Source organism: Trichocoleus sp. FACHB-90, from assembly GCF_014695505.1.
GTDB lineage: Bacteria > Cyanobacteriota > Cyanobacteriia > Cyanobacteriales > FACHB-T130 > Funiculus > Funiculus sociatus.
In genome coordinates this window covers 1-81,033 of record NZ_JACJOK010000042.1, presented here as the reverse complement: position 1 = coordinate 81,033, position 81,033 = coordinate 1, and the positions used below count along the sequence as shown (strand labels likewise).

Sequence of the window (81,033 nt, the reverse complement as noted above, 5' to 3'; positions counted from 1 at the left end):
ACCCAGTCTGGGGCTGCTTTTTTACTGCATCTACTTAATCACAATCAATCCCAGAATTCAAGCCCCGCAACAAATGTCACTTCTTATACCTATTCTGTTTCTGCTATTTTGATTAGCCATTTTTAACATTTTTACATAACAAGTTCGGTAGAGCCGTTAATCTTAAGAAAGCCAGCGCTGTATCATTTCTTATCCAAGCAGGATTGATTGATATAGGGGGCATTATTTCAGTTATGTCGGGAACATCCTTGCCATTAGTCATCCTGATGATGTTGGCGCAAGGCATTTATTTGATTATCGATGCCCACCGCGCCGAAAAAAGTGTCAAGTAGACGAAGCGCGATCGCATCCTTCGTTTGTATAGCAATTCAAGGGTTGGGTGCAATACATATGTAGGGACATGGCAATACCATGTCCCTAGCAAGATCGGGAGAACGTCAGAACCGCGATATATTCCGCCCAACTGAGAAACGCTATATAGCCCCAAGTTTTAACCTGCGGGTTGGATGAATTTGGCAGAATTAAGAGAGTGCCAAAATAGCTCCTCACTCTCCCAAAAATGAAACACCGCCGATGGTATTGGTTCTTTAGTATGCTGTTTGCTTCGTTTTTCGCCGTTACCAGCTGCGCTAGTCAACCCGAAACTGTCAAAAACCTTAAAGCTGGCGCTGGTACGCAAATCATTGCTTTAGGCGATAGCATTACCGCTGGATATGGCGTAGCGCAAACCGAAGCTTATCCCAGCGTTCTCTCTCGTCAGTTGGGTATCCCAATTGTAAATCGCGGTGTCAGCGGCGATACAACTGCAATGGCACTTAGCCGCTTGCAAAAAGATGTGATTTCCGCCCAACCTTGGATAGTTATTGTGGGAATAGGTGGAAATGATTTCTTGGGAAGAATTCCCAAAACTGAGACAGAACAGAATCTGCGGCAAATAGTGACAACAATTCAACAACAAAAAGCAATTGTTGTGTTGTTAGGAATGAACCTTAGTTTACCGGAGCTGGGGTTAGCTAGAGATGAATACAACGAACTTGTCCAGCGCGTTGCTAAAGATACACAAGCGTACTTAATTCCAGATGTGCTGAAGGGAATAATCGATAATCCGCAATATCGCCAAGACGATATTATTCATCCAAACGCAGCCGGACAGAAGCTTTTAGCCGTTCGCGTTGCCCAAGGTTTACAGCCATTATTAGCAGATGCTACTTTTCCGAAGGCTTTATTGCAATATCGAAAAAGTAATGAATAATTGATAATTGGCATCTCTTAACTAGGCGAGTGTAATTAAACTTACAACTCGCTCTCCTCAAGGAAAACCCGGTTTTTTAGAAGAACCGGGTTTCTCTATTTTTGGTTTAATTTAACAATGAGTTTCTTTAACCAGTAGCTCCTATTTAGTCCCTAAAGTAATAGAATAGGTAGTTGCCTCTGGAGCCGACTTTCATAGCTCAAAGGAAAAAATTTTGTAACAAAATTGACAGAATTGGAGCATGGAAAGTCTGTATCCAATAGTATTTCGCATCTAATCCACCTGAGATTTTTTTTATGAGTTCCCCGATCCGCTTTTTGATGTGCGCTCCCGATCATTACGATGTGGATTATGTGATTAATCCCTGGATGGAGGGCAATATTCACAAGTCGTCACGCGATCGCGCCGTCGAGCAGTGGCAAAAGCTTCACCACGTCCTCAAAGACCATGCAATTGTTGATTTAGTTAAACCCCAACGCGGCGTGCCTGATATGGTGTTCACAGCCAACGCTGGGCTAGTGCTGGGAGATACTGTCGTTCTCAGTCGCTTCTTTCACAAAGAGCGACAAGGGGAAGAGCCATACTTTAAAGAGTGGTTTGAGTCGCAGGGCTGCACCGTGCATGAATTGCCCAAAGACTTGCCCTTTGAAGGTGCTGGCGATGCGCTGCTGGATCGGGAAGGGCGCTGGCTGTGGGCGGGGTACGGTTTCCGTTCGGAACTCGACTCGCACCCGTATCTAGCAAAGTGGCTGGATATCGAAGTGCTTTCCTTGCGACTGATGGATGAGCGATTCTATCACTTGGATACCTGCTTTTGTCCCTTGAATGGCGGCTATCTGCTGTATTATCCCCCAGCGTTTGATTCTTACTCAAACCGCGTCATTGAAATGCGAGTCGCGCCGGAGAAGCGAATTGCGATCGCAGAAGCGGATGCGGTGAATTTCGCCTGCAACGCCGTGAATATTGACAGCGTTGTAGTGATGAATAAGGCGAGTGAAAGCCTGAAAAAACGCCTTACCGATGTTGGTTTCCAAGTAATTGAAACGCCGCTAACGGAATTCTTGAAAGCAGGCGGTGCAGCTAAGTGCTTGACGCTGCGGGTGACGGAACCTGTGCGAACGGAAGTTCATGAATCTGTCTCCGTAGAGAGCCGCACGGTTCGCATGGAAGGGCATTTGCTGGACACTGGCTTAATCAACCGGGCTTTAGATTTAGTTGTGGAAAATGGGGGTAGTTTCCAGGTTCTCAATTTCCAACTGGGAGCACAGCGACAAAGTACCTCAAGTGCTGAGGTGAAGGTGTCGGCTCCTTCCCACGAAGTGATGGAAGCGATTTTATCGCAGTTGATTGATTTGGGTGCGGTGGATCTGCCTCAAGACGAGCGCGATGCGAAACTGGAACCAGTCCTGCAAGCAGGTGTAGCTCCCGATGATTTCTACGTATCAACTATTTATCCGACACAAGTACGGGTAAATGGGGAATGGATCAAGGTGCTGGGACAGCGCATGGATGGCGCGATCGCTATTACCGACACTTCCAACGGGATCGTGGCGCGGTGTAAACTGCTGCGAGATTTAGAAGTTGGCGATCGCGTAGTTGTCGATGTCGTCGGTATCCGCACCGTGCGTAAAACCGAATCGCGGGAAGTGCGAAATACCCAGGAATTCAGCTTTATGTCTGCTGGCGTTTCCAGCGAACGCCGCGTGGAATTGGTGGTTGAGCAAGTTGCTTGGGAACTTCGCCAAGTCCGGGATCAAGGTGGCAAAGTGGTTGTGACGGCTGGGCCTGTTGTGATTCACACTGGCGGCGGCGAACACTTGGCGCATCTGATTCGCCAAGGTTACGTGCAGGCGTTGCTTGGAGGAAATGCGATCGCAGTCCACGACATCGAACAGTCGATGATGGGAACCTCCCTTGGTGTGGATATGAAACGCGGCGTTTCTGTGCTCGGCGGACACCGCCATCACCTGAAGGTAATTAACATGATTCGTCGTTGCGGCAGCATCGATAAAGCGGTTGAGCAAGGTGTTGTCACCAGTGGCGTTTTATACGAGTGCGTCCGTGCTGGCGTGCCGTTCTCGCTGGCTGGTTCCATCCGCGATGATGGCCCTTTGCCAGATACCCAGACGGATATGATTAAGGCGCAGGAAGAATATGCCCGATTGTTAGAAGGCGCAGACATGATTTTGATGCTGTCGTCTATGCTACATTCCATCGGTGTCGGAAATATGACCCCAGCCGGGGTGAAAATGGTGTGCGTCGATATTAACCCAGCAGTGGTGACGAAGTTAAGCGATCGCGGTTCTGTGGAATCTGTCGGCGTTGTCACCGATGTGGGTTTATTCCTCAGCTTGTTGGTGCAACAGTTGGATAAGTTGACAAGTCCTTATCAAACTGCTCGCACTGTTTAATTTACTTGTAAGGTGGGTAATAAAAAGGCAAAAGGAAAATATCAAGACTTCTTTTGCCTTTTTATATCAAATGCGGTTTATTGCTGATAAAAAAAGAAACCCACTCCCAACCCATCTTTGCAGGCAATGGACAGATGGGGTTCTTCTTAATTACGGGCAATCAACCGGATTTAATATTATTCCTCATCTTAATTTCTAAACCTGGTGAAAACTGACTCGATTTTCTATCAACTATTTCAAAAGTTTCCCGGCATCTTCTTTGAACTCATCGGACAACCTCCCTCAACAGGCGATGCTTATGAATTCAAATCAGTGGAAGTCAAGCAAACTGCCTTTCGCATCGATGGTGTATTTCTACCTGCTGAAGATTATCCTAACCAACCTATTTACTTTGTAGAAGTACAATTTCAACGCGATACCAGATTCTATCAGCGGTTTTTTGGCGAAACATTTCTCTACCTCTCTCAATATGAACAATCAAACGATTGGCGGGGAGTAGTTCTGTTTAAAACTAAAAGCCAAGATCCAGGCGTGAAGCCACAATATCGGGAGTTACTGACGAGTCCGCGAATCAGGCGGATATATCTAAATGAATTAGGAGAAGCGGCAGAACAATCCCTTGGCGTGGGGGTGGTGAAATTAATCGTAGAAACTAGGAAAAAAGCAATTGATACGGCAAGACAGCTATTAAACAAAGCTGGACAGGAAATTGCCGATGCAGCCCTGAGAAAGCAAATTATAGAATTGATAGAGACAATAGTCTTGTACAAGTTGCCAAAAATGACTCGTCAGGAGTTAGAAGCTATGTTTGGATTTAGTGAGTTAAAGCAAACGAGAATCTATCAAGAAGCCCTCGAAGAAGGTGAAATGAAAGCCAAGTTAGAATCAGTCCCCCGGTTCTTGGCGTTGGGGTTGACTGTGGAACAGGTGGCTCAAGGTTTGGGTTTGACAGAGGAACAAGTAAGACAGGCATCTTCCTCTGGGCAAACTTCCGATTAATGTTATGTAAATGAGCCGAGATTTTAGGGTGCGATCGCATTCTCTCCCAAATGCGATCGCATTATCCTCAAGCAACATTTTTTCAGATATCCTCGACATGATATAACTCTAACAACAAGGGCGAGGAAGAAGAATAATTTCTTTCTCTTTTTCCTTTTCAATGCCCGCCCTATTTTTAAAACTGGTGAAAACTGACTCAATTTTCTATCAACTATTCCAAAAGTTTCCCGGCATCTTCTTTGAACTCATCGGACAACCTCCCTCAGCAGGCGATACCTATGAATTCAAATCAGTAGAAGTCAAACAAACTGCCTTTCGCATCGATGGTGTATTTCTACCTGCTGAAGATTATTCTGACCAACCTATTTACTTTGTAGAAGTACAATTTCAACGCGATACCAGATTCTATCAGCGGTTTTTTGGCGAAACATTTCTCTACCTTTCCCAATATGAAAAATCTAACGATTGGCGGGGAGTAGTTCTGTTTAAAACTAGAAGCCAAGATCCAGGCGTGAAGCCACAGTATCGGGAGTTACTGACGAGTCCGCGAATCAGGCGGATATATCTAAATGAATTAGGGGAAGCGGCAGAACAATCCCTTGGCGTGGGGGTGGTGAAATTAATCGTAGAAACTAGAAAAAAAGCAATTGATACGGCCAGACAGCTATTAAACAAAGCTGGAATTGAAATTGCCGATGCAGCCCTGAGAAAGCAAATTATAGAATTGATAGAGACAATAGTCTTGTACAAGTTGCCGGAAATGACTCGTCAGGAGTTAGAAGCTATGTTTGGATTTAGTGAGTTAAAGCAAACAAGATATTTTCAAGATGTCCAACAGGAAGCCAAAGAAGAAGGGCTGCAAGAAGGTCGATTGCAGGGTAAGTTAGAGGCAGTACCTCAGCTATTAATTTTGGGATTGACTGTGGAACAGGTTGCAGAGGCTTTGGGGTTGACAGAGGAACAAGTAAGGCAGGCATCTTCCTCTGGGCAAACTTCCGATTAATGTTGTGCCAAATGAGTCGAGATTTTAGGAAGCGATCGCATTCTCTCCCAAACGCGATCGCATCCTCATCCTTTCCCTACCCCATCAGTATCACCTATAAAAAGCATGATTATTTTTTACACTGTTTTTCAGCCATAACCCGCTTTGCTAATAAATAAATATGTGCTTCATAAATTGCTTTAAATCTGGCTGTATGTAAATTTTGGTAATTAGTCAAATATTTAGCCAAAACTTTAATTTTAAATTAATGATAATACTTACGGATTTAAAGTAGGCAATCGAGGGATTCTACTGAAGTAAAATTAATAAAGATAGAGAAAAATATAAGAAGTAATTTTATGAATATTATCGTATGTTAAAGCTTTCTACTTTAACTTTAGCTTTGACCGCAGCCTATGTTTTTTTACCAGGCAAGGCTGGTTTTACTCAAACTCCCGCCCCTGTTAATAACTCCCGCCCTGAGACACCATATTGCTATATGCAAACTCAGGCGGGATCAACTCTTGACTTAAGCAAATTGTGTGCCTCTAGTACTCCTATTCCTAATAGAAGGATTTATACTCCTCCTATTCCTAATAGAAGGATTTATACTCCTCCTATTCCGAATAGAAACATTAATACTGGAGGTGCTGCTGCCAGTAGTGCTAGTGGTTTCAGTAGGAGAGGTGGGATGAATTGTGTAACTACTGCCAGTTCTGCCAGTGCTTCGAGTAGTGTAAGCCGTGGAGGTGTTACAAGTAGCACCAGTGCTGCCAGCAGTTCCAGTGCTTACAGCTGTGTCGGTAACTGAGGATTCAGCGAGTCGCTTTGAACCATTGAGTAATGCCATTTGCGATCGCTTGCGCCATCCTCTGCTGTTCGCTGGGATTCGTAATCCATTCAAATTCCTCTGGATTGCTCATAAAACCGAGTTCTAGCAATACTGACGGTGCGGAGGCGGGACGAGCAAGCGCTAGGTTATTCCAAAAAACACCATAGGAAGGACGACCCCCTTCCTGCACTATGTGGTTATGTAGAAATACCGCTAAATCCTGAGCTTGGGGATGATACCAAAAAGTCCCGAATCCTTTGGTGTTTTGAGGATCGCCATCGTCGGGGAGAGAATTGTAATGGATGGAAAGCGCGATCGCGGGTTTCACTGCATCAATGAGTGCCGTCCGTTGGGGCAACGACAATTCCTTATCCGTCTCGCGGGTAAGATACACAGTAGCCCCCCGTGCAATCAGCTGATTTGCGATCAGCTTCGACACATATAAATTGGCATCTTTTTCCGCATAACCCGTAGGCCCCGCCGCACCCGATTCTTTACCGCCATGTCCGGGATCGAGAAGAATTTTGATCCCAGATAAAGGCTTGCTAGAGGACGCAGAACTCAAGCGAGGCGGATGGCGCAGAGAAAGCACCAAACTCGTCCCCTCGTATCTGACTGTATAACCCCATTGCTGGGCTTGTTTCAGATTAAAGGTATATTGCACCATTCCCGGCATTACCTGTTCCCAGTCAAGGCGAGAAATCACGGGATCGGGATCGAGGCGAATAATGTCTGTTTGGGCGGTGGTGTTGTAAAGTGTTAATCTCAAAGCGCGATCGCCTTGCTGCACAACTAGCGGTACTGGCACTTGCAAGGGAAAAATCACCTCTGTCGCACCGGGAACTTTACGCGCCCGGATACTGCGAATGTAGGTTCGCGGCGGTACTGCACCTTTAACAATTTGAACTTCCTGACTATTAATCCAACCGCCATAGTCTAAGCGCACCCATTCTCCTTCTCTACCTGTAACCGTTGCTTGCGTTCCTTTCGGTAGCGGCGTGAGGCGAGAATAATCTGTACTTGGCCCAGTTCTGGCGACACCAGCATCAACAATCACAGAAGCAACCTCTAGATTGGCTGGATTCAGAATCTGCACCTTACCAGGCCCAGTCTGAGTTGTAGAAGCAGGTGTTTTTGTAGTAGTCGGTTTTGGTTTGTCGTTTTCGGCAGGCTTTTGTGTAACCTGTAAGGGTTCTTGGGGAAGGGGAATGGGAAGACTAGGATTTGCTGTTTTCGGATTCATCGTCAATTGAAATTGAGGATGTCCTAAATCTGCTGCTGCGGCTGCTGCTGCACAACCCAGATATTGTCCGGCTCCAGCAATAGCATAAGGTTGATTTTGTTCGGTCAACGCGGCCGAATTTGCTGGTAATTGTACCACCTGGGGCTGTTCCATCAGGGGAATAGTTTGACCGCCCAGCGTGACAGAAACATCGCCATTTTCCGGAGCGATCGCGCCAAAACAAATTAGCTCTCCGGGCAGTCTAGCAATATCCACCGCCGGAGTCAGAGAATCTTTCGCAAATCCCAACCCTTTCGGTGGAGTTGGCTGTGTTGAAGTCCGCGTGACTTTTATTTTTACTTCTTGATTCTGATATCGAACCGTCAACAAATTCTCTCCCGGCTTCAGCCCAACGCTAGGCGCAAAATGCCCCTTTTTACTCCGTACAATAGCCTTTCCATTCACCAAAACCTGTCCTGTTGGTGGAGCCGTGCCGATCAGGAAAATCTTGTCAGATGTAGTTTTGTGGTTAGTTGGAGGATAGGAAATGTGGAGAGATTGTTTCGCCGATGCTGGCGCTGCCATGACCAAACTTAATACAGCAATTCCCAGGATGTTTTTCATTTGTCATTATTACCTAGTTTATTGCTAATAGCTAATTGTCTTTCCATTAGCAAATGACTAATATTTCAATCTTCTAAAAGTTTTGTTTCTAGCCCGTCAATACTTTTTTTATTCTTCACTTGCCAATATTCAAATATACCCTGTTCTCCTTTTTTATCTGCCCATTCTCGAATAGTTTTTCTTTCTTCTTGCAGTTCATAAACTGGTACGCCATAACCGCAAGATGTTTGCACAGAATTAATATTTAATACCATTATTTGGCGTTCCCCTAAGATGGGAGTGAAAAAAGCATAAAAATGTTCCCATTCTTTATCTCTGGGTAAAATAACTCTTCCCTGTCCGTATAAACGAAGAATCATCGGCTTTTCAGAAAAGCTGCAAAACATAATTGTCATGCGACCATTTTCATTAAGATGTGCTGCTGTTTCGTTACCACTACCAGTTAAATCAAGATAAGCCACTGTTACATCATTAATACAGCGAAAAGTATCTACTCCTTTTGGGGATAGATTAATCCGACCTTCCTTTGGTGCTGTGGCGGTAAAGAAGATTTTCTGTTCTTCGATAAAGTCTCTTAATGATGGATTCAATTCGGTGTAAAATTTAGCCATTTATAATTACCAAATCTAGAACGCAGCAATTAAAGTTATCAAATCCTTATTAATTTTAAAACCGCCAAGCATTACCAGTTATCAGTAGTTTAAAATTTCACCAGTCAGCTCTGGCGCTTTTGTTACCTTGAAATAGAGATGCTATCCTAGCCTCTGACTTGGGGTAATCAGCAAACCTGCCATTACCAAGAATCCTAGCAGCGATCGCACGCAAACTCTGGAATAGCGTAAGACAGGGTTTCAACTCTAGGATAGTAGCGATCGCCACTCAGTTGGAACTTGTCCCTATTCCGAGTCATTTGAGCGACTTAAAGCTTTGTAGCAGTTAACGTTGCGCGTTCCTAAAGGATAAGGTAAATTCAACAAAAGCCAATGCAGCTATCCAAAACAGGATTTCTCACCACTGACAACTGATTGCTACCGACAAACAAGTCGTTAACTCTGTGGCACAATTAACGGGGTGGGTTGCTGATCTGGCTCTTCTTTTTAGCATTTTATGACTAAGTTTGTCTTTGTTACTGGGGGCGTAGTTTCTAGCATCGGCAAAGGGATTGTAGCAGCAAGCTTAGGCCGATTGCTAAAGTCCCGTGACTATTCAGTTTCGATTTTGAAACTAGACCCGTATATTAACGTCGATCCGGGAACGATGAGTCCTTTTCAGCACGGCGAGGTTTTCGTGACGGCAGATGGTGCCGAGACGGATCTAGACTTAGGACACTACGAACGCTTCACGGATACGTCGATGTCTCGCCTGAATAGCGTCACGACGGGATCTATTTATCAGGCGGTGCTGAATAAAGAGCGTCGCGGCGATTATATGGGGGGGACGGTGCAGGTGATTCCCCATATTACCAATGAGATTAAAGATCGTATTCAGCGGGTAGCAAGAAATACTAACCCTGATGTGGTAATTACTGAGATTGGTGGCACGGTAGGGGATATTGAATCGCTGCCGTTTTTGGAAGCGATTCGGCAAATCCGCAAAGATGTGGGACGGCACAACGTACTATATATGCACGTAACGCTGGTGCCGTGGATTCCTTCAGCGGGGGAGATGAAAACTAAGCCGACGCAGCACTCTGTAAAAGAATTGCGCTCGATAGGGATACAACCAGATGTTTTGGTCTGTAGATGCGATCGCCCACTCGCACCGGGAATGAAAGAAAAACTCTCGGAATTCTGCGATGTTCCTGTAGAAAGCGTCATTACAGCAATTGATGCCAAGAGTATCTATGAAGTGCCGCTGATTTTAGAACAGGAAGGACTAGCGCAACAGACACTGGAGTTGCTGCAATTAGAAAAACGCCAACCCGACTTGAGCCAGTGGCAAACTCTCGTCAATCGTCTGTATAATCCAACTCATCAGGTAGAGATTGCCATTGTTGGTAAATATGTAAGACTAACTGATGCCTATCTCTCAGTAGTGGAAGCTTTGCGCCATGCAGCGATCTCGATGGATTGCGAACTTAACGTGCGTTGGGTCAGCGCCGAAAACCTGGAATTAGAAGGTGCCGAACCATACCTCACCGGAGTAAATGGCATCATCGTCCCCGGTGGTTTTGGTTCGCGGGGTGTCGATGGCAAAATTATCGCCATTGAGTACGCCAGAACCCATCAGATTCCCTTCTTGGGGTTGTGTTTGGGGATGCAATGTTCTGTAATAGAATGGGCGCGGCACCTTGCCGGATTAGAAGATGCCAACAGTGCAGAATTTGATCCTAATGGAACAAATCCAGTAATTAACTTGTTACCGGAACAGCAAGATGTCGTAGATTTGGGAGGGACAATGCGATTGGGTTTATATCCCTGCCGCCTGACACCCAATACTCTCGCTTTGGGCCTTTATCAAGACGAAGTGGTTTACGAACGGCACAGACATCGGTATGAGTTTAACAATGCTTATCGCAACCTGTTTTTAGAATCAGGTTATGTAATCAGTGGCACCTCACCTGATGGTCGGTTGGTGGAAATCATAGAACTACCCAACCATCCGTTCTTTATTGCCACCCAGTTCCACCCAGAATTCCGCTCTCGACCCAATACGCCTCACCCCCTGTTCCAGGGATTGATTCAAGCAGCGTTAGGTAAGCTTGACCGTGGAATTGCCCATCCTGACGACTCCAGAGAGCAGACCAAGGAAGATGCGACAACCCTCCAAGCAGCTGAGGTATCTTAACTGTTGCTTCAAGTTACAGCAGGACGTATTGCGATCGCAATACGTCCTGCTTTGGCGCGGGAGCTTGAATGGGAGAGTGTTGTCAGTGACAAAACTCACCTTTATGTGAGGAGGCCTTGTGGCGTATTGGATAAAAGTTAGTTATGACCGAAATGAATATGTAGTTGATCTTGACCGCATCAGTGCTTTTGCTTGCACCCAAAACGGTAAGGTAACGTTTTGGTTGCCTGATAGTGCCATCCCGATTATTATCAACCGCCAAAGTAATGCGGATGGCTATCAACAAGTCATGGACTATGTGCAGCAGGTAAGCTTCCACTCGATAGCGGCATCTTGGATCAAAGTTATTTATGAGCGCAATGAGTATGTAGTCGATCTCAACCGTATCAGTAGCTTTTCCTATTCTCAAAGTGGTAGGATAACCTTTTGGTTGCCTAATTGTGCCATTCCTATCATTATCAATAAGCAAAGCGATCCAGATTCCTATGAGAAAATTCTCGACTACATTAAACGGAAAACTGGACACGCATTCCTTTAAAAAAGGCTAATAGGTAATGGCTAATAGTAACAAAAAAAGCAATTAGCAATTAGCAATTAGCAATTAGCAATTAGCAATTAGCAATTAGCAATTAGCAATTAGCAATTAGCAATTAGCTTTCCCCCAAGCCAACTTTGCCGCACCCACCATTCCAGCAGAGTTGCCTAACTCGGCTTTCAACAGCTGCAAACCAGCACGAGAACTAGGCAGCACTCGTCGTTCAATTTCTGCCAGAACAGCTGGGAAGAAAAATTCTGCACTAGCACTAACGCCGCCGCCAATTGCGATCGCTTGCGGTGTCAAAACATAAATCAGACTCGCCAACCCAACACCCAAGTCGCGTCCGTAGTTTTCCCAAAATTTCAAAGCTTCTGCGTCGCCTGAAGAAGCCAACTTACCTAGTTCCTCTGGTTCTAACCCAGTGCGGCGGCGAATAGTTGGTACTGATAAATGTTGTTCTAAAGAACCTTGATTGCCACTATTACACGCAGGGCCATCTGGGTTCAAGGTAATTAATCCCAACTCGCCAGCAGCACCTTGATGACCGACGAACAGCTTACCATCCAGAATAATCGCACCACCGACACCAGTTCCCAGTGTCAGCAAAATCATATCACGGTAGTGACGACCTGCCCCTAACCAAGCTTCTCCCAAACCAGCACAGTTGGCATCATTAGCGAGAACTGTCGGTAAACCAGTTTTTGCCTCTAACCATTCTGCCAGGGGAACATCGTGCCAACCTGTGAGATTAATCGCTACTCTGGCAATTCTACCAGCAGCATCGGCGGGGCCGGGGGTGCCAAGACCAATAGCGATCGCGCATTTTTGGGGATCGAGGCGGGAAATGGCGGATGCGATCGCTTCCATTACCGCTTTTGGCGTCGCAGGTTGCGGTGTCGCCACACTAAAAGACTGCAAGCAAGTCCCATCCTCGCGGAATCTCCCCAACTTAATCGCCGTTCCCCCCAAATCGATACCAATTACTTCCCGATTCACCACAATCGTTCCCACATCCCAAATTTCATCCCATTCCACTATATTGCCGCTATGTGCAACTTTCACTCCACCGAGAGGCAATCCGTATATTCAACCAGTTAACTTTGAACTTGTAACCAATGCAAGAAGTTTCTGAGTCCCCCACTCCAGGTATTAATACGTGTATTTTTTGTCTTAATTGTAAAGTAAGGATGAAGTAAGGGGGGATTTGTATGAAGCTTTGGAGAATTATTTAATTTATGGGCAGTTTTTTCCGGAAAGGACTATGAATATTTCCCAAAAAATTCATACAATAAGCACTTATTTTAAAAGAGGGTGTTATGCTGCCAGCAAGAATTTGCCTCAGCTTATTTCTATCTAGCTTGTTCTCAAAAAACAGCAGAAAAGGGAAAAATTACTTATTTTGGCTGTTAATTTTTAGTTTTTGGTCAAATCAAGCAAAAGCTCAGAATATCACACCTGCACAGGATGGTACGGGAACGGTTGTAACTCCAGAAGGTTCGCGTATCGATATCACAGGCGGTACATTCTCCAGGGATGGCAAGAATCTATTTCACAGTTTCAGCCAGTTTGGTGTGCAAGCTGAACAAATTGCCAACTTTTTATCAAATCCCAGTATCCGCAATATTTTGGGACGAGTGACAGGAGGCGATCGCTCAATTATTAATGGGCTAATACAGGTAAGTGGCGGTAATTCTAATCTTTATTTAGTCAATCCCGCCGGGATAATATTTGGCACAAATGCTCAATTAAACGTTCCCGCATCTTTCACTGCTACTACCGCCACAGGCATTGGTTTTGGTAATAATAATTGGTTAAATGCCACTGGAGCGAGTAATTATTCTGAGTTAGTAGGAACACCGAGCGATTTTGCCTTTAATGTTAGCGTCCCTGGAAGCATCGTTAACGTTGGGAATCTAACAGTTGGTTCAGGGCAGAATCTGGCTTTAGTTGGCGGTAATGTAATTAGTACCGGGACGCTGACAGCACCAGGAGGAAATATCACCATTGCCGGCGTGCCTGGATCGACTAATGTGAAAATTTCCCAACCTGGACATCTGTTGAGTTTAGAGATTGACCCTTCATCGCTTGGCCCAAGTGGAATTAATTCCGCTTCCCTGCCTCAGTTGCTGACGGGAGATGGTGGCAGTGCAGCGACAGGAGTGACAGTTGATAGTAGTAACCAATTGGTACTGACAGCTTCAGGAACCAGAGTACCAATGGACGGAGGCGCACATACACCATTAGCGATCGCTTCTGGCTCCCTAAATGTATCAGGAGCAACTGGCGGCACAGTCCAGGTGCTAGGTGACAAAGTAGGGCTAATAGGTGCCAATATCAACGCCTCTGGCACAACTGGCGGCGGTACAGTGCTGATTGGCGGAGATTATCAAGGCAAAGGAAGCGCCATAAATGCCTCCAGCACATTTGTCAGCAGTGACTCAGCAATCGATGCTTCGGCATCGCAAAATGGTAATGCTGGTCGTGTCATCGTGTGGGCAAATGAGACGACTCGGTTCTTGGGCAACATCAGCGCCCGTGGCGGTAAAAATTCTGGCAATGGCGGCTTTGTCGAAGTCTCCGGCAAGAACAACCTAGAATTTGCTGGAATTGTCGATACTACAGCAACCGTTGGTGAGAAGGGAACACTGCTACTCGACCCCAAAAATATTCTGATTCAAGCCAACGGCACCGATCCAGTCGCCGGACAATTATTTGCCTCAATCCCAGATAGCACGGCAACTATCAGCGGAGCAAACCTTTCGGCAGCAATTGATTTGAACGATGTCACCTTGCAGGCAAATAATGACATCACCATTAACGATAATATTACCGCCACAACACCAGGCAAAGGTCTAACCTTGCAAGCTGGGCGTTCAATTATTCTCAACTTCAATCGAGTTATTGACCTCAAGGGCGGCAACTTTATCGCCAAGATTAATGACGAAAATGCCAGCCCAGCCCAGCGAGACGTTGGAAATGCCCAGTTTTTTATGAACACTGGCTCGAAAATTTTGACCAACGGCGGCAACCTTACGATTGCTCCTGGGACGTTCGGGGGCAGTGCCATCGGTTCTGTGTCTATATTCGCATCAACCATCAATTCTGGTTCGGGTAACATTTCAATTACTGGTACCGCAAGCCCTGGTGGTAGCGACAACATCGGCATCTTTCTGGAAAAAGGCAGCGTACTTGAAGCGACAGGGGCGGGGAATATTACCCTAATAGGTACTGGCGGTGCTGGGATTGATGACAATCGAGGGATATGGCTTGATGAAGGCTCCAGCGTAAGTTCAGTTAATGGAAATATCAACCTAACTGGCACTGGTCAAGGAACTGGAGAAAGCAACCAGGGAATTTATATTCTCGACAACAGCGCGGTGCGTTCGACCGGGAGAGGGAATATTACATTCAGAGGCACAGGCTCCAATACCGGGATTAATAACAACAATGACGGCATTGCATTGATCGACGGTGGCTTGGTGGAAGCAACAGGAACCGGGAGTATTACCTTAATAGGCACTAGCGGTACTGGAGGAGACGATAATAACGGGATAAACGTTGCTAACACCAGTATCAGGTCGGTGGATGGCAATATTAGCCTGACAGGTATTGTCAATGGGACTGGAAGCAACAATATAGGTGTTTCTGTTTTCAACAACACCGCGGTGCGTTCAACCGGAAAAGGAAATATCACCATTACTGGACAAAGTACGGCGACTGGAGTTCAGGAAAATCAAGGTGTTAGAATTAGTACCTTTAGCCGGGTGGAATCAACAGGAACAGGGAATATTAGTTTGACGGGTACTGCTGCCAATGGTTTAGAAGGGATTGGCGTGAAGACCGACTCTTTTATTAACCAGCCTGGAACAGGTAGTAAAATCACACTGACATCTGATGAAATCCAATTCGACGAGACTAGCCAAATCAGGGGCAAGGGCGTTGTCCAGTTACAGCCGCTTACTCCCACTTTGGGAATAACTGTCGGTGATGTTACCGCCGATGCCCGTTTAAATCTAGACACAGCTAAATTAAACAGGCTGCAAAACGGGTTTTCTCAAATTATTATTGGACGAGATAATAGCAGGGGCGCGATCGCTATCAACTCCCACAGCTTTAGCGATCCAGTAAGGATTCAATCACCAGTAGGAAATAGCACCATCACCTCAACAGGTGCGATCGCAGGTACAGGCGATGCTTCAATTACTCTACTTGCCAAAAATGTCAACGTTAACGGCACTATCGCATCCCCCGCAGGTATTACTCTCACCGCTGATGAAATTAATTTGCGTGGCGGAGCAAATTCTGTCAGCAGCAATAACGCGATCGCCCTGCAACCATTAACACCAAGTCTAAACATCACCATCGGGGGAATCGGCAACGATGCCAGCTTAAATCTGAACAATATCGATTTAGCCGCCTTGAAGGATGGCTTTAGCAGCATCAACATTGGACTGGCAGCTGGTACAGGCACCGTCACCGTAGACAGCACTGCCACCTTTAACGACTCCGTAAATGTTGTCGGCGGTTCCAACCTAGTTGCTGCCAACAGAAGCAACACCTGGAACATCACAGGCACCAATGCTGGCAACCTTAATTACCCCAACGGTTTCAGCTTCGCTAATATTGAGAACCTTACAGGCGGCAACCTCGACGACACCTTTAAGGTAAACAACGGTGGTTCCATCAGTGGCAACATCAACGGATTAAACGCCATCGACACCCTTGACTACTCCGCTTATAGTAGTCCCGTCATCGTGAGATTGGGAACTGGAAACCAAGTCACCGCCACAGGCATTGGCGGCACTGTTATTAACATTGAAACCCTAATTGGCGGCGCTACTCAAAATAACAACTTGATTGGTGCCAACACCGTCAATAACTGGAATATCACAGAACTCAACTCAGGCAATATCGGTAGTGTCAACTTCCGTGGTTTCCAAAATCTCACAGGCGGCAGTAACACCGATAACTTCAACCTTGGTACAACTGGGAGCGTTGTCAATATTAACGGTAATGCTGGCAACAACACCATTATTGGTGCTAACAAAGTCAACACCTGGAACATCACGGGTAACAACACCGGAAACCTCAATGGTGCCAACACTTACGCCAACATCCAAACCCTCACAGGCGGTAGCGAAACCGACACCTTTAAGATAAATAATGGTGGTTTCTTCAGCGGCAACATCAACGGATTGAACGGCAGCGATGCCCTTGACTACTCCGCTTATAGTAGTCCCGTCACCGTGACCCTGGGAACTGGAAACCAAGTCACTGCCACAGGCATTGGCGGCACTGTCTTCAACATTGAAACCCTAATTGGCGGCACTACAAGTAACAACACTGTAATTGGTGCCAATACTGCCAACAACTGGAATATCACAGACATCAACTCAGGCAATATCGGTAGTGTCAACTTCCGTGGCTTCCAAAATCTCACAGGCGGCACTGACACCGACAACTTCACTCTCAGTCCTGAAGGCAGCGTTGTTACTATTGACGGCACGGCTGGCAACAACACCATTATTGGTGCCAATATCAACAACACTTGGAACATCACAGGTAACAGCACCGGAAACCTCAATGGTGCCAACACTTACAGCAATATCCAAACTGTCATCGGCGGCAGCGAAACCGACACCTTTAAGGTAAACAACGACGTTAACATTGCTGGCATTATTGATGGCAGTGCAGGCGACGACACTATAGATTACTCCGCCAACACCAGTCCTGCCACTTTAACTCTGGCAAATCTAATCAACATCGAAAATGCCATTGGTAGTGCTGCCAGCGACACAATTATCGCCACTAACACGGCCAACAACTGGAACATCACTGGCACCAACTCAGGCGATGTAAACGGCTTCAATTTCTCAGATTTTGAGAACCTCACAGGTGGCACTGATACTGATAACTTTACCCTCAGTCCTGAAGGCAGCGTTGTTACTATTGACGGCACGGCTGGCAATAACACCATTATTGGTGCCAATATCAACAACACTTGGAACATCACAGGTAACAGCACCGGAAACCTCAATGGTGCCAACACTTACAGCAATATCCAAACTGTCATCGGCGGCAGCGAAACCGACACCTTTAAGGTAAACAACGACGTTAACATTGCTGGCATTATTGATGGCAGTGCAGGCGACGACACTATAGATTACTCCGCCAACACCAGTCCTGCCACTTTAACTCTGGCAAATCTAGTCAACATCGAAAATGCCATTGGTAGTGCTGCCAGCGACACAATTATCGCCACTAACACTGCCAACAACTGGAACATTACTGGCACCAATTCAGGCGATGTAAACGGCTTCAAATTCTCCGATTTTGAGAACCTCACAGGCGGCACTGACACCGACAACTTCACCCTCGGCAATAGAGGCAACGTATCCAGCATCGACGGCAATGCTGGCAACAACACCATAATTGGTGCCAACAAAGTCAACACCTGGAATATTACGGGTAACAACGCCGGAAACGTTAATAGTGCCAACGCTTACACCAATATCCAAAACCTCACAGGTGGCAACAGCAACGACACTTTCAAATTCAACTCAGGCGGTTACATAAGTGGCAACATTGATGGCCTTAACAAAAAGGACACCCTCGACTACTCCGGCTACAGCAGTCCAGTAGAGGTGACGCTGGGGATTGATAATCAAATAACAGCCACAGGCGTTGGCGGCACCATCCTCAATATTGAAAACCTGATTGGTGGAACTTCTGGCGATAACAACCTGATTGGCGCAAATACGGTCAATAGCTGGAATATCACTGATACTAATTCCGGCAATATCAGCGACATCACCTTCAGTGGCTTCCAAAAACTCACAGGCGGCAGCGATACCGACAACTTCATAGTTAGCGATCGCGCCAACATTACTGGCACGATTATTGATGGCAGTGCAGGTAACGACACCATAGATTACTCCGCCAGCACCAGTGCCGTCACTCTGACTTTAGAGAATTTAGTCAACGTCGAAAATGGCATCGGTAGTGCTGCTGACAACGACACCATTATCGCTACCAATACCGCCAACGACTGGAACATCACAGGCACCAACTCAGGCGATGCGAACGGCTTCAATTTCTCCAACTTTGAAAATGTCACAGGCGGCAATGACGCCGACACCTTCAATCTTGGCACTGATGGCAGTGTTGCCAAGATTGATGGAGGTGGTGGCAACAATACCTTAGTTGGTGCCAACACCGTCAATAACTGGAACCTGGAAGGCCCTAACTCAGGCGATGTTAATGATGGTAATTCTTTCACCAACATCCAAAATCTCACAGGTGGCGCTCAAACTGACACCTTCAAGGTAAACGACGGCGCAACCATCGCCAACAACATCGACGGTAACGCTGGCACCGATACCCTAGATTACTCTACCCACAGCGCAAAAATCACGGTAGATATGGGCGCACGTAAAGCCACAGCCGTTAGCGGCACCATCAGCAACATTGAAGGCACAGTTGGCGGTACGAATACCGAGAATACCCTAGTCGCCACGGACACCAAAAACGTCTGGAACCTCACCAGTAACAACAGTGGCGAAGTTAACGGTGTCACCTTCTCCAACTTCCAAAACCTGACTGGTGGTAAGCTGACTGATACCTTCAAATTTAGCGATGCCGTACAAATATCTGGCATCATTGATGGCGGTGCCGGGTTTGATGACCTCGACTACACCGCCTACACCACCCCAGTCACGGTAGATATACCAACGGGTACAGCGACAGGTACAGGCGGCATCAAAAACATTGATCCCCTGCCCACCTCAGACTTTTCCGCCGATTTACAAGGCGAAACACCACCTCCTGTATCGGTAGAAAATCAGCCGGATAACACTCCCGTATTGTGTATGGATGGAAGCCTAGAACAAGAGATCCCAGAAACCCAAAATCTGCCGCGTTGTCAGTAATAGCACGCCAACAGCCCTCGCCCCTAATTAAGGCAGGGCTGTTTCATCGACTTGGGCTGCTTCTCCCTTCCTTGTCTTTCCTCAGCGCAGGCTACGCCAACGTGTCCTTCGCGTCTTTGGGGTTCATTTTTCCGAATCTGCAATTCCGAAAAAATTTCAAACCCTTTGAAATTCCTCTTTAGCTTGCCGATATTTGGCTGCTTTCTTAGCTAACACCTCTTTAGTAATTTCATTGTCTTCATAATCCTTCTTAGCTAATTTATAATCCAGTTTTTTCAACTGATAATCTTGTTGCTTTAGCGTACCCTCAACCGAGCTAAGCCAGTTAATAAACCCCAAATATTGAATTGACCAATCAGGATTTCCCGTCCCAGAAATTGCTTTGTCTTCCAAAGCATTATTTAACACTCTGTTAGGGATAACGCGCATGGCATCCGAAGAAACCTTTTTATTAAGGGTATCTTTAACTGGTGCGTCAGAACTCACAGTTTTGAGCTGCAACTGAGTTACTTGAGTTGAACTAGAACTGGGTTGCGCCTGCAAGGATTGTACAGGAGCAGCCCTCAGTATTCCAGCAACGGCGATGGAAATCATAAAACCACCAGCAGCGGCGGCAATTAAGGAAATATTATCTTTCATAACTCACAAAAGTTGTATTGTCAGAGTTCAGTGGTCAGGGGTCAGCGAACCGTTGGGAATGACTGTTAGTGGTCAGTGGTTAGCAATCCGTTACGAATGACTAATGACCACTAAAATATTTGACTCTACTCAGGGGATTTTTGGTTCCAATTTTCTCTCCGCAATCGGGGATTGACAAACTCGCTCAACCCTTCTCCTAGTAGAGACAAGCCTACCACCATCAGCGTCATTGCTAAACCAGGGAACAAAGTTGTCCACCAAATGCCCGTAGGTAGAGCATCCAGAGCCTGACGTAGATCGTAGCCCCATTCTGGAACCTGATCGGCAAGTCCCAATCCGAGAAATCCCAAACTACCTAAAATCAAAATTGCATCAGCAGCATTCAGGGTGAACAACACTGGTACGCTCTGAATCACGTTGAGAAACAGGTAGCGAGAGAGAACCGTCCAAGTGTCTGCTCCCATTGCTTGTGCAGCTTCGATGAACAGTTCATTTTTCACGCTGGCGGTGTGGTTGCGGACAACACGATAATATTGAGGAATGTAAGATATGCTGAGCGCGATCGCTGCATTGAAAACCCCCCGCCCCACCACAAATGCCAGCGTCACTGACAGTAACAGCCCCGGCAAAGTATAAATTGTATCCATGAAAAAGAGCAGCACCCGATCTGGTCTGCCGCCCAAATAACCGCTGACTAAGCCCAGTGGCACCCCAATGACAACACTCAAGAGTGTTGCCAAAATTACTACTTGCAACGCTGCTTGGCTCCCAAACAGTGTGCGCGAAAAAACATCGTAGCCTTGGCGACTCGTACCAAACCAATGACGTAACGAGGGCGGTTCGTGAATTGGGTTAGCTAGGGACTCCAGTGGATTTTGCAGCCATCCCCAAGCCTGAAACGCGGGAGCAAAAATAGCTGTCACCACGAAAATCAGCGTAATAACCAGCCCCACCCACATCATCTGCATAGACAGACTAGGGCGACCAGATAAACGCAAAAATGGAAGTTTGGTAAGGGTCATAGGCTTCTGTTCAACTTGGCACATCAACGCCCTGAGGCTACACAAAAGAAGTTATACCAATTTGCCCTACAATGCTAACTATTTGCTCCCGCCAATAAAGCTAAAAAAGGAAAGAACAGAATTTGTTGTCTGACACTTGAAAAATGCTATTAGCCCGCCTTCGCGGGCTAAGTTTGTGTAGGCGCGACTTGAGTCGTCAGGCTACATATATTGTTCAATCATTTGACGAAACTGGCTCTTTTGCTTCACGCCCTTCATTTCGCCCACTAATTCCTTATTTTTGAAGAATTGCACCGTGGGCGTTCCGGTAACACCAGCATTCTCGGCAATTTCTCTATCTTCGGCGATGTCAATCTCCACAAAGTGAATTTTGCCATCGAACTCATCCACCACCTTATTTAAAATCGGCTTCAGAGTGTGACAAGGGCCGCAGTTGGGAGAAACGTATTTCACCATCAGCAAGCGATCGCTATTATGATACAACTTCCGCAGCGCATAACCACCCTCATGTCGCGTCGCTTGCGGGTTAAACGCCTCCTCTGGGTTAATTTCAGCTACTTTATCCCCAGGCGCATCTGCTGGTGTATCTGGCTCTTCAGACGTGTGTATCTGCTGACGGTACTCCTGAATCAAACCATTAACAGAAAGCCATCGTTCCGCCAACATCGCCGCCATACAGCCAGTACCAGCAGCAGTAATCGCCTGACGAAACTCATGATCCTGAACATCGCCAGCAGCAAAAACGCCCTCAACGCTGGTTTCCACAGAACCCGGTTTCGTCACAACGTAACCAATTTCATCCAGTTCCAACTGTCCTTGGAATAGAGATGTGTTCGGCTTATGTCCAATCGCGTAAAATAATCCCTTAACAGGTAAAACGCTCTCTTCCCCAGTCTTAGTATTCTGGAGTTTGACACCCGTCATGCGATCGCTTTCACCGACAACATCCACAGGCTGACTATTCCAGTGAACCGTAATCTTAGGGTTATTCAAAACCCTATCCTGCATCGCCTTACTTGCCCGCATCTTCTCTGTGCGTACCAACATATGAACGCGAGATCCGTACTTTGTCAAGTAAACCGATTCTTCCGCCGCCGAATCGCCGCCCCCAATTACAGCCAGTTCCGCACCGTGGAAAATCGGTGTCGCACCATCACAGATAGCACAAGCCGAAATTCCCCGACTCCAAAACTCATGCTCGCTAGGCAATCCCAAGCGTTTTGCCGTCGCCCCAGTAGCAATTACAATACTATGAGTTCTAACTTCCCGTTCCTCAGAACGCACAGTAAAAGGGCGCTGACTCAAATCCACCGATATCACATCCTCAGTGTATAATTCAGCCCCCCAACGCTCAGCCTGAGCCTTCATCCGATCCATCAACTCCGGCCCCGTAATCCCTTGTGGAAACCCAGGAAAGTTCTCCACTTCCGTCGTGGTCATCAGCTGTCCGCCAGGTAGCCCCCCAGCCTGAAACCCTTCAAATACAACAGGTTTCAGATTCGCCCGCGCCGCATAGATGGCAGAAGTATATCCAGCAGGGCCAGAACCGATAATCACCAAGTTCTCTACGGTTGGGTTGGTCATAAAATTATACAAACTCATAACGACTACGCTTAATCTAGTATAAATGTTTCTGACCAGAAATTTTAATTTCATCCCAGTCCCTGTTAATGTAGGCTGTCTGCAAGTGTTTTGGTTGGGGGGACGAAACCTGAATGTACGCCTACAAACATTGTTAAACTTTGAGTTTGGGTTTCAAGCTGTCTAACTCTATGGATGAGCGATTAAAAGCAGTTTTTGCTAGAAAGTATATTTTTGATCTAAAGATGGGAAGAATAAAGTTGAGCATTAGGAGCGATTTAGCATGAAAAACCAAGCATCCGAGTTACTAGAGAAAATTCGTCAGCAATTTGACGCTGGGCCTTATCCTAGAATTCCCCTAGAGAAATATCCTAAAGGTGATGTCAGTTTTCTCTATTTTTATAACATGGTCACATCTTACTACTTGAGAAACCAAAAAGTTATAGATACTCAAGATAAAGTAATTCTAGATGCAGGCTGTGGGACAGGTTACAAATCCTTAGTATTAGCAGAAGCAAATCTTGGAGCTAAAGTTGTTGGCATTGATTTTTCAGAAGAATCAATCAAATTAGCCAAAACACGCCTGCAATATCACGGCTTTGAGAATGTAGAGTTTCATGTTCTAGCAATAGAAAACTTACACCAACTCAATAGAGAATTTGACTACATTAATTGTGACGATGTTCTTTCTCTTTTACCAGATCCAGTAACAGGCTTACAGGCTATGAAGTCTGTTTTGAAATCAGATGGGATTATTCGCGCTAATTTCCATAGTTCATTGCAGCGAACCAACTACTATCGAGCGCAGAAAGTTTTTAAGATGATGGGATTAATGGATGAAAACCCACGAGAGTTGGAAGTTGACATAGTGCGGGAAACGATGAAGGCTTTCAAAGATCAAGTCAGACTCAAGACGTTTACCTGGGATGCTAAGCGTGAAAAAGACGATGAGTGGTTTCTGATGAATTATTTATTGCAGGGCGATCGAGGCTACACTATTCCGGAAATGTTCTCAGGTTTGAAAACAGCTGATTTGGAGTTTATCAGCATGGTGAATTGGCGGGAATGGGACTTAATGACTCTGTTCAAAGAACCAGACAATTTGCCGGTGTTTTTGGCAATGAGCTTGCCTGAAACGACAGTGGAAGACCAGCTGCATCTATTTGAACTGTTAAATCCTATCCATCGGCTGCTGGACTTCTGGTGCGGTCATCCCAACCAGGCTCAGCCTTTTGTGCCACTTTCTGAGTGGCAGTTGTTAGATTGGCAGGAAGCCATAGTTCATCTGCATCCTCAGATGAAGACATTAGAGGTGAAAGAAGAACTCGTCAGCCGCGTTAACCAACTACAATCGTTTGAAATTAGTGAGTACCTGCCAGTGATGGACAGTACCATAGCGGCTTGCTTACTACCCCTGTGGGAGTCGCCTCAGTCGATGTCATCATTGGTACAACTGTGGCGGCAACTCAGACCTTTAAATCCTCTGACCTTAGAGCCGACAGATGAGGCAGAAGCTTTTGAAATTGTAAAACAGGCACTGATTGGGCTGGAGGATTTTGGCTGTGTGCTTCTGGAGCAGCAACCCTGAGGTGATGGGGACACCGGCAAATTTTTTTTTTTGCCGGGGGTGATATGAAACTGATCGGAAGTGGGTAAGTTACATCCAGGAGTTAAAAGTTAAGCACCCCGCACCTCAAGGAGAAACCCCTCATGAAGACTGAACTGAAAGCTAAGTTCCTGCAACACCTAAACCAAAAAAAACAGGACGAAGGCTTCACCCTGATTGAACTGCTCGTCGTTATCATCATCATCGGTATTCTGGCTGCTATTGCTCTGCCCTCCTTCCTTAACCAAGCCAACAAAGCCCGCGCATCTGAAGCCAAAACCTACGTAGGCTCCGCAAACCGCGCTCAACAAGCCAGGTTCTTGGAACAAGGTAATTTTGTGAGTGAAACAGCTAAATTTGCAGAGTTAGAATTAGGCATCAACACACAAACAGAAAACTATAAATACACACTCACTAGTGCAGGTACAGCTGGGGCTGCAACTCAAGCTACACCTGCTAAGGTTGGTCCTGCGGTTTTGAAAGGCTATGTTGGTACTGTAGCTGTAGGTAAAACATCGGGCGTAGGTACTGGAGAATCAACCACCCTGGCAGTTGTCTGCGAGACTAATACTCCAATTGTTGCTGGCGCAGTCCCCGCTGCCGGAACTCCTACCCCTGCGTCTCCTGCTACCACCAGTATTGCCTGCGGCGGCAACCAGAAACCTGTTAAATAATTTTACTAGCAGCCTGTCTGGTTTCAATCTTCTTTGCATTGCTAAAGTGGGTAGTGTTATCTACCCACTTTATTTATTGGTTTGAATTATTATTACTAGTTTGAATCACTAATACTGTCATGTCATGAGTACTGAAATCTCTACTGACGACCCTTTAGCCTGGCAACAGCAAGCTGATCGCTATTTACTGGAAGGAGACTATAGTAAAGCTGCCACCCTGTATGAACAGGCTATTGAAGCAGAACCCAGCGTGAAGTTTTATTACTGGCGTTTGGGTCTCATGTTGCTGTTGCAGGGACAAGAAGCGGAAGCGCAAATGACTTGGCTCTTAGCAATGACAGAGGGCGAACCAGAGCAGGTGGAGCGGTGGACAACAGAGCTAACAGACGTTTTGCAAGCTGAAGCAGAGCAACGGGAGGCTCAAGCAGACTCTCGAGTTGCCTGGGCAATCCGCCAGCACATCCGAGAAGTCAATCCAGACGACTTGGATAACCTACTACACATTATTCAACTCTCGCCTAACCTAGAGATATCTAACAATGAAGATTTGCCCCTGTCTAAGGTGGCACAGTTACTTCAGTCAAGCCAACCTATCAAGTTTGATGCCGATTTACTATTGCAGATAATACAGCAGGTTTTAGAGCTTTATCCCCTTCACCCGTCAGCTTTTGAACTTACTGAAGCTTGTATTTTAAATACTGATAATGCCGAAGGCTTAATCCATATTCTGACTGATAAAGCTGCTGCCTTTGTAAACTCTCTTTCTTCAGCAGAAAAAACTGCCCGATTTACAAAACTATGCTTACAGATAGAACCCAATAATATAGGTATTTTAGCAAATCTAGCAAATCTATATCAAACCGCAGGCAGGAATCTAGAAAGCCTAGAATTTGCTCAACGTATTTTTAATTCTCCGCATACCTTGATGGATGAAGTAGCGGCAAATTATCTGACTGTCAGAGGTCTGATGCGAGCTGGTGGACAATGGGAAAGAGCTGAGTCAGCACATCAAAAATACCAAAAAGCGTTGAGTGCGCTAATTGAATCTAATAGCACTGTAAATGAAGGTCATCTTCCGTCTTTAATGACAACTGTGGCCTTTTCTCCTTACTTTCAGGATGACCCCGATAGCACACATAAATTTCGCAGTGTGGTTGGCAAATATTGTCAGTCCGGAATCCAGCGTTACTCTAATCAGGGAGTAGGAGTAATTCAATCACAGCAATCATCTAAGCGCGTTTGTAATTTCCACAAACCTTTAAAGATTGGTTACTTATCTACCTGTTTACGCAGACATTCTGTTGGCTGGCTAGCACGATGGGTTTTTCAGTATCATGAACGCGATCGGTTTCAAGTCTATGCTTATTCTTTAGAAGGTAAAAACGATCCTTTACAGGAATTTATTGCTAGAAATACATCTAATTTTTGTGATTTATCCACAGCAAAAACAATAACTGAAATTGCTGAACGTATTTATCAAGACAAAATTGATGTGCTGCTCGATCTAGATAGCATCACTTCTAGCAAAGCTTGTGGGGTTATGGCATTAAAGCCTGCTCTAGTTCAAGTAACTTGGTTAGGGTCTGATGCTTCAGGTTTGCCAGCAATTGATTATTTTATTGCAGATCCCTATGTTTTGCCTGAATCTGCTCAAGATTATTATGCTTCAACTATTTGGCGTTTACCAACAACATATATTGCTGTAAATGGCTTTGAAGTAGACGTACCTACCCTACGGCGTGATCAATTAAATATTCCTAACGATGCAGTGGTTTATCTCAGCTGTCAAACAGCATATAAGCGTCACCCTAATACAGCACGTTTGCAAGTAAAAATCACTAAGGAAGTACCTAAAAGCTATCTACTTATTAAAGGACAAGGTGATGAAGAGTCAATGAAGCGTTTCTTTGAGCAAATTGCAGAAGAAGAGGGAGTAAAGAGCGATCGCCTGCGATTTCTGCCAGATGTTGGTACGGAGGCAACTCACCGAGCAAATTTAGGCATTGCCGATGTGGTACTAGATACTTATCCTTATAACGGAGCTACCACTACTCTAGAAACTCTGTGGATGGGCATTCCATTGGTGACGCGAGTTGGGCAGCAATTTGCTGCTCGTAACAGCTATACCATGATGATGAATGTGGGCGTAACAGAAGGCATTGCTTGGACAGATGAAGAATATGTGGAGTGGGGCATTCGCTTAGGGAAAGATGCAGCCCTGCGGCAAAAAATTTCTTGCCAATTGAGGCAATCAAGGCACACATCGCCACTGTGGAACGCCAAGCAGTTTACGCGCGAAATGGAAAAAGCCTACGAACAAATGTGGTCAAAATATCTAGAGAATAATCAGCATTAATCACTTTTTAATGACGCTTTTGCTTTAGGGGAATATTTTCAGTCAAAAGTTGATTATTCAATTTTTTTCTTGAGGCTATAAATACAGCTCTAGTAAGGATTTCTGTAGTGGGAGGGGAAGCCCAATCTATAGGAAACTCTTCATGATGTGGTTGAGTAATTGGCATATAAACAAAATCGAAGTATTGCTTAAGCTGGTTATACACCCATTTCCTAGTAGGTCGGCAACCTTGACCAGATACAGCCTGGGATGGACTTTCTGCTGGTTCTGTACAAGGATTTATTAACTCTTCCTCACCAAATGAAACGCAAGTTTCGAGCAACAGCATCTTTCGGCAACAACGAGACATGAACTCTATAGCTTCAATTGGGTTTTTGAGATGATACAGCAAACCATAGCTGTAAACTATATCGAATAACTCATTAAATGTGGGATCTGGATTATCTAAATCCAAATGCCTTACTGTTATATGAGGATAACGAAGATTTAATATTTCTAGATTTTCTGGTCTGGCTTCAGTGCTAACAACCTGACATCCACGATCCAGAAAAAAGTTTGTATGATCCCCAATACCAGCTCCAACTTCTAAGACGCTACTACCAGCAATATCTAAACCTAAACTTACCAGATGCTCTAATCTCCTCTGGTTATGGCGCTGGTAGTGATATGAATTGAATACATCGATTGGAGAAACAAGCTGTTGTGGTTGGGAAGTAATGTCTACCTGTATTGAATCCAGCTCGTATCCATCAATGTAATCTCTAATACTAGCAACAATGGGTAGGGAAGCTAATCCTTGCTGTACTAGCTCTGGAAATTGAGCTAAACTTTCAATGATATTATTAGCAAAATTATACTTTTGGTCATTACCATATTGCAGGGTCAAATACTCCAATAACTCCAGAGCGTAGTCAGGAAAATCCATTATGTCGGCAATGCAAGCTAACTTAAAAATTTGCTCCGGGGTCTTTAAATTTGTGCTAGTATCCTCTCGAATCAAATCTCGGAAGTAAAACGCATCTGCCCAAAGTAATTGTCCAGCACGAACTCTTGAATGAATAGGCGATCGCGCACGAACACGGTATGAAGTAGCTAAGTCAAATAATGTAAAGTCTTTGTCTCGGAGATAGGCATCTACATCCGCAAATAATGGTTGTTTAGCATATAAATGAGAAAACTCAACTTCAATTTGAACAGCCAGAATACTGCGTTTTAATATCTCAGAAGCTCCTTCTAAAACTTGCAGATCCGCACCCTGAACATCAACCTGGAAAAAATCAATTTCATTTATGCCTTTCGCTTGACAAAACATATCTAAAGTTGTTGTTTCAATTTCAACAGTAAAGTCTAAATTTACTAACTCTGGAAGACCACCAAACCGAGCCAAGTAAGGTTCATTCGGTGGATATAACGAACTACACATAGGATGTTTTGTTACATACAATGTTGACTCTCCTACAGAATTTGCCAATGCTAAGGGAATGTGTTTTTCTGTCCAATTGATTTGTCTAGCTTCGAGTTCAGCATTGGCTTCATCACAAGCATCTGCATCTGCATCAAATCCGTATATAGTAAGGCGAGGTGCAAAGATATCCCAGCCAAGGCTGGTATAGTCATCGTGGCTTCCTAATTTACGAGAGCCAACATTACATATAGTTATGTGGATCTGATCCAAGTGGCCACTTTTCTTTAAGCTGGAAAGAAAAACTGACATTTTATAGTCCTCCCTTTTGAGCGTTTAATAATTAATTGATAACTGAGGTTTTATAATTCCTGGGTGTGCAAAGCAATGATATTCAATCTACCTTGCAAATCTTCAGCAGAATTAACCGGAATAAGCTGCTGTAAATAGGGCTGATATCGAAACAGTTTATAGCCTCTAGATGTCAGAAAATCAGCAACAGCTAAATTACTGCCTTTACTACCTGCAATATTTTCGTAAAGAATAGCCGGGGCAAATTCATTTAAAATTCGGCTACTGCCCTGTAAAACTTGCATCTCATGCCCTTCAGCATCTATTTTTAAGAAATTAACCTGATTAACATTTTCTCGCTCAACTAGACTGTCAAGACAAAAGCAGTTAACTTCTTCAAAAGCACCAGGCTGGGTTGATCCTTCTGCATCACTAGCAACTAATTCATTAAGTTCACTAGCTGCTTGTAAGGAAAGTCGGGCTGTGCCATTGCGATCGCTTGCTGCTCCTGCACATACTTTAACCCAGTTTAGCTCATTAATTCTACAGGTTTCTTGCAAACAACGAACGCAACCTGAAAAAGGTTCAACGGCTAGTACGCAGCCTTCAGAACCCACTTTTACAGCAGCACTAAAAGTGTAAACGCCTACATTGGCACCCACATCGATAACCGTCATACCTGGTTTTATCCAGTTTCGCCAAAACTCCATTTCTTTCTCAAACCAGTCGCCTTCAGCAAGTAGGACACTTGTTACAATACTACGGAAATTTGGTTCAACTGCTAGTATTAAGTTATTTTCAAAAGGCACATAAGTTAATAAGCTATCTGCTTCTAATATAGTCCATTGCCAGTCTAGAGAGCCAGGATTTTCACTGATGCGATCGCGTCCAATACCCAGCCAAAAACTTGCAATCTCTATCTCTCCCATATTTCGATAAGCTAAATATAGAGCTTGCATAATATTTGCTGAATTTGGTGCTATTTGTCTAGCCCGCTGCAAATATAAAATTCCTTCCCATTGATTGTTCATCAAGCTAGATATTCCCAGCTTTAAATTAACGAAAATGGAATTGGGCGACATTTGAGCCGCTAAATGTAGAAATCGAAGTCCTGTGACGTTGTAAAAAACGAGACTTGAACGACACATAACTTCACTTAACAATATAAGTGATTGCTTGTAGCCATCCTCAGTTTGCAGAATTTGAGCAATTTTGCCATATTGACTATCTATTAAGATTGTTGAAGTAGGAGGTAGATATACTATACCTAGTGCAATTACTTTATCATTGATATAAGCAGGATGAAGGTTAGTGATAAAGGTAGAAAATGCTATTCGCATCGCTTGGTCAATCTCTCCAATTGTGGCGAGAACTAGAGCAAGATGAGCAGCACAAAGTGGATTACCCAACTCCACTCCGGTATTTAATGCCTGTAGCGCCATTTCAACATAAAGCGCCCGAAAAGATGAATCCTCGGACTGTTCTGCCTCAATCAGTGCTACTACTGCAAAGTTGTTCAAATCAAGGGCAGATGTAGGGTCATCCCAAGAAGTAGCTTCAAGAATCGTGCTTACACGCGACAAAGCATCTGAATCAAGAGCAACCCCAGTCTTTTCAAGATATTTCCAATAGGAATCAGCAGAAGCAAAATTAGTTTCCATAATCCAGAAAGTAAATTATAATGGGATAAAAAACACACTTTTATAACTTTTATCAAATCTTACTATATTTCCAAGGATGTTTACAAGCGCTTACTCACCGCGAATTTTTTACAAAAGTATAGGTTTAGCTACAAATGATATAGACCCAAAGATTGAAATAACAGTTACACTGTTTGCTGTTTTTAAGCAGAGGACGATGTAAATGCTTTATAAATCTCGGCAAAATTTAAGTCAATGGATAGGTGCGTCCGTAGTCACTATTGTGTGCAGTTTAGCAATTGGATTACTTCAAGTACCTCAATTGAAACAGATATCTACGAAAGCAAAAACTGCTTCACTAGAAGAATTGAATAAAGAATTACAGGCAGAAAAATTACGCCTCAATCTGCTTCACAAAACTCCCTCTTTTGGTTTTAATAATCTTTTTGCGAACTGGGCATTTTTGGGATTCTTGACGTATTTGGGTGATGATTCAGCACGCGAACAGACGGGGTATAGCCTCAGTCCAGAATACTTTGAAATAATTGTGGATCGAGATCCGCGCTTTTTTAAAATGTATCTGTTTCTTTCTAATACTATTTCTATGTACGCAGGAATGCCAGAAGAGTCTGTTGCTCTGATGGAGAAAGGATTAAAGTCACTTTCTCCTAAAGCCCCACCAAGGTCTTATTATGTCTGGCGTTATAAAGGCACTGATGAATTATTGTTTTTAGGGGATGCCCAAGCTGCTAGGAAATCATTTGAAAAGGCAGCGGAGTGGGCGAGTGTTTATGCTGATACAGACAGCCAGAATGTAGCAGCTATTTCTCGCCAAACTGCCCAATTTTTAGCCCGCAATCCTAACAGCAAGTATGCTCAAGTAGGTGCTTGGTCAATGGTTTTACAGAATGCGGTTGACGATCGCACACGCAAGATTGCTATCAGTCGCATTGAGGGGCTGGGTGGCAAGGTTGTGGTTACGCCGGAAGGAGAGGTGCGGGTTCAGCTACCGGAAAAAGATTAAAGGGATACTGGGCTTTAAAAATAAAACTGCCCTACAGCAAAACCACTGTAGAGCAAGAGGACAGTTAAACGCTTTCTTTAGTTTCCAGAAATTTCGCACCCAGTGACTTATCCTTTGTGACGGTATTTACAGTGTCCATTGTCAGATGAATGGAGGCGGCGTGTTTGTTTGCTAAATCAGCTGGTTTAACAATACGCCTAGACTAAACCCGGTCATCGATACAATGGCGATAACCCAAAACGATTGTATTCCACTGAAACCAGCAGTCTGAAGATCTAGTCTGGTTAATGCTCCTGCTGAGAGTAGAACAAGAATATGAGCAAAAAAACTAAACCATGTCATGATGAAAACTCCGGCTAAAGCACTTGCAATCACGCAGAGGAAAGCTCTGGTGTCAGAGTTCATCCACTGGGAGAAAAAGGATCTCAGAAGTGTTAGCGGAGCGGTTAAAAGCAAAGCAATGAGTATGACTAAAGCTGTTTCAATCAGCCAAAAATTCCAAGAGAAATTAGAGGAAAACAACCAGCCGAATACGCTATATGTAACCAGAAGCAGTGCCAGAGTTGCCCAAGGCAATTTCTTCAGGAAAGACATTCATTAGTGGCGCTTATTTTAGCGACGGATTTGTTTAACACGACATTACACTGAAATGGTAAACTTTCGGCATTTTTTTGAGAATTTTTATAGGCTGGCGAGGAACCCTTGTGAGTTATTTTCTTCTGTGATTAGGATCACAGGAAAGGATGATCGATATCGTCTTCAACAAGTTCCTGAATGGGCATACTAAGAGACGACTGAACTCTAGCCGAGTCATCAATAGGGAACACACGACCAGCCGACAGGTTCTGTAGAGGGACTGTCGGTTTTTTGTTTGTAATTATTAGCAATCTGGATTAGCAATCGAGGCGATAGGGAATTCTGGGAATGGGCAACTTTTTATCGCCTATCAGCAGAATTACTTATCGCCTCCCTACTACGCTTATCGCCTACTTGGGCTAAGGGCTAAAAACGCTAGAATTAAGACATGGCTTGAATGATGTAATCAAAGTAGGGAGCGGCAGCGATCGCATCTTCCTCTCCCAATAAGTCAAGAGATGCTTTTTTCAAGCAACGGATTGACTCAACCATGCCTGGAACAGGTACGCCGAGGGAGTTATACATTTCCCGCACACCAATCAAACCAATTTTTTCAATCGGTTCTTTGTCACCCGCAAGAACTCCGTAGGTGATTAGACGCAAGTACCAGCCATAATCGCGCAGGCATAGCGCCCGTTGGCGCTCCCCGTAGGCATTACCGCCAGGGGCGATAAAGTCGGGGCGTTTCTGCCAGAGTTGCTTGCTGGCTTGTTGAACAATTTTTTTCTCATTTTCGGCTAGCGTGGCAGCAATCCGCGTCCGCTGTAGCCCTGTTTCCAAAAATTCTTTGATGCTCTTGAGTTCGCCGCTGCTGGGATAACGCAGTTCGTCGTCGGCTTTAAGAATAACTTGGCTTATTACACTCATGGTATTGGGATATATCGGGATATCATTCGTTAGTTTAACGACTTGGTGGGACACAAATAAAGGGAAGGAAATACTATGTCACTAACAAAAGTGCTGGATACTGGTGCCAACGGGGCTAACGAAGCTCAGTGGAAACAAGGTGAATTGGTAGAAGCGGTCATTAGCGATCTCAGCGATAGCGGTGAAGGAGTAGGACGAATCGGGGACAGAGTGGTATTTGTAGCAGATACTGTTCCCGGCGATCGCGTCCTAGTTCGATTAGTACGAGTCAAACCCCAATACGCTCATGGTAAGCTGCACGAGATACTAGAAGCGTCCGCTTCCCGCATCCGTCCTGGCTGTATCGTTGCAGATAAGTGCGGCGGTTGTCAGTGGCAACATATTAACTATGAGTCTCAGCTTGAAGCCAAGCGCAATCAAGTAATTCAAGCCCTACAACGCATCGGCGGATTCAACCAGCCACCAGTCGATCCCCTCCTGGCAGCTGAATCTCCTTTGGGTTATCGCAACAAAGCCACCTATCCCCTCAAAAGGTCATCCACAGGTCAAGTACAAACAGGATACTACCAAAAAGGCAGCCACCACCTGATTAACCTGAATCAGTGTCCAGTGCAAGATCCCCGCTTAAATCCCCTGCTTGCTGAAGTCAAGCAAGACATCCAAAAACGGGGTTGGGGAATTTACGACGAAAAACTGCACCGGGGGAAAGTGCGTCACCTATCCCTGCGGATTGGGCGACGCACTGGCGAAATATTGCTAACTTTGGTAGTAAAAGACTGGAACTTGGTGGATATTGAGGCTCAAGCGCAAGAATGGCTAACTCGCTATCCGCAGTTAGTGGGTGTCTCGCTGAATCTCAACCCAGACCGCACAAATGCAATTTTTGGGACAGAAACTCGTTCTATTGCTGGTCAGTCTTACTTGTGCGAGGAATTCGCTGGCTTACAGTTCCAGGTGCGCCCGGATACATTTTTCCAGGTGTATACAGAGCAAGCTGAAGGATTGTTGCAGGTCATTATAGACCAGTTGAATCTGCAAGGCAACGAGGTGCTTGTTGATGCCTACTGCGGCATTGGCACCTTAACTCTGCCCTTGGCGCAGCGGGTGCGGCAAGCAATTGGCTTAGAGGTGCAGCCAGAAGCAGTTGAACAAGCAACTCTAAATGCTCAGTTAAATAATATTACCAATGCGACGTTTCAGGCGGGAGCGGTGGAGACATTACTACCGCAGCTAGATGTCACGCCGGATATTGTGCTAATTGATCCCCCGCGCCAGGGATGCGATCGCGCTGTACTCGAAACCCTCCTCAAAACCAAGCCCCGCCAGATTGTCTACGTCAGTTGTAAACCTGCTACCCTAGCCCGCGACCTGAAATTATTGTCTCAAGGAGATAGCAACTATCAATTAACCCGCGTACAACCCGCTGACTTCTTCCCGCAAACGTCTCACGTCGAGTGCGCCGCCTTCTTGGTACTAAGCGATCCCACCTAACCAAGCTTTTTGTTCACCTTAAAGGTAGCTTTTTTCGCAGATTTTGTTACAATAAAGGAGGTGGTTTTCCCTACTACTTATGGGCTAGAAACCACACCTCTAGAGGTCACAAGGCAAGCGAATTAGTCGCTTTTTGTTGGCAAGTTTGCCAAAACCAGCAGCTAACTAACAAAAATGCAATTAATCTCATCTTAATAAAAATGAGATTACCGCGCTTTGCATACGAAATACAACGCTTGTGGCGATAGGTTTATAAAGCCTGGACATCATCTCGAAGATACCTATGATGCTGTTTTTTCCCTTACGGAAAGATGAGTCCAAAACCACAAGTCTCAAAACTTACAAGTCTCAAAGGTGTATAGCGCTAACGCGCATACCCATCATGATCGGACTGTTAATTCTATTGAATGAAAGTCTAGAGGTTTTTTTGAGTGATTGCTATCTCACAGCGTCCGATGGGACGAACTTCGGGCATGATTAGCTTCGCTTCTACCCTCTATCTTTGTCCCGTTCTGGATCTGCTGCTAGCAGAGATTCCCGAAAGGTGGCAAGCGGAAATTAGACTAGGGCTGCAAGAAGCGCTAGTCAATGCAGCGAAACACGGCAATAAACTAGATCCTAGTAAAACGGTTTCGGTACGCTTTTCGGTGGTAGAAGGTCAGTATTGGTGGGTAATCTCAGACGAAGGAGTGGGCTTTTCTCCTCCCTGCGACTGCCGTTGCGATCCCGAAGAATTCCTCCCTCACGACGAGTCTGAAAGCGGTAGAGGGATGTGTATCCTCCACCAAATCTTCGATCAAGTTCACTGGAACCATCAGGGAACGGAACTGAGACTCTGCAAGCAAGTTAAAAATCGCTTCCGCAACCCCCTAATTCGGTAAAAAAGGCAAAAGTAAAAAACAAAAAAATAAGTTTAATGACTAATTTAACTTTTTTGTTTAACTTTTCTTTTTTATCTTTACTTTTGCCTTCCTTTAGCGACCATGTGTTGGACAAGGCGGTGCTGAGATAGATTTGTCTAGCCATCCGGAAGCCTGCTGGAAACGAACCAAGGCTTCTTCTGGCTGATCTTTCAGGAGAAATACCAGTGCGGCGGCGGCTTGTTCGCCAGCGCGAACTTTGCGGTTAGACTTGAGACGATGCCAATCATTGGGAGTAATGGCAAGACGTTCTGCTAGGGCTTGAGCTAGTTCTAAGGTAGTAAATTCGTTCAAAATGGCGGTTTTAGAAAGCTGGCTGGGCTGAGACATACTGTAAAGTTGGTAATTGGTAATTGGGAAAAGTTAGGAGCCTGGAGTCAAGAGTTGTTAATTTAAAACTCATAACTCAAAACGCGATATATCGCGTCTCCACAAAACCCTTGAAGGTATCGTATTTATCCCTACTGTAGTGTATGCCGCCCGAAGCGCCCCTGCCATCGTCCAGCGATGAAGTAGATTTAAGCCAAGAAATCGCAGCAGTTGAGCAAAATCTTGCCCTCCTCAAAGAACGTTATGCTCAAGTGCAGCAAGACACGCAGCGTCAGGGTGAACTTCAGCAGCGTTTAAACTCTGTGCAGAAAGAATTACGTCGCAACCCATCCCAAGAAGTGCAAGCCGAGTTACAGCGCCTCAAACAAGAACTCGAAACCATAGAATTTAACCTAGAAAGCCGTCTATTTTCTTGGGACGCTTTTAAAGAACCTTTTTGGCAAGCTGTCCGCTTTGCAGGACTGGGCATTGTTGTAGGCTGGATACTAAAGTCCTGTGCTGGATAGATTGGTTTTGGGCGAGGTAGAAATATGGTGAAGCGGATTGTAGATATTTTACGAAATGGTCAACCTGAAGAATCTGTCACAGTTCAGGGCTGGGTACGCACGAAACGGGAATCGAAGGAATTTGCCTTTCTGGAAGTCAATGATGGCTCATCAATGGCTAACCTGCAAGTTGTACTCAATCAGGATCTGCCAAACTACGCCGAGGTAATTAAGCAGCTAAATACGGGTGCATCCGTAGAAATTGCTGGGGTGCTAGTACCTTCTCTGGGGAAAGGACAGCGGATTGAGTTAAAGTCCCAAACGGTGAAAGTCTACGGGGAGGCTGATCCCGAAAGTTATCCCCTGCAAAAGAAACGCCACTCGTTTGAGTTTTTGCGGACAATTGGACACTTGCGATCGCGTACTAATTCTTTTGGCGCAGTTTTCCGCGTCCGCAACGCCTGCTCTTACGCCATCCACCAATTTTTTCAAGAGCGGGGATTCCTCTGGATTCACACTCCCATCATCAGCGCTAGCGACTGTGAAGGCGCGGGAGAGATGTTTACCGTTACCAGCCTCAACCTGAAGAATGTCCCCCGCACAGAGGCTCAAGAGGTCGATTACAGCCAAGATTTCTTCGGTCGTCCCGCTTACCTCACCGTCAGCGGACAACTGGAAGCCGAAGTTATGGCGATGGCTTTTAGCAATGTATACACTTTTGGCCCCACTTTCCGGGCAGAAAACTCTAACACTTCTCGCCACTTGGCAGAATTTTGGATGGTGGAGCCTGAGATGGCTTTTTGCGACTTGGAAGGCGATATGGATTTAGCCGAAGCCTTCCTGAAGCACATTTTCAAGTATGTGATGGAAACTTGCCCAGAAGACATGGAGTTTTTCAATCAGCGAATTGATAACTCCGTTCTCGCCACCGCTGAAAATATTATCAATAACCAGTTTGAGCGCCTGACTTATACGGATGCGATCGCGCTCCTTGAAAAAACTGATAAAACCTTTGAGTATCCCGTCAAATGGGGCTTGGATTTGCAGTCAGAACACGAACGTTATCTAGCAGAAGAAGTATTCAAGAAACCCGTCATCCTCACAGATTATCCAACAGAAATAAAAGCCTTTTATATGCGCCTGAACGACGACGAAAAAACCGTCCGGGCGATGGATATCCTCGCTCCAAAAATAGGCGAAATTATTGGAGGTTCGCAGCGAGAAGAACGTTTGGAAGTTTTACAGCGCCGGATAGAAGCTCAAGGTTTAAATCCGGCTGATTATTGGTGGTATCTCGACTTACGCCGATACGGAACTGTACCTCATGCTGGCTTTGGTTTAGGCTTTGAAAGATTGGTGCAATTTATGACCGGAATGGGCAATATCCGAGATGTAATTCCCTTCCCGCGTGCGCCTTTGACTGTGGATTTTTAAGCAATGGTCGCAATAATTCCTATTGCCGAAAACATCACTACTCTGGCTCAGGTAGAGGATAAATATAACCTCACGCAAGCCGACAGCGATGAATTTTTCTCTGAATGGTTTGAAGGTTTGCCTGAAATTACCGACCAAGAAAAAGAAACCTTGGATAGGGTGAAAACAAGATACCACTACCACAGGAAAGGAGGGCCTTTAGCGGAAGGAACCGTTAATTTAATGGTGTTGTCTCCGCTACTGGAACTCGCTGGTTTCTACGATTATCCCTTTAAAATTAGTGCGGAACCAACTGTACAAATCTCCTTTGAAGACAAAGAGGAAATCTATCGGGGACGCATTGATGTTTTAGTGCTGCAAGAGCAATTGTGGGTTTTGGTATTTGAGTCGAAGCGTACAACATTCAACATGGATATTGCCATCCCGCAAGCTTTGACTTACATGATGGGTCATCCTATCCAGAATAAACCTACTTATGGCATGGTGACAAATGGTAGCTATTTCATGTTCCTTAAGCTGGTAAGAGGTGACTCGCCGCAGTATGCTTTGTCAGATGATTTCTCGCTCTACCGTCGTCGCAATGAATTATACGATGTAGTGCGGGTTTTAAGGCGAATTGGGAGAGCGATCGCGCATTCCTGATTCGCTTGGTTTTAGGCTCAAGATTAACGACTGGCGGACGTTTGTGAACCTCAGTCGAACGATGAACTGTGGTTTAAAGCAAAATGTTTTAAATCGTGGATATAGCAATTTGTTTATGGCTGCTGAACGCCCATAAACCCGATAGATTTATCGAAACCGGGTTTAAAGATAGCATTTTTACAACTGTAAATTAACTGGATCGCGTTGTCGCCGATAGTGTAAAAAAACTTCCTGTTCAATTGTATGAACTGACAATAATTCCAGACGAGGTGCCAAATCTGGCAAAAATCCCGAACCTTCCACAGGTGTAGGCGCTGTTGCACCCCCCAGAATTACCGGACACACAGTTAGCCACAATTCATCGATCAAATCAACTGCAAACAGCGATGCTACAAGTTCCCCGCCCCCCAAAACAGCCAAACTTTGCAAACCCAACTCCGAAAATTGGGCAAAAGCAGCAATCCAGTTGAATCCTTCTCTTGTCCCGTCAACCACCAACACCCGCTCAAATTCTGCGCGTCCTTCCCAGCGTCTAGCACCAGCATATGTAGTAAGCAACCAGCGGGGTACAGGTTGACGAAAAAAGCGCCATTCGGGATCTAAATCCCCTAAAGAGGAGCAAACAATTTGCACAGGCTGCGGCGATTTGCCACACTGTAGTCGTAAGGTGAGCAGTTCTGGATTAGAAACGCTCAATGTTGTCCCATAAGCGCGGAGAGTACCTGCACCAAACAAAACGCCATCAGCTTGAGAAACTTGTTTTTCCAAGTGAATGCGATCGCTACCAGAAGAAAACCTTGCGCGATCGCGTCGCACATCCGCAATCTTGCCATCAGCACTCATAGCTAAAATAACCGTCGTCGAAGGACGTTTCCCGGCAAGATTTGCAGTCATGGCTGCTGAAGGCGATAAAATAATTAATTTTACATTAATTATTTTTTATACTGAGGTATTTGGTGTAGAAATTCCGCAAAGTCAACCTTCCCAGGCTATACGAGAATCAAAGAACCGTTCTAGGATGTAATGGATCTGTCAGAAAGTATCGCTTGCCCGACACGATTAACCAAGAAAAAAAGTAGGCTAATCAATACCCCATTCTGGCAAGGTGAGTTATTTATAGTTGTTACAGCTTGGGTTTTACACCTCAAATTAGAGACTTCCTATGGCTAAGCCGGGTCAATCCTCCTTCCGTCGCATCCTGCTGTCACGCATTTTGCTTTTGAGCGTCCCGGTGCTACTGATGGGGGTGTATGTAACCTACAGAAAAGCACGATCTAGCATACTGGAAACAGCTCGCCAAAATCTTACCGAAAGCGCGGTTAAGAAAGGAGAGAGCATTAGCGAGTCAATCAAAACGCTCTCTACCAACCTGGTGAGTGCAAGTGAATCAGTGGTGCTGCAATCGGGATCGCCATACCAAAAGCAAGAATTTTTAGACCAACTCGCCAAACAATTGCCTACGCAAGTCCAGTGCCTTCAGCTCGTCAGCATCGACACCCAAAATCTTGCCGCTAGCACTTGCGGGGAACAGGCAATTAGTGGGTTTTCAGCTTCTGAGTGGTCACAGCAAGAAACGGCATTACTCTTAGACCCCTCTCAAGTGCAGGTGAAAGCGCTACTTCCGGGAACCTCACCGTTAGATTCTACTGCCAAGCCGAGTAAAAACGCCTCAAAAAGCCAACTCAGGTTGGTTTTAAGTGCGCCTGTTTATGACAGCGCAGGTTCCCTCCGTTATGCCCTGAGCGTCCAGTCAGCCTTGCTTAAACAAGAGCGTGGCAAGCCGGGATCTTTGGTGGGCTATCCGGTCGTGATTGCCCAGGATGGAACGATTTTGGCGCATCCAATCGCCCAGCGAGTGGGGCGAAATATTGAGCAGGAGGCAGATGGCGAAAGACTCAAAACGGTGATGAAGAATGCGATCGCAGATCAACCGCCGAACTTTCTCCACCTGTTCTCTTTTGAAAAAAATGGTGTAGAATTACTAGCTGGCTACTCCGCAATTTCCAGTCCCATTACCACCCAGCCAGATCACAAGTGGATTATCTTAGCCGTCACTCGCCTAGACAGCGCTCTTTCTGGTCTGACGGAAATTCAACAAGTTCTGGTGGTTCTGACATTTGGCTTAATCGCCGCTAGCCTGTTGGCAACCCTGTATATATCTCGCGAACTGGCGCTACCTCTGGAGCAATTGCGAGATTACGCCGGAACTGAGGGACACCTACACTCAATAGACCGAGTTCCCCACAACTTCAAAATTCGAGAGTTCAATCAATTATCTGAAGCCCTCGATAGTATGGTAGAGCGGCTCAAAGCTTGGGCAGAAGAACTCGAAACCGCATGGAAAGAAGCACAAGCAGCTAACCAACTGAAAAATGAATTTCTGGCGAATACTTCCCATGAATTAAGAACCCCTCTAAATGCCATCATTGGCTGCATCCGACTGGTACGGGATGACTGCTGCGATGATCGAGAAGAGGAAATGGATTTTTTACAGCGAGCCGATGATGCAGCGATTCACCTGCTGGGAATTATAAATGATGTTTTGGACATTGCCAAAATTGAAGCAGGCAAGCTTTCCGTAGTCTTAGAGCCACTTGATTTGCGAAAGTTGCTCAAGGATGTGATAGATTTACAGGCTGTTCAAATTCATCAGAAAGGTTTGCAGTTCATTACGCCAGACCTGCAAGAGCCGATTACTGTCCATGCTGATCCCGCAAAGCTCAAGCAGGTGCTGCTGAATGTCGTTGGCAACGCCACGAAGTTCACCGACCAAGGCAGCATCACCATTACCATCCGCATAGAGAAGCATAATGGCAAACAGGCTGCCCACAGCCTCTCCTCCCCTAGCCCTTCCTTAGTAGGAGGGCAAGAGGCAAGACCTGAAGAATCCGTTTCTAGCCTTTCTCGCAGCCTCTCGCCAACAGCCTTCAGTTCTGCAAAAGAACGCCTTTCACCGCCTTTGCTTGTTGTTGTGACGGTTCAGGATACCGGGATAGGTATTGAACCGACTCAACAGCATAAACTCTTTCGCCCCTTTGTGATGATTGATGGTACAACCACGCGCAAGTTTGGCGGCACAGGCCTTGGCCTTGCTATTTCCCGAAACTTAATGGAATTAATGGGAGGTAGCATTACTTTGTCGAGTGCTGGGATAGGGTTTGGCACGGCAGTTGAGATTACTTTGCCTATATTAGATCCTTCAGCTTTGCCAATTGAATCTACCAATGGAGCTAAAAATTAAAAAGGAAAAATTGAAGAATCCCTAATTTTTAATTGCCTGGGGAACTGTAACTATTCGTCCTCCCTGTTGCAAGGATTCGCTCAAACAACTGAGAATCTGTACTAGCTGGACACCAACCCAACCGGAAGAAATCTCAGAAGGTTGGTTTTGGCGGATAGATAAAAGAAAGCGATCGCAAACTCTCCCTAATGGTTCGCCCGGTTCCAGGCTGACCACTTCAAGGCTTTGATTAACTGGCGTGTAAGGACTACTATCGGTTTTTTCAAACCGTCCATGCTGAATAGTTAGGGGTGTCTGTGTCTGTAACTCATCAAAAATCAAAGTCCCCTCACTTCCCGCTACACACAAACGTCGCTGTTTATCAGGATTGAGCCAGCACAGATGAATAAATGCTTGAAAGCCACTGGGGTAGGTAAGCGTTACCCAAACTAAATCTGCCAAACCGCTTGTATTTTGATCCCCCTTTTTTAGCGGGGATTGAGGGGTATTGAATTGTGGATTTGGGATTTGGGATTCCGCTTGCTGTAGCCAGACAGTACCAGTGGCTTGCACTTGAGTTGGTGTTTCCGAAAGCCAGTTGTTAAAAATAGCGATGTCGTGAATGGCTAAGTCCCATAAAGCATCAACATCAAAGCGCACTGGCCCTAAATGAGTACGGGCGGCGTAACCATAACGCAAATCTCCCAAAATGCCAGACAGAACTACAGCTTTGCCGCGCTCAACAGCCGGGTGAAACAAATAGGTGTGGTCTACAAAAAGTTGCCGCTGCTGTTGTTGAGCTAACTCGCACAGTTGCAAAGATTCAGAGGGGTCGAGAGTAAGAGGTTTTTCTGCCAGGACGTGATAGCCAAGACGTAGAGCATCAGCGATCAGATTGTAGTGCGAAGAAGCTGGGGTAGCGATCGCTACTGCCTGAACTTCTGGCATCAAGCGCACTTGTGACCACTCAGTTGCCAGAACAACATCAGAGTTTAACTCAAACCGCTTTTTTACTGCCTCCAAGCGATCGCGGCTATGGTCTACCACCGCCACCAGGCGAGCTTGGGGATGCTCCAGAAAATTTCGCACCAAGTGTACTCCCCATCGCCCAGCGCCCAACACAGCAACCCCAATCCTCTCTAAGCTGTCAGCCATTAATTTAAACTTTGAACAATCAGTTTAAACTCCAGAATAACTTCTGACCGAACTGGGGACTAGGGGATTGGGGGCTGGGGATTGGGGACTGGGGACTAGGGGCTGGGGACTAGGGGCTAGGGGCTGGGGACTAGGGGCTAGGGGCTGGGGACTAGGGGCTGGGGACTAGGGGCTAGGGGCTAGGGGCTGGGGACTAGGGACTAGGTAAGACTTTTTCCCAATCCCCAATCCCCAATTCCCAATCCCCAATCCCTCATTCTTCATCCCCTATGCTTAAAAAAGCCTCCTTAGCCGCAGCTTGTTCGGCAGCTTTTTTAGAGTGTCCTTTGCCTTGACCTAATAGCCGCCCCTGAAACCAAACCTCAGCTGAGAACCGCTCTGGATCGCCATGAAACCGTCTGGTTTCCTTGACGCGATACTCGGGAAGTGTTTGGTAATGGGCTTGCGTCCATTCTTGCAGGGCATCTTTATAATTTTGGTAGGCTGGGTCAGTGCGGATTTCTGATGACAGATATTTAAAGTGAGGGTCAAGCCAGGGGCGCACCAGTTCCAATGTATGGGTACTTAGGTAGAGTGCGCCCAGCACAGCTTCAAAAGCGTCTGCCATCCGTGATGTCAAACCTGCTTTATCGCCAGCAGCACTTTCAGAAACCAGTAGGTAGCGATCCAGCCCATAACTATCAGCAATTCGGGCGAGAGTGCGATCGCTCACCAATACCTTCCGAATTGCCGAAAACTCACCCACCGAACAATTCGGATAAATTTCCCATAACAACTCAGAAGCCGCCATCCGCACTACTGCATCCCCCAAAAACTCCAGTTGCTCATAATTTCCCGATGGTGAGACTGTTGGGTGCGTCAGCGCCAAATCAAGAAGCGGCCATTGCACTGGTGCCTGTTCTGGGAGTCCCAATTTTTGAATTAATTTCTCCAGTTGCTTCTGACGGCGAGGATCTTTGAAAGTCATAAACCGATATAGGGGCGAAGCATTGCCACTGATAATTGCCTGAGATTAATTACAATTTTTGCTCACAAATGCTTTGCCCCAAAATCCCAAATCAAAAATAGAGGGAGAGAGTCGGACATAAGCCGGGTTCTGTTCTACCTAGCAGCTGTGCCGCCAAGAGGGCGGTTATCTATCTGGGACACCTGTTACCAGATGCCTCAAGCGGTTAAATTAGCGGAACCGGGAAAAGACCAACCGTGGTTCCTACCTTGCTCCCAACCGGGGTTTACCGAGCCAGCGACTCTCGACGCTGCTGGTGCGCTCTTACCGCACCTTTGCACCCTTACCAAGCAATTTTGAATCTAAAATCTAAAATCCAAAATCGGTTGGCGGTATCTTTCTGTGGCACTATCCTCACGGTCGCCCGCACTGGGCGTTACCCAGCAAGTTTGGTCTTTCGGGAGTCCGGACTTTCCTCAGACTCGGTATGAACGAGTCCGCAACCACCTGCGCCTACTCTCTCCCAATATCCAGTTTGGCATAATCTCAAGCGCTATTCTATTACCGGAATTATCACTTTGCTTCCCGACATTTTTCAGCATAAATACTCAATTTTAGTAAAACTTAAAGAACAACAGCGGAAATTAGATTATCCTGATAAAAGAACTTTTAATGTAACTTTACAATTTGGCTGATAAAGAAAATATGAGATGCATCATTAACCGCCGCGCTCAGTTTTCAGCAAGTCATCGGTACTGGTTGCCAGAACTGAGTGAAGCAGAGAATATTGAGCGCTTTGGTCGCTGCACTCAGTCGCCTGGACACGGACACAATTATGTTCTGTTTGTCTCCTTGGCGGGCGAACTGGATCAGTATGGCATGGTGCAGAACTTGTCACAGGTAAAACGGGTTATCAAGCAGGAAGTCACCAGCCAGTTAGACTTCTCTTATCTAAACGATGCCTGGTCGGAATTTCAACAAACTTTACCCACAACAGAAAATCTAGCGCGAACCATTTGGCAGCGACTCGCTCCTCACTTACCGCTGGTAAATATTCAACTATTTGAACATCCTGAACTCTGGGCTGACTATCAAGGAAACGGTATGGAAGCTTATCTGACAATTGGTACCCACTTTAGCGCTGCTCATCGGCTAGCGCTTCCCGATCTCAGTTATGAAGAAAACTGCGAGATTTATGGCAAATGCGCTCGTCCCAATGGTCACGGTCACAATTATCATCTGGAAGTGACGGTCAAAGGCGAAATTGACCCCCGCACTGGGATGCTTGTTGATTTAGGGGCTTTGCAAAAGGTAGTAGATGACTATGTGGTGGAGCCGTTCGATCATACGTTCCTGAACAAAGACATTGCCTATTTTGCCTTAGTTGTTCCCACGGCAGAAAACATCGCCGTGCATATTCGTAATCTTCTGTCTTCTCCAATTCGGGAACTAGGAGCTGAGCTGCATAAGATAAAACTGGTTGAAAGCCCGAATAATTCTTGTGAAGTTTACTGCACTGACACCGTTGTAGATGCAGCTGAGATGCAAAATAGCGATCGCGTTCTGACTCAGGTTTCCGCTTGAGGGTTCACCCGTTGCGATCTCAATGAAAGCAGAATTAGGGAGGCTAAAGCCTCCCTTTGTTCTTCACACAAGCTTTTTGCTGCCTTTATCAAACTTTTTCCCAGAATTTGAGCAACTCATGGTAAATTAACTTGCCAATTTGGGAACTATAGAAACAGACAACAATAGCCTCATGCCGTTTCGCGGTGCTAGCGAATCAAGGTCTTGAGAGAAAAATATGGATTGCCCGGTTAAATACCACAACTACGAACCAGAACGCATCATACCTCAGGAGGGGCGGGAAACCCTTGTGTCTACGAGTAATAACACCGCTAGTAGCGAGGTGCCGACAACGAAAAACCATTTACCAAAAGCGCAAGCCGACCAACTGATCGAGCAAGGGGTGCAGCAGCACCAGTACGGTCAATTGGAGCAAGCGGTGCAGTCTTTTCAAGAGGCTCACGCAGCCTACTGCGAACTCAAAGACCGACGGGGAGCGGGAAGAACCCTGGGCAATCTCGGACTCGTGTATTATGCTTTGGGAGACTTTGCCAAAGCAATTGAGTATTCTCTGCAAAGTTTAGCGATCGCCAAAGTCATCCAAGACCGACGTTTAGAAAGTCAGGCGCTAGGAAATATCGGCAATGCCTACCGTCACCTGGGCAACCACGCCAAAGCCATTGAGCATCAGCAACAGAGTCTAATGGTGGTGCGAGAACTCAAAGACTCCGCAGGAGAAGTAGCGGCGCTGAACAATCTCGGACTAGCTTACAAGGCTCTAGGAGATTACATTAACGCCATTGACTACCAGAATCAGGCTTTGACAGTAGCGCGGAATATCCGAGACGATCAGGCAGAGGGGCAGATCCTGAGAAATCTGGCGAATGCTTGCTATGCCGTAGGGGATTACACCAAGGCAATTGATTACTATCAGCAGCGGTTGGTACTGGTGCAGCAGAGTGGCGATCGCCGGGTCGAGGCACAAATTCTGAGAAACTTGGGGAATGCTTGCTATGCCATTGGTGACTACCAGGCGGCAATTGAGTATGCTAAACAGCGCCTTGCGATCGCTATTGCTATAAATGACCCCCGCGCCCAAGAGCAGGCACTTTCCCATCTAGGAGTAGCTTACGAGGCATTGGGAGACTACGCTACAGCAATTGAATACTACGAGCAACGCTTGTTCATGGCACGAGTCCTCCAAGACCGCCGGATAGAGGGGCAGGCTCTAGGAAGTCTCAGGGTCGCTTGCTATGCTTTGGGCGACTACGCGAAAGTGATGGAATACGACCACCAAGGTTTAATGAATAGTTAAAAATTAATTAAAGTAACTTATTGATTCCAGGTTAATTCCAGGTATTTTTTTTGGCGTTCTCAAGAAATACCTCTACCGTATACCTCTAGGCTCTTGTTTCTCATTCATCTACCTGAAACTAATAGCCAGCAAAAAAGTTTTTTTATTTTTTTAATTTTTAATTTCCTCTAGTCCCGCTTTTGGGGGATGTATGGCCGCCTCAGTCCGGATTATCACTAAGTTTTAACAGAAAAAATGCTGGAGTCAATGAAGTATTCCAGGGGTGTCTGATAATATGAGCAAAAGTAATTCACCCCGTAATTGTACCCAGCTGTCTTGCATAAACAATAAACAGTGGTACTTAAGACAACCATATGGAGGAAATGGATACCATGCAAACGTCTGAATATTCTGATATCGCCCCAGATGCTGAGAAGACCAAGGTAGAAGTGAAAGTTGACGCACCGGGGGGCTTGGCAGCACTACCCCCAGCCAGCGAATCATCAGAAAAGTGGCGGCAAATTGGAGAACAAATTTCCGGATTCTTCGCAGAACTACCAGAGTACTTGGGTGAGTTTTTCTCCGAGTACCAGCGTCCGCTGACCACGTTGGGTCTGATATTAGCTAGCGTCATCACCGTTAAGGTGACGTTGGCGGTGCTGGATGCCATCAATGATATTCCCCTGCTAGCGCCTACTTTTGAACTGGTAGGAATTGGCTACTCAGCTTGGTTTGTTTACCGTTATCTACTGCGGGCCTCTAATCGTCAGGAGCTATCAGAAGAGTTTAAAACTCTCAAAGGGCAAGTTCTCGGTCAAGACACCATGAGCCAGTAAATTTTCTACTCTCAAAAAAGTAGAGACGCGAGGAGCATCGCGTCTCTACAAACCAATGGTAGAGAGCGATCGCATTTGGGTGACGATCGCTTCTCTGTAGCTCATAAATTTAAAGTAGAGCGATCGCCGACTATCGGCACGACCGCCCCTTCCAAATTTGCCCCGCTCAAATCGGCTCCACTCAGGTCGGTTTCAGTTAAGTCGGCTTGAGTTAGATTCGCTTCCATTAAGTCGGTTCTGTTCAGATTAACCCCAATTAGTAGGGCGCTACTTAGGTTGGCTTGACAGAGGATCGCATCGCTAAGGTTAGCATAGCTCAAGTTTGCCCTTCTCAAATCTGCCCCAGTCAGATTCGCCCCCGTCAAGTTGGCTCCGGAGAGTTCAGCTCCAATCGGTTCAGTTTTAACCAGTCTGGCACCAATTAATCTGGCATTATCAAAATTTGTCCCAATCAGATCGGCACCTGTTAAATCAGCACCAGTAAGGTCAGATCGACTCAAGTTAGCTCCGCTGAGATCGGCTTTGCTTAGGTTTACCCCCCGCAGGTTGGCTCCCACCAAGTTAACTCCCTCTAAAATGGCTTCCCTTAAATCGCTCTGACACAGGTTGGCTCCTTCTAGGTTGGCTCCTTTGAGATCCACTTCCCGGAAATCCCGTTCTCCAGCGGCATATCGCTTTAAAATTTCATCTTCATCCATATCTACTGCCTCTAAATTGCTTCCGATTAGCTTGAAATTAAGAATTTGGGATACATTAATCGCCAATTCTTCAATCTAAAATCGCACAACTCGGTAGCTATTCGTGAGTGGCTGCATTAGGCATTATGGCACCGCTCATGTCCGCATCGCGGAGGTTAACCCGATTTAGGTTGGCATCGATCAAAACGGCTTCAGTTAAAATTGCCCCAGTCAGGTTTGACCAGCATAGTTTTGAGCGGTACAGGTTGGCTCCGCTGAGATTAGCTCCCCGCAGGGTTGCCCAAGATATATTTGCTCCTCTAAGATTTGCCTTAGACAAATTGACATTTGTCAGATTGGTTCCGCTCAGATTAGCTCGGCTCAAGTCTGCCGCAGATAGGTTCGCTCCAATGCCAGACGCTCCATTCAAGATAGCGTTGGATAAATTTGCCTTTTCCATGTTGGCTCCAATCAGGATGGCATTCGTCAAGTTAGCACCTTCCATGTTGGCTCCAACTAAGATGGCATTCGTCAAATTGGCTCGACTCAAGGGTGCATACATGAGTTTTGCTCCACTGAGATTGGCATCGCGGAGAATAGTTTCACTTAAAAGAGCGTAATTCAGGTTAGCTCCTCTCAGGTTGGCTCCACTCATATTTGCGGCTCGCAGGCTAGCATCGCTTAAATTCGCCTCACTCAGATTCGCCTCGCTCAGGTTGGCTCCAATCAGGTTAGCCTCGCTCAGGTTAGCACGTAGGATGGCACCAGCCATATTCGCTTCTCGGAGGTTAACACCGATCATTAATGCCCCAATCAGGTTAGCCTCGCGCAGATCCGCCCCTCGTAAGTTGACTTCGCTAAGGTCAATGCCCATCAGGTCTGCCTTCCGCAGGTTTACTTCCCGAAAATCCCTTTGACCTGCGGCGTAGAGCTGTTTCACTTCATCGGCATCCATCTAGACCTCCCTCATAGGTACTGCCGCTATTGATAAAAAAGGCTCTCAAGCTCTTTCCTATAGCGTCTGGTGATTGGCGATCGCGCTCTATACCCACTGCCCAATAGTGGAATGATAGAAAATCAACACCAAAAATCGGTGTCGGAATCGAAAATTTGAAGTTTTCACACGGAACCAAGACACGTTGAGGTAGGAAGTTATACTCATCGTGAAACCTTGAGGGCGTAAAACCTTTTGGGTAAAAAGGTACAGCGGACATTTGTATTAGATCCTTCACTTTGATCGAGACTCAAAAACGGTGGATATCACGTTTGAGTCAGGTCGGCTTACTTAATGGTTAGACAGCCGATGTAGATGCTCTCGTCGGCGGTCATGGGAACTTTCAAGAGCTAGTAGCCGCGAGTTCGGCAGAGCTTACACTATAACCGTAAGCTTTAGGGTGGGAGAAAGTCACTCTTATCTCACCTGGCTAACGAAGCGATTGAGGACATTGGCATCGCCTTAGTCATCCAGATAACCGCTATTGCTAGTGTCAAAATTTGCTACAAAATCCTATTCGTAACTTGACTGCTCTAGTCCGTTAAGTTAAGTCTAATTGTTACAAAATACCTCGGCGCTTATCAGCACTCAAAAGACAGCTATTTCACAGGAAAATTCCTGTAATCTAGTTAATAGAGAGATTTTGGTCTCAAGCGCCAAGAAAATCAAAGCTCTTCGAGTAATGGCTGATAGCCAGTAAAGGATAGAGAATGCCGGACAATTTTAGGAGCCAAGTCGTAACCCAAGGCGTACAGCGATCGCCCAACCGGGCGATGTTGCGTGCTGTGGGTTTTGGGGATCGGGATTTCACTAAACCCATTGTAGGCATTGCCAATGGGTACAGCACTATTACTCCATGCAATATGGGGTTAAACGAGTTGGCTTTACGGGCTGAGAGTGGGGCTAAAGAAGCTGGTGCGATGCCTCAGAAGTTCGGCACGATTACTATCAGTGACGGCATTTCGATGGGGACGGAGGGAATGAAATATTCTCTGGTGTCGCGAGAAGTAATTGCAGACTCGATTGAAACAGTCTGTAACGGGCAAAGTATGGATGGGGTACTGGCAATTGGCGGTTGCGATAAGAATATGCCAGGAGCGATGATTGCGATCGCTCGAATAAATATTCCCGCCATTTTCGTCTACGGCGGTACGATTAAACCGGGTCATCACAACGGGCGCGATTTGACTGTGGTCAGTTCCTTTGAAGCTGTCGGACAATTCAGCGCTGGGAAAATTGATGAGGTGGAGTTGCAGGAAGTAGAACGCAAGGCTTGCCCTGGTGCTGGTTCCTGTGGCGGAATGTACACTGCTAATACCATGTCTAGTGCTTTTGAGGCAATGGGGATGAGTTTGCCTTATTCCTCGACGATGGCAGCAGAAGATGCAGAAAAAGCCGACAGTGCAGAAAAATCTGCCTTTGTGCTGGTAGAAGCAATTAAAAAACAAATTTTGCCGCGTCAGATTCTCACCCGCCAGGCTTTTGAAAATGCCATTTCTGTGATCATGGCAGTGGGCGGTTCCACAAATGCCGTTTTGCATCTGCTGGCGATCGCTAATGCCGTCGGCGTAGAATTAACTTTGGACGACTTTGAAACAATTCGCGCCAAAGTTCCCGTACTCTGCGATCTCAAACCTAGCGGTCGGTATGTAGCAAATGATTTGCACAAAGCTGGTGGAATACCGCAGGTAATGAAGATGCTCCTGGTACGCGGTCTATTCCACGGCGATGCCCTCACCGTCACCGGGCAAACCATCGCCGAAGTATTGACAGATGTGCCAGAGGAGCCATCCCCTAACCAAGATGTCATCCGTCCTTGGAATAACCCCATGTATGCACAAGGACACTTAGCCATCCTGAGAGGAAATTTGGCCACAGAGGGGGCTGTAGCTAAAATTACCGGAGTCAAAATACCAACAATGACAGGCCCCGCGCGGGTGTTTGAATCTGAGGAAGCTTGCTTACAGGCAATTCTGGCGGGCAAGATTAATCGTGGTGATGTGCTGGTGATTCGCTACGAAGGCCCCAAGGGTGGCCCGGGAATGAGGGAAATGCTGGCTCCTACTTCTGCCCTTATCGGTGCTGGCTTGGGAGATGCTGTAGGCTTGATTACCGACGGACGCTTTTCGGGCGGTACATATGGGATGGTAGTCGGTCATGTGGCACCAGAGGCGGCTGTAGGGGGCGCGATCGCTCTCGTTGAAGAAGGCGATAGCATTACCATAGACGCACCAAATCGGCTGTTAAACCTCAACGTCACCGACGAAGAATTACAGCGGCGACGTGCTGCTTGGCAACCACCCACACCCCGTTATACAAAGGGCGTATTGGCAAAATATGCCAAATTGGTATCGTCTAGCAGTGTTGGTGCCGTGACAGATTTAAACTTGGGTTGATAAGTGAATTTGCTTGTCTAGTTATGGTTAGATGCAGAGGAATTTTATTTTCCCCTGCATCTACCCAGAAACCTTTACTTAAATCTCTATAATCGGCCAAATGAACAGCGCTTTAGGCTAGTCGCAACAACTTCTACCAGTTTCCACGTTCTCCAAACTCGTTTCGGAGCATCTTTTTTCGACACCTTGCCACAAACTTCCTGCGGCGACCAAAAATGATCGTTAAAGTCGTAGTATCCCACTGCTTTTGATCCAAGTTCTATAATCTTAGGATTCCCAAAAGTACAGAGGCTTGGAACGCAGAACCGAAAAAACTTTAACTTAGTTCACATAAATAACTAAACCCATTCCTGAAGTAGATGGCCTTTGAGTTTAAAGGCTACCATGCTCCCGCCGGGTGGATGGCACTATATTCAATTCTGGCAACCCATCGCATACCAACAATTTACCCCGAACCAGAGCGTTTCGAGCCAGACCGCTTCAGCCCCCAGCGCTAAGAACACAAACAGCGTCCTTTTAATTTAATTGGTTTCGGTGGCGGGCCGAGAATCTGTCTTGGAACTGCATTTGCCAAAATGGAAATGAAAATAGTCGCCGCCCGTTTACTGCGCGGCTACCAGTGGGAACTTGTACCCAATCAAAGTTTAGATTCTGTACAAGTTCCCACCTGTCGCCCCGAAGATGGGCTGCGCGTTCATTTCCAGCAGTTGTGAATTGTATGGCATTAGCACTTGATAATAAATTTGAAAGCCTTTCTGAAGTCTTTCAAAATACCAAAAATTCTCTGATTGAAAAGGCGGAAAAAGCAGCTTCCAGGGTTAACGACGCTACTAACAAAGGTGTTGAAACTGCTGCTCAAGCAAAAGATAAACTGACGATAACAACAGGTAAAGCCGTCAATACGCTAACGGAAACTGCAAAGCAAACAGGAGATTCTTTAAAAGATTCTGTTGATATTACTTTGAGAAAAGCTGAAAATTTTAGCAATGCAGTTTCTACAGAAGTTGACAAATCTCTGAGTGCTTTAATAGATCGCCGTCTCGATGCCATCAAGGTTTGGATTGATGCTCATCCAGTAATCTCCTGGGCAACTAAAGCACTACTTTGGGGACTTAATCACCCAATTCTTAGCGCAATTATCCTTTTATTAGTTATCTTTCTCCTCTGGCAATTGTTTAAAGCATTCGGTTCTATTGTCGAAAAAGGTTTCTTGTATATACTACAAGCCCCTTTCAAGTTGATTTATTCTTTAGTGACCAGCTTTAAACCGCTTGGTAATTTCGGAGTTGGGAGATTGACAATTAAACAGCACGAAGCGAATGTGCTAAGTTTAAATCCTGAAATCTCGACATCAATCAGCCACGAACATAAAGAAAGACTGACATCTATTCTTACCAGACTAGAGGCAATTAGGCAGGAGCAAGACGACCTATTACAGGAACTTAGAGGAATTCTTGCTTCTGATAAAGATAATTAATAGTTTTATTCAGGGCGACTTTTAATAGCGATCGCCTGAATTAAAGCTGGTGACAGGATTTGAACCTGCGACAGGTTGATTACAAATCAACTACTCTACCAACTGAGTTACACCAGCAGTTAAAAATACTATAGCAAAGTCAGGGTTATGTCCGCAAGCCTGACTCACCATTGATTTCTCCATGCGACCGAAGTTAGCTGGCGCAGCTTGCACAACTGGAGGAATACGACTGGCAATAAAGGCGCTTGATAAACTTGTGCTTTGTTTCTAAAGGGTTAGTCACTACTTTTAGACATAGTATGGTATAGCTGTTTGCGCCAATCTCTACCTTTCCCTTTATTTAACGCTTTGTAGGTTGGCGTAAGAGAGTGGCAATTAGGACATAAAAGGCGGAGATTTTCAAGTGTGTTGTTCTGCCAATCCCCATTTATATGATCGACTTCCAAAGGGATTTTACCCGTATGCGGATTTACCTCGCACCACGCACACAAAGAACATTTTTCGCCAAACTTACTAATTAAGAATCTTCTCACATGATTAGATACAGTACCGCATTTTTTGCCCCCGCTCTCATTTCCTTGCAACCAAGATACTACATAAAGTGTGTACTTATGGTCGCTTTGACAGCCGTTATCACAATACTTGTACCCTGCTCTTTTAGTCTCTCTTTCACAGCTCAAGCATCTGCTTCGCGGCTTTTTAGCCATTGGCATAAATAGCACCTTTATTAATAAGTTCAAATTTTATCGCATCAGTTACAAAAACCTAATTATGACTGATGGTTGTAAATTTTTATAAAAAAACCTTGCCAAGCTAACGCTAGGTTTAATCGAATTCCCAAGCATAGCGATCGCGTATACCGTTACGTGTGTGGCGAAGATAACCCCTGGAAAAATATCTAGCACAAGCGGCGCTTCCCACTCCCCAGTTTCTCCTAGATGCTGTAAGATATAACAACTTAAGTACGGTATCCCGACAGAGTAACCGGAGATTATAGGAGAACGTTTCATGGGTTTGTGGCAACAGGTGACTCAGCCGATAGCATCGAAAACTAGAAGCTGGCTTGAACTAAAATTTAGGAATTTTGTATCTTTGTTCCTAGTGGGGGTGAGTTTGAGTGTAGCGATCGCATCTTGCTCCCCCAACAGCTCTAATTCCCCGACAACAACCGCTGGTGGTTCTAGCCCAGCTGCCAAAACTGGCGATGTACAACTAACCCTCGTCTCCTACGCCGTCACCCGCGCCGCCTACGAGAAAATTATTCCCCAGTTCCAACAAGCGTGGAAACAGGAGAAAAACCAGAACGTCACCTTCAACCAAAGTTACGGTGGATCTGGTTCCCAAACTCGTGCTGTAGTTGATGGTTTAGAAGCCGATGTAGTCGCTTTAGCATTAGCGCTGGACACCAAGAAAATTGAGAAAGTTGGACTAATTCAACCAGGTTGGGAAACAGAAGCTCCCAACAATGCGATCGTGCATAAATCTGTCGCCGCTTTGGTTACTCGTAAAGGCAATCCTAAAGCAATTAAAACTTGGGCAGATTTAGCAAAAGATGGCGTAGCAGTAATTACAGCTAACCCAAAAACTTCTGGCGGCGCGAGGTGGAATTTCTTAGGTTTGTGGGGTTCTATAACCCAAGCTGGGGGTGACGATGCTAAAGCGCTCGATTACACCACCAAAGTTTTTAAAAACGTTCCCGTGCTACCCAGAGATGCGCGTGAAGCCAGCGATGTATTTTTCAAGCAAGGACAAGGAGATGTTTTAATCAACTACGAAAACGAGGTGCTTTTGGCTAAGCAGAATGGTCAAGAACTGCCTTATGTAGTACCCGACGTTAATATTTCTATTGACAACCCTGTTGCTGTTGTAGATAAAAACGTCGATAAACATGGAAATCGTGAAGTGGCTGAAGCCTTCGTCAAGTTTCTGTTTACACCAGCAGCTCAACGAGAATTTGCCAAAGTAGGATTCCGACCAGTTGACACCACTGTAGAAAAAGAAGTGGCTAACCAATATCCCCCAGTTAAAACCCTATTTACTGCTCAAGATATGGGTGGTTGGGATGATATCCAGCAGAAGTTTTTTGAAGATGGAGCAATATTTGACAAAATTCAGGCTGGCAGCAGATAAAATGCTGATGTTTTAATCAAATGCTCCCCTTCTGTTAGGGGAGGCTGAGCCTCCCTAAGCGCGTTTCCAGGTTGAGCCTGGAAACGAGAAATGAGTCCCCTCCTTACTAGCCGTAAGCTGAGTAACGAGAAAATAGAGGCTTTGCCTCGATTCATCCTAAACCTCGATCTTCATCCTTCAAAATATGGCTGTATCCGCTCCTCCTCAACGCGATCGCATTCGCAATAACCCATTTCACCAGCTCAGCAGAGTTTCCTGGCCTTGGCGAATAACATTAGGTTATCTCACCATAATGTTATTCTTGCCCGTAGCGGCGCTGATGTTGAAAGCAACAACCGTAGGAGCAATTGATTTTTGGAAAATTGCCACCAGTCCAGTTGCACTTGCAACCTATGATGTCACCTTCATTACAGCATTGATTGCCGCATTGATAAATGGATTTTTTGGCGTTTTAATTGCTTGGATTTTAGTTAGATACGATTTCCCATTCAAGCGCGTAATTGATGCCGCCATTGATCTGCCTTTTGCTTTGCCTACTTCAGTAGCAGGTTTAACCTTAGCAACCGTTTACAGCGATAACGGCTGGCTTGGTTCTCTGCTGGCACCTTTAGGAATTAAAGTAGCATTTACTCGCTTGGGTGTGGGAGTAGCGATGCTATTTATTTCCTTGCCTTTCGTAGTGCGAACTTTGCAGCCTGTGTTGCAGGAAATGGAAAAAGAAATCGAAGAAGCAGCTTGGTCTTTAGGTGCATCTAAATGGCAGACATTTTGGCGCGTTGTTTTGCCGCCTTTATTACCAGCAATTTTGACAGGCGTGGCACTAGGATTTTCCCGTGCTGTTGGCGAATACGGTTCGATTGTAATTGTAGCTGCCAACGTTCCATTTAAGGACTTAATTTCATCAGTGCTAATTATTCAGAGATTAGAGCAGTATGACTATGCTGGAGCGACTGTAATTGGCACCGTCCTGTTAGGAATTTCGCTGTTGGTACTTGTAGCAATTAACCTTTTACAAGCTTGGGGACGACGTTATGAACTCTAATTTAGCGGGAAAGTCTTTTAATCCAGGTTCAGGGGATTCCCAGTTATCTTCACCAAAACAGGAGCAAGGTTGGGTAAAGTTCGCTTTGATTGGTTTAGCGATCGCTTACTTAGCTTTAATCTTATTCATCCCTGCTTTCAACGTCTTTATACAAGCATTTAGAGAAGGAGTCGCGCCTTTCTTCCACAACCTGACAGAACCTGGTTTTCTCCATGCCGTAAAGCTCACAGTTTTGATTGCCCTAATTGTCGTGCCGATTAATACAGTTTTTGGGCTGTGTGCAGCTTGGGCGATCGCACGACATCAATTTCGGGGACGAGCCTTTGTCATTAGCCTTTTAGACATACCCTTCGCAGTCTCCCCCGTCGTCGCAGGTTTAATGATTGTCCTCCTCTACGGGCGAAATGGCTGGTTTGGGCCAATCCTAGGGGCAGCAAACATTAAAATTATTTTTGCCATGCCCGCAATGGTGCTGGCAAGTGCATTTATCACTATGCCATTTGTCGCCCGCGAAGTAATTCCCGTATTAGAAGAAGCAGGTTCCGATCAGGAAGAAGCTGCTAAAACTTTGGGTGCTAGTGACTGGCAAATATTCTGGCGCGTCACCCTGCCGAATATTCGCTGGGGTTTACTCTACGGCGTCATTTTGACCAATGCACGAGTCATGGGTGAATTTGGTGCTGTTTCAGTTGTGTCTGGCAACATTATTGGCCAAACTCAAACCCTGCCCTTATTTGTCGAGGAAGCCTACAAGCAATATCAAACTCAAGCAGCATTCTCCGCTGCCGTACTGCTTGGTGGTTTGGCATTAGTCACCCTTGTTCTGAAAGAAATTTTAGAGCGTAAAACCCGTATCGAAGATGTTGAATAGGAGACGTTAATAATTATGCACAGCACAAATGAATTGGCAGTGAATTCAACTACCGCACCCGAAGATAATCGACCCACTAAAACCAGGGTCAGAATCCGCATCCCCAAGCAATACCAGGAAGAACCAGTCATCTCCCGCCTAATTTCTCACCACGGTGTCACAGTGAATATTGCCGCCGCCTTACTAGGAGCAAATGCCAGAGATGATGGCTGGTTTGACTTGGAACTGATAGGGACAACTCGCCAGCTTCAAAGCGCCCTCACCTACCTGGATGAAATGGATTTAGAAATTTGGAGAAAATCAGATAAAGAAGAAGAGGGCTGGTAACAATTTGGGATTTTAGATTTTGGATTAATAATCTAGAATCCAAAATCTAAAATCCCAAATCGACTTACGCCATGTTACTCTCAATCGCCCACCGAGCTAACTCCGTGCGGTTATGGAGACTGGTTTTACCTAGCATATTGGACACATGGCTTTCAATCGTGCGCTGAGAGACATTCATCTGCTCGGCAATTTCTCGATTTGCCATACCTCGTGCCACAAACTGAACAACTTTCAGCTCAGTCGGCGTTAATTCTACGGTTTCAGGTACCTGAAGTTTTGAGCCTCCCTCAGTTCCTCGACTTGGATGATGAATTAGGCGAGTGGCTTGCTTCAGAGACGATTCCACTTGCGCCACCAATTCTTCTGGCTCAAATGGCTTAACCATGTAGACATCAGCCCCGGTGTTAAGTCCCTTCACCCGATCTTGACTTTGACCTTTCGCGGAAAGGAACAAAACTGGAATCCAACTGATGCGGGGGTCTTCTCTTACGTGTTGTACGAGGGCAATTCCGTCCATCTCCGGCATCATCACATCGCAGATGATCATGTCAGGAATGTCATGCTCTAGAACCTCTAGAGCTTCCCGACCGTTTTCCGCAGTGATCACCTCGTACCCTCGAAACTCCAGGTAGTCCTTGACCAGCAAAATCAGGTTGGGGTCATCATCAATCAGCAACAGTCGTTTGTTATCTCTTACACTGGTGTCTTTCATGGTGTCCCACTCGCCAAGCCTGGATTCGTGAATTTTACAACCGTATTCTAAGTAGACCCTACGTTATTATGCACACCCTGCTGTATTGGTTTGTACTAGGTCTAGGCAAATGCTAAATCCTATTTATAACCAAATAATTATACTCACTTACATGGGTGGCAACGATAAATATCTAGTAGGTATACGGAAGAATATAACGTAGCTACTATGTTACTGTATAGGGTTCTGGGAGCGGATGAACTAAAAAGGCATATTCTTGTACAATTTTGTTGTCAATAAGATGTTCTTGGATAATCCGCTCAATTACTTCCGGAGTCGCCCCGCGATACCATACGCCGTCTGGGTAGACGACTAGAATTGGGCCAGAAGCGCAAACTCGCAGGCAGTTTGCTTTGGTGCGGAAAATGCAGTTGGGGCGAGTTTCAGTGGGTTTGTCAATTTTTAATTCTTTGAGGCGACGCTTTAAGTAATTCCACGATTCTAGGCTAGCTTCCTTGGAGCAACATTGAGCTAAAGTCTGGTCAGCACATATGAAGATGTGTCTTTGAATTTGATTGAGTCCTAAGCTCTGTACGCACGCGAGGATAGCAGCTTGGTCTTGGGGCTTACAGGTGTCTAGAATCTGGGCTTCAGATTGAGCTACTGTATTTTCAGTCATTTTTACTTCTTCTTGGGCAAACTCTTGCTTTTCGCGTCTTTGATAATTTGACAATACGTTGGCAGTTCCAACTTTTCTTTTAGCAGACTGGCGACAGAAAAGGAAAAAAGCTCTGATGCAAAAAAAGAATTCTTGATTTCCTTTGACTTACCTCCTCACCTTTTCCCCAGTTCCCATCTTTGTTCGGAAACCCGTACACACAATTTTGCAGAACTTGCTTGCGATCGCACACCTTACTCCGCTAAATTAGCACTCAGGAGCCGAGAGTGCTAAATTTAGAACGCGAGGAACATCGCGTTTAGATGTCAAACCTGTTGTAGGAGCTTTATTTGTATGGCTGCTGTATCTCTGAGTGTATCCACCGTTAAGCCTCTAGGCGATCGCGTATTTGTGAAAGTGAGCGCCGCTGAAGAGAAAACTGCTGGTGGAATTCTTCTGCCAGACAACGCTAAAGAAAAACCCCAAGTCGGCGAAGTAGTCGCTGTGGGCCCTGGCAAGCGTGATGATAAAGGCGCTCGTGTTGAGATGGAAGTCAACGTCGGCGACAAAGTTCTCTACTCCAAGTACGCTGGCACAGACATCAAACTTGGCACAGAAGAGTACGTCCTGCTGTCAGAGAAAGACATTTTAGCCGTAGTTAACTAAATAGCTAATGGCTAATGGCTAACCGCAATTAGCTTTTTAAAGATCAAAATTCACATACTCACCAAGAACCAGGAAATATATGGCTAAGCGCATCATTTACAACGAAAACGCTCGTCGCGCCCTAGAAAAGGGAATGGACATTTTGGCAGAAGCCGTAGCTGTCACCCTCGGCCCCAAAGGCCGTAACGTAGTGCTAGAGAAGAAGTTTGGCGCACCGCAAATCGTTAACGATGGTGTCACTATCGCCAAAGAAATTGAACTAGAAGACCACGTAGAAAATACTGGCGTGGCGCTGATTCGTCAAGCTGCTTCCAAAACCAATGATGCTGCTGGTGATGGCACCACCACCGCCACCGTTCTCGCGCACGCAATGGTCAAAGAAGGGTTGCGGAACGTTGCTGCTGGAGCCAATGCAATTTCCCTGAAGCGCGGTATTGACAAAGCTATTGGCTTTTTGGTAGAGCAGATTGCCCAGCACGCCCGTCAGGTAGAAGATTCCAAAGCGATCGCGCAAGTCGGAGCTATCTCTGCTGGTAACGACGATGAAGTTGGGCAGATGATCGCCCAAGCAATGGACAAAGTGGGCAAAGAAGGCGTAATTTCCCTAGAAGAAGGGAAATCTATGACCACTGAACTCGAAATCACCGAAGGGATGCGCTTCGATAAAGGCTACATCTCTCCTTACTTCGCTACCGACATGGAGCGGATGGAAGCAATCATGGATGAGCCTTTCCTGCTCATCACCGATAAGAAAATCGCTCTAGTACAAGATTTAGTGCCAGTGCTAGAGCAAGTAGCTCGTGCTGGTCGTCCTCTGGTAATTATCGCCGAGGACATCGAGAAAGAAGCTCTGGCAACCCTGGTAGTCAACAAACTGCGGGGTGTGCTGAACGTGGTTGCTGTCAAAGCTCCTGGTTTTGGCGATCGCCGCAAAGCTATGCTCGAAGACATCGCCGTTCTCACTGGCGGTCAGCTAATCACCGAAGATGCTGGTCTGAAGCTGGAAAACACCCGCTTGGAGATGCTGGGTAAAGCCCGTCGCGTCACCATGACCAAAGACAGCACCACAATTGTTGCTGAAGGCAACGAACAAGCTGTTAAATCTCGTTGCGAACAAATCCGCCGTCAAATGGATGAAACCGAATCTTCCTACGACCGCGAGAAGCTGCAAGAGCGTCTAGCTAAACTTGCTGGTGGTGTCGCAGTAGTCAAAGTTGGTGCTGCCACTGAGACGGAAATGAAGGACAAGAAGCTGCGTCTGGAAGATGCCATCAACGCCACTAAAGCTGCTGTGGAAGAAGGTATCGTTCCTGGTGGTGGTACAACTCTGGCTCACCTGACTCCCCAACTGGAAGAGTGGGCAACTGGCAACCTGAAGAATGAAGAGTTGACAGGTGCGATGATTGTTTCTCGTGCTTTGGCTGCTCCTCTGAAGCGGATTGCTGAAAACGCGGGACAGAATGGCGCTGTCATTGCTGAGCGCGTCAAAGAGAAAGAATTCAACGTTGGCTACAACGCGGCGACCAATGAGTTCGTCGATATGTTTGAAGCTGGTATCGTTGACCCTGCTAAGGTGACTCGTTCTGCTCTGCAAAATGCTGCTTCTATCGCTGGCATGGTGCTGACAACTGAGTGTATCGTCGTTGACAAGCCTGAGCCTAAGGATGGCGCTGGTGCTGGTGCTGGTGCTGGCGCCGGCATGGGCGGCGACTTCGACTACTAATTCTCGCTTTGGGTGGGCATTCTGCCCGCCCAGCTATTAAAACAGCTGTCTCCTGATGGAGACAGCTGTTTTTTTTGTTTGAACCGCAAAGACGCATTAGCCCTCTTCACTATAGGGCGCAAAGGAACAGAGGGCGATCGCGTTTATATTTCCGAGTCGCTAACACTAGCCACAAGTGTGTTATTTTGGCAACCTATCCTAAGCAGAAAATTGCAAAAGCCATCTGAAAACTGAAACCATTAATCAAAGCCAGAAAATAGATATTCCCTATTGTGCGATCGCTTATTTTTAATATCATCTCAGTAAATATACTTACTTATTTAAAAAAATCGTCATATTTGGCTCAACCAATAGTTCTAAATAAGTAGATCCCCTTAAACCTTTGTTGAACAAAATTACTTTAAGTCTTCGGTTGAAAAATAACATACTATCTTCAAATGGTGCGGGAAAATTCCGGAATTCCCTTGGAACATCTAGCTATAGGTATACGTCACCTATACGCTTAAAAAATTTAGTTGTAAAAAGTAATAATAACCTTCTTAGCAATTGACCTAAAATTCGTGTAGAATCCGAGCAAAGATGGTGTGTTTTGAGGAGTTTGAGACCGTGAAATCCCCTTTAAGAATAGAGAAGACCGCATCCTCAGCGCTAGTATTTACAGCCTTTGGTTTGCTTGCGGTTAGCATTGCCCCATGCTTAGCAGCACCAGATGTCAACGCAGCTACAGTCGCTGAAACAGTCGAGTCTTCAAATCAGGGATTCTCGGCATCTACAGATTTAGCAACGGCAGGGTATACAACAGAGTCAACATCGGCTGCAATACCAGTTGAAGAGACAGCTGAAGTCTCCACATCTGCGGAATTATCGCTAATAACACAAGAAGCCGAGGCAACACCAGCAACAATACCAACAGTTACTGCGAAGATAGCGCCCCTTACCGCCAAAGCCGAGTCGCAACCGACAACCAGCGATGCCGCTGATTTGTCATTGACCAATACCCCCATTGTTGCTGCCAGCAATGGTCAGAGCTTAGAGACTACATCTGCTTCAGTTGAGAAAACACAAACAGATGTTCGCATGGCGACTCCTGCTAAGACAACACTAGACTCAGTGCAAGCGCAAGCGTTGCCATCTGAAAATGTCAGCGATCAGACCTTGCCACTCGCCGACCCTCTAGAAATGGGCGATCCAGAGGCAGCGGAAGCTGATCCAATGGGACAAGTAACCAATATTTCCCAGTTGCGCGACGTGCAACCGACAGATTGGGCGTATGAAGCGCTGCGGAGTTTAGTAGAACGCTACGGTTGTATAGCAGGATATCCTGACGGCACATTTCGCGGCAACAGAGCATTGAGCCGCTATGAATTTGCGGCTGGTGTGAATTCTTGCTTGCAACAGATTGAGAAATTAATTGCTGCCAGCACAGCAGACTTCTCCACCAAAGAGGATTTAGCAACCTTGCGGCGGTTAGTGGATGAATTTGGGCCAGAAATTGCGACATTGCGATCGCGTGTAGATAATCTGGAAGGTCGCACCGCATTCTTAGAAGCAAATCAGTTCTCCACCACCACAAAACTGTTTGGGCAAGCAGTTTTTGGCGTTCAGGGACGCAATGACAATGATTTTGAACTGTCTAACCTGCGATTTGAAGACCAGAACACGAATATCAATGTCATTAGCAACGTACAGTTGAGTCTGTTTACCCAATTCAGCCCTCGCAGTCTCTTGCTGACCGGACTGCAAGCAGGAGCAGGCAATACAGGACCTCGTACCTTCAACGACCAGATTTTCCTGGGTTATGAAGGAGACACAGGTAACGACGTGGTGCTGAGTGACCTCACCTATCGCCAACTGATCGGCAATAACTTTGCCTTCATCGTCGGGCCAGAGGGAGTCAACCCGGTTAACGTCTTCCGGGGAGCTAATCGTGTGGAAAGTGCTGGTCAAGGGCCGCTTTCCCGCTTTGCCCAACGCAACCCGATTATTAACACTGGCGGTCGCGGCGGCATAGGCTTTGACTGGCAACTTGGCAGTCGCCTTAGCTTGCAGGCAGTTTATTCAGCCAGCCGTCCAGCAGATTCGTTCCGTGGCGGCATCTTTGGCGGAAATGACGGAGAAACGGCAGCAGGGGCGCAATTGGTCGTTTCGCCCACAAATAACATTGATGTTGCCGTCCAATACGTCAACTCCTACTCTCCGTTTGGAAGATTGAATACTGGTGTTGGCGACGATATCGTCGATTTCGGAATCTTTAGCGGGTCGGGTCGTTCTCCGATTAGTACCAATGCCTTTGGTGCCAGTCTGGAATGGCGAATCACTCCCCGCGTTACTTTTGGCGGTTGGGGAGGCTATACAACTTCAGATGTAAAAGTCGGATCGGGAACTGTGGAAACAGTGAACTGGATGGCTTACCTGAATTTCCCCGATTTGTTTGGTCAAGGCAACCTCGGCGGGATTTATGTCGGTCAGCCTCCCAAAATTACCAGTAGCGATCTTCCTACTGGAAGAAACTATCCCGACATTATTAGCAAAGGTGGACTCGGAGAGGAAGGTGGTCAGCCATCAAGCACAACTCATGTAGAAGCTTTCTACCGCTTGCGAGTTACTGACAATATCACCATCACCCCTGGAGTCATTGTGCTGTTTAATCCACTTCACAACGACGATAACGACACCATAACTATAGGCTCAATCCGTACTACCTTTACCTTCTAGGTCACGGACGTTGAGTTTTTCAGGGCGACTATAAGTCGCCCTGAAAAAACGAAAAAAAATTCTAAGTAATCTGGGAACTGGTTTGGTAATAAAAGCGTCATCTACTTAAGAAAGGCGCAGCAAGGCTAAAGGACAGTATGAACTGAAGTTTTTATCCCAGTCATACCCGCCCCCGATTCCTAAAACGCTGATCAAATCAGAACCTTGTTTATTACTTTCTATTACTTCTAGTTCTGAGCTTGCTCAGGATGAATTCCAGAAGCAATTATTTTCCCTTGTTGAGTATCGAGTTGGGCTAGAACGGTTCCTTACATTGTTATTCACTCTTATTCACTCACTGATGGAGTCCTTACATGATTGCTAAATCAAATAAGTATGCTGTTTGTTTAGGTCTAGCCGGAGGCTTAGCGATCGCTCTTGCCTCCAACGCTCAAGCCCAACAAGCTACTTCGACTTCGACTACAACTACAAGCGGACAAGCCCAGAGGGTTCAGATTACAGGCGGTACAGTCGCAGGAACAGCTGCCTTCTTTTCAACGATACAAAATCAATTAGGCTCCACTCCTAACGCTCCAGTTCTGTTTGATGCTACTGTCAACAGTCTTCAACTTCAAACCACTTCCGGAAACACAAACACTGCTACTTTCAAACCACAAGCAGCCAGTTTCAAAGATACGGGTGCTGGCAACGTTGGTACTCCTGGAGCGGGTGACGAAGCTACATTACTAGGCGGCTTATCTGGGATAGCCGCTACATCTAACGGTTTTCTGGTTCCGTTCACCAATGTCCCGACAAGAATAGACTTCAAACTAAATTCATTTACCACCGATGCCTTTTTGACAGGCTCGTTGATTACTCCTAAGGTGGCAGGTAACGCTCCACCGGTTTTCCTGCCAGTTGCACCTATTACGCTATCTACTCAGTCTCAGACAAACTTTAATTCCAGAAGTGGGTTCCTGCAAGTTGGTGCCTATAATGGACAACTGACTTCGGGTTCCATTGCTTTGCCTCCAACTGTTCGTTTCAGTGCCGGAACTGGCACCACTCCTAATGTTCCTCCAGTTGTTGTGGGGCAACGAACAAAATTCGAGATTGAGGGCAAAGGATTCGGAACCTTAACTAACACTTTTGCCGAGCAACCTAGTACCACTTCCACCGCCACAGGCGGCACGACCACAGGCACGACCACAGGCACGACCACAGGCACGACCACAGGCACGACCACAGGTGGCACCACCACAGGCGGCACCACCACAGGCACGACCACAGGCAGCAACACAGGCGGCACCACCACAAGCGGCACCACCACAGGCACCACAGGCAGCAACACAGGCGGCACCACCACAGGCGGCACCACCACAGGCGGCACTGGCACCACAGCAACAGGCGGCACCACCACAGGCGGCACTGGCACCACAGGCGGCACCACCACAGCAACAGGCGGCACCACCACAGGCGGCACTGGGGACGACAGCACAACTAGCAGCACAACGATCGCTCAAAGCTTCAGCAACACTGACAGCAAGCTAGCTTTCAAAAGCGATACTGCCCAAACCAAATTCAAAATTGAGGGTCAAGGAGACCAAAAATTCACGGTCGAAGGCACCGTAAATGGCGCTGACATTCAACTGGGTGGATCTAACATCCGCGAACTGAAACTTTCATCTGGTATGAACACTTCTCCGATCGACTTTAAAGTTAAAGGCGAAGGTGTTGGCATCACGACGGTGACAGGTGGCAGCACTGTTAGCTATGTAAGCCCGCAGAGCCGAACTGAGTTTGAATTTAAGCAAGATGGCTCTAATGGTTTCACAGCCAAGGGAGATAGTCTGGGTCGTACCCAATTCAAGGTAGGTGCGATCGCCAGTAACTTCGCTTCATACGATGCTTCTGCTAGCGGCACCACCAACAATTTCTACAGCAACAGCAGCTATAGCTATGGCGCTGGCGCAAATACAAGCAACAACATTGGCTTCTACTCTTCCCAAAACCAGCAATTCGCCATTAACCTGAACAATAACGTTAACATCGATAACTACTACAGCAGTGGCGGCGGCAGCTTCAGCGGCAGCTTCGGCGGTAGCGGCAGCTTCGGCAGCGGCGGCGGCAGCTTCGGCGGCGGCAGTGGTAGTGGTTCAGGTACAGGCTCAGGTACTGGTACTGGTGTCGGCACAGGTACAGGCTCAGGCTCAGGCACTGGTACTGGTGTCGGCACAGGTACAGGCTCAGGCTCAGGCTCAGGTACTGGTACTGGTGTTGGCACAGGTACAGGCTCAGGCTCAGGCAGTGGCTCAGGCACAGGTACAGCCAGTGGCAGTGGCTCAGGCTCAGGCTCAGGCTCAGGCTCAGGCACGACTGTCACACTTTACAACGAGCAAACCATCAACCTGATCGCCCTTAATAATGCTTTCATCAGCAGTTCTTCAAGGCTCTACCCCGTTTTCGCTCCTGGCGGCAATACCAGCGTCAGCGTATCCGTTGAGCGCGGTAGTAACGATCGCATTTTGCTGGTTGAGCGCCAAAATAACGGTCGCGGTAACGCCTACGGTCATTACAAAGACAAGAAAGACCAAGGTCGGGTAGTGCAAGCTTGGCAGCAAGTAGGGCCAGGAAGTAAGCTCATTCCTGGTATGACTGGTCTGTATGAGATTCCGACAACTCAGGTTTCTAACCCCCAAGGTTTCGACAACGACGACGACGATAACGACGACGACGATAACGGAACCTCTACAACCCCTACAACCCCTAGCACAGGCACCACAACCGCACCGGCAACACCTTCTGGCACAACCACTGAGCAAGGTGACGACGACGGTGACGATGACGATAACGACGACGACGATAACGGAACCTCTACAACTCCTAGTAGCGGCACTGGCACCAGCAGTGGTACAGGCACCGGCACAGGTACAGGCGCAGGCACCGGCACCGGCACGGGCGCGGGTGGTACAGGTACAGGCACTGGCACTGGCACGGGTACAGGTACAGGTACAGGTGGCACCGGCACGGGTACAGGTACAGGTACAGGCACCGGCACAGGTACCACAGGCTTACCCGCTACAGGTCAATAGTAGCTACCACTCAATCAAATGCTGATGCTCTGATTTGAGGAAAAATGTGCAACTCGCGCTCTTGACTACAGGAGACGAGTTGCCAACACTAGGGTACTGCTAACTTGAGTTAGAAAAGCGATATAGCGATCGCCTCCAGGTCATGAACTGGAGGCGATTTTTTCCTTTATATAGCCTTAACAACTGTAGGTGCTTCGCCTTCCCGAAGAGTAGTCAAGGCCGAACAAAGAAAGCCTGGACAACGGAAGGCTTTCTGGCTCTCTAGATGCTAACAATGCCTGACCATTGAACTTTTTTCAGCTTGTCCCGCCGATAAGAGAAGAAAAATTCTGGTTCCTGGTAGGTGCAGTGAGGTGCTACGCCTACTTGTTCGCTACTAATTCCCATCTGTTCGAGTTGCAACTCGTTGACTCGCCGCACATCCAAGCGCACCCGTCCTGGTTGTGGATCTGGCAACAGAGGCGAATTTGACAACTGCTGTAAGGCATCCAAAATTGCTTCCAAATCTTTCTCTGGGTCTAGCTGTGGTATAATACTAGCTCCAACTTCAGCCGCTACATTAACAGAAAGCTGATAAACTTCTCCAGCGATCGCAGGCCCCATCGCCACACGCAGATTTTGTAGTTGAGAGCCGTTTGCTAGAAGCTGAGCGATCGCTTGCGGAACAATTTTCCGGGCAGTACCGCGCCAACCTGCATGAACTGCCCCCACCTGCCCCGTCTGAGTATCAGCAATCAAAACCGGAGTACAATCAGCACTTGCTACCCACACCGACTGCTGGGCAAGTTCCGTCACTATCCCATCAGCAGGGGGTAACTCTTGACAATCGGCAGCGCCTTCGATTTGGGAAGGTGTCATCACAACATTGCCATGCACCTGTTTAACTCGATAAACCTGAGCGTCGGGCTGTAAAACCCCCACTAATTCCGCCGGATAGCGTGGCGAAAATTGTTGCGTAAAAAAACCGTGAGGCCAGTTTCTTAGCAAGCTACAAGTCAAATAGGGCAATCCTTCCCAATTATGCCAATTCCAGATATTAGTAAGATTTTGCGATTCTCCTGCTCCTAAATTCAGATCGGTGCGGGAAAGCATTGCCATCTGTTAACACTCCTCAAATGTCAGTGAAATCATGCTAACTTACGTAACCAATTAGTGATTTTGCATCAGCGGCATTTAATTGACATCTTCCCCCATTCTCAATAAGCCTCCAACCTAGCCAAGAAATTTATTTCTTGGCTAATAGCGAAAGTCCCTTAAAATAGACTGAAATCTTTATATAATCAGCCTTTAGTCCTCTTAAGATGACTAAAGGCTATTAGCCAGAAATTTTAATCTCTGGCGGGTTATTGCAACTGGTCTAAAATGTGGCATTTAATCAACATTGGCTGGAAGCCTCGATAGGGGAAGTGCCTCTAAAGCTTTCCTATCATATATTTGAGACACTTCCCTCCACCAACCAAACCGTCTGGAAATTGATGGAGCAAGGGGCAGAAACGGGAACGGTAGCGATCGCTCTTGAACAAACTGCTGGGCGGGGTCAGTGGGGCCGCCAATGGCAATCAAACCTTGGTGGACTTTACCTATCCCTAGCCCTTGCTCCCAATCTACCAGCTACAAATAGCGCTCTTCTGACTTTATGCAGTGCTTGGGGAATTGCCACAGCATTGCGTAGTCACAGCATCCCAGTATTTATTAAATGGCCCAACGATTTAATACTTTGGGGGCGCAAACTAGGCGGCATTCTCACCGAAACTAGAGTGCAGCAGGGAAAAATTACCAAAGCAGTCGTAGGCGTAGGGATTAACTGGGCTAACCCAGTACCTGAAACTGGAATTAATCTACAATCATTCTTTGAACAGCAACCACAACAAGTAATTCCATCCCTGGAAAGTTTAGCAGCAATTACTCTACAGGGAATTTTTACCGGATACCAATACGCCTCGCCGAAACAGATAGAGACTCTGTTACCCTCTTACTTAGAGCTTCTCACTAGCAAGGGTCGTTGTGTAATCGTAGACGGACGTTCTGGAGTCGTTGTGGGAGTCGCACCTACTGGCGAACTGCGAGTCCGCTTGCACTCAGGAGCCGTAGCCGAAGAAATTTGCCTCCAGCCCGGTACAATCAGTCTGGGCTATGAACGGTGATTTTTCCAGCTCCAGGGTGAAATGGGTGAAGACTTACCAGACTTAACTATTGAGAGCCAGTGAAATGAGGAGTGATTCCCAAATGCAAGAGCGAAACCACCCTAGTTGTACTTTGTTTGGCTTGTTCTGCCGCCGTAAAGTGCTGATGCAGGGACTGAGTTGGATTGGCGGTATCGGAGTTATCAGCAGCGGCTGGGTTGTGGCGCAGACCGATCCGAGTATAGACAACATAGGCTCGTCCACAACCCAAGAAGCACCGCCTGTTGTAAGATTTGAGTCAAACTCGCCGCGTCCGCCAGCACCTCCGGCTGCACGTCGCCGCTCTATTGCACAACCAGAGCGGGCTTTTGTCCCCCGTCGTCGCTCGGCACCAACAGCGTCAGAGCCTAGTGCAGTTCGCCGTCGTTCAGAAAAGCCAGTTGCTTCCCGCCGCCGTCGCTCAACACCAAAGCCAATTGCTTCCCGCCGTCGCCGTTTGGCACCAGAATTAGAGCAAGCTTCAACTGCTTTCCGCCGCCGCTATTCACCCGCCGCCGAGCCTACTGTAGTTCGCCGCCGTCGGTCAGCACCAGCAGTGGAGTCAACTGCCGTATCTAGAGAACCAGAACTGTCTGCCCCAAATTTGTTGGAGCCGAACGGGATTTCTTATGTGAAGCCTCCTAAGCTTGCACCCAGCACATCAGGGGAGACAGAGATTGCATCCAGCGACTACAACAATAACTACATCGACCCTACAGATTACAGTCTTGGGGCGACGAGTGGAGGCGAGGAGCCTAGTGGCTCTTATGAGGAACCGCCTGAGGTTGTGTTGTCGGAACGCTCAACTGGATGTCAAAGTGTTTTACAAAGCACAGAGGGAGTATCCGGCGGACTTTGTGGTGGTGGTAGGGTAGCCTCCAGAAGACGCGATCGCGTAACCGCTAACCTAGCTTCGTCTCCCAGAAGCCGTAGAACCTACGGAAATGAGGTAAGGCAAGCTATTAGGGCTAGAGAGTCCGGGAATCGCGCTGAAGTAACAGAAGCTATTAGGGCTGTAGGAAACCGCTCCGGGTTACGCCGCTCTCGTCTGGCATCTAGGCTAGAACGCAATAACCGCCGGGGAACCCTGTTGGCATCTGCTGGGCCTGTGCAAATTGGGCCGATTCGCGATCGCAGTAATCGCACTCGTTATCGTCGCAACAGGACTTCCTCCTCAGCGCCTGCGATCGCTTCCAACTTCCAGTCTGAACGCGAGTACACACCACAAAATGTACCCAGTTACAAGCCCCCAATTCCTACCATTTTTCGAGGCTTGAGCAACGGCAACACCAGCTTAATTTTCCCACTGGCGGTTCCGGCACCAATTACCTCAATGTTTGGCTGGCGGGTGCATCCGATTTCCGGTAGTCGCAGATTCCACGCAGGTACTGACCTCGGCGCACCGATGGGAACGCCAGTTCTAGCAGCATACGCTGGTAAAGTAGCGATCGCGGACTGGATGGGCGGTTACGGTCAATCCATTGTTCTCCAGCACAACGAAACCCAAGAAACCCTCTACGCTCACCTCTCAGAAATCCTTGTCCAACCAGGTCAAGTTATCGAACAGGGAACCGTAATTGGGCGAGTTGGCAGCACTGGCAATTCCACAGGCCCCCATCTCCACTTTGAAGTCCGCCAGTTAACCGAGTCAGGCTGGACGGCGATGAACTCAGGCGCTCAACTAGAGTATGGTTTGGCGCAACTGATCAAAGCCTTACAAGTAGCCCAGGCACCTCCTCAAACAACTCCTCAAACAACTCCTCAAACAACTCCTCAAACAACTCCTCAAACAATGCAACCAGACAGTTAAGAAGGTAAAAGTCAAAGGCAAAAGATTAATATTTTTTTCTCTCTTTTGCCTTTGACCTGTCTTACCCCAAGATTCGGAGAAACATAGCTACACCCTTTCACAGATACCCGTGTTCTGCCAAGAATGAGGGTGTAATATTATGCAAACCAATAGTAGCGGGTGCCTCTTCCTCAACCGCAATAGCTGGATTACGCAGAAATTTTTCTACGTATTTGCCCAGAATATCGGCTTCCAAATTTACCAAACCGCCAGTCTGTAAATAAGCAAGATTCGTCTCGGCATAACTGTGAGGAATTACAGCAACCGTAAACCAGCTGCCAGCCTGGTCGCAATCTGCCACCGTTAGACTCACCCCATTGACAGCAATGCTGCCTTTGGGGATGATGTACCGAGCAACTTCCGCAGGTGCCGCAAAGCGCATCTCCCAAGAGTTAGAGCTTTGTAAAGATTCCTTTAAATAGCCAATTCCGTCTACGTGGCCAGTCACAAAATGTCCCCCCAGCTTGCTGCCAACCCGTAGAGACGTTTCTAAATTCACATAGGCGGCGGCTTGCTGTCGCTGTCCCAAAGTTGTGCGTTTGAGAGTTTCCGGAGAAGCGGCTGCCACAAAACCTTCGGGTAAAATCTCCTCAACCGTCAGACAAACGCCATCAACTGCCACACTGTCACCGATCGCAAGAGTCGGTAAAATCATCTGGGAGGCATCTCCAAGGGCTGAAAGCTCAAAGCGGTCTTCTCCCAAGGGATAAATGGTTCCCAATGCTTGAATTAATCCGGTAAACACTATTTTTCGCTGAAATTAGGTAAATAACGGTGATTAGTCTCTGGCTAATGGCTCTGGCTAATGGATTAAAAACAATTAGCACTTAGCAATTAGCACTTAGCAATTAGCAACGGACAATACTAGGTCTATATTTTTTAGTAAAATTCCCAGCCCAATCGACCTAAGACTGCGGCATACTGGGAAATACAGCTTGGTTGATCCCAACTTAACCAAGTCTTCACAGCTGGTTGTACCGTCGCTTGGTAAGGTGATTAGAACCGCAAGCGTATTTGTTAAATCCCAGATCCGTCTAATACCAGTTTATAGCTTTGCTTTACCCACCCCGACGCCTACCGTGTTCTAGAGGCCAAGCTGATGATTGAAATGAGAGTTGCTGGAATTGCATTAGATGCCGTCACGCGCAGTCCGATAGTATTGCTCAAAGATGCTTCGGAGCGACGGGCATTGCCAATCTACATTGGACAAGATCAGGCAAAGGCAATTATCAGTGCTTTAGAAAAACAGACTCCTCCCCGCCCTCTCACTCACGATTTGATTGTCAATATTTTAGAAGCGTGGAATATGACTCTGGAGAGAATCATTATTCACTCGCTTCAGGACAATACATTTTACGCGATCCTGAGCGTTCGCCAAGGTGAGGTAAAGAAGGAGATTGATGCTCGTCCTAGCGATGCGATCGCTGTTGCCATCCGCACTGATAGTCCCATCTGGGTGATGGAAGAAGTCGTTGCCGATGCCTCAATTCCCGTTGACCGCGATGCTGACGAGGCAGAACGCCGAGCCTTCCGAGATTTTGTCTCCAAGCTCCGACCAGAGGATTTGATTCAGCGAGGAGGTTTGAGCGAGTAGCAATTTTTAATTTTGGATTTTAGATTGAAGAATTAGGGCATCTAGCCTCCAAGTAAAGATTCATAGCTTGACTAAGCGCTATTTAATCCAAAATCCAAAATTAAAAATCCAAAATTGATATGCGTTATCGGCGGTTTGGAAAAACGAATCTACCACTATCGGTGTTTTCTATAGGAACTATGCGCTGTCTGGCTTCTGAAGAAAATGCACGCCAGACGGTACAGCAAGCTGTTTCTTTAGGAATTAATCACTTAGAAACGGCTAGAGGTTATGGCAAAAGCGAGCAGTATCTTGGTGCTGCCTTAAAAGCTGGATTACCTCTGTCACGAGAGCAGCTTTACATCACTACCAAAATTCCGCCGACACCTGACGCTGATACTATGCGTCAGTGCATCGACGAGTCGCTGTTGAGACTACAGCTGGACTACGTGGATTGTCTGGCAATTCATGGCATCAATACTTGGGAACATCTGGACTGGGTGCAGTCCGGCTGTATGGAGGCGGTAGCAGAAGCCGTAAATAGCGATCGCGTCCGACACGTTGGTTTTTCCACTCACGCACCGCTAGAGGTCATTCTGGCGGCGATTAACACCGACCTGTTTGAATTTGTTAACCTGCACTATTACTACTTCTTTCAGCACAATGCCCCAGCGGTTGAGTTGGCTCACCAAAAGGATATGGGCGTTTTTATTATTTCGCCAGCAGATAAAGGAGGACAACTCTACACTCCACCAGAAACCCTGAAACATCTGTGTCAACCTTTCTCGCCGCTGGAGCTAAATTACAAATTTTTATTAAGCGATCGCCGGATTACCACCCTCAGTATAGGTGCAGCTAACCCAGAGGAACTGAGGGAGCCTTTGACTGTGGCTGAGGGCGATGAATTTCTGACCCAGGCGGAAGTTGAAGTTCTTGGGCGCTTGGAAACTCATTTAGTAGAGACTCTCTCTACTGACCTGTGTAGCCAATGCTACGCCTGCTTACCTTGTCCAGAAAATATCAATATCCCAGAAGTGTTGCGGCTGCGGAATTTAGCTGTTGCTTACGACATGACCGAGTATGGTAAATACCGCTACCGGATGTTTGAAAACGCGGGTCACTGGTTTTGGGGAAGCAAAGGCGATCGCTGCACCGACTGTGGTGATTGTCTGCCCCATTGTCCCCAAAATCTGGACATCCCAGCTCTTTTGCGAGACTCGCACCAGCGTCTCAATGGGCAAGCTGGCCGTCGGCTTTGGGAATAACTATCGTGGGATTGGGGATTGGGGATTAGGGATTGGGGATTGGGTAGACTTCGGGAAAGCTTCCTTGTCCTCCCAGTCCCCAGTCCCTAAAAAGGTTCTTTCCATTCAGCAAAGCCGAATTTTGTCTATAGCAGAAACGTCTCCAAGGTTGAATTAAATAAAAATTACTGCCCAAACAAGAGAGCGATTTGCTCTCTTATTTAATCAAATATTCCCAAAAATTTTCAAATATTCCCAATAAATTTCTTTTGCTTATAAAAAAGCAGGATTATAGATGAATAATAAAAATATTAACGCTTGTTTAGAAAACGGAAGCCTAAACAAAGCAATTTTTCACGGAATTAGCAATAGCCGTGACGTTTTCTGGTAAAAACAGAATTAGCTATAATTAACAAGTTAACAGGGTTCAAAAATGTAAATAAATAGTCAAAGATAGGGATGATGTGGATACTGCGCTTGTTGTGAAGTGGTCGTTAGCAAGCAGTTGTTAATTATAGAGAAAAGGACAAGACTACTAGAAAGCTATGAAAAAGATTTTAGTAATAGAAGACGAAGAATTTGTCCGGTACAACATTTTAGAACTGCTGGAGGCGGAAAATTTCGATGCTACTGGTGCAGAAAATGGCTTAATCGGGGTACAAATGGCAAGGGCTATCGGCCCCGATTTAATTATTTGTGATGTTATGATGCCCGAACTGGACGGTTATGGGGTGCTGAAAACACTACGTCAAGATCCAATGACGGCGACAATTCCCTTCATTTTCCTGAGCGCTAAGGCTGAACGAGGAGATTTGCGTCAAGGTATGGAGCTTGGCGCGGACGACTATGTAACTAAGCCGTGTACGCCAGATGAACTGCTAGGCGCGATCGCTGCCCGCTTAAAAAGACAAACAGCCATTACTCAACCCTATACCGTGGCACTCAGACAGGCAGCAGAAAGACTAAATCACTTACTTTATTACGACAACATTACTAACCTTCCCAATCGGTTGCTATTGCGAGAACGGTTCAGTCAAATAATAGACAACAGGGAGCGGGGGAGAGAGCTAGACGGGTTGAGGAGCAGCGAGGAATTAGAATCTACATTCTCACCATCCCAAATCCCCATCAGCGAAGCTTCCTTCCATAGTTGGGTTCCACTTCTATACCTGGGATTGGATCGGTTCAACCGCATTAACGAGGGGTTAGGAAATCAAAATAGCGACAGATTAGTTAAAAAAATCGCCGAACGGATAACAGCCTGTCTTAGCAAACAGGACACTATCGCTCGCTTGAATGCAGATCAATTTGTAATTATTCTAGCAACCTTAAGTCAAAGACAAATGGTTGCCAGTGTTGCCCAAACCATAGTGTCATCTATTAATGAATCTTTCACCTTAGAAAGCGGTGAAGTTTTCCTCTCTGCCAGCATTGGCATTGCCTTTTATCCAAGTAATGGGCAGGATCTAGATAGCCTGATGAAGAAAGCTTCAGCGGCGATGTTTTATACCCAAAAACTTCAGGGGAATAACTATCAGTTTTACACTCCAGATATAAATGTTGGTTCTAGCGAAGAACTGGAGCTAGAAGCGAGTCTGCGTCATGCCTTAGAACAAAAACAATTTCATGTTTATTATCAGCCGATTGTAAATCTTTCCTGTGGGAAAATCATCGGTGCTGAAGCCTTGGTGCGTTGGCAGCACCCCGTCCGGGGAATGGTTTCACCAGCAGAGTTTATTCCTCTGGCAGAGGAGACAGGCTTGATTGTTCCGCTTGGGGAGTGGGTGTTGCAAACTGCCTGCGCTCAAGCTCAGAGATGGCGAGATGCTGGATTTTCATCGTTCCGGGTGTCGGTGAATTTGTCGGGGCGGCAATTCAGTCAACCGGAGCTGAGTCAGCGAATTGTGCAGATATTAGAAAGTGTCGGTGTTAATCCAACTACTTTGGGCTTAGAGCTGACTGAGAGCATTTTGGTGGAAAATGCTACAGGCGCGATCGCTACCTTAAACGAATTGAAACAACTGGGCATTCACATAGCCATTGATGATTTTGGCACAGGCTATGCTTCCCTGAGCTATCTCAAACAATTTCCCTTTGATACCTTAAAAATCGATCGTTCTTTTGTCTCTGATGTCACCAGCGATGCCCAAAATCAAGCAATTATGACTGCCGTAATTCAACTGGCTCACAATCTCAATCTCAAAGTCACGGCGGAAGGAGTAGAAACCGAAGCTGAACTGGCATTCTTAAGCCAGCAGCAGTGCGATGCTATGCAAGGCTATCTGTTCAGTCGTCCCATCCCAGCAGCTGAGATGGAAACAATGCTATTTAGGGGTAAGCGTTTGTTACTTTAAGCTTTTCCCCTTGTAGTAGGCACTTTTAAAGCCGGGAACCTTAGCCAACAATCCCTAGACAATAATAGAGACGAGATTAAAGTAAGTAAAAATGAAACCTCAAGGAAAACAAAACAGGAAACAGCAACCAGGAAAAAATATTGTTTATTACTTATTTCCTATTATTTATTGTCTATCGCCTTTTTTAGTGCAAGCACAAACACCATCCGGACTGCTGCCTTCTACCAAACCTTTAGAATTCAAACTGCTCAATCCGGAGGCAACACCGCCAAGGGGCAATGTCATCACAGCAAATAGTATGTCAGAGACAGGGCTAACAAATCCTAGCCTCTGGTGGGCTGACGAACAGTTCGGTGGCAAGCTGTTGGAAAACTGGTTAGCGTACCCTAATGAGCGTCGGGTGGATTTGATAGTAAACCGCCAACTTTGGAGTATTTTGGACTATATGGGGCGCTATAGCTTTGTCAACAAAATGGGTACGGTTGCTAGAGATTTCGGCTACAGCACTAGGGTTTTTATTGTTAACCAGCCGGATGAGGCACTGGCTACCTACACCTGTGATTTTAGTACCAGTAACCCTGTGTGCGATCTGAATATAGAATCCATTGGTCAGGATAGTTGGCGGGTTCGGTCTAGAAATTAAAAATTATCCTCGTTGTTAGTCAGAAACTGGGAACGAAGTTATTAGAGGCGCTGCCTCCTTCAATGGCTTAAAAAGTTAAAAATAATTGAAGCTTAGGCGAGGTTCCCAACCTACGCTAACCAGAGATGAAAAATTCTCGTTCCCCCTCTCTGGCTGGGAACGAGAATTTTTTATTTAGCGGATTTCTTGCCACAGAGAAAGGTACTTAAGGGCTGTAGATTCAGAAAGAGGATAGAGAAATTCGCTATTCTTTAGAACCTGAGTATCTGGCAGTAACACTGAATTTGTCTGTAAAGATTTTGGTAACTCAGAGCGATTCATGCCTGTGATAATTGGTGAGGCGGCGCGAGTGAATAAAGAAATTTCTAGGGCTTGTTTTTGCTGCCAACAAAAATCAATCCATTGGTTTTGGAGAGAGGAGATATTTGCCGTATCTTCAGACTTGGAAGCAGCAGCAGGTCGCACCCACACATCTGCCCAGAGAGCGGTTCCTGACTGAGGAACTACGGCGGCGAGGTTGCGATCGCTTTTTAGAACTGGCAGCACATCAGTTGACCAACCCACCGCTAGCCAAGTGTCTCCTATAAGTAGGGGTTCCAGATAGGTATCGGAACTGTAAAGCTTAATCTGCCCTTTTAATTTAGCAAGAGCGTCTTTTAAGTCGGGAACTTTATCCAGGTTTTCCCTATTATAAGAATGACCTAGCCGTTTTAAAGTTAGACCAATAACTTCTCGCGCCTGATCCAAAACAGAAATGCGATCGCGCAGTTCTTCTCGCCACAAATCCTGCCAATCTCTAGGCTCCCATCCCAACGCCTTGAATTTATCGCGGCGATACACAATAACAGTGCTTCCCCAGCGGTAAGGAGCGCCCCAAATCTTTCCCGAAGCGTCCAACTGTCCTTGTGCATTGCGTCTTACTAATTCTTGCCAAGGACGCGGTAACTGCTTCCATCCTGCTGTCTGTGTTGGCTCAATTGGTTGAATTAGCTTTTGTTCTATTGCTTGTGCTAACCAGTAATCTCCTAACGTCACTAAGTCAGCAATCACTGGTGTTTTTGTAATAAAGGGTATCCGCATCCAACCCTTTCCCGTCTCCCCTGGTTTGTGCCAAGTTTCCAGACGGGTAAATAACTCTTTTAATTGTGTTTCTGGCGTAAAATCCAGAGTAGCTGATTGCTTTAGGCTCTGGCGAAATTCATTTAATAGCTGAGCGGGAATGGAATTTTTCAGCAGTTTGACTCTTAAAGCTGGGTTTTGGGAACTCCCACAACTTGCAAGCAGCTGACTCATTGCCAGGGTTCCAGCACCCAGCAGAAAAGACCGTCGATTTATCATAAACTGTCGTGAAAACAGGGGCTAGAAATTTAATTTTTCTGTCGCCGCTCTACCCCAAAGCCTACCAATTCAATAACCGTTGGTGGTTCGCCGTTTTGAGGGCGTTCGTAGGTAATAATCGTGCGTAAGCGGATATCATCCTCTACAATCCGCATTTGATCCACTGCTACGGAACGGCGATAGTAAGTTATCATTTCCAGGGTTTGGCGAGTAGGCTGATAGGTAAAGCGCCCTACGATCGCTCCTGGTTCTGAGTATCCCTCATCCCGCAGATAAAAACCCTCAATGACTTCTTCCCCGACGGGAACATCAGCGGCGATGGGTAGAGAAGGCTTTTTGGCTGGCGATTCTTCTGACACCACGTAAGCATCTGGCACAAATAACGCTTTCAAACTCATCGCTACTTGTTCGCCCTTTTCGGAGATGGTATCAAACGCGATCGCAAACCCCGGACAGACGTGATCATCTTCCTTCACCTGATCGGTGTCTACCTTAATTCCATTTAACGAGTAAAACTCGAAAGTTGGCTGCTTTTGTTCCAGCGTCAGGGGTTCTACCCGAAATTCTGTATAAGAGCGTTCCACCTGACCGCTTAAGACAGAATGATACGTTCTTTCGGTTGTCCATACTCCTGTGCAAGCGGTAAAAAACTCTCTTATGCTGAGCATTTTTTCTTCTAAATGGCTAAATTTACGTCAATAAAAAGGATTTTGCTTATTTGATTAAATTAACATAACTTTGTGTTCTTGTGTACAGACAATATTTATAACATTCAATATTTTTTTGCCGCCGCCGGAACATCATACATAGCCTGCATTTTAGTATTTACTGAGTATATTTTTTTACCATGCTTTTAACTGAGAAATTTTTTAATATTGAAGACAAAAATTAACCAAGATAGCCGTAAAAGAGCCAAATTTACCATAAAGCTTCCAAATCGCGAGTTTTCCAGTCATATTTTATTATTCGGGCAACCAAGAAATTGCTCGGTCATGTCTATCTAGATGCTGGATACAGCGTCTTACAGACGCTTAACCCCTGGTGAAAAAATTTATGTTACCCAATAGTTAAATAATTGATAAGTAAAACGCTATTTGAACTGTTGTTTCATAACATGAAGATCGGAGAAGTTACACACCAGGAAATTGCATGGATTCCCTTCAAAAGCAAATTGTCGTTTTAAGTCATAAAGTTGATGTCGTGTACGAAATGCTCGAACATCTGAATCAGAAAGTCTCTGACTCTCTGTCGCAAAGCAAGCAAGCCCCTGTCCAAGTTGGTACACCCCCGCCGATAGGAGCAAATAATAGCCGCTACTCGTATCAAAGCTACAGCAGTATGACTTCAGTGATGGAGCATAAGGATGTATTGGTTGATACCAACGGTTTAGACGGCAACTTCCAGAGTAGTGAGAAGGAGTTGTCGCCGGAAATTCAAATCCAACGCCTAACCGCACAACTTACAGCCGCTTATAATCGCATCGCCGCCTTGGAAGAACAGTTACTTTCTAAAAGAATCCACTCTTAAGCAACAGTCAGAAGGATAAAAGTTAAATTTATACTTCATACTGAATACTCAATACTTCAACAACGTTCTATCAACGTTTCAATAGCATAGAGTAATTGCTTTTGGTGCCAGCCTTGGGTTAGTGTAGCTGCGATCGCGCATCCCCCTGCACCCATACCTTCTTTGACATATCCTTGCTCATAAGCCCTCAGTTGAGGGTAACGAGAATCCGCAAAACTTAGCCCAGTAGCCATTAGGGAAACTGGGTTGATAGTTTTTGCTAATCCAACAGTGTCGCCCGTAGAGTCTTCTGCCACCCAGCGGGTTGTTCCTACTACTACTTGTTCTGGTTGCCAGGACAGGTTACAGTGACGTGATATTGCCTGCATCAAAGCATATACAGCCAGCATTTGCGTCCCACCAGCAAGCAAAACACCGCAGCTACGACTAGCAGCGATCGCCATCCCCGTCGCCACAACTTGCATCGGATCTCCAATTGCCGCCACCAGCTGCAAAGGGTCAATTGCTTCGCCAGGGCTGGGGACTGGGGAAGATAAGACAGCAACTTTTTTGTCTTCCCATTCCCCAATCCTCGCCGCTTGTAGCCCAGCTTGTACCACAGCCCACTTTTGAGAATGATTGCAACTGGGGTGGCTGCTGTTGACCTTACCAACAGCCGGGAAACCCAAGCCAGTTAAAACAGCCAAAGCCGTTGTAGTTCCCCCGACCACACACTCGCCCAGAATTAAATACCCATTGGGAATATTTGCCGCCAGCTTTTCTCCCCATCTAAGCCCCTGCTGGAGCAGATGTTTTACCGTTGTTAGTTCCAGGGCATTTCCTTGACTGAGACACCGGGCTGGAAAGCCCCCCAAATCAATTGTTGGGACACTCGGCGGCTGGGGCAAACCTGCATTAAATAAATAAACTGGAATATTCAGACCCTCGATTGCAGCGCGAGAGATTAGCACTGGTGAAGCTCCCGCTTGCAGGGGAGGTAGAGGGTATTGAGGCTGTTGGCGAGGGCCGTTATACAAAAATTCCGCATCTGCGATCGCAGTGTATCGTCGATCTTCTGGCGTTGCACCAGCCGCAGAAATGCCGGGGATCAAGGCGGTGTCAGTAAATCCTAAAATACAAGCAAACACCGCTGGCTGTCCTCTATATCGCTGGAGCCAGCGGTGTCCCTGTTCTTGTTGGGTGTAGACGTTAATGGGGATTGGGGATTGGGGATTGGGGATTGGGGATTGGGGATTGGGGATTGGGGATTGGGGAGCCTTCTGCTGAAGTTCGGTAG

The 81,033-nt window shown here is 46.3% G+C and carries 66 protein-coding genes, 1 tRNA gene, 1 other RNA gene and 1 pseudogene; 41 read left to right on the top strand and 28 right to left on the bottom strand.

The window, feature by feature from the left end:
• Nucleotides 1-559: 559 nt before the first annotated feature.
• From H6F74_RS12535 to H6F74_RS12515, 5 genes are all read left to right on the top strand, one after another.
• Nucleotides 560-1,252: an arylesterase gene (locus H6F74_RS12535; protein WP_190441378.1), complete on the top strand. Its 693-nt coding sequence runs from the start codon at nt 560-562 to the stop codon at nt 1,250-1,252.
• 296 nt (nt 1,253-1,548) lie between these two features.
• Complete coding sequence (locus H6F74_RS12530; protein ID WP_190441375.1) at nt 1,549-3,663, top strand: TIGR00300 family protein; 2,115 nt, start codon at nt 1,549-1,551, stop codon at nt 3,661-3,663.
• Nucleotides 3,664-3,867: 204 nt separating this feature from the next.
• Nucleotides 3,868-4,662: an Rpn family recombination-promoting nuclease/putative transposase gene (locus tag H6F74_RS12525; RefSeq protein ID WP_190441372.1), complete on the top strand. Its 795-nt coding sequence runs from the start codon at nt 3,868-3,870 to the stop codon at nt 4,660-4,662.
• A 184-nt stretch (nt 4,663-4,846) separates the two neighbouring features.
• Nucleotides 4,847-5,665: an Rpn family recombination-promoting nuclease/putative transposase gene (locus tag H6F74_RS12520; protein WP_190441370.1), complete on the top strand. Its 819-nt coding sequence runs from the start codon at nt 4,847-4,849 to the stop codon at nt 5,663-5,665.
• A gap of 352 nt (nt 5,666-6,017) precedes the next feature.
• Complete coding sequence (locus H6F74_RS12515) at nt 6,018-6,455, top strand: hypothetical protein (RefSeq protein WP_190441368.1); 438 nt, start codon at nt 6,018-6,020, stop codon at nt 6,453-6,455.
• Nucleotides 6,456-6,459: 4 nt separating this feature from the next.
• Here H6F74_RS12515 and H6F74_RS12510 read toward each other — a convergent pair whose 3' ends face one another.
• Nucleotides 6,460-8,322: an N-acetylmuramoyl-L-alanine amidase gene (locus H6F74_RS12510; protein WP_190441365.1), complete on the bottom strand. Its 1,863-nt coding sequence runs from the start codon at nt 8,320-8,322 to the stop codon at nt 6,460-6,462.
• Nucleotides 8,323-8,387: 65 nt separating this feature from the next.
• Nucleotides 8,388-8,933: a pyridoxamine 5'-phosphate oxidase family protein gene (locus H6F74_RS12505; protein WP_190441363.1), complete on the bottom strand. Its 546-nt coding sequence runs from the start codon at nt 8,931-8,933 to the stop codon at nt 8,388-8,390.
• Nucleotides 8,934-9,429: 496 nt separating this feature from the next.
• On the opposite strand from H6F74_RS12505, the gene H6F74_RS12500 reads away from it, so the two are divergent.
• Both H6F74_RS12500 and H6F74_RS12495 read left to right on the top strand, forming a co-directional pair.
• Nucleotides 9,430-11,109, top strand: a complete 1,680-nt coding sequence (locus H6F74_RS12500) for a CTP synthase (protein ID WP_190441360.1) — start codon at nt 9,430-9,432, stop codon at nt 11,107-11,109.
• 118 nt (nt 11,110-11,227) lie between these two features.
• Nucleotides 11,228-11,647 carry a hypothetical protein gene (locus H6F74_RS12495; protein WP_190441357.1) on the top strand — a complete coding sequence of 140 codons (420 nt, stop codon included), beginning with the start codon at nt 11,228-11,230 and terminating at the stop codon, nt 11,645-11,647.
• Nucleotides 11,648-11,752: 105 nt separating this feature from the next.
• Here the strand turns inward: H6F74_RS12495 and H6F74_RS12490 are convergent, their stop codons facing one another.
• Nucleotides 11,753-12,646, bottom strand: a complete 894-nt coding sequence (locus H6F74_RS12490) for an ROK family protein (protein WP_190441398.1) — start codon at nt 12,644-12,646, stop codon at nt 11,753-11,755.
• Between the two features lie 317 nt (nt 12,647-12,963).
• Between H6F74_RS12490 and H6F74_RS12485 the strand changes: the two genes are divergently transcribed.
• Complete coding sequence (locus H6F74_RS12485) at nt 12,964-19,575, top strand: hypothetical protein (RefSeq protein ID WP_190441354.1); 6,612 nt, start codon at nt 12,964-12,966, stop codon at nt 19,573-19,575.
• Between the two features lie 156 nt (nt 19,576-19,731).
• Here the strand turns inward: H6F74_RS12485 and H6F74_RS12480 are convergent, their stop codons facing one another.
• The 3 genes from H6F74_RS12480 to trxB all read right to left on the bottom strand — a co-directional run bounded on the left by H6F74_RS12480 (nt 19,732) and on the right by trxB (nt 22,820).
• Nucleotides 19,732-20,214: a hypothetical protein gene (locus H6F74_RS12480; protein ID WP_190441404.1), complete on the bottom strand. Its 483-nt coding sequence runs from the start codon at nt 20,212-20,214 to the stop codon at nt 19,732-19,734.
• A gap of 125 nt (nt 20,215-20,339) precedes the next feature.
• Nucleotides 20,340-21,236, bottom strand: a complete 897-nt coding sequence (locus H6F74_RS12475) for an ABC transporter permease (protein WP_190422198.1) — start codon at nt 21,234-21,236, stop codon at nt 20,340-20,342.
• 201 nt (nt 21,237-21,437) lie between these two features.
• Nucleotides 21,438-22,820: a thioredoxin-disulfide reductase gene (gene trxB, locus H6F74_RS12470; protein ID WP_190441351.1), complete on the bottom strand. Its 1,383-nt coding sequence runs from the start codon at nt 22,818-22,820 to the stop codon at nt 21,438-21,440.
• 280 nt (nt 22,821-23,100) lie between these two features.
• Between trxB and H6F74_RS12465 the strand changes: the two genes are divergently transcribed.
• The 3 genes from H6F74_RS12465 (at nt 23,101) to H6F74_RS29995 (ending at nt 27,453) form a co-directional block, all read left to right on the top strand.
• Complete coding sequence (locus H6F74_RS12465) at nt 23,101-24,405, top strand: class I SAM-dependent methyltransferase (RefSeq protein ID WP_190441348.1); 1,305 nt, start codon at nt 23,101-23,103, stop codon at nt 24,403-24,405.
• 122 nt (nt 24,406-24,527) lie between these two features.
• Nucleotides 24,528-25,097 carry a type IV pilin-like G/H family protein gene (locus tag H6F74_RS12460; RefSeq protein ID WP_190441346.1) on the top strand — a complete coding sequence of 190 codons (570 nt, stop codon included), beginning with the start codon at nt 24,528-24,530 and terminating at the stop codon, nt 25,095-25,097.
• Between the two features lie 124 nt (nt 25,098-25,221).
• On the top strand, nt 25,222-27,453 hold the full coding sequence (locus H6F74_RS29995) for an O-linked N-acetylglucosamine transferase, SPINDLY family protein (protein WP_190441343.1): 2,232 nt from the start codon (nt 25,222-25,224) through the stop codon (nt 27,451-27,453).
• 7 nt (nt 27,454-27,460) lie between these two features.
• On the opposite strand, the gene H6F74_RS29990 is transcribed toward H6F74_RS29995, so the two are convergent.
• On the bottom strand, nt 27,461-29,167 hold the full coding sequence (locus H6F74_RS29990) for an FkbM family methyltransferase (RefSeq protein WP_242022038.1): 1,707 nt from the start codon (nt 29,165-29,167) through the stop codon (nt 27,461-27,463).
• A 50-nt stretch (nt 29,168-29,217) separates the two neighbouring features.
• Entirely contained in the window at nt 29,218-30,807 is a 1,590-nt protein-coding gene (locus H6F74_RS12440) for an FkbM family methyltransferase (RefSeq protein ID WP_190441340.1), read from the bottom strand.
• 202 nt (nt 30,808-31,009) lie between these two features.
• On the opposite strand from H6F74_RS12440, the gene H6F74_RS12435 reads away from it, so the two are divergent.
• Entirely contained in the window at nt 31,010-31,810 is an 801-nt protein-coding gene (locus H6F74_RS12435) for a hypothetical protein (protein ID WP_190441337.1), read from the top strand.
• A 340-nt stretch (nt 31,811-32,150) separates the two neighbouring features.
• Complete coding sequence (locus H6F74_RS12430) at nt 32,151-32,411, top strand: hypothetical protein (protein WP_190441334.1); 261 nt, start codon at nt 32,151-32,153, stop codon at nt 32,409-32,411.
• A 416-nt stretch (nt 32,412-32,827) separates the two neighbouring features.
• Here H6F74_RS12430 and apcD read toward each other — a convergent pair whose 3' ends face one another.
• Nucleotides 32,828-33,313: an allophycocyanin subunit alpha-B gene (gene apcD / locus H6F74_RS12425; RefSeq protein WP_190441331.1), complete on the bottom strand. Its 486-nt coding sequence runs from the start codon at nt 33,311-33,313 to the stop codon at nt 32,828-32,830.
• Between the two features lie 75 nt (nt 33,314-33,388).
• Here apcD and rlmD point away from each other — a divergent pair, with 75 nt between their 5' ends.
• Together rlmD and H6F74_RS12415 are read left to right on the top strand one after the other, a co-directional pair.
• Nucleotides 33,389-34,804 (top strand): 23S rRNA (uracil(1939)-C(5))-methyltransferase RlmD, encoded by a 1,416-nt coding sequence (rlmD, locus tag H6F74_RS12420; RefSeq protein ID WP_190441328.1) that lies wholly within the window; start codon nt 33,389-33,391, stop codon nt 34,802-34,804.
• A 431-nt stretch (nt 34,805-35,235) separates the two neighbouring features.
• A complete protein-coding gene (locus H6F74_RS12415) occupies nt 35,236-35,685 on the top strand; it encodes an ATP-binding protein (RefSeq protein ID WP_190441325.1) in 450 nt (149 codons plus the stop codon).
• A gap of 93 nt (nt 35,686-35,778) precedes the next feature.
• On the opposite strand, the gene H6F74_RS12410 is transcribed toward H6F74_RS12415, so the two are convergent.
• Nucleotides 35,779-36,054, bottom strand: a complete 276-nt coding sequence (locus tag H6F74_RS12410; RefSeq protein WP_190441322.1) for a DUF6439 family protein — start codon at nt 36,052-36,054, stop codon at nt 35,779-35,781.
• Nucleotides 36,055-36,197: 143 nt separating this feature from the next.
• On the opposite strand from H6F74_RS12410, the gene H6F74_RS12405 reads away from it, so the two are divergent.
• The 3 genes from H6F74_RS12405 to H6F74_RS12395 are packed head-to-tail and all read left to right on the top strand — an operon-like array spanning nt 36,198 to nt 38,615.
• Complete coding sequence (locus tag H6F74_RS12405) at nt 36,198-36,560, top strand: DUF2203 domain-containing protein (protein WP_190441321.1); 363 nt, start codon at nt 36,198-36,200, stop codon at nt 36,558-36,560.
• 24 nt (nt 36,561-36,584) lie between these two features.
• Nucleotides 36,585-37,973 (top strand): asparagine--tRNA ligase, encoded by a 1,389-nt coding sequence (gene asnS, locus H6F74_RS12400; RefSeq protein ID WP_190441318.1) that lies wholly within the window; start codon nt 36,585-36,587, stop codon nt 37,971-37,973.
• A 3-nt stretch (nt 37,974-37,976) separates the two neighbouring features.
• Nucleotides 37,977-38,615, top strand: a complete 639-nt coding sequence (locus H6F74_RS12395) for a type I restriction endonuclease (RefSeq protein ID WP_190441315.1) — start codon at nt 37,977-37,979, stop codon at nt 38,613-38,615.
• 177 nt (nt 38,616-38,792) lie between these two features.
• Here H6F74_RS12395 and H6F74_RS12390 read toward each other — a convergent pair whose 3' ends face one another.
• A complete protein-coding gene (locus H6F74_RS12390) occupies nt 38,793-39,509 on the bottom strand; it encodes a dihydrofolate reductase family protein (protein ID WP_190441312.1) in 717 nt (238 codons plus the stop codon).
• 268 nt (nt 39,510-39,777) lie between these two features.
• On the opposite strand from H6F74_RS12390, the gene H6F74_RS12385 reads away from it, so the two are divergent.
• Nucleotides 39,778-41,856 (top strand): hybrid sensor histidine kinase/response regulator, encoded by a 2,079-nt coding sequence (locus tag H6F74_RS12385; RefSeq protein WP_190441310.1) that lies wholly within the window; start codon nt 39,778-39,780, stop codon nt 41,854-41,856.
• 21 nt (nt 41,857-41,877) lie between these two features.
• Here H6F74_RS12385 and H6F74_RS12380 read toward each other — a convergent pair whose 3' ends face one another.
• The 3 genes from H6F74_RS12380 to rnpB all read right to left on the bottom strand — a co-directional run bounded on the left by H6F74_RS12380 (nt 41,878) and on the right by rnpB (nt 44,456).
• Complete coding sequence (locus tag H6F74_RS12380; protein WP_190441307.1) at nt 41,878-42,990, bottom strand: Gfo/Idh/MocA family oxidoreductase; 1,113 nt, start codon at nt 42,988-42,990, stop codon at nt 41,878-41,880.
• Nucleotides 42,991-43,243: 253 nt separating this feature from the next.
• Entirely contained in the window at nt 43,244-43,957 is a 714-nt protein-coding gene (gene rnc / locus H6F74_RS12375) for a ribonuclease III (RefSeq protein ID WP_190441305.1), read from the bottom strand.
• Nucleotides 43,958-44,060: 103 nt separating this feature from the next.
• Nucleotides 44,061-44,456, bottom strand: an RNA gene (rnpB, locus tag H6F74_RS12370) — RNase P RNA component class A.
• 185 nt (nt 44,457-44,641) lie between these two features.
• Between rnpB and H6F74_RS12365 the strand changes: the two genes are divergently transcribed.
• From H6F74_RS12365 to H6F74_RS12355, 3 genes are all read left to right on the top strand, one after another.
• Nucleotides 44,642-45,520 (top strand): 6-carboxytetrahydropterin synthase, encoded by an 879-nt coding sequence (locus H6F74_RS12365; protein ID WP_190441302.1) that lies wholly within the window; start codon nt 44,642-44,644, stop codon nt 45,518-45,520.
• A gap of 217 nt (nt 45,521-45,737) precedes the next feature.
• Nucleotides 45,738-46,814, top strand: a complete 1,077-nt coding sequence (locus H6F74_RS12360) for a tetratricopeptide repeat protein (RefSeq protein ID WP_190441300.1) — start codon at nt 45,738-45,740, stop codon at nt 46,812-46,814.
• Between the two features lie 362 nt (nt 46,815-47,176).
• Nucleotides 47,177-47,629 carry a CAAD domain-containing protein gene (locus H6F74_RS12355; protein ID WP_242022037.1) on the top strand — a complete coding sequence of 151 codons (453 nt, stop codon included), beginning with the start codon at nt 47,177-47,179 and terminating at the stop codon, nt 47,627-47,629.
• Nucleotides 47,630-47,730: 101 nt separating this feature from the next.
• Here H6F74_RS12355 and H6F74_RS12350 read toward each other — a convergent pair whose 3' ends face one another.
• From H6F74_RS12350 to H6F74_RS12340, 3 genes are all read right to left on the bottom strand, one after another.
• Nucleotides 47,731-48,327: a pentapeptide repeat-containing protein gene (locus tag H6F74_RS12350; RefSeq protein ID WP_190441296.1), complete on the bottom strand. Its 597-nt coding sequence runs from the start codon at nt 48,325-48,327 to the stop codon at nt 47,731-47,733.
• Between the two features lie 97 nt (nt 48,328-48,424).
• Entirely contained in the window at nt 48,425-49,261 is an 837-nt protein-coding gene (locus H6F74_RS12345; protein ID WP_190441293.1) for a pentapeptide repeat-containing protein, read from the bottom strand.
• Nucleotides 49,248-49,520 (bottom strand): hypothetical protein, encoded by a 273-nt coding sequence (locus H6F74_RS12340; protein WP_190441290.1) that lies wholly within the window; start codon nt 49,518-49,520, stop codon nt 49,248-49,250. Before H6F74_RS12340 ends, H6F74_RS12345 begins: the two co-directional genes overlap by 14 nt.
• A gap of 490 nt (nt 49,521-50,010) precedes the next feature.
• On the opposite strand from H6F74_RS12340, the gene ilvD reads away from it, so the two are divergent.
• From ilvD to H6F74_RS12325, 3 genes and pseudogenes are all read left to right on the top strand, one after another.
• Nucleotides 50,011-51,696 carry a dihydroxy-acid dehydratase gene (gene ilvD, locus H6F74_RS12335; protein WP_190441288.1) on the top strand — a complete coding sequence of 562 codons (1,686 nt, stop codon included), beginning with the start codon at nt 50,011-50,013 and terminating at the stop codon, nt 51,694-51,696.
• Nucleotides 51,697-52,061: 365 nt separating this feature from the next.
• A pseudogene (locus H6F74_RS12330) lies at nt 52,062-52,409 on the top strand (cytochrome P450); the annotation flags it as partial.
• A 5-nt stretch (nt 52,410-52,414) separates the two neighbouring features.
• Complete coding sequence (locus tag H6F74_RS12325) at nt 52,415-53,173, top strand: hypothetical protein (RefSeq protein ID WP_190441285.1); 759 nt, start codon at nt 52,415-52,417, stop codon at nt 53,171-53,173.
• Nucleotides 53,174-53,217: 44 nt separating this feature from the next.
• On the opposite strand, the gene H6F74_RS12320 is transcribed toward H6F74_RS12325, so the two are convergent.
• The 4 genes from H6F74_RS12320 to H6F74_RS29640 form a co-directional block, all read right to left on the bottom strand.
• Nucleotides 53,218-53,290 (bottom strand) — tRNA-Thr (locus tag H6F74_RS12320).
• Nucleotides 53,264-53,386, bottom strand: coding sequence for a hypothetical protein (locus H6F74_RS30545; protein ID WP_277875798.1), 123 nt, complete (start codon nt 53,384-53,386; stop codon nt 53,264-53,266). Before H6F74_RS30545 ends, H6F74_RS12320 begins: the two co-directional genes overlap by 27 nt.
• Nucleotides 53,387-53,448: 62 nt before the next feature.
• A complete protein-coding gene (locus H6F74_RS31010) occupies nt 53,449-53,880 on the bottom strand; it encodes an HNH endonuclease (protein WP_347269510.1) in 432 nt (143 codons plus the stop codon).
• A 48-nt stretch (nt 53,881-53,928) separates the two neighbouring features.
• Nucleotides 53,929-54,183 carry a hypothetical protein gene (locus H6F74_RS29640; RefSeq protein WP_206756309.1) on the bottom strand — a complete coding sequence of 85 codons (255 nt, stop codon included), beginning with the start codon at nt 54,181-54,183 and terminating at the stop codon, nt 53,929-53,931.
• Here H6F74_RS29640 and H6F74_RS12310 point away from each other — a divergent pair.
• From H6F74_RS12310 to H6F74_RS12295, 4 genes are all read left to right on the top strand, one after another.
• Nucleotides 54,182-55,303 (top strand): sulfate ABC transporter substrate-binding protein, encoded by a 1,122-nt coding sequence (locus H6F74_RS12310; RefSeq protein ID WP_190441281.1) that lies wholly within the window; start codon nt 54,182-54,184, stop codon nt 55,301-55,303. The genes H6F74_RS29640 and H6F74_RS12310 overlap by 2 nt on opposite strands.
• Before the next feature lie 184 nt (nt 55,304-55,487).
• The gene (gene cysT / locus H6F74_RS12305; RefSeq protein ID WP_190441278.1) at nt 55,488-56,345 is read left to right on the top strand and encodes a sulfate ABC transporter permease subunit CysT; all 858 of its coding nucleotides are present in this window, start codon (nt 55,488-55,490) and stop codon (nt 56,343-56,345) included.
• Nucleotides 56,335-57,216, top strand: coding sequence for a sulfate ABC transporter permease subunit CysW (gene cysW / locus H6F74_RS12300; protein ID WP_190441276.1), 882 nt, complete (start codon nt 56,335-56,337; stop codon nt 57,214-57,216). Before cysT ends, cysW begins: the two co-directional genes overlap by 11 nt.
• A 15-nt stretch (nt 57,217-57,231) precedes the next feature.
• On the top strand, nt 57,232-57,543 hold the full coding sequence (locus tag H6F74_RS12295; protein ID WP_190441274.1) for an NIL domain-containing protein: 312 nt from the start codon (nt 57,232-57,234) through the stop codon (nt 57,541-57,543).
• 64 nt (nt 57,544-57,607) lie between these two features.
• Here H6F74_RS12295 and H6F74_RS12290 read toward each other — a convergent pair whose 3' ends face one another.
• Nucleotides 57,608-58,255, bottom strand: coding sequence for a response regulator transcription factor (locus H6F74_RS12290; RefSeq protein ID WP_190441271.1), 648 nt, complete (start codon nt 58,253-58,255; stop codon nt 57,608-57,610).
• A gap of 205 nt (nt 58,256-58,460) precedes the next feature.
• Complete coding sequence (locus H6F74_RS12285; RefSeq protein ID WP_190441392.1) at nt 58,461-58,913, bottom strand: ferredoxin; 453 nt, start codon at nt 58,911-58,913, stop codon at nt 58,461-58,463.
• Nucleotides 58,914-59,246: 333 nt separating this feature from the next.
• On the opposite strand from H6F74_RS12285, the gene groES reads away from it, so the two are divergent.
• The 4 genes from groES to H6F74_RS12265 all read left to right on the top strand — a co-directional run bounded on the left by groES (nt 59,247) and on the right by H6F74_RS12265 (nt 67,067).
• Nucleotides 59,247-59,558, top strand: a complete 312-nt coding sequence (groES, locus tag H6F74_RS12280; protein WP_190441269.1) for a co-chaperone GroES — start codon at nt 59,247-59,249, stop codon at nt 59,556-59,558.
• Nucleotides 59,559-59,637: 79 nt separating this feature from the next.
• The gene (gene groL, locus H6F74_RS12275) at nt 59,638-61,281 is read left to right on the top strand and encodes a chaperonin GroEL (protein WP_190426784.1); all 1,644 of its coding nucleotides are present in this window, start codon (nt 59,638-59,640) and stop codon (nt 61,279-61,281) included.
• Between the two features lie 606 nt (nt 61,282-61,887).
• Nucleotides 61,888-63,996 (top strand): iron uptake porin, encoded by a 2,109-nt coding sequence (locus H6F74_RS12270; protein WP_199301145.1) that lies wholly within the window; start codon nt 61,888-61,890, stop codon nt 63,994-63,996.
• A gap of 353 nt (nt 63,997-64,349) precedes the next feature.
• A complete protein-coding gene (locus tag H6F74_RS12265; RefSeq protein ID WP_190441401.1) occupies nt 64,350-67,067 on the top strand; it encodes a hypothetical protein in 2,718 nt (905 codons plus the stop codon).
• A gap of 261 nt (nt 67,068-67,328) precedes the next feature.
• Here H6F74_RS12265 and pgeF read toward each other — a convergent pair whose 3' ends face one another.
• Nucleotides 67,329-68,165, bottom strand: a complete 837-nt coding sequence (pgeF, locus tag H6F74_RS12260; RefSeq protein WP_347269509.1) for a peptidoglycan editing factor PgeF — start codon at nt 68,163-68,165, stop codon at nt 67,329-67,331.
• A gap of 266 nt (nt 68,166-68,431) precedes the next feature.
• On the opposite strand from pgeF, the gene H6F74_RS12255 reads away from it, so the two are divergent.
• A complete protein-coding gene (locus H6F74_RS12255; RefSeq protein ID WP_190441257.1) occupies nt 68,432-69,211 on the top strand; it encodes a biotin--[acetyl-CoA-carboxylase] ligase in 780 nt (259 codons plus the stop codon).
• An 82-nt stretch (nt 69,212-69,293) separates the two neighbouring features.
• On the top strand, nt 69,294-71,039 hold the full coding sequence (locus H6F74_RS29985; protein ID WP_242022035.1) for a M23 family metallopeptidase: 1,746 nt from the start codon (nt 69,294-69,296) through the stop codon (nt 71,037-71,039).
• Nucleotides 71,040-71,136: 97 nt separating this feature from the next.
• Here the strand turns inward: H6F74_RS29985 and H6F74_RS12245 are convergent, their stop codons facing one another.
• A complete protein-coding gene (locus H6F74_RS12245; protein WP_190441254.1) occupies nt 71,137-71,823 on the bottom strand; it encodes a riboflavin synthase in 687 nt (228 codons plus the stop codon).
• Nucleotides 71,824-72,177: 354 nt separating this feature from the next.
• Between H6F74_RS12245 and H6F74_RS12240 the strand changes: the two genes are divergently transcribed.
• The 5 genes from H6F74_RS12240 to H6F74_RS12225 all read left to right on the top strand — a co-directional run bounded on the left by H6F74_RS12240 (nt 72,178) and on the right by H6F74_RS12225 (nt 76,892).
• On the top strand, nt 72,178-72,672 hold the full coding sequence (locus tag H6F74_RS12240) for a bifunctional nuclease family protein (RefSeq protein WP_190426754.1): 495 nt from the start codon (nt 72,178-72,180) through the stop codon (nt 72,670-72,672).
• 119 nt (nt 72,673-72,791) lie between these two features.
• The gene (locus tag H6F74_RS12235) at nt 72,792-73,916 is read left to right on the top strand and encodes an aldo/keto reductase (protein ID WP_190441253.1); all 1,125 of its coding nucleotides are present in this window, start codon (nt 72,792-72,794) and stop codon (nt 73,914-73,916) included.
• Nucleotides 73,885-74,073, top strand: a complete 189-nt coding sequence (locus tag H6F74_RS29635) for a hypothetical protein (protein ID WP_206756308.1) — start codon at nt 73,885-73,887, stop codon at nt 74,071-74,073. The genes H6F74_RS12235 and H6F74_RS29635 overlap by 32 nt, the downstream gene beginning before the upstream one ends.
• A gap of 367 nt (nt 74,074-74,440) precedes the next feature.
• Nucleotides 74,441-76,249 carry a GGDEF domain-containing response regulator gene (locus H6F74_RS12230; RefSeq protein WP_190441251.1) on the top strand — a complete coding sequence of 603 codons (1,809 nt, stop codon included), beginning with the start codon at nt 74,441-74,443 and terminating at the stop codon, nt 76,247-76,249.
• 91 nt (nt 76,250-76,340) lie between these two features.
• Complete coding sequence (locus tag H6F74_RS12225; RefSeq protein WP_199301143.1) at nt 76,341-76,892, top strand: hypothetical protein; 552 nt, start codon at nt 76,341-76,343, stop codon at nt 76,890-76,892.
• Nucleotides 76,893-77,066: 174 nt separating this feature from the next.
• On the opposite strand, the gene H6F74_RS12220 is transcribed toward H6F74_RS12225, so the two are convergent.
• Entirely contained in the window at nt 77,067-78,230 is a 1,164-nt protein-coding gene (locus tag H6F74_RS12220) for an extracellular solute-binding protein (protein WP_199301141.1), read from the bottom strand.
• Between the two features lie 29 nt (nt 78,231-78,259).
• Entirely contained in the window at nt 78,260-78,898 is a 639-nt protein-coding gene (locus H6F74_RS12215; protein ID WP_190441249.1) for a phycobiliprotein lyase, read from the bottom strand.
• Between the two features lie 481 nt (nt 78,899-79,379).
• Between H6F74_RS12215 and H6F74_RS12210 the strand changes: the two genes are divergently transcribed.
• Complete coding sequence (locus H6F74_RS12210) at nt 79,380-79,757, top strand: hypothetical protein (RefSeq protein WP_190441248.1); 378 nt, start codon at nt 79,380-79,382, stop codon at nt 79,755-79,757.
• A 56-nt stretch (nt 79,758-79,813) separates the two neighbouring features.
• Here the strand turns inward: H6F74_RS12210 and cobT are convergent, their stop codons facing one another.
• Nucleotides 79,814-80,956, bottom strand: a complete 1,143-nt coding sequence (gene cobT, locus H6F74_RS12205; RefSeq protein WP_190441380.1) for a nicotinate mononucleotide-dependent phosphoribosyltransferase CobT — start codon at nt 80,954-80,956, stop codon at nt 79,814-79,816.
• Between the last annotated feature and the right edge of the window lie 77 nt (nt 80,957-81,033).

Bases quoted from the DNA above. Each gene is read 5' to 3' on its own strand.
- H6F74_RS12535 (WP_190441378.1), top strand. From the start codon at position 560: ATGAAACACCGCCGATGGTATTGGTTCTTTAGTATGCTGTTTGCTTCG.
- H6F74_RS12530 (WP_190441375.1), top strand. From the start codon at position 1,549: ATGAGTTCCCCGATCCGCTTTTTGATGTGCGCTCCCGATCATTACGAT.
- H6F74_RS12515 (WP_190441368.1), top strand. From the start codon at position 6,018: ATGTTAAAGCTTTCTACTTTAACTTTAGCTTTGACCGCAGCCTATGTT.
- H6F74_RS12510 (WP_190441365.1), bottom strand. From the start codon at position 8,322: ATGAAAAACATCCTGGGAATTGCTGTATTAAGTTTGGTCATGGCAGCG.
- H6F74_RS12505 (WP_190441363.1), bottom strand. From the start codon at position 8,933: ATGGCTAAATTTTACACCGAATTGAATCCATCATTAAGAGACTTTATC.
- H6F74_RS12500 (WP_190441360.1), top strand. From the start codon at position 9,430: ATGACTAAGTTTGTCTTTGTTACTGGGGGCGTAGTTTCTAGCATCGGC.
- H6F74_RS12485 (WP_190441354.1), top strand. From the start codon at position 12,964: ATGCTGCCAGCAAGAATTTGCCTCAGCTTATTTCTATCTAGCTTGTTC.
- H6F74_RS12480 (WP_190441404.1), bottom strand. From the start codon at position 20,214: ATGAAAGATAATATTTCCTTAATTGCCGCCGCTGCTGGTGGTTTTATG.
- H6F74_RS12475 (WP_190422198.1), bottom strand. From the start codon at position 21,236: ATGACCCTTACCAAACTTCCATTTTTGCGTTTATCTGGTCGCCCTAGT.
- trxB (WP_190441351.1), bottom strand. From the start codon at position 22,820: ATGACCAACCCAACCGTAGAGAACTTGGTGATTATCGGTTCTGGCCCT.
- H6F74_RS12465 (WP_190441348.1), top strand. From the start codon at position 23,101: ATGAAAAACCAAGCATCCGAGTTACTAGAGAAAATTCGTCAGCAATTT.
- H6F74_RS12460 (WP_190441346.1), top strand. From the start codon at position 24,528: ATGAAGACTGAACTGAAAGCTAAGTTCCTGCAACACCTAAACCAAAAA.
- H6F74_RS29995 (WP_190441343.1), top strand. From the start codon at position 25,222: ATGAGTACTGAAATCTCTACTGACGACCCTTTAGCCTGGCAACAGCAA.
- H6F74_RS29990 (WP_242022038.1), bottom strand. From the start codon at position 29,167: ATGTCAGTTTTTCTTTCCAGCTTAAAGAAAAGTGGCCACTTGGATCAG.
- H6F74_RS12440 (WP_190441340.1), bottom strand. From the start codon at position 30,807: ATGGAAACTAATTTTGCTTCTGCTGATTCCTATTGGAAATATCTTGAA.
- H6F74_RS12435 (WP_190441337.1), top strand. From the start codon at position 31,010: ATGCTTTATAAATCTCGGCAAAATTTAAGTCAATGGATAGGTGCGTCC.
- H6F74_RS12430 (WP_190441334.1), top strand. From the start codon at position 32,151: ATGATGAAAACTCCGGCTAAAGCACTTGCAATCACGCAGAGGAAAGCT.
- apcD (WP_190441331.1), bottom strand. From the start codon at position 33,313: ATGAGTGTAATAAGCCAAGTTATTCTTAAAGCCGACGACGAACTGCGT.
- rlmD (WP_190441328.1), top strand. From the start codon at position 33,389: ATGTCACTAACAAAAGTGCTGGATACTGGTGCCAACGGGGCTAACGAA.
- H6F74_RS12410 (WP_190441322.1), bottom strand. From the start codon at position 36,054: ATGTCTCAGCCCAGCCAGCTTTCTAAAACCGCCATTTTGAACGAATTT.
- H6F74_RS12405 (WP_190441321.1), top strand. From the start codon at position 36,198: ATGCCGCCCGAAGCGCCCCTGCCATCGTCCAGCGATGAAGTAGATTTA.
- asnS (WP_190441318.1), top strand. From the start codon at position 36,585: ATGGTGAAGCGGATTGTAGATATTTTACGAAATGGTCAACCTGAAGAA.
- H6F74_RS12395 (WP_190441315.1), top strand. From the start codon at position 37,977: ATGGTCGCAATAATTCCTATTGCCGAAAACATCACTACTCTGGCTCAG.
- H6F74_RS12390 (WP_190441312.1), bottom strand. From the start codon at position 39,509: ATGACTGCAAATCTTGCCGGGAAACGTCCTTCGACGACGGTTATTTTA.
- H6F74_RS12385 (WP_190441310.1), top strand. From the start codon at position 39,778: ATGGCTAAGCCGGGTCAATCCTCCTTCCGTCGCATCCTGCTGTCACGC.
- H6F74_RS12380 (WP_190441307.1), bottom strand. From the start codon at position 42,990: ATGGCTGACAGCTTAGAGAGGATTGGGGTTGCTGTGTTGGGCGCTGGG.
- rnc (WP_190441305.1), bottom strand. From the start codon at position 43,957: ATGACTTTCAAAGATCCTCGCCGTCAGAAGCAACTGGAGAAATTAATT.
- H6F74_RS12365 (WP_190441302.1), top strand. From the start codon at position 44,642: ATGAGATGCATCATTAACCGCCGCGCTCAGTTTTCAGCAAGTCATCGG.
- H6F74_RS12360 (WP_190441300.1), top strand. From the start codon at position 45,738: ATGGATTGCCCGGTTAAATACCACAACTACGAACCAGAACGCATCATA.
- H6F74_RS12355 (WP_242022037.1), top strand. From the start codon at position 47,177: ATGGATACCATGCAAACGTCTGAATATTCTGATATCGCCCCAGATGCT.
- H6F74_RS12350 (WP_190441296.1), bottom strand. From the start codon at position 48,327: ATGGATGAAGATGAAATTTTAAAGCGATATGCCGCTGGAGAACGGGAT.
- H6F74_RS12345 (WP_190441293.1), bottom strand. From the start codon at position 49,261: ATGGATGCCGATGAAGTGAAACAGCTCTACGCCGCAGGTCAAAGGGAT.
- H6F74_RS12340 (WP_190441290.1), bottom strand. From the start codon at position 49,520: ATGTCCGCTGTACCTTTTTACCCAAAAGGTTTTACGCCCTCAAGGTTT.
- ilvD (WP_190441288.1), top strand. From the start codon at position 50,011: ATGCCGGACAATTTTAGGAGCCAAGTCGTAACCCAAGGCGTACAGCGA.
- H6F74_RS12325 (WP_190441285.1), top strand. From the start codon at position 52,415: ATGGCATTAGCACTTGATAATAAATTTGAAAGCCTTTCTGAAGTCTTT.
- H6F74_RS31010 (WP_347269510.1), bottom strand. From the start codon at position 53,880: ATGGCTAAAAAGCCGCGAAGCAGATGCTTGAGCTGTGAAAGAGAGACT.
- H6F74_RS12310 (WP_190441281.1), top strand. From the start codon at position 54,182: ATGGGTTTGTGGCAACAGGTGACTCAGCCGATAGCATCGAAAACTAGA.
- H6F74_RS29640 (WP_206756309.1), bottom strand. From the start codon at position 54,183: ATGAAACGTTCTCCTATAATCTCCGGTTACTCTGTCGGGATACCGTAC.
- cysT (WP_190441278.1), top strand. From the start codon at position 55,488: ATGGCTGTATCCGCTCCTCCTCAACGCGATCGCATTCGCAATAACCCA.
- cysW (WP_190441276.1), top strand. From the start codon at position 56,335: ATGAACTCTAATTTAGCGGGAAAGTCTTTTAATCCAGGTTCAGGGGAT.
- H6F74_RS12295 (WP_190441274.1), top strand. From the start codon at position 57,232: ATGCACAGCACAAATGAATTGGCAGTGAATTCAACTACCGCACCCGAA.
- H6F74_RS12290 (WP_190441271.1), bottom strand. From the start codon at position 58,255: ATGAAAGACACCAGTGTAAGAGATAACAAACGACTGTTGCTGATTGAT.
- H6F74_RS12285 (WP_190441392.1), bottom strand. From the start codon at position 58,913: ATGACTGAAAATACAGTAGCTCAATCTGAAGCCCAGATTCTAGACACC.
- groES (WP_190441269.1), top strand. From the start codon at position 59,247: ATGGCTGCTGTATCTCTGAGTGTATCCACCGTTAAGCCTCTAGGCGAT.
- groL (WP_190426784.1), top strand. From the start codon at position 59,638: ATGGCTAAGCGCATCATTTACAACGAAAACGCTCGTCGCGCCCTAGAA.
- H6F74_RS12265 (WP_190441401.1), top strand. From the start codon at position 64,350: ATGATTGCTAAATCAAATAAGTATGCTGTTTGTTTAGGTCTAGCCGGA.
- pgeF (WP_347269509.1), bottom strand. From the start codon at position 68,165: ATGGCAATGCTTTCCCGCACCGATCTGAATTTAGGAGCAGGAGAATCG.
- H6F74_RS29985 (WP_242022035.1), top strand. From the start codon at position 69,294: ATGCAAGAGCGAAACCACCCTAGTTGTACTTTGTTTGGCTTGTTCTGC.
- H6F74_RS12240 (WP_190426754.1), top strand. From the start codon at position 72,178: ATGATTGAAATGAGAGTTGCTGGAATTGCATTAGATGCCGTCACGCGC.
- H6F74_RS12235 (WP_190441253.1), top strand. From the start codon at position 72,792: ATGCGTTATCGGCGGTTTGGAAAAACGAATCTACCACTATCGGTGTTT.
- H6F74_RS29635 (WP_206756308.1), top strand. From the start codon at position 73,885: ATGGGCAAGCTGGCCGTCGGCTTTGGGAATAACTATCGTGGGATTGGG.
- H6F74_RS12230 (WP_190441251.1), top strand. From the start codon at position 74,441: ATGAAAAAGATTTTAGTAATAGAAGACGAAGAATTTGTCCGGTACAAC.
- H6F74_RS12225 (WP_199301143.1), top strand. From the start codon at position 76,341: ATGAAACCTCAAGGAAAACAAAACAGGAAACAGCAACCAGGAAAAAAT.
- H6F74_RS12220 (WP_199301141.1), bottom strand. From the start codon at position 78,230: ATGATAAATCGACGGTCTTTTCTGCTGGGTGCTGGAACCCTGGCAATG.
- H6F74_RS12215 (WP_190441249.1), bottom strand. From the start codon at position 78,898: ATGCTCAGCATAAGAGAGTTTTTTACCGCTTGCACAGGAGTATGGACA.
- H6F74_RS12210 (WP_190441248.1), top strand. From the start codon at position 79,380: ATGGATTCCCTTCAAAAGCAAATTGTCGTTTTAAGTCATAAAGTTGAT.